This window comes from Microbacterium sp. P5_E9, from assembly GCF_054049175.1.
Genome location: NZ_JBFUMV010000001.1, coordinates 281459 through 391823 on the forward strand (window position 1 = coordinate 281459; position 110365 = coordinate 391823).

At 68.9% G+C, this 110365-nt stretch carries 114 protein-coding genes, 4 tRNA genes and 1 pseudogene (2 of these 119 cut by a window edge); 79 read left to right on the forward strand and 40 right to left on the reverse strand.

All coding sequences use genetic code 11. The features are described 5' to 3' along the window. The 3 genes from ACXJ3V_RS01385 to ACXJ3V_RS01395 form a co-directional block, all read left to right on the forward strand. Nucleotides 1-739, forward strand: the 3' portion of a protein-coding gene (locus ACXJ3V_RS01385; RefSeq protein WP_457098466.1) for an Fpg/Nei family DNA glycosylase. It extends 263 nt beyond the left edge of the window; 739 of the gene's 1002 nt are visible here — the last part of the coding sequence; the start codon falls outside the window, past its left edge; it ends in the stop codon at nt 737-739. Between the two features lie 20 nt (nt 740-759). Beyond that, nucleotides 760-1398 carry an FMN-binding negative transcriptional regulator gene (locus tag ACXJ3V_RS01390; RefSeq protein WP_457098467.1) on the forward strand — a complete coding sequence of 213 codons (639 nt, stop codon included), beginning with the start codon at nt 760-762 and terminating at the stop codon, nt 1396-1398. A gap of 62 nt (nt 1399-1460) precedes the next feature. Then, nucleotides 1461-2894 carry an amidohydrolase gene (locus ACXJ3V_RS01395; RefSeq protein WP_457098847.1) on the forward strand — a complete coding sequence of 478 codons (1434 nt, stop codon included), beginning with the start codon at nt 1461-1463 and terminating at the stop codon, nt 2892-2894. Between the two features lie 66 nt (nt 2895-2960). Here the strand turns inward: ACXJ3V_RS01395 and ACXJ3V_RS01400 are convergent, their stop codons facing one another. Continuing rightward, complete coding sequence (locus tag ACXJ3V_RS01400) at nt 2961-3446, reverse strand: Dps family protein (RefSeq protein WP_457098468.1); 486 nt, start codon at nt 3444-3446, stop codon at nt 2961-2963. A gap of 116 nt (nt 3447-3562) precedes the next feature. On the opposite strand from ACXJ3V_RS01400, the gene ACXJ3V_RS01405 reads away from it, so the two are divergent. Beyond that, nucleotides 3563-4114: a gamma carbonic anhydrase family protein gene (locus ACXJ3V_RS01405; RefSeq protein WP_457098469.1), complete on the forward strand. Its 552-nt coding sequence runs from the start codon at nt 3563-3565 to the stop codon at nt 4112-4114. Between the two features lies 1 nt (nt 4115). After that, nucleotides 4116-4475, forward strand: a complete 360-nt coding sequence (locus ACXJ3V_RS01410) for an A1S_2505 family phage non-structural protein (RefSeq protein WP_457098470.1) — start codon at nt 4116-4118, stop codon at nt 4473-4475. A 10-nt stretch (nt 4476-4485) separates the two neighbouring features. Here the strand turns inward: ACXJ3V_RS01410 and ACXJ3V_RS01415 are convergent, their stop codons facing one another. The 3 genes from ACXJ3V_RS01415 to ACXJ3V_RS01425 all read right to left on the reverse strand — a co-directional run bounded on the left by ACXJ3V_RS01415 (nt 4486) and on the right by ACXJ3V_RS01425 (nt 7151). Continuing rightward, nucleotides 4486-5850 (reverse strand): carboxylesterase family protein, encoded by a 1365-nt coding sequence (locus tag ACXJ3V_RS01415; RefSeq protein WP_457098471.1) that lies wholly within the window; start codon nt 5848-5850, stop codon nt 4486-4488. 183 nt (nt 5851-6033) lie between these two features. Beyond that, nucleotides 6034-7008, reverse strand: a complete 975-nt coding sequence (locus ACXJ3V_RS01420) for a zinc-binding dehydrogenase (RefSeq protein WP_457098472.1) — start codon at nt 7006-7008, stop codon at nt 6034-6036. Between the two features lie 72 nt (nt 7009-7080). Next, nucleotides 7081-7151 (reverse strand) — tRNA-Gly (locus ACXJ3V_RS01425). 192 nt (nt 7152-7343) lie between these two features. On the opposite strand from ACXJ3V_RS01425, the gene ACXJ3V_RS01430 reads away from it, so the two are divergent. From ACXJ3V_RS01430 to ACXJ3V_RS01460, 7 genes are all read left to right on the forward strand, one after another. Next, a tRNA-Pro gene (locus ACXJ3V_RS01430) sits at nt 7344-7417 on the forward strand. Between the two features lie 74 nt (nt 7418-7491). Further along, entirely contained in the window at nt 7492-8943 is a 1452-nt protein-coding gene (gene tig, locus ACXJ3V_RS01435) for a trigger factor (protein ID WP_457098473.1), read from the forward strand. Nucleotides 8944-9012: 69 nt separating this feature from the next. Further along, nucleotides 9013-9504 (forward strand): tetratricopeptide repeat protein, encoded by a 492-nt coding sequence (locus tag ACXJ3V_RS01440; protein ID WP_457098474.1) that lies wholly within the window; start codon nt 9013-9015, stop codon nt 9502-9504. Between the two features lie 90 nt (nt 9505-9594). Then, the gene (locus tag ACXJ3V_RS01445; RefSeq protein WP_457098475.1) at nt 9595-10179 is read left to right on the forward strand and encodes an ATP-dependent Clp protease proteolytic subunit; all 585 of its coding nucleotides are present in this window, start codon (nt 9595-9597) and stop codon (nt 10177-10179) included. A 32-nt stretch (nt 10180-10211) separates the two neighbouring features. Then, nucleotides 10212-10883, forward strand: coding sequence for an ATP-dependent Clp protease proteolytic subunit (locus tag ACXJ3V_RS01450; protein WP_457098476.1), 672 nt, complete (start codon nt 10212-10214; stop codon nt 10881-10883). A gap of 189 nt (nt 10884-11072) precedes the next feature. Beyond that, nucleotides 11073-12341 (forward strand): ATP-dependent Clp protease ATP-binding subunit ClpX, encoded by a 1269-nt coding sequence (gene clpX / locus ACXJ3V_RS01455; protein ID WP_457098477.1) that lies wholly within the window; start codon nt 11073-11075, stop codon nt 12339-12341. A gap of 47 nt (nt 12342-12388) precedes the next feature. Beyond that, complete coding sequence (locus ACXJ3V_RS01460; protein ID WP_457098478.1) at nt 12389-13498, forward strand: epoxide hydrolase family protein; 1110 nt, start codon at nt 12389-12391, stop codon at nt 13496-13498. A gap of 12 nt (nt 13499-13510) precedes the next feature. Here the strand turns inward: ACXJ3V_RS01460 and ACXJ3V_RS01465 are convergent, their stop codons facing one another. Next, nucleotides 13511-15562 carry a M3 family metallopeptidase gene (locus tag ACXJ3V_RS01465; protein ID WP_457098479.1) on the reverse strand — a complete coding sequence of 684 codons (2052 nt, stop codon included), beginning with the start codon at nt 15560-15562 and terminating at the stop codon, nt 13511-13513. 108 nt (nt 15563-15670) lie between these two features. Here ACXJ3V_RS01465 and ACXJ3V_RS01470 point away from each other — a divergent pair, with 108 nt between their 5' ends. The 3 genes from ACXJ3V_RS01470 to ACXJ3V_RS01480 are packed head-to-tail and all read left to right on the forward strand — an operon-like array spanning nt 15671 to nt 17852. Beyond that, the gene (locus tag ACXJ3V_RS01470) at nt 15671-16306 is read left to right on the forward strand and encodes a winged helix-turn-helix domain-containing protein (protein WP_457098480.1); all 636 of its coding nucleotides are present in this window, start codon (nt 15671-15673) and stop codon (nt 16304-16306) included. Continuing rightward, a complete protein-coding gene (locus tag ACXJ3V_RS01475; protein WP_457098481.1) occupies nt 16303-16512 on the forward strand; it encodes a hypothetical protein in 210 nt (69 codons plus the stop codon). The genes ACXJ3V_RS01470 and ACXJ3V_RS01475 overlap by 4 nt, the downstream gene beginning before the upstream one ends. Further along, nucleotides 16509-17852 carry an MFS transporter gene (locus ACXJ3V_RS01480; RefSeq protein ID WP_457098482.1) on the forward strand — a complete coding sequence of 448 codons (1344 nt, stop codon included), beginning with the start codon at nt 16509-16511 and terminating at the stop codon, nt 17850-17852. The genes ACXJ3V_RS01475 and ACXJ3V_RS01480 overlap by 4 nt, the downstream gene beginning before the upstream one ends. On the opposite strand, the gene ACXJ3V_RS01485 is transcribed toward ACXJ3V_RS01480, so the two are convergent. From ACXJ3V_RS01485 to ACXJ3V_RS01500, 4 genes are all read right to left on the reverse strand, one after another. Further along, nucleotides 17849-18097: a hypothetical protein gene (locus ACXJ3V_RS01485; protein WP_457098483.1), complete on the reverse strand. Its 249-nt coding sequence runs from the start codon at nt 18095-18097 to the stop codon at nt 17849-17851. The two genes, ACXJ3V_RS01480 and ACXJ3V_RS01485, sit on opposite strands and share 4 nt — an antisense overlap. A gap of 1 nt (nt 18098) precedes the next feature. Then, nucleotides 18099-20678 (reverse strand): valine--tRNA ligase, encoded by a 2580-nt coding sequence (valS, locus tag ACXJ3V_RS01490; RefSeq protein ID WP_457098484.1) that lies wholly within the window; start codon nt 20676-20678, stop codon nt 18099-18101. 114 nt (nt 20679-20792) lie between these two features. Further along, nucleotides 20793-21446 (reverse strand): pentapeptide repeat-containing protein, encoded by a 654-nt coding sequence (locus ACXJ3V_RS01495; RefSeq protein WP_457098485.1) that lies wholly within the window; start codon nt 21444-21446, stop codon nt 20793-20795. After that, nucleotides 21447-22787, reverse strand: coding sequence for an MFS transporter (locus ACXJ3V_RS01500; protein ID WP_457098486.1), 1341 nt, complete (start codon nt 22785-22787; stop codon nt 21447-21449). A 327-nt stretch (nt 22788-23114) separates the two neighbouring features. Here ACXJ3V_RS01500 and ileS point away from each other — a divergent pair, with 327 nt between their 5' ends. Genes ileS through ndk form a run of 4 tightly spaced genes read left to right on the forward strand, consistent with a single transcriptional unit; the run spans nt 23115 to nt 28756 of the window. Beyond that, nucleotides 23115-26567: an isoleucine--tRNA ligase gene (ileS, locus tag ACXJ3V_RS01505; RefSeq protein WP_457098487.1), complete on the forward strand. Its 3453-nt coding sequence runs from the start codon at nt 23115-23117 to the stop codon at nt 26565-26567. Continuing rightward, a complete protein-coding gene (locus ACXJ3V_RS01510) occupies nt 26564-27922 on the forward strand; it encodes a bifunctional folylpolyglutamate synthase/dihydrofolate synthase (protein ID WP_457098488.1) in 1359 nt (452 codons plus the stop codon). Before ileS ends, ACXJ3V_RS01510 begins: the two co-directional genes overlap by 4 nt. Further along, nucleotides 27919-28341 carry a DUF4233 domain-containing protein gene (locus ACXJ3V_RS01515; protein WP_457098489.1) on the forward strand — a complete coding sequence of 141 codons (423 nt, stop codon included), beginning with the start codon at nt 27919-27921 and terminating at the stop codon, nt 28339-28341. Before ACXJ3V_RS01510 ends, ACXJ3V_RS01515 begins: the two co-directional genes overlap by 4 nt. 1 nt (nt 28342) lies before the next feature. Then, nucleotides 28343-28756, forward strand: coding sequence for a nucleoside-diphosphate kinase (ndk, locus tag ACXJ3V_RS01520; protein ID WP_457098490.1), 414 nt, complete (start codon nt 28343-28345; stop codon nt 28754-28756). Here the strand turns inward: ndk and ACXJ3V_RS01525 are convergent. After that, nucleotides 28753-29355: a vitamin K epoxide reductase family protein gene (locus ACXJ3V_RS01525; RefSeq protein ID WP_457098491.1), complete on the reverse strand. Its 603-nt coding sequence runs from the start codon at nt 29353-29355 to the stop codon at nt 28753-28755. The genes ndk and ACXJ3V_RS01525 overlap by 4 nt on opposite strands. Before the next feature lie 302 nt (nt 29356-29657). On the opposite strand from ACXJ3V_RS01525, the gene ACXJ3V_RS01530 reads away from it, so the two are divergent. After that, complete coding sequence (locus ACXJ3V_RS01530; RefSeq protein ID WP_457098492.1) at nt 29658-32087, forward strand: Rne/Rng family ribonuclease; 2430 nt, start codon at nt 29658-29660, stop codon at nt 32085-32087. 3 nt (nt 32088-32090) lie between these two features. Here the strand turns inward: ACXJ3V_RS01530 and ACXJ3V_RS01535 are convergent, their stop codons facing one another. After that, nucleotides 32091-32363 carry a DUF4031 domain-containing protein gene (locus ACXJ3V_RS01535; protein ID WP_457098493.1) on the reverse strand — a complete coding sequence of 91 codons (273 nt, stop codon included), beginning with the start codon at nt 32361-32363 and terminating at the stop codon, nt 32091-32093. A gap of 216 nt (nt 32364-32579) precedes the next feature. Here ACXJ3V_RS01535 and rplU point away from each other — a divergent pair, with 216 nt between their 5' ends. The 11 genes from rplU to ACXJ3V_RS01590 all read left to right on the forward strand — a co-directional run bounded on the left by rplU (nt 32580) and on the right by ACXJ3V_RS01590 (nt 40704). Beyond that, the gene (gene rplU, locus ACXJ3V_RS01540) at nt 32580-32888 is read left to right on the forward strand and encodes a 50S ribosomal protein L21 (protein WP_457098494.1); all 309 of its coding nucleotides are present in this window, start codon (nt 32580-32582) and stop codon (nt 32886-32888) included. A 19-nt stretch (nt 32889-32907) separates the two neighbouring features. Continuing rightward, the gene (gene rpmA, locus ACXJ3V_RS01545; RefSeq protein ID WP_137843458.1) at nt 32908-33165 is read left to right on the forward strand and encodes a 50S ribosomal protein L27; all 258 of its coding nucleotides are present in this window, start codon (nt 32908-32910) and stop codon (nt 33163-33165) included. A gap of 90 nt (nt 33166-33255) precedes the next feature. Next, nucleotides 33256-34767, forward strand: a complete 1512-nt coding sequence (gene obgE / locus ACXJ3V_RS01550; RefSeq protein ID WP_457098495.1) for a GTPase ObgE — start codon at nt 33256-33258, stop codon at nt 34765-34767. Continuing rightward, nucleotides 34764-35618: a glutamate 5-kinase gene (proB, locus tag ACXJ3V_RS01555; protein WP_457098496.1), complete on the forward strand. Its 855-nt coding sequence runs from the start codon at nt 34764-34766 to the stop codon at nt 35616-35618. The genes obgE and proB overlap by 4 nt, the downstream gene beginning before the upstream one ends. Continuing rightward, nucleotides 35618-36877 (forward strand): glutamate-5-semialdehyde dehydrogenase, encoded by a 1260-nt coding sequence (locus tag ACXJ3V_RS01560; protein ID WP_457098497.1) that lies wholly within the window; start codon nt 35618-35620, stop codon nt 36875-36877. The genes proB and ACXJ3V_RS01560 overlap by 1 nt, the downstream gene beginning before the upstream one ends. 56 nt (nt 36878-36933) lie before the next feature. Beyond that, nucleotides 36934-37155, forward strand: a complete 222-nt coding sequence (locus ACXJ3V_RS01565) for a hypothetical protein (protein WP_457098498.1) — start codon at nt 36934-36936, stop codon at nt 37153-37155. Nucleotides 37156-37164: 9 nt separating this feature from the next. Next, nucleotides 37165-37761, forward strand: a complete 597-nt coding sequence (nadD, locus tag ACXJ3V_RS01570) for a nicotinate-nucleotide adenylyltransferase (protein WP_457098499.1) — start codon at nt 37165-37167, stop codon at nt 37759-37761. Then, a complete protein-coding gene (locus ACXJ3V_RS01575; protein WP_457098500.1) occupies nt 37758-38861 on the forward strand; it encodes a hypothetical protein in 1104 nt (367 codons plus the stop codon). Before nadD ends, ACXJ3V_RS01575 begins: the two co-directional genes overlap by 4 nt. Next, on the forward strand, nt 38861-39238 hold the full coding sequence (gene rsfS / locus ACXJ3V_RS01580) for a ribosome silencing factor (RefSeq protein ID WP_457098501.1): 378 nt from the start codon (nt 38861-38863) through the stop codon (nt 39236-39238). The genes ACXJ3V_RS01575 and rsfS overlap by 1 nt, the downstream gene beginning before the upstream one ends. Before the next feature lie 74 nt (nt 39239-39312). Continuing rightward, a tRNA-Ala gene (locus tag ACXJ3V_RS01585) sits at nt 39313-39385 on the forward strand. A gap of 116 nt (nt 39386-39501) precedes the next feature. Continuing rightward, nucleotides 39502-40704, forward strand: coding sequence for an MFS transporter (locus ACXJ3V_RS01590; protein ID WP_457098502.1), 1203 nt, complete (start codon nt 39502-39504; stop codon nt 40702-40704). A gap of 30 nt (nt 40705-40734) precedes the next feature. Here the strand turns inward: ACXJ3V_RS01590 and ACXJ3V_RS01595 are convergent, their stop codons facing one another. Further along, complete coding sequence (locus tag ACXJ3V_RS01595; RefSeq protein ID WP_457098503.1) at nt 40735-41778, reverse strand: hypothetical protein; 1044 nt, start codon at nt 41776-41778, stop codon at nt 40735-40737. 94 nt (nt 41779-41872) lie between these two features. Here ACXJ3V_RS01595 and ACXJ3V_RS01600 point away from each other — a divergent pair, with 94 nt between their 5' ends. Both ACXJ3V_RS01600 and ACXJ3V_RS01605 read left to right on the forward strand, forming a co-directional pair. Continuing rightward, complete coding sequence (locus ACXJ3V_RS01600) at nt 41873-42100, forward strand: RNA-binding S4 domain-containing protein (RefSeq protein ID WP_457098504.1); 228 nt, start codon at nt 41873-41875, stop codon at nt 42098-42100. A gap of 109 nt (nt 42101-42209) precedes the next feature. Next, on the forward strand, nt 42210-42755 hold the full coding sequence (locus ACXJ3V_RS01605) for an LURP-one-related/scramblase family protein (protein ID WP_457098505.1): 546 nt from the start codon (nt 42210-42212) through the stop codon (nt 42753-42755). Nucleotides 42756-42805: 50 nt separating this feature from the next. Here the strand turns inward: ACXJ3V_RS01605 and ACXJ3V_RS01610 are convergent, their stop codons facing one another. After that, nucleotides 42806-44290 carry a SulP family inorganic anion transporter gene (locus ACXJ3V_RS01610; protein ID WP_457098506.1) on the reverse strand — a complete coding sequence of 495 codons (1485 nt, stop codon included), beginning with the start codon at nt 44288-44290 and terminating at the stop codon, nt 42806-42808. A 71-nt stretch (nt 44291-44361) separates the two neighbouring features. Between ACXJ3V_RS01610 and ACXJ3V_RS01615 the strand changes: the two genes are divergently transcribed. The 4 genes and pseudogenes from ACXJ3V_RS01615 (at nt 44362) to ACXJ3V_RS01630 (ending at nt 47327) form a co-directional block, all read left to right on the forward strand. Beyond that, nucleotides 44362-45039: a TetR family transcriptional regulator gene (locus tag ACXJ3V_RS01615; protein WP_457098507.1), complete on the forward strand. Its 678-nt coding sequence runs from the start codon at nt 44362-44364 to the stop codon at nt 45037-45039. After that, nucleotides 45039-46019: pseudogene (locus ACXJ3V_RS01620) on the forward strand (epimerase); the annotation flags it as partial. The gene ACXJ3V_RS01615 and the pseudogene ACXJ3V_RS01620, both read left to right, overlap by 1 nt. 259 nt (nt 46020-46278) lie before the next feature. After that, nucleotides 46279-46740, forward strand: coding sequence for a hypothetical protein (locus ACXJ3V_RS01625; RefSeq protein ID WP_457098508.1), 462 nt, complete (start codon nt 46279-46281; stop codon nt 46738-46740). Between the two features lie 35 nt (nt 46741-46775). Then, nucleotides 46776-47327: a DUF6578 domain-containing protein gene (locus ACXJ3V_RS01630; protein WP_457098509.1), complete on the forward strand. Its 552-nt coding sequence runs from the start codon at nt 46776-46778 to the stop codon at nt 47325-47327. 24 nt (nt 47328-47351) lie between these two features. Here ACXJ3V_RS01630 and ACXJ3V_RS01635 read toward each other — a convergent pair whose 3' ends face one another. Then, a complete protein-coding gene (locus ACXJ3V_RS01635; protein ID WP_457098510.1) occupies nt 47352-47660 on the reverse strand; it encodes a hypothetical protein in 309 nt (102 codons plus the stop codon). Between the two features lie 110 nt (nt 47661-47770). Here ACXJ3V_RS01635 and ACXJ3V_RS01640 point away from each other — a divergent pair, with 110 nt between their 5' ends. Further along, on the forward strand, nt 47771-47992 hold the full coding sequence (locus ACXJ3V_RS01640) for a hypothetical protein (RefSeq protein ID WP_457098511.1): 222 nt from the start codon (nt 47771-47773) through the stop codon (nt 47990-47992). 37 nt (nt 47993-48029) lie between these two features. Here ACXJ3V_RS01640 and ACXJ3V_RS01645 read toward each other — a convergent pair whose 3' ends face one another. Together ACXJ3V_RS01645 and ACXJ3V_RS01650 are read right to left on the reverse strand one after the other, a co-directional pair. After that, nucleotides 48030-48623, reverse strand: coding sequence for a hypothetical protein (locus ACXJ3V_RS01645; RefSeq protein ID WP_457098512.1), 594 nt, complete (start codon nt 48621-48623; stop codon nt 48030-48032). 143 nt (nt 48624-48766) lie between these two features. Further along, entirely contained in the window at nt 48767-49222 is a 456-nt protein-coding gene (locus ACXJ3V_RS01650) for a hypothetical protein (protein ID WP_457098513.1), read from the reverse strand. Nucleotides 49223-49374: 152 nt separating this feature from the next. On the opposite strand from ACXJ3V_RS01650, the gene ACXJ3V_RS01655 reads away from it, so the two are divergent. The 5 genes from ACXJ3V_RS01655 (at nt 49375) to ACXJ3V_RS01675 (ending at nt 52489) form a co-directional block, all read left to right on the forward strand. Beyond that, complete coding sequence (locus ACXJ3V_RS01655; protein ID WP_457098514.1) at nt 49375-49767, forward strand: PPOX class F420-dependent oxidoreductase; 393 nt, start codon at nt 49375-49377, stop codon at nt 49765-49767. A 90-nt stretch (nt 49768-49857) separates the two neighbouring features. After that, nucleotides 49858-50265, forward strand: a complete 408-nt coding sequence (locus ACXJ3V_RS01660; protein WP_457098515.1) for a YciI family protein — start codon at nt 49858-49860, stop codon at nt 50263-50265. A gap of 5 nt (nt 50266-50270) precedes the next feature. After that, the gene (locus ACXJ3V_RS01665; RefSeq protein WP_457098848.1) at nt 50271-51407 is read left to right on the forward strand and encodes an RNA polymerase sigma factor; all 1137 of its coding nucleotides are present in this window, start codon (nt 50271-50273) and stop codon (nt 51405-51407) included. A gap of 32 nt (nt 51408-51439) precedes the next feature. Continuing rightward, complete coding sequence (locus ACXJ3V_RS01670) at nt 51440-52012, forward strand: YdeI/OmpD-associated family protein (RefSeq protein ID WP_457098516.1); 573 nt, start codon at nt 51440-51442, stop codon at nt 52010-52012. 72 nt (nt 52013-52084) lie between these two features. Then, entirely contained in the window at nt 52085-52489 is a 405-nt protein-coding gene (locus ACXJ3V_RS01675) for a DoxX family protein (protein WP_457098517.1), read from the forward strand. Here the strand turns inward: ACXJ3V_RS01675 and ACXJ3V_RS01680 are convergent. After that, a complete protein-coding gene (locus ACXJ3V_RS01680; protein WP_457098518.1) occupies nt 52486-53724 on the reverse strand; it encodes an MFS transporter in 1239 nt (412 codons plus the stop codon). The genes ACXJ3V_RS01675 and ACXJ3V_RS01680 overlap by 4 nt on opposite strands. 275 nt (nt 53725-53999) lie before the next feature. Continuing rightward, complete coding sequence (locus tag ACXJ3V_RS01685) at nt 54000-54887, reverse strand: phosphotransferase (protein WP_457098849.1); 888 nt, start codon at nt 54885-54887, stop codon at nt 54000-54002. Between the two features lie 25 nt (nt 54888-54912). Between ACXJ3V_RS01685 and ACXJ3V_RS01690 the strand changes: the two genes are divergently transcribed. From ACXJ3V_RS01690 to ACXJ3V_RS01700, 3 genes are all read left to right on the forward strand, one after another. Then, a complete protein-coding gene (locus tag ACXJ3V_RS01690) occupies nt 54913-55053 on the forward strand; it encodes a hypothetical protein (protein WP_457098519.1) in 141 nt (46 codons plus the stop codon). A gap of 46 nt (nt 55054-55099) precedes the next feature. Further along, on the forward strand, nt 55100-55465 hold the full coding sequence (locus tag ACXJ3V_RS01695) for a TraR/DksA family transcriptional regulator (RefSeq protein ID WP_457098520.1): 366 nt from the start codon (nt 55100-55102) through the stop codon (nt 55463-55465). A gap of 93 nt (nt 55466-55558) precedes the next feature. Continuing rightward, nucleotides 55559-56335 (forward strand): class I SAM-dependent methyltransferase, encoded by a 777-nt coding sequence (locus ACXJ3V_RS01700; RefSeq protein ID WP_457098521.1) that lies wholly within the window; start codon nt 55559-55561, stop codon nt 56333-56335. 65 nt (nt 56336-56400) lie between these two features. Here the strand turns inward: ACXJ3V_RS01700 and ACXJ3V_RS01705 are convergent, their stop codons facing one another. The 6 genes from ACXJ3V_RS01705 to ACXJ3V_RS01730 all read right to left on the reverse strand — a co-directional run bounded on the left by ACXJ3V_RS01705 (nt 56401) and on the right by ACXJ3V_RS01730 (nt 60156). Then, nucleotides 56401-57645: an RNA polymerase sigma factor gene (locus ACXJ3V_RS01705; protein WP_457098522.1), complete on the reverse strand. Its 1245-nt coding sequence runs from the start codon at nt 57643-57645 to the stop codon at nt 56401-56403. Continuing rightward, nucleotides 57642-58025: a YciI family protein gene (locus ACXJ3V_RS01710; protein WP_457098523.1), complete on the reverse strand. Its 384-nt coding sequence runs from the start codon at nt 58023-58025 to the stop codon at nt 57642-57644. Before ACXJ3V_RS01710 ends, ACXJ3V_RS01705 begins: the two co-directional genes overlap by 4 nt. A 270-nt stretch (nt 58026-58295) precedes the next feature. Then, the gene (locus tag ACXJ3V_RS01715; RefSeq protein ID WP_457098524.1) at nt 58296-58562 is read right to left on the reverse strand and encodes a DUF1232 domain-containing protein; all 267 of its coding nucleotides are present in this window, start codon (nt 58560-58562) and stop codon (nt 58296-58298) included. Nucleotides 58563-58670: 108 nt separating this feature from the next. Continuing rightward, on the reverse strand, nt 58671-58940 hold the full coding sequence (locus ACXJ3V_RS01720; protein WP_457098525.1) for a hypothetical protein: 270 nt from the start codon (nt 58938-58940) through the stop codon (nt 58671-58673). 155 nt (nt 58941-59095) lie between these two features. Continuing rightward, nucleotides 59096-59611 (reverse strand): hypothetical protein, encoded by a 516-nt coding sequence (locus ACXJ3V_RS01725; protein WP_457098526.1) that lies wholly within the window; start codon nt 59609-59611, stop codon nt 59096-59098. 362 nt (nt 59612-59973) lie between these two features. Next, nucleotides 59974-60156: a hypothetical protein gene (locus tag ACXJ3V_RS01730; protein WP_457098527.1), complete on the reverse strand. Its 183-nt coding sequence runs from the start codon at nt 60154-60156 to the stop codon at nt 59974-59976. Between the two features lie 208 nt (nt 60157-60364). Between ACXJ3V_RS01730 and ACXJ3V_RS01735 the strand changes: the two genes are divergently transcribed. Then, nucleotides 60365-60637, forward strand: a complete 273-nt coding sequence (locus tag ACXJ3V_RS01735) for a hypothetical protein (protein ID WP_457098528.1) — start codon at nt 60365-60367, stop codon at nt 60635-60637. A gap of 142 nt (nt 60638-60779) precedes the next feature. Then, nucleotides 60780-61532, forward strand: a complete 753-nt coding sequence (locus ACXJ3V_RS01740; RefSeq protein WP_457098529.1) for a GNAT family N-acetyltransferase — start codon at nt 60780-60782, stop codon at nt 61530-61532. 55 nt (nt 61533-61587) lie between these two features. Here ACXJ3V_RS01740 and ACXJ3V_RS01745 read toward each other — a convergent pair whose 3' ends face one another. Beyond that, a complete protein-coding gene (locus ACXJ3V_RS01745) occupies nt 61588-62463 on the reverse strand; it encodes a sulfurtransferase (protein ID WP_457098530.1) in 876 nt (291 codons plus the stop codon). A gap of 240 nt (nt 62464-62703) precedes the next feature. Between ACXJ3V_RS01745 and ACXJ3V_RS01750 the strand changes: the two genes are divergently transcribed. Then, nucleotides 62704-63120, forward strand: coding sequence for a TIGR03668 family PPOX class F420-dependent oxidoreductase (locus tag ACXJ3V_RS01750; RefSeq protein ID WP_457098531.1), 417 nt, complete (start codon nt 62704-62706; stop codon nt 63118-63120). A 38-nt stretch (nt 63121-63158) separates the two neighbouring features. On the opposite strand, the gene ACXJ3V_RS01755 is transcribed toward ACXJ3V_RS01750, so the two are convergent. The 4 genes from ACXJ3V_RS01755 to ACXJ3V_RS01770 all read right to left on the reverse strand — a co-directional run bounded on the left by ACXJ3V_RS01755 (nt 63159) and on the right by ACXJ3V_RS01770 (nt 65387). Next, nucleotides 63159-63410: a hypothetical protein gene (locus ACXJ3V_RS01755; protein ID WP_457098532.1), complete on the reverse strand. Its 252-nt coding sequence runs from the start codon at nt 63408-63410 to the stop codon at nt 63159-63161. A gap of 133 nt (nt 63411-63543) precedes the next feature. Then, the gene (locus ACXJ3V_RS01760) at nt 63544-64002 is read right to left on the reverse strand and encodes a hypothetical protein (protein WP_457098533.1); all 459 of its coding nucleotides are present in this window, start codon (nt 64000-64002) and stop codon (nt 63544-63546) included. 137 nt (nt 64003-64139) lie between these two features. Next, on the reverse strand, nt 64140-64634 hold the full coding sequence (locus ACXJ3V_RS01765) for a hypothetical protein (protein WP_457098534.1): 495 nt from the start codon (nt 64632-64634) through the stop codon (nt 64140-64142). A gap of 162 nt (nt 64635-64796) precedes the next feature. Continuing rightward, on the reverse strand, nt 64797-65387 hold the full coding sequence (locus ACXJ3V_RS01770; RefSeq protein WP_457098535.1) for a GNAT family N-acetyltransferase: 591 nt from the start codon (nt 65385-65387) through the stop codon (nt 64797-64799). A 107-nt stretch (nt 65388-65494) separates the two neighbouring features. Here ACXJ3V_RS01770 and ACXJ3V_RS01775 point away from each other — a divergent pair, with 107 nt between their 5' ends. The 6 genes from ACXJ3V_RS01775 to ACXJ3V_RS01800 all read left to right on the forward strand — a co-directional run bounded on the left by ACXJ3V_RS01775 (nt 65495) and on the right by ACXJ3V_RS01800 (nt 71184). After that, nucleotides 65495-66055 (forward strand): GNAT family N-acetyltransferase, encoded by a 561-nt coding sequence (locus ACXJ3V_RS01775; protein WP_457098536.1) that lies wholly within the window; start codon nt 65495-65497, stop codon nt 66053-66055. Between the two features lie 73 nt (nt 66056-66128). Beyond that, nucleotides 66129-66872, forward strand: coding sequence for a phosphatase PAP2 family protein (locus ACXJ3V_RS01780; RefSeq protein WP_457098537.1), 744 nt, complete (start codon nt 66129-66131; stop codon nt 66870-66872). A gap of 90 nt (nt 66873-66962) precedes the next feature. Beyond that, nucleotides 66963-67035: transfer RNA gene (locus tag ACXJ3V_RS01785), tRNA-Ala, on the forward strand. Between the two features lie 94 nt (nt 67036-67129). Beyond that, complete coding sequence (locus ACXJ3V_RS01790; protein WP_457098538.1) at nt 67130-68215, forward strand: zinc-binding metallopeptidase family protein; 1086 nt, start codon at nt 67130-67132, stop codon at nt 68213-68215. Then, the gene (locus ACXJ3V_RS01795; protein WP_457098539.1) at nt 68212-69888 is read left to right on the forward strand and encodes an acyl-CoA dehydrogenase family protein; all 1677 of its coding nucleotides are present in this window, start codon (nt 68212-68214) and stop codon (nt 69886-69888) included. Before ACXJ3V_RS01790 ends, ACXJ3V_RS01795 begins: the two co-directional genes overlap by 4 nt. A gap of 84 nt (nt 69889-69972) precedes the next feature. Further along, nucleotides 69973-71184: a glycoside hydrolase family 3 N-terminal domain-containing protein gene (locus ACXJ3V_RS01800; protein WP_457098540.1), complete on the forward strand. Its 1212-nt coding sequence runs from the start codon at nt 69973-69975 to the stop codon at nt 71182-71184. A gap of 18 nt (nt 71185-71202) precedes the next feature. Here ACXJ3V_RS01800 and ACXJ3V_RS01805 read toward each other — a convergent pair whose 3' ends face one another. From ACXJ3V_RS01805 to ACXJ3V_RS01820, 4 genes are read right to left on the reverse strand one after another with little or no spacing between them, the layout of a single operon-like run. Next, the gene (locus ACXJ3V_RS01805; RefSeq protein WP_457098541.1) at nt 71203-72084 is read right to left on the reverse strand and encodes a 3-methyladenine DNA glycosylase; all 882 of its coding nucleotides are present in this window, start codon (nt 72082-72084) and stop codon (nt 71203-71205) included. Next, nucleotides 72081-72815 (reverse strand): SOS response-associated peptidase, encoded by a 735-nt coding sequence (locus tag ACXJ3V_RS01810; RefSeq protein WP_457098542.1) that lies wholly within the window; start codon nt 72813-72815, stop codon nt 72081-72083. The genes ACXJ3V_RS01805 and ACXJ3V_RS01810 overlap by 4 nt, the downstream gene beginning before the upstream one ends. A gap of 30 nt (nt 72816-72845) precedes the next feature. Next, nucleotides 72846-73877 (reverse strand): App1 family protein, encoded by a 1032-nt coding sequence (locus tag ACXJ3V_RS01815; RefSeq protein WP_457098543.1) that lies wholly within the window; start codon nt 73875-73877, stop codon nt 72846-72848. Nucleotides 73878-73881: 4 nt separating this feature from the next. Next, nucleotides 73882-74565 (reverse strand): DedA family protein, encoded by a 684-nt coding sequence (locus ACXJ3V_RS01820; RefSeq protein ID WP_457098544.1) that lies wholly within the window; start codon nt 74563-74565, stop codon nt 73882-73884. 42 nt (nt 74566-74607) lie between these two features. Here ACXJ3V_RS01820 and pabB point away from each other — a divergent pair, with 42 nt between their 5' ends. The 5 genes from pabB (at nt 74608) to holA (ending at nt 82680) form a co-directional block, all read left to right on the forward strand. Continuing rightward, a complete protein-coding gene (pabB, locus tag ACXJ3V_RS01825) occupies nt 74608-75921 on the forward strand; it encodes an aminodeoxychorismate synthase component I (RefSeq protein ID WP_457098545.1) in 1314 nt (437 codons plus the stop codon). Between the two features lie 100 nt (nt 75922-76021). Further along, on the forward strand, nt 76022-78598 hold the full coding sequence (leuS, locus tag ACXJ3V_RS01830) for a leucine--tRNA ligase (protein ID WP_457098546.1): 2577 nt from the start codon (nt 76022-76024) through the stop codon (nt 78596-78598). Between the two features lie 93 nt (nt 78599-78691). Continuing rightward, nucleotides 78692-79294: a helix-hairpin-helix domain-containing protein gene (locus ACXJ3V_RS01835; protein WP_457098547.1), complete on the forward strand. Its 603-nt coding sequence runs from the start codon at nt 78692-78694 to the stop codon at nt 79292-79294. Further along, on the forward strand, nt 79291-81633 hold the full coding sequence (locus ACXJ3V_RS01840; protein ID WP_457098548.1) for a ComEC/Rec2 family competence protein: 2343 nt from the start codon (nt 79291-79293) through the stop codon (nt 81631-81633). The genes ACXJ3V_RS01835 and ACXJ3V_RS01840 overlap by 4 nt, the downstream gene beginning before the upstream one ends. A gap of 9 nt (nt 81634-81642) precedes the next feature. Further along, nucleotides 81643-82680, forward strand: coding sequence for a DNA polymerase III subunit delta (holA, locus tag ACXJ3V_RS01845; RefSeq protein ID WP_457098549.1), 1038 nt, complete (start codon nt 81643-81645; stop codon nt 82678-82680). Nucleotides 82681-82822: 142 nt separating this feature from the next. Here holA and rpsT read toward each other — a convergent pair whose 3' ends face one another. Further along, nucleotides 82823-83083: a 30S ribosomal protein S20 gene (gene rpsT / locus ACXJ3V_RS01850; protein ID WP_457098550.1), complete on the reverse strand. Its 261-nt coding sequence runs from the start codon at nt 83081-83083 to the stop codon at nt 82823-82825. Nucleotides 83084-83309: 226 nt separating this feature from the next. Between rpsT and ACXJ3V_RS01855 the strand changes: the two genes are divergently transcribed. Together ACXJ3V_RS01855 and ACXJ3V_RS01860 are read left to right on the forward strand one after the other, a co-directional pair. Next, the gene (locus ACXJ3V_RS01855) at nt 83310-84662 is read left to right on the forward strand and encodes a GH1 family beta-glucosidase (RefSeq protein WP_457098551.1); all 1353 of its coding nucleotides are present in this window, start codon (nt 83310-83312) and stop codon (nt 84660-84662) included. Next, on the forward strand, nt 84659-85906 hold the full coding sequence (locus ACXJ3V_RS01860) for an MFS transporter (RefSeq protein WP_457098552.1): 1248 nt from the start codon (nt 84659-84661) through the stop codon (nt 85904-85906). The genes ACXJ3V_RS01855 and ACXJ3V_RS01860 overlap by 4 nt, the downstream gene beginning before the upstream one ends. Here ACXJ3V_RS01860 and ACXJ3V_RS01865 read toward each other — a convergent pair. Beyond that, complete coding sequence (locus ACXJ3V_RS01865) at nt 85895-86620, reverse strand: alpha/beta fold hydrolase (protein ID WP_457098553.1); 726 nt, start codon at nt 86618-86620, stop codon at nt 85895-85897. The two genes, ACXJ3V_RS01860 and ACXJ3V_RS01865, sit on opposite strands and share 12 nt — an antisense overlap. A 43-nt stretch (nt 86621-86663) precedes the next feature. On the opposite strand from ACXJ3V_RS01865, the gene ACXJ3V_RS01870 reads away from it, so the two are divergent. The 16 genes from ACXJ3V_RS01870 to era all read left to right on the forward strand — a co-directional run bounded on the left by ACXJ3V_RS01870 (nt 86664) and on the right by era (nt 101984). Beyond that, nucleotides 86664-87809 carry a pyridoxal phosphate-dependent aminotransferase gene (locus ACXJ3V_RS01870; protein WP_457098554.1) on the forward strand — a complete coding sequence of 382 codons (1146 nt, stop codon included), beginning with the start codon at nt 86664-86666 and terminating at the stop codon, nt 87807-87809. A gap of 107 nt (nt 87810-87916) precedes the next feature. Further along, the gene (locus ACXJ3V_RS01875) at nt 87917-88570 is read left to right on the forward strand and encodes a hypothetical protein (protein ID WP_457098555.1); all 654 of its coding nucleotides are present in this window, start codon (nt 87917-87919) and stop codon (nt 88568-88570) included. After that, entirely contained in the window at nt 88567-88959 is a 393-nt protein-coding gene (locus tag ACXJ3V_RS01880; RefSeq protein WP_457098556.1) for a sugar 3,4-ketoisomerase, read from the forward strand. The genes ACXJ3V_RS01875 and ACXJ3V_RS01880 overlap by 4 nt, the downstream gene beginning before the upstream one ends. Continuing rightward, complete coding sequence (locus ACXJ3V_RS01885; protein ID WP_457098557.1) at nt 88956-90044, forward strand: DegT/DnrJ/EryC1/StrS family aminotransferase; 1089 nt, start codon at nt 88956-88958, stop codon at nt 90042-90044. Before ACXJ3V_RS01880 ends, ACXJ3V_RS01885 begins: the two co-directional genes overlap by 4 nt. Beyond that, the gene (locus ACXJ3V_RS01890; protein ID WP_457098558.1) at nt 90031-90906 is read left to right on the forward strand and encodes a glycosyltransferase family 2 protein; all 876 of its coding nucleotides are present in this window, start codon (nt 90031-90033) and stop codon (nt 90904-90906) included. The genes ACXJ3V_RS01885 and ACXJ3V_RS01890 overlap by 14 nt, the downstream gene beginning before the upstream one ends. A gap of 82 nt (nt 90907-90988) precedes the next feature. Then, nucleotides 90989-92842: a translation elongation factor 4 gene (gene lepA, locus ACXJ3V_RS01895; RefSeq protein WP_457098559.1), complete on the forward strand. Its 1854-nt coding sequence runs from the start codon at nt 90989-90991 to the stop codon at nt 92840-92842. Nucleotides 92843-92852: 10 nt separating this feature from the next. Beyond that, complete coding sequence (locus tag ACXJ3V_RS01900; RefSeq protein ID WP_457098560.1) at nt 92853-93503, forward strand: DUF1990 family protein; 651 nt, start codon at nt 92853-92855, stop codon at nt 93501-93503. Next, entirely contained in the window at nt 93503-94720 is a 1218-nt protein-coding gene (gene hemW / locus ACXJ3V_RS01905) for a radical SAM family heme chaperone HemW (protein WP_457098561.1), read from the forward strand. The genes ACXJ3V_RS01900 and hemW overlap by 1 nt, the downstream gene beginning before the upstream one ends. A gap of 90 nt (nt 94721-94810) precedes the next feature. Continuing rightward, nucleotides 94811-95845 (forward strand): heat-inducible transcriptional repressor HrcA, encoded by a 1035-nt coding sequence (gene hrcA, locus ACXJ3V_RS01910; RefSeq protein WP_457098562.1) that lies wholly within the window; start codon nt 94811-94813, stop codon nt 95843-95845. 47 nt (nt 95846-95892) lie between these two features. After that, complete coding sequence (dnaJ, locus tag ACXJ3V_RS01915; protein ID WP_457098563.1) at nt 95893-97011, forward strand: molecular chaperone DnaJ; 1119 nt, start codon at nt 95893-95895, stop codon at nt 97009-97011. Nucleotides 97012-97014: 3 nt separating this feature from the next. Continuing rightward, nucleotides 97015-97752, forward strand: a complete 738-nt coding sequence (locus tag ACXJ3V_RS01920; RefSeq protein ID WP_457098564.1) for a 16S rRNA (uracil(1498)-N(3))-methyltransferase — start codon at nt 97015-97017, stop codon at nt 97750-97752. A gap of 23 nt (nt 97753-97775) precedes the next feature. After that, nucleotides 97776-98123, forward strand: coding sequence for an HIT domain-containing protein (locus ACXJ3V_RS01925; protein ID WP_457098565.1), 348 nt, complete (start codon nt 97776-97778; stop codon nt 98121-98123). A gap of 43 nt (nt 98124-98166) precedes the next feature. Continuing rightward, nucleotides 98167-99195: a PhoH family protein gene (locus ACXJ3V_RS01930; protein ID WP_457098850.1), complete on the forward strand. Its 1029-nt coding sequence runs from the start codon at nt 98167-98169 to the stop codon at nt 99193-99195. After that, complete coding sequence (ybeY, locus tag ACXJ3V_RS01935) at nt 99192-99662, forward strand: rRNA maturation RNase YbeY (protein WP_457098566.1); 471 nt, start codon at nt 99192-99194, stop codon at nt 99660-99662. The genes ACXJ3V_RS01930 and ybeY overlap by 4 nt, the downstream gene beginning before the upstream one ends. Further along, a complete protein-coding gene (locus tag ACXJ3V_RS01940; RefSeq protein WP_457098567.1) occupies nt 99659-101056 on the forward strand; it encodes a hemolysin family protein in 1398 nt (465 codons plus the stop codon). The genes ybeY and ACXJ3V_RS01940 overlap by 4 nt, the downstream gene beginning before the upstream one ends. Further along, a complete protein-coding gene (gene era, locus ACXJ3V_RS01945; protein ID WP_457098568.1) occupies nt 101049-101984 on the forward strand; it encodes a GTPase Era in 936 nt (311 codons plus the stop codon). Before ACXJ3V_RS01940 ends, era begins: the two co-directional genes overlap by 8 nt. Nucleotides 101985-102134: 150 nt before the next feature. On the opposite strand, the gene ACXJ3V_RS01950 is transcribed toward era, so the two are convergent. From ACXJ3V_RS01950 to ACXJ3V_RS01965, 4 genes are all read right to left on the reverse strand, one after another. After that, nucleotides 102135-103553, reverse strand: coding sequence for a DUF222 domain-containing protein (locus ACXJ3V_RS01950; protein ID WP_457098569.1), 1419 nt, complete (start codon nt 103551-103553; stop codon nt 102135-102137). Nucleotides 103554-103720: 167 nt separating this feature from the next. Beyond that, nucleotides 103721-105079, reverse strand: coding sequence for a hypothetical protein (locus ACXJ3V_RS01955; RefSeq protein ID WP_457098570.1), 1359 nt, complete (start codon nt 105077-105079; stop codon nt 103721-103723). 41 nt (nt 105080-105120) lie between these two features. Further along, nucleotides 105121-107094: a CHAT domain-containing protein gene (locus tag ACXJ3V_RS01960; RefSeq protein WP_457098571.1), complete on the reverse strand. Its 1974-nt coding sequence runs from the start codon at nt 107092-107094 to the stop codon at nt 105121-105123. 93 nt (nt 107095-107187) lie between these two features. Further along, nucleotides 107188-107814, reverse strand: coding sequence for a hypothetical protein (locus ACXJ3V_RS01965; protein WP_457098572.1), 627 nt, complete (start codon nt 107812-107814; stop codon nt 107188-107190). Between the two features lie 207 nt (nt 107815-108021). On the opposite strand from ACXJ3V_RS01965, the gene leuA reads away from it, so the two are divergent. After that, a complete protein-coding gene (gene leuA / locus ACXJ3V_RS01970) occupies nt 108022-109782 on the forward strand; it encodes a 2-isopropylmalate synthase (RefSeq protein ID WP_457098573.1) in 1761 nt (586 codons plus the stop codon). Nucleotides 109783-109809: 27 nt separating this feature from the next. Here leuA and ACXJ3V_RS01975 read toward each other — a convergent pair whose 3' ends face one another. Continuing rightward, a protein-coding gene (locus tag ACXJ3V_RS01975) for a trimeric intracellular cation channel family protein (RefSeq protein ID WP_457098574.1) crosses the window boundary here: on the reverse strand, nt 109810-110365 show its 3' portion. The gene runs 143 nt beyond the window's last position; only the last 556 of its 699 coding nucleotides appear in the window; its start codon lies off the right edge, out of view — the gene reads right to left on this strand; its stop codon occupies nt 109810-109812.

Sequence of the window (110365 nt, forward strand, 5' to 3'; positions counted from 1 at the left end):
GGCCAACGGACGGATGGGGCAGACCAACCAGCGCGGGACGATCCTCATCGACGACGCGGTGCTGGATTCCGCGGGCGAGAACTCGCTGACCTCGATCGGCGCACCGCGCCGGGCACGCGTGCACGTGCGGATGTCGGAGCAGACCACCGGGCTGCCGGAGGCGGACGAGGAGTGGCCGCCGCCGATCGTCGGGCAGGTGCGCCTGCGGCTGCTCACCGACATCACCTGCGCGGACCTGCGTGGACCCACGGCCTGCCAGCTGCAGAGCCCCGATGAAGTCGCCGCGACGATCGCGAAGCTCGGCCCCGACCCGCTCGTCGACGACCCGGACGAGGGCGAAGCGCGGTTCGTCGCCGTCGTCGGACGCAAGCCCACGCCGATCGCGCTGCTGCTCATGGACCAGGCGGTCGTGAGCGGGATCGGCAACGTCTACCGCGCCGAACTGCTGTTCCGGGCGCGCCTGAACCCGCACACTCCTGGTCGGGAGGTGCCGACCGAGCTCGTGCGCGCGCTCTGGCGCGATTGGGTGCAGCTGCTGGCGATCGGCGTCGAGACCGGCCAGATGATGACGATGGCCGATCTGTCCGCCGACCAGTGGCGCGCCGCGATGGCCAGTCGCGACGACCGCCACTGGGTGTACCGCCGCGCTGGGCTTCCGTGCCGCGTGTGCGGCACCGCGATCGTGCTCGAGGAGCTCGGCGCCCGCAAGCTCTACTGGTGCCCGAGCTGCCAGGCGTAGCCGACTCGTAGGCTGGACGCATGCGCCAGAATCCGAGCTTCGCGATGACGGATGTCGCGGAGCTTCGCCGCCTCATCGACCTCAACCCGTGGATGACCCTGGTCAGCCACACCGACGACGGGCTCGTCGCCTCGCACTATGCGGTGCTGCTCGACGAGGAGCGCGACGACCTCACCGTCGTCGGCCACGTCGGCAAGCCCGACGACATGATCCACGGACTGGGGGAGCGCGAGCTGCTCGTCGTCGTGCAGGGCCCGCACGGGTACATCTCGCCCGGCTGGTACGGCGGGGGATCGAACGTCCCGACCTGGAACTTCGTCTCGGCGCACCTCTCCGGCATCCCGGAGGTGCTCGCGCCCGACGAGAACCTGCGCGTGCTGGAGCGCCTCGTGGCCCGGTTCGAATCGCGCCGCGCTGACCCCCGCCTGATGTGGGAGCCGCCCAACGACCCCGCCTACATCGAGCGGCTCGAGCGGGGGACGGTCGGATTCCGGCTCACTCCGACCAAGGTGGTCGCCAAGCGCAAGCTGAGCCAGAATCGCCCGGTCGAGGTCGTCGACACGATCATCACCGAGCTGAGCGGCGACGGCCCCTTCGCGAACCCCGCGCTCGCCGCCGAGATGCGCCGCGCCCACACGGCGATGGGCCGCGCGCTGTGACCGCCGTGGGTGACTCCGTCGGCACGATCACGTCGGCCCGGCTGGTCGGACCAGGCGACGAGATGCTGCCCGACGATGGACCCTTCGATGTGTTCCTCGACAATGGCCGGATCGCCGACATCGCTCCCGCCGGCGCGCTGGCACCGCGGGGCGTCGTACTCGACGCCGACGGGGCCTGGCTGATCCCCGGCCTCTGGGATCACCACGTGCACGTCATGCAGTGGGCGCTCGTCGCCCAGCGCGCCCCGCTCGGGCACGCCACCTCCGCCGCGCACGCGGCATCCCTCATGGGTGCGGCGCCGATCCTCGACGACCGTCGAGTCGGCACCGGGTTCCGCGACGCCTTCTGGGGAGACGAGCCGACGCTCGCGTTGCTCGACGCCGCCACTGGCGACACCCCGACCTACCTCATCAACGCCGATGTGCACAGCGTCTGGCTGAACAGCGCGGCGCTGCGGCGCGAGGGGTTCGAGCCGGATGAGTCCGGCATCCTCCGCGAAGCACCCGCCTTCGAGATCTCGCGCCGGCTCAACCAGGTCGACCCGCACACCGGTGACCGACTCGTCGCAGCGATGGCGACGGATGCCGCAGCGCGCGGCGTCGTGGGGCTCGTTGACTTCGACATGGCGTGGAACCACGGCGCCTGGGCCCGGCGGACGGACGAGGGCTTCGACACGCTCCGCGTCGAGTTCGGGATCTACCCCGAGCATCTCGACCGTGCGATCGCCGAGGGGCTGCGCACTGGCGACGGAGTTGCAGGCGCGGCATCCGATCTCGCCCGTGTCGGTTCGCTCAAGGTCATCACCGACGGATCCCTCGGCACCCGCACGGCCGCCTGCTCGCACGCGTACCCCGGCGACCCCCTCAACCACGGTCTGCTCACCGTCGACCCGGCGACGCTCGTCGAGCTGATGACGGCCGCCACCGGTGCGGGCCTGTCGTGCGCGATCCATGCGATCGGGGATGTGGCGAACTCGTACGCGCTGGATGCCTTCACGGTGACCGGCGCGACGGGCACGATCGAGCACGCGCAGCTCGTCGCGCACGCCGATATCCCGCGCTTCGGCCGGCTCGGTGTCGCGGCGAGCGTGCAGCCCGAGCACGCGCTCGATGACCGAGACCTGACCGACACGATCTGGGCCGAGCAGACCGCGCTCGCCTACCCCCTGGGTGCGCTGGCCCGCAGCGGAGCGAACCTGCTGCTGGGGTCGGACGCCCCGGTCTCGCCCCTGGACCCGTGGGCGGCCCTCGCGGGGGCGGTGTTCCGCACGCGGGACGGGCGCGAGCCGTGGCACGCGGACGAGGCGCTGGACTTCCGCGCCGCCCTCGGCGCATCGACCCGCGGCGGTTCAGCGGCGCCCAGCCGGCTCGAGCCCGGGGCACGTGCCGACCTGGCGCTCTGCGACCGCGACCCGGCTGCCGCGACCGAGCCCGAACTTCGTTCGATGCCGGTGCGGGCGACGCTGCTCGAAGGCCGCCTCACCCACCTCGGCTGACCCCGATACGGAAGAGCCCCCGACGCTACGCGCCGGGGGCTCTGTCGGTCCGAGATCCGATCGGGCCTAGGCCGCGACGTGCGCGAAGAGGAACCAGCGGTCCTTCTCGAGCACCTCTTTGATGCCGATCGCGACGTCCTGGCTCGACAGGTCCACCTCGTCGAGGCCGTCGATGGCCGCCTGCACGTCGGCGATCACGACGTCCATGTCGGCGATGACGGCGCGCACGACGTCTTCCCACTGGGCGAAGCCGGCGGGCACCTGCGTGTTGGTCGTCTTGTCGGCGACCGTGTTCAGCCGCGCGTCGACGGGGAGCCCGAGCGCGACGATCCGCTCGGCAGCTTCGTCTGCGCCGGCCTGCGCGTGCGCGACGATCGAGTCGAGCAGCTCGTGGATCGCGATGAAGTTCGCGCCGCGCACGTTCCAGTGCGCCTGCTTGCCGTTCACGGCGAGGGCCTGCAGCCCGAGCGTGACGGGGGTGAGGAACTGTGCAGTGCCTGCCGCCGCTTCGGGGTCGGTTGAGGTCGCGGGGGTGGTCTGGGTCTTGGTCATGTCATTGCCTCCGTGTCGACGGATTCCGTCCGATGGATGCAACGCTACTCAGCGCGCTCCATTCCGCAAGCAAGCGAAGGCTGGGCTCACTTCGTGCGTCATCGTAGGGTCGGAGCATGACCGTCGCCCACGATGCCTCCGTTCTGTCCCTGCCGGGGCGCACCCCCGAACTCGACGCGACCGCGTTCGTGGCGAGCGGGGCTCGCCTGGTCGGTTCGGTGCGCCTGGCCGCCGGTGCGAGCGTCTGGTACAACGCGGTGCTGCGCGCCGACAGCGATGCGATCACCGTGGGTGAACGCAGCAACCTCCAGGACAACGTGTCGGTGCACGTGGATACCGGCCATCCGGTCGTCATCGGCGCCGATGTCTCGGTCGGCCACAACGCCGTCGTCCACGGCTGCACGATCGGCGACGGATCGCTGATCGGCATGGGCAGCGTCATCCTCTCCGGAGCGGTGATCGGGGACGGATGCCTCGTCGCCGGCGGCGCCGTCGTGCTCGAGGGGACCGTCATCCCGTCCGGCTCGCTCGTCGCGGGCGTGCCGGCCAAGGTCCGGCGCGAGCTGACTGCCGACGAGCAGGCCGGTCTGATCCGCAACGCCGAGATCTACCTCGGCCACTCGCGTACGCACGCGGCGGCGACTCCACTCGCCGCGGAGGTCGACTGACATGCGGATCGACGCGCTCGCTCCGGGCGAGATCTTCGTGTTCGGCTCGAACGGGTCCGGTGCGCATGGCGGGGGAGCGGCGCGCTTCGCATACGACCGCTTCGGGGCGGTGTGGGGGCAGTCCGAAGGTCTGCAGGGACAGTCGTACGGGATCGACACGATGTCGGGGCTTGCCGTGTTCGAAGAGCAGGCGGCCCGGTTCCTCGAGTTCTCCCGGCAGCATCCCGAACTCCGGTTCCTCGTCACCGAGGTCGGCTGCGGCATCGCGGGGTACACCCCCGATCAGGTGGCGGGCTTCTTCCACGGCGCGCCGGACAACGTGGTGCTTCCGGAATCCTTCGCGGAGATTCTCGGCGGGTGACGCGCTCGTCTCAGTTCGAGAAGCTCAGCATCCAGGAGTAGATGTCGTCGCCGAAGGCCCCGCTATAGGCCTCATCCCACCCTTCGTGGTAGAGACCCTCATAGATCGTGAGCTTCGCTCGGTCGGTGGTCACCCCGGGACAGGCGCTCAGCGCGTTGATCGGCTCGATGCTCCCGAGGGGGTTCACGACGTCATCGAGTTCACCGGCAAGGGCCCACACCGGCACTGCGTCGAGCGCGCAGCCACTCGTCGCCCACGCGGGGCGTCCCTCTCCGGCGTACGGGACCGCAGCTGCCACCTGCTCGTCGCCGTACTTCGCCAGGTACTCCCATACCCCGAACGCGCCGCACGACAGCCCGGTGACATAGACGCGGGTCGGATCGACGTTGTAGTGCGCGACGGCGTAGCCGATGAAGTCGTGGAGCTCGTCAGGCGTCGTGCATCCCGATCCCGCCGGGTGCCCGAGCGTGTGCTGGAGGATCAGATTGCACGAGCCCGGCCACTGCTCCGCGTCACACGCGGTGCCGTCGATGAAGGGCTCCTGCTGAACGTGCTGGGTCGAGAGCACGACGAACGGGCGATCGAGCGGCCAGCCGCCGACGTCGATGAATCGGGGGATGCCGGTGAACAGCAGGTTGCTGAGAGCCTCGGCCGAACCATCGCCGTTCTCGCCGTACCCATTCGCCACCACGAGGAGCGGGCTCCCGCCTGCGTCGTACGACGGCGGGAGGTACTCGTAGTAGCCCATCCCCGCGCCGGTGCTGCCGAGCGGACGGGCGATCTGGTGCTCGGCCGAGGTGTTCCCGACGTAGGGCGCCACGATCTTGCACAGGTCGGTGTCGAATCCGGGGTGGGGACCGTTCACCTTCGCCCCCAGGAATTCCTCGGCACCGGTCGCGGCGTCGTGCGTGAAGCTGAAACTGACCAGACCGCTGTCGCGGGCGATCACGGCGCCGTTTGCGGTGACGATCTGCGGTTGCCCCGACCTCTGCGCGGTGACCTCGTAGAGGGTTCCGCCGAGCGACTTGACTTTCCACTCCTTCGAGACGCCATTGCCGGACAGGCCGAAGGAAGCCTCGGCGGAGTTCGTCCAGGTCTCACTGAACGCGAAGGTCTCGATGCGCAGCGGATCCCCGTCATATGGACGCTGCCGCTCCCGCACCTTGCTCGTGAAGTGGCCCACCACCTGCATCGGATAACCGCAGTACCACGATTCGAACGAGTAATCACCGCTGTTCGTCGTGATCGTGGGTCCGTGTCCTGCTGCGGCGGCCGGCGAGACCGACAGGCCCACCAGTGCGAGCGCCGCGACAATCGTCGTTCCTGCGCTGAGCAGTCGCGTGCGCTGACTGGATGGCCGAATCGAATTGCGCATGAGGAGTGCCGCCTTTGCGTCGACTGATACCGAGGCATCGGCCTGGCGCGCAACGCACTGGCGCCATCGCCTGAGCGGCTTCCCCCGAAGTCGCATGCTCCCACCGGAGCACCCCTCGCTGCGCAGTTTCCTCTCAGGGTCCGCGCGCGTCAAGACCCCGCGGAACGTCAGGACCCCGCGACCTCAGAAGCGCAGCAGGATCTTCCCCGCGCGACCGGGCACGGCGCTCGCCGCCGCGGCAGCCTGAGCCTCCTCGAAGGGGTACACCGCCTCAACGGGCAGCCGGACCTCGCCCGAACCGATGCGCTGGAACAGCTCGCCGATCAGGGCGGCTCGTTTCGCGGCATCCATCGTCCTCGACACCGTGCTGCCCCAGAAGCCCTTCACCGTCGCCTGCTTGAAGATGAGGTCGCCGGACGAGATCTGAAGCAGGCCGGATCCCATCGCGCCGAACGACACGAGCGTGCCGCCTTCGCCGAGCAGCGACAGCAGTTCGCCGGCAGCCTTCCCGCCTACCGAGTCGACGGCCGCGCGAGGCTCGGCGCCGTCGAGGATCTCGGCGGCGCGTTCGCGCCAGTCGGCGCTCTCGGTGGAGACGATGTTGTGGATGCCGAGGGCGGCGAGTTCGTCGACGCCGGCATCGCGGCGCACGAGGCCGAGCACATGGATGCCGCGGGCCGGGGCGAACTGCGCGACCAGCTTGCCGACGGCGCCGTTGGCGGTGTTCTGCACGATCCAGTCACCGGACTGCACGTCGAGCGAGTCGAGCAGGGCGAGCGCGCTGAACGGCATGGAGATCAGCTGCGCGGCGGTCTCGTCGGTGATCGCGTCGGGAACCGGCAGGAGACCGGCCGCCTTGGCGACGAAATACTCGGCCCAGACTCCGAAGGAGCCGCCGGTGACGCGCTGCCCGACCTGCAATCCCTCGACACCCTCGCCGAGTGCGTCGACCACGCCGACCGCTTCGGTGCCCGACGCGGCGGGCAGCTCGGGCTTGAATCCGTACGTGCCCCGGATCGTCCAGAGGTCGTGGTTGTGGATGGGGGAGAGAAGAGTGCGGACACGAACCTGTCCGGGGCCGGGCTCGGGGAGCGGGCGCTCGGCGACCTCCAGGACCTCGGTCGGGTCTCCGAAGGTGGTGTGGATGAGTGCGCGCATGGTGCTGCTCCTTCTGTTGACCGCGGAAACACGAAAACCCCTGGGTGGCCAGGGGTTTCATGGGTACATGCGAGGGGCTGACGGGAATCGAACCCGCATCATTAGTTTGGAAGACTAAGGCTTTACCACTAAGCTACAGCCCCGAATCCGACGGCGTTCCGTCGGGATCGGGTTATTGAGTTGTCCGCAGCAGGCCGCGACATCCGACAGTCTACCGGACCGGCCCCCGCACTCCTGCCCGCCGGCGCCAATCCGTGCCACACACAGTTGGGTCACACCCGAGTCGGCTAGACTTCTCAGGGCCGTTCGGCATGCGCGCGCGTATGCAGCCCGCCCGGGGCGTAGCTCAGCTTGGTAGAGCGCCCGCTTTGGGAGCGGGAGGTCGCAGGTTCAAATCCTGTCGCCCCGACATCACGGCCCCACAGACCCAGACCTTCAGCTGCACCGTTTCGCGTGCGGCCGAGACGAGGAGAACGAACAGTCATGGTCAACAGCACCGTCGAGACGCTCAGCCCGACCCGGGTGAAGCTCCACATCACGGTCACCCCCGACGAGCTCAAGCCGAGCATCGCGCACGCGTATGAGCACATCGCTCAGGACGTGCAGATCCCCGGCTTCCGCAAGGGCAAGGTGCCGGCGCCGATCATCGACCAGCGCGTCGGTCGCCTCGCAGTTCTCGAGCACGCCGTCAGCGAGGGTCTCGACACCTTCTACCGCGACGCCGTCGCATCGAACGAGGTGCGGGTGCTCGGACGCCCGAAGGCCGAGGTCACCGTCTGGCCCAGCGACAAGGACTTCAGCGGAGACCTCGAGGTCGAGGTCGAGGTCGACGTGCGGCCCGAGTTCGCGCTTCCCGAGCTCGAGGGTCAGACCGTGACCGTCGACGCCGTCGAGGCCGACGACGCCGCGATCGACGCTGAGCTCGACCGCCTGCGCAGCCGCTTCGGCACGCTCGTAACGGTCGACCGTCCGGCCGCGACCGGCGACTTCGTCGAGCTCGACCTCGTCGCCACCATCGGCGACGAAGAGATCGACCGCGCCGAGGGCGTCTCGTACGAGGTCGGCTCGGGCGAGCTGCTCGAAGGCATCGACGAGGCCATCGACTCGCTCACCGCCGGTGAGGACACCACCTTCCGCTCGAAGCTCGTCGGCGGCGACCACGCCGGTGAGGACGCCGAGGTCTCGGTCACCGTCACGGCCGTCAAGGAGCGCGAGCTTCCCGACGCCGACGACGACTTCGCGCAGATCGCCAGCGAGTTCGACACCATCGCCGAGCTGCGCGAGAGCCTCGCCGAGCGCGTCGGACAGCAGTCCGTCTTCGCGCAGAGCGCGGCAGCCCGCGACAAGCTCATCGAGCAGCTGCTCGAGCAGGTCGAGATCCCCGTGCCGGCCGGACTCGTCGAGGACGAGGTGCACAACCACCTCGAGGGCGAAGGCCGTCTCGAAGACGACGTGCACCGTGCCGAAGTGACCGAGGCCAGCGAGAAGCAGTTCCGCACGCAGATGCTGCTGGACGCGATCGCCGAGAAGCTCGACGTCTCGGTCTCGCAGGACGAGCTCACCCAGTACCTCGTGCAGTCGGCCGCCCAGTACGGCATGCCCCCGCAGGACTTCGTGACGGCGCTGCAGGAGAACAACCAGCTGCCCGCCATGGTGGGCGAGGTCGCTCGCAACAAGGCGCTCGCCGTCGCCCTCGGCAAGGTGTCGGTCGTCGACACGAACGGCAAGACGGTCGACCTGAGCGACTTCATCGCCGTGGATGACGAAGACGACGCTGAAGAGGTCGTCGAAGAGGCCGAGGAGATCGCGGATGCCGCGGCCGAGGCCGATGAGATCATCGAAGCCGAAGAGGCCGCTGTGGTCGAGGAGAAGCCGGCCAAGAAGGCTCCGGCCCGCAAGCCGGCCGCCAAGAAGGCCGCTGCCGACAAGAAGTAGTCGCCCGCTGGGTCGACGAGGGGACGGATGCCGCGCGCATCCGTCCCCTTTCTTCATCGAGGAGGAACCATGGCCGATGAGTGGGACGCCCAGGTGGCGGCTGTCTGGGCAGATCACGAGCTGAGTGACGCCGATCGGATCGCGCGGATCGACGCGCTCGCCGCCACGCTCGACGAAGGCGATGCGCGGGGTCTCTTCGAGCGTGCCGGCGCCCGCGACTCGGCGGGCATCGAAACCGAAGCGGAACCGCTCTACCGCCAGGCGCTCGCTGCCGGCCTGGACGAGTACAGTCGCGCTCGTGCAGTGATCCAGCTCGCCAGCACGCTGCGCAACCTCGGCCGGACCGACGAGGCGCTCGGGATGCTGCGCGAAGAGTTCGATCGCGGACCCGAAGCACCCCTGCACGACGCCGCCGCGGCCTTCTACGCGTTGGCGCTGGTGTCGTCGGGGGAGGCCGTGGCCGCGGCATCCGTCGCGCTGAAGGCGCTCGCGCCGCATCTGCCTCGCTACACCCGCTCCGTAGCCGCGTATGCCGATGACCTCGTGAGCGAGCGGGACTGACCGTCCGCTCTCTGCCCAGGGCGAACACGGCCGGGTCGTCGAACGCGCCCCGGTAGATTCGAGGAGACGTCCAAGGAATCAGGAGTACTAATGGCCGAACCACTTGTCGCGACGAGCGTCTTCGACAGGCTGCTGCGGGACCGCATCATCTGGCTGGGCTCAGAGGTGCGCGACGACAATGCCAATGAGATCTGCGCGAAGATCCTGCTGCTCGCAGCGGAAGACCAGCAGAAGGACATCTACCTCTACATCAACTCGCCTGGCGGCTCGATCACAGCCGGCATGGCGATCTACGACACGATGCAGTTCGTCCCGAACGACATCGTGACCGTCGGCATCGGCATGGCCGCGTCGATGGGCCAGCTGCTGCTCACGAGCGGCACGAAGGGCAAGCGCTACATCACTCCGAACGCGCGAGTGCTGCTGCACCAGCCGCACGGCGGGTTCGGCGGCACGGCGAGCGACATTCAGACGCAGGCTCAGCTGATCCTCGACATGAAGAAGCGCCTCGCCGAGATCACCGCAGAGCAGACCGGCAAGTCCGTCGAGCAGATCAACGCCGACGGCGACCGCGACCGCTGGTTCGGTGCCAAGGAAGCGCTCGAATACGGCTTCGTCGACCACATCCGCGCCCACCTGACGGATGTCGTCGGCGGCGGCGGCACGGCCAACTGACGAGACCTGCGGCGAAAGAGAGAGAAACCCGAATGCACACCCCGACCTTCGGCATTCCGCAGGGCCTGAACGTTCCGAACAGCCGGTACATCCTGCCGCAGTTCGAAGAGCGCACGGCCTACGGCTACAAGCGCCAGGACCCGTACAACAAGCTCTTCGAGGATCGCGTCATCTTCCTCGGCGTGCAGGTGGACGACGCCTCGGCTGACGACGTCATGGCGCAGCTGCTGGTCCTGGAGAGCCAGGACCCCGACCGCGACATCATCATGTACATCAACTCGCCCGGTGGCTCGTTCACCGCGATGACGGCGATCTACGACACCATGCAGTACGTGTCGCCGCAGATCCAGACCGTCGTGCTCGGTCAGGCTGCGTCGGCTGCGGCCGTGCTGCTGGCAGCCGGCGCACCTGGCAAGCGTCTCGCCCTGCCTAACGCGCGCATCCTCATCCACCAGCCCGCAATGGGCGAGGCGGGCCACGGGCAGGCGTCGGACATCGAGATCCAGGCCGCAGAGATCCTGCGGATGCGCACCTGGCTCGAAGAGACCCTGGCGAAGCACTCGAACAAGACGCAGGCAGAGGTCAACAGGGACATCGATCGCGACAAGATCATCTCCTCGGAAGAGGCTGTCGTGTACGGCCTCGTCGACCAGGTCCTCACGACCCGCAAGCGCCTTCACGGTCAGGCCGCCCTGACGAAGTAGCTTCATCCTTCAGCGCCCCGCTCCCGAATCATCGGGGGCGGGGCGCCGGTGCGTCCGGGGGGCGTTTGCGCCCAGAGCGTACGGCGCCCTTCCACACTTCGCGTCGCAATCCCGCCCGACGTCCGCGTCAGCGGTTAGGCTCTGAGGACGGTGGGAAGCGGCAGCCCCGCGGCAACGAGGAGGAGCCCGATGGCACGTATCGGTGAGAGCGCCGACCTGTTCAAGTGCTCATTCTGCGGAAAGAGCCAGAAGCAGGTGCAGCAGCTGATCGCCGGTCCCGGCGTGTACATCTGCGACGAGTGCGTCGAGCTCTGCAACGAGATCATCGAAGAGCGTGCCGCTGAGCAGGGCGCGGGCGTCGTCTCCGACTTCGACCTCCCCAAGCCCCGCGAGATCTTCGCGTTCCTCGAGGAGTACGTCGTCGGCCAGGTGCCGGCCAAGCGCGCGCTCTCGGTCGCGGTGTACAACCACTACAAGCGCATCCGCGCCCACGGCACCCTGCAGACCGCCGAGCAGCGCGCCGACGACATCGAGATCGCCAAGAGCAACATCCTGCTCATCGGCCCCACCGGCTGCGGCAAGACGTATCTCGCCCAGACGCTCGCCAAGCGACTGAACGTCCCCTTCGCGGTGGCGGACGCGACGGCCCTCACCGAGGCCGGGTATGTCGGCGAGGACGTCGAGAACATCCTCCTCAAGCTCATCCAGGCGGCCGACTTCGACACGAAGCGCGCCGAGACCGGCATCATCTACATCGATGAGGTCGACAAGATCGCCCGCAAGGCCGAGAACCCGTCGATCACCCGCGATGTATCGGGGGAGGGCGTCCAGCAGGCGCTCCTGAAGATCCTCGAGGGCACCGTCGCATCGGTGCCCCCGCAGGGCGGACGCAAGCACCCGCACCAGGAGTTCATCCAGATCGACACGACGAACGTCCTGTTCATCGTCGCCGGAGCGTTCGCCGGGCTCGAAGACATCGTCTCGAGCCGGGTCGGCAAGCACGGCATCGGCTTCGGCGCCCAGCTGCACGACAAGGAGCGCGACCTCGACCTCTTCAGCGAGGTGCTCCCGGAAGACCTGCACAAGTTCGGCCTCATCCCCGAGTTCATCGGTCGGCTCCCGGTCGTGGCATCCGTCTCGCCCCTCGATCAGGTCGCGCTGATGGAGATCCTCACTGAGCCGAAGAACGCGCTCGTCAAGCAGTACCAGCGCATGTTCGAGCTCGACGGGGTCGAACTCGAGTTCGAGCACGACGCCCTCGAGGCCGTGGCCGACCTCGCCGTGGGCCGCAAGACCGGCGCCCGCGGGCTGCGCGCGATCCTCGAAGACGTGCTCGGGCCGATCATGTTCGAGATCCCGTCCGCCGAAGACGTCGACAAGGTCATCGTCACCAAGGCCGCCGTCCAGGAGGGCGCGGCCCCGACTCTCGTGCTGCGGCAGAAGCGCAAGAGCGCCTAGCTCGCGACAGCGAGCGGATGTCGGCGGCCACGCCTAGCGTGGCCCTTATGCGCCAGTTCCAGATCGACGTGCCCGACCCGATCTTGCGAGATCTCCGCGCTCGACTCGAGACGGCGCGGCTGCTTCCCGATTCGCCTCGGCGACCGGCATCCGGGATGTCCGCTGCCTATCTGCGCGCGCTCGTGACGACGTGGCGGGAGTTCGACTGGCCGGCTCGCCAGGCGTGGCTCAACGAGCATCCGCAATTCGTGGCGGACATCGGCGACACGGCCCTCCACTTCGTGCACCGTCGTGCTGCGCGCGTGGACGCCCCGGCCTTGCTGATCATGCACGGCTGGCCGCATCTGTTCAGCCTCCAGTTGGAGTTCGCCGACCTGCTGCCGGACTTCCACATCGTCGTGCCGAGCCTGCCAGGGTTCGGCTTCTCGACGCCGTACGCCGAGGGCGCGATCACCGAGGTGCGCCTGGCCGCCACGATGCACACGCTGATGACCGATGTGCTCGGCTACGACCGCTACCTCACCTACGGCGAGGACGTGTCCGCGAACGTCAACGACCTGATCGCCGCCACCTACCCCGACCAGGTCGCGGGCATCCTGGTGACGCACTCCCACTTCCCCTCACGTGCGGAGCGCAGCCGGCTCACCGACCCCGCCGAGCGCGCGTTCTTCGACGACCTCGATGCGGCGCACGGCCCGAACGGCGCCTACGGCCACATCCAGGGCACCCGACCCGACACGCTCGCCGTGGCGCTCAACGACTCGCCGGCCGGACTGATCGGCTGGCTGACCGAGAAGCTCGTCGAATGGAGCGACACTCCTCCTGGTGACCCTGCGGCCGTCGAGCGCCGGATCTCGAGGGACCGCATCCTCACCGAGGCGATGATCTATTGGGTCACCGAATCCATCGGCACATCGTTCCGGCCCTACTACGAAGGTGCCGACCAGCCCGCTCCGATGCCGGCCGTCGAGGTGCCGGCGGCGGTGTTCATCCAGCGTCACGAAGGCTCGTACCCCGAGTCCATCGCCCGCGGCTACTACCGCGACCTCCGGGTGTTCGAGCGACTGGCCGAAGGCGGGCACTTCACAGCGGCCGAGGTCCCCGCGGGGCTCGCGGAGCGAACCCGCGCGTTCGCGCGTGACCTCGGCCTGCTGTGACGGCCTGCGGCCTCAGTCGGCGAGACCGCGACGTTTGAGCAGGGGCTCGATCTCGGCATCCCGCCCTCGGAAGTCGCGGAAGGCCTCGAGGGGGTCCTTCGACCCGCCGACGCCGAGCAGTCGCTGCCGGAAGCGCTCACCGTTCTCGCGGGTGAGTCCGCCGTTGTCGCCGAACCAGTCGACGGTGTCGGCGTCGAGCACCTCGCTCCAGATGTACGAGTAGTAGCCGGCGCTGTAGCCGCCCGCGAACACGTGGGCGAAGTAGGTCGAGGAGTACCGGGTCGGCACGACCGGGTTGTCCAGACCGATGTCGGCGAGGGCGGATGCCTCGAACCCCGCGACGTCGATGTCCTCGGCGGCCTGAGCCTCGGTCAGGGAGTGCCACGCCTGGTCGAGCCACGATGCCGCGAGGTACTCGCTCGTCGCGAACCCCTGGTTGAAGGTCTCGGAGGCGGCGAGCTTCGCCACGACGGCTTCCGACAGCGGCTCGTCGGTGTCGATGTGGCGCGCGTACTTCGAGAGCACCTCGGGCCAGTAGATCCACATCTCGTTGACCTGGCTGGGGAACTCCACGAAGTCACGGAAGACATTCGTGCCGGCGAAATGCGGGTAGGTGACGGTCGCGAACAGCCCGTGCAGCGCATGCCCGAATTCGTGGAACAGGGTGGTGACCTCGTCGAGCGTCAGCAGGGTCGGCTTGCCCGGCGCCGGCTTCGGGACGTTGAGGTTGTTCACGACGACGGGCTTCGTGCCGCGAAGACGGGACTGCGAGACGATCGAGTTCATCCACGCCCCGCCGCGCTTCGTGTCCCGGGTGTACAGGTCGAGGATGAATAGGCCGAGCGGCGAGCCGTCCTCGTTGTGCACCTCGAACACGCGTGCGTCCGGGTGGTACGCGTGCAGGTCGCCGCGCTCGGTGAAGGTGATGCCATAGAGCGCCGTGGCGGCGTAGAAGACGCCGTCCTGCAGCACCCGCTCGGCGTCGAACCACGGGCGCAGTGCGGCGCGATCGAGGTCGTACTCGGCCTGGCGCACCTTTTCGGTGTAGAACGCCCAGTCGTGCGCTTCGAGTGGGAACGGCTCCGGCTCCGCATCGATGATCGCCTGCAGGGCCTCCTGCTCGCGTCGCGCGTTGCGGGCCGCGGGCGTGGCCAGTTTGCGGAGCAGCTCGTGGACGGCTTCGGGGGAGCCGGCGGTCTCGTCGGCCGTGACGAACGCCGCGTGCGACGGGTAGCCGAGGAGCGCCGCGCGCTCGGCGCGCAGCCGGACGATCTCGAGGAGCACCGCGCGGTTGTCATCGTCGGTGCCCCGCGATCCGCGGGCTCTCGAGGCATCCAGGATCCGCCGGCGGCTCTCGCGGTTCGTGAGGCTGGAGAGATACGGATGCCCCGTGAACAGCGTGAGGGTGACGAGGTGCTTGCCTTCCAGGCCGCGATCTGTCGCGGCCTGTGCTGCCGCCGACAGCTCGCCTTCGGTGAGGCCGTCGAGTTCGGCGGCGTCGTCGAAGACGACGGCGAGGGCGTTGGTGTCGTTCAGGAGATTCTTCTCGAAGGTCGTCGTCAGCGACGACAGGCGCTGATTGATGGCGGTGAGCCGCTCCTTCGCCGTCTCATCGAGCCCCGCGCCCGCCTGCGTCATCTCCCGGAAGTGGCGCTCGACGAGGTAGCGCTGCTCGGGATCGAGCTCGAGCTCGTCGAGCTGCTCGTGCAGGGTCTTCACGCGCCAGTAGAGCTGCGCATCCAGCTGGATCGAGTCCTGGTGGGCCGACATGAGCGGGGCGAGAGTCTCCTCGATCTGCTGGATCTCCTCGGTCGCGTCGGCGGACGACACCGTGTAGAACGTGCGCGAGATGTCACTGAGCAGGCGTCCCGCCGTCTCGAGCGCCGCCATCGTGTTCTCGAACGTCGGCATCGAGCGGACGCGGGTGATCGCGTCGACCTCCTGCCGGTGCTCGGCGAACGCCTGCTCGAACGCGGGCAGATAGTGCTCGGGCAGGATCGCGGAGTAGTCCGGAAGCCGGTAGGGGAGCGTGCTGGGGGTCAGAAGAGGATTGTCGGTCGCCATGGTCGACAGCCTATCGAGCGGTGGACTCAGGGTGCCGAAGAATATTTGCAAATAATCCATTGCAAAACAATGCTTGCAAAGACTCCTTTGCATCGCTACTCTCAGGATATGGACGAAGACGAGGAACACGGCGATGACCCGGCTGCGCGGGTCGAGGTGCCGCGGCAACCCGAGCGCGTCCTGGACACCGGAGCCCTGCGCGCTCTCGCCCACCCGCTCCGGGTTCGGATCTACGACATCCTCAGTCAGTACGGACCCCAGACCGCGAGCTCACTTGCCGAGCGGCTGGGGGAGTCGAGCGGCTCGACGAGCTATCACCTCCGGGCGCTGGCTAAGCACGACCTCATCCACGAGGTCGAGGGCCGGGGGACGACCCGCGAGCGCTGGTGGGAGCGTCAGCCCGGTGGCGTGACGTTCGCCAGCCCGCAGGCGATGAAGACCCCGGCAGGCCGCTCGGCCACGCAGATCGTCATGAACGAGTTCCTGCGCAACCGCCACCAGCAGCTCATGGACTTCGTCGAGCAGGGCGCTGCGCTCGACGACGAGACCTGGGCCGACGGCACCCTGATCTCCACCGCCACCGCGCGGCTCACTCCCGCGCAGAGCAGCGAGCTCACCAATCGCATCATGGCGGTGATCGACGAGACCGTCGCCCAGTACCGCAATCAGACCGGAGAGGACGTGCGGCCGGTGACCATCCGCGCCGACGTCTTCCCCCTTCCCGACCTGGAGGGCAAGTCATGACCGCTATCAGTGCACACCGTGTCGACACGACGCCGCTCGAGCGCACACTTCTGCACACGGCATCCGCGCTCGATCACTTCGTCACCACGCGACTCGAGCGCCGTGCGGGCCGGTCTTCGCGCGCGCGAGCGGTCGCCGCGGCGAAGCACGAGCAGTCCCGCGCCGTCGCCCAGGCGTTCGGTGCGATGGGGCTGCTGCCCCGATGAGCGCGTCGCCCTCCATGGTCACCGATCAGTCAGGCGGCGCGCGCGGGGGCGATCGGCTGGGCCGCGACTTCGGCAAGCTGTGGACCGCAGCCGCATTCAGCAACCTCGCCGACGGTCTCGGACGCACGGCTGTGCCGCTCATCGCGACGACGCTCACGCAGGATCCCCTCGCGATCTCGGTCATCGGCGCCCTCGCCTTCGTGCCGTGGCTGGTGTTCGGGCTCCCCGCTGGGATGCTCGTCGACCGGTTCGACCGGCGCGTCATTATGGCGATCGCGAACACCATCCGCGGTGCGGTCGCGCTGTGGCTCGCGGTGCTCACGATGTCGGGACACATCGACATCTGGGCGCTGTTCGCCGGCACCTTGATCTTCGGGCTCGGTGAGACGCTCTTCGACAACGCCACCAACGCCGTGCTGCCCGGAGTGGTCGGCCGTCCGCAGCTCGACCGCGCCAACGGCTGGATCCAAGCCGCGCAGGTCACCATCGACAACTTCATCGCCACCCCGATCGCGGGCATCCTCTTCGCCGTCTCGCTGGCGCTTCCGCTGTGGCTCGGCGGGCTCGGCTACATCGTGCCGATCGTCCTGGCCATCCTGCTCCCGCTGTCGGCTGCGCGGCCGCTTCGTGAAGGCGCGCCGGTTCCGGATGCCTCGGCCCCCGACATCGACGCCGGCTCTCCCCTTCCTGAGCCGGTGGCCGCCACCCTCGCACCCTCGAAGGTCACCGCCCGCGAGGCCATCTCCTACTTGCGACACGCTCGCTACCTGCGCTCGATGGTCGTCTTCACGTGCGTGATCGGCTCCGCCTTCTCGTTCGCACAGGCGCCGCTCATCCTCTTCTTCCTCAACGAGATGCACGTGGCGCCGGCGGCGATCGGCTTCGTCACGGCCGGAATCGGCGTCGGCGCACTGATCGGCTCGATCGTCGCATCGACGCTGGTGCGCCGATTCGGGCGAGGCGTCGTCATGCTCGCCGCGAACTTCGTGGCCGCCCTGGGGATGCTCCTGACCGGACTGGCGCCGGAGGTCTTCACCGCCGTCGCCGCCTTCGGGTTGAGCGCGTTCGCGGTGTCGGTGTGGAACGTGCCGTGGGGGGCGCTGCGTCAACAGATCGTGCCGCCGCACCTGTTCGGGCGCGTGCTCGGGATCATCCGCACCTTCACGTGGGGACTGTTCCCGATCGCCACCGTGCTCGGGGGCTGGGTGGCGCGGTACGACCTGCGACTGCCGATGCTGATCGGAGCCGGTGTCGTGTTCGTCGCGGCACTGTGCGGCGCACGCCTGCTGCTGGTCGGCACGAAGGCGGCCGGCGCCGAGTCGGAAGCTCGGGTCGGTTAGGCGAATCCGTCTTCGTCGTCGTGAGTGACGACGGCCTGGCCGTCGGCATCGAGGCTGACGATCACGCCGGTGTCGAGCTCCGCGATCGGACGGCCTTCGAGCCAGGTGAGCGTCCACCGGGGGCGCGGCTGACCGAGCCCGTCGTCCGGGAGGGCGCGGTCGACGCCCTCGACCGCCGCACGCACCGAAGGCGGGACTGCCGCGGGAGGGGTGTCACCAGAGGTCCAGCGGGTGCCGAGCTGCACGTCACACCTCCACGGGGGCGAGTTCGATCGCGGTGATCGCGATGGCCGCGGCATCCGCGTACTCCACCTCGGCGATGCGGCCGACGGCCTTGAGGTCGCCTTCCGCGAGGCGCAGGAGAGCCACGGACGCCTCGGGCGCCGAGATCGTGACGCGGGCGACGGGTGTCTTCTGCGAGGCCTTGGCCTCGGTCTTGGCCCGGCGGATGCCGACGAGCGCGTCGCCGACGGCCGAGAGGACCGCGGGGTCGCCGGCGGTGCCGAGCGGCTCCGGCCATGGCGCGGTGTGCACGGAGCCCTCGTGGAACCATGACCACGACTCCTCCGCGGCGAAGGCGAGCACCGGGGCGAACAGGCGCAGGAGCGCCTCGAGGGCGATGCGCAGCGCCAGAGCGGCGGAGGCCTGGCCGACGTCGGTGCGGTCGTAGGCGCGCTCCTTGACGAGCTCGAGGTAGTCGTCGCAGAACGTCCAGAAGAACGACTCGGCGATCTCGAGCGCGCGGGCGTGATCGTACGAATCGAGCGCCTTGGTGGCGTCGCGGATCACGCCGTCGAGCGTGGCGAGCATCGACGCGTCGAGCGCGTGCGTGACTTCGGCGCCCTCGGGCACAGGGAAGGACAGCACGAACTTCGCGGCGTTGAGCACCTTGATCGCCAGGCGCCGACCGATCTTGATCTGGGTTGGGTTCTGCGGGTCGAAGGCGGCGTCGGTGCCGAGACGGCTCGAGGCCGCCCAGTAGCGGACCGCGTCGGACCCGTGCTGCTCGAGGATGTCGGCCGGGGTGACGACGTTGCCCTTCGACTTCGACATCTTCTTGCGGTCGGGGTCGACGATGAAGCCGGAGATCGCGGCATCCGTCCACGGCGCGCGGTCGTCTTCCATCGCGCTGCGCAGCAGGGTGGAGAACAGCCAGGTGCGGATGATGTCCTGGCCCTGGGGGCGGAGATCGAACGGCGCGACGAGGTTCCACAGCTCCGGGTCGCGCTCCCAGCCGGCCGCGAGCTGCGGGGTGAGGGAGGAGGTCGCCCAGGTGTCGAAGATGTCGTTCTCGCCGGCGAAGCCACCGGGGACGCCGCGCTGCTCGGCCGTGAAGCCGTCCGGCACGTCGGTGGACGGGTCGACCGGCAGCCGGTCGGCGGCGGGGAACAGGACGCGGTCGTAGTCGCGGTCGCCGTTCTCGTCGAGCGCGTACCAGACCGGGATCGGCACGCCGAAGAAGCGCTGGCGCGACACGAGCCAGTCGCCGGTGAGGCCGTTCGTCCAGTTCTCGAAGCGCACGCGCATGAAGTCGGGGTGCCACGACATCTCGCGGCCGAAGCCGATGAGCCGCTCGCGCAGCTGCTCGTCGCGGGCGCCGTTGCGCAGATACCACTGCCGGGTCGAGACGATCTCGAGCGGGCGGTCGCCCTTCTCGTAGAACTTCACGGCGTGCGTGAACGGCTTGGGCTCGCCGATGAGCTCGCCCGACTCCTGGAGCAGCTCGACGACGCGCTTCTTCGCGCTGAACACCGTCTTGCCCGCCAGCTCGGCGTAGGCGGCCTGCGCGGCATCCGTGGTGAGGACGTCGGGAGCCTCGGCGATGATGCGGCCGTCCTGGCCGAGGATCGTGCGGTTGGGCAGATGGAGCTCACGCCACCAGATGATGTCGGTCACATCGCCGAAGGTGCAGATCATCGCGATGCCGGAGCCCTTGTCGGGCTGGGCCAGCGGGTGGGCCAGCACGGGCACCTCGACGTCGAACAGCGGGGTGCGCACGGTCGTGCCGAACATCGGCTGGTAGCGGGCGTCATCGGGGTGCGCGACGAGGGCCACGCAGGCGGCGAGCAGCTCGGGGCGGGTCGTCTCGATGTGCACATCGCCAGAGCCGTCGGTCTTGTGGAAGGCGACGCGGTGATAGGCGGCCTGCTGGTCGCGGTCCTCGAGCTCGGCCTGCGCGATCGCCGAGCGGAAGTCGATGTCCCACAGCGTGGGCGCGAGCGCCTGGTAGGCCTCGCCGCGCTCCAGGTTGCGCAGGAACGCGAGCTGGCTGGTGCGGATCGTGTCGTCCGAGATCGTCCGGTAGGTCTGGGTCCAGTCGACGCTCAGGCCGAGCTTGCGCCACAGCGCCTCGAAGTGCTTCTCATCCTCGACCGTGAGCTTCTCGCACAGTTCGATGAAGTTGCGGCGGCTGATCGGCACCTGGTCGGCGGCGCGGCCGCTCTTGTTGTCGCCGCCCTCGTAGGGGGGCGTGAACTCGGCGTCGTACGGCAGCGAAGGATCGCAGCGCACGCCGTAGTAGTTCTGCACGCGCCGCTCGGTGGGGAGGCCATTGTCATCCCAGCCCATCGGGTAGAACACCGTCTTGCCGCGCATCCGCTCGTAGCGCACCTTGACGTCGGTGTGCGTGTAGCTGAACACGTGGCCGATGTGCAGGCTCCCCGAGGCCGTCGGCGGGGGAGTGTCCACGCTGTAGATCCCGGCGCGGCCGACCTCAGCGGCGACGGCACGATCGAACAGGTAGGTGCCATCCGCGGTCCACGCGGCATCCCACTTCTCTTCGAGACCCTCGAGGGCGGGCTTGTCGGGAATGTGCGCGTCGGCCATGGGCGTCTCCTGCGATATGTGCGGCACCGGGTGTACGTGCCTGAGTGTGGGATGTCCGTCGATTCTACCGGCGTCGACTGCGACGCGCCTGCGAAGGAATTCGGAGCCAGGGCCTCAGTCGTCGACGCGGATGCCGAGAGCTGTGGCGAGGGCGGGTGCGAGGTGCTCGACCTGGCGGAAGGAGAGCGTCGCCCTTCGCAGGCCGGCAGGGTCCGTGTACGAGACGGCCTCGAGCCCGCGCAGGTCGAGGTGCTCGCTCCGCAGCCCGCGGGTGTCCACCTCGTCGGCTCGCGAGTCCTCGAAGCGCACCCGGGTCAGGGTGGCCTGCGGCAGATCAAGGGCACCGATCACGCAGTCCACGACGACCAGGTCATTCACGCGCGCCGCGGGAAGGGCGAGGTAGTCGATGCGGATGCCGCGCAGCTCCACCCCGTCGAGCTCGGCGCTGCGCAGGTCGAGGGTGCCGATGCGCCCGCCCGTGACGCGGACGTTCCGCCACCGGCCCTCTACACCGCGCAGTTCGGTGGCCCGGAGGTCCGTGATCTCGACGTCGCTGAGCGAGGCGCCGGTCAGGTCGAGGCGGTCGACGGATGCCGCGGCCACGACGCACTCCGCAACGTGCGCGTGCGCGGCATCCACCGTTCCCGAGAGACCCTCGATCCGTGCCTGGACCAGGTCATCGCCGCGCTCGATCCCGGCGACGGGGTCGAGCGAGTCGGGGATGTCCGGGGTCGCGGCGCGCGGCGCGCGCAGAATGTCGCGCGCCATTCAGGCTGCCTGGGGGGCCAGCGCGGGGGTGAACTCCGGCTCGGGCTGCCGGCGGGCGGCGAGCCACGCCGAGCCGAGCGTGACGGCGGAGAGCACGGCGAGCACGATTCCCGGATGCCACCAGGCGAAGTCCGTCGCGCCGCCGATCGCGATGGTCACGAGCGGGACGAACCCGCTCACCGTGGCGGCGATCGCGTACGCGATCGACAGCGCCGAGTAGCGGAAGTGGTCGGGGAAGAGGTCGTTCATGAGGCCCCCGAGCGCCGCCCACGACATGGTCGGCAGGATCCCGCCGATGATCATGGTCGCGACCAGGATCGGGAACGTGGCGAACTGCAGCAGGTAGTACATCGGGAACGCGATCAGCAGGGTTCCCGCGGCGCCCCATGCGACGACCTGGGCGGAGCCGATCCGCGCCGCGAGCCGGCCGAACAGCGGGATCGTGATCAGCTGCAGCAGGGCGCCGATCGTCGTGGCGATGAGCAGGTCCTGGAAGCTGAAGCCGAGCTGGTCGACGCCGTAGTTGATGGTGTACGTGTTCATCAGCGAGTACGACCCGATGCCGAGCAGCGCGGCGCCGATCGCGAGGAGCAGTGCCCGGGGACGCTCACGGAACAGGGTGGCGAACGGAAGCCGATCGCGACGGCCCTCCGCCACGACGTTCTCGAAGACGGGCGTCTCGTCGATCGACCAGCGCAGGTAGAGCGACACCGCGAGCAGCGGCAGCGCGAGCAGGAACGGGATGCGCCAGCCCCATGCCATGAGGTCCTCGATCGGCATCGCGATCGTCAGGACGATGAACACCGCGGCGGACAGGATCGAACCGACTGGCGAGCCGAGCTGCGGGATCGCGGCGTAGAAGGCGCGCTTGACTGGCCCGGAGTGCTCGGTCGCGAGCAGGATCGACCCGCCCCACTCGCCGCCCAGGGACAGGCCCTGTGCGATGCGCAGCAGGATGAGCAGGATGGCGCCGACCCAGCCGGCCTGCGCGTAGGTCGGCAGCAGTCCGATGGCCCCCGTCGCGATGCCCATGATCGCCACGGTCCACAGCAGCGTGGTGCGTCGGCCGAGTCGGTCGCCCATGTGCCCGAAGATCGCGGCGCCGATCGGTCGCACGACGAACGCCAGCGCGATCGTCGAGAAGGACGCGAGAGTCTCGCCGAAGTCGCCGAGCGGCTCGAAGAACAGCGGGCCCAGGAAGAACGCGGAGAAGTAGGCGAAGAGGTAGAAGTCGAACGACTCCAGCGAGGTGCCGACCATCGACGCCCAGGCGACGCGGGCGGTGGGATCGGCAGAGGGGGCGGTGCGGGGGGAAGCGGATGCTGCGGAGGTCACAGGCATCCATCCTGCCACCGCTGGGCGTTGGTGGATCCCGTCCAGGAACGCCGCCCGACTTCCCCGCTCACCCTCAGGACCCATGCCGGTAGAATCGGAGCACAGACATCGATCCGGCCATCACCGGGGAGTCTTCGGAAGAACGCGAGACGGCCGCTCCGGCATCCGTCTCGTCACTAGAACCGAACGGGGCAGGCCCGTCACAGCCGCAGTGAGAGTGGCCCGCGGTCCCTGAGCTCGTCGAAGGGTCCGCGAGGCAACGCGGGGTGGTACCGCGGTTCCCTTGTCCGGGGAGTCGTCCTCGCAGGAAGCATCGCAACCTGCTGGAGTGAAATGACCTACCCCAAGTCCTCGTTCGGTCCTGCCGCCGACCCTTCGACAGGCTCAGGGCAAGCGCTGACATCGGCCGTCGTGCCGAGTCCGCGGTTCCCCGAGATCGAGCAGGAAGTGCTCGCCTTCTGGGAGCGGGATGACACGTTCCGCGCGTCGATCCAGCAGCGCGAGGGCGCCGAGGAGTGGGTGTTCTACGACGGGCCGCCGTTCGCCAACGGACTCCCCCACTACGGCCACCTGCTGACCGGCTATGCGAAGGACCTCTTCCCGCGATTCCAGACGATGCGCGGCAAGAAGGTCGATCGAGTCTTCGGCTGGGACACGCACGGCCTGCCGGCGGAGCTCGAGGCGATGAAGCAGCTCGGCATCACGGAGAAGGCCGAGATCGAGTCGATGGGAATCGACGCGTTCAACGCGAAGGCCCGCGAATCGGTGCTCGCGTACACGCACGAGTGGGAGGACTACGTCACCCGCCAGGCGCGCTGGGTCGACTTCGAGCGCGGCTACAAGACGCTCGACACGAACTACATGGAGTCGGTTCTCTGGGCGTTCAAGACGCTGCACGACAAGGGGCTCGCGTACGAGGGATACCGCGTGCTGCCCTACTGCTGGCGTGACGAGACGCCGCTGTCCAGCCACGAGCTGCGCATGGATGACGACGTCTACAAGATGCGTCAGGACCCCTCGGTGACGGTCACCTTCCCTCTCACTGGCGTGAAGGCCGAAGCGCTCGGGCTCACCGGCGTGCGCGCCCTGGCCTGGACGACCACGCCGTGGACGCTCCCGACGAACCTCGCGCTCGCCGTGGGTCCCGACATCCGCTACGTCGTCGTCCCCGGGGGACCAGCGGGCTCGGCGGACGTGCACCACGCGGCCCCGTCGACAGGCTCAGGGACCGTTGGTGAGTCGGACGACACCCTCGAGGGCACCGCGCACCGCTACCTGCTCGCCGAGGAGCTCCTCGCGGGCTACGCGAAGGACCTCGGCTACGAGAACGCCGCCGCCGCCCGCGAGGCCATCGTGCAGACCGTGCTGGGCTCGGAGCTCGAGGACGTCACCTACGACCGCCTCTTCGATTACTACGCGGATGCCGCGACCTGGGGCACCGCGAACGCGTGGCGCATCCTCGTCGACGACTACGTGACGACCGCGGACGGCACCGGCATCGTCCACCAGGCCCCGGCCTATGGTGAGGATGACCAGCGGGTCACCGAGGCCGCCGGCATCCCGCTCATCATGAGCCTCGACGACGGCGGACGCTTCCTGCCGCAGGTGACGGACGTCGCCGGCGAGCTGTGGATGGACGCGAACACGCCGCTCGTGCGGGTCCTCCGCCAGGACGGGCGCCTGCTGCGACTCGCCAGCTACGAGCACTCCTACCCGCACTGCTGGCGCTGCCGGAACCCCCTCATCTACAAGGCGGTCTCGAGCTGGTTCGTGCGCGTCACCGACTTCAAGGACGGTCTGCTCGAGAACAACGAGAAGATCACCTGGGTTCCCGACAACGTCAAGCACGGCCAGTTCGGCAAGTGGCTCGAAGGCGCACGCGACTGGTCGATCAGCCGCAACCGCTACTGGGGATCGCCGATCCCGGTGTGGAAGAGCGACGACCCCGAGTACCCGCGGGTCGACGTCTACGGCAGCCTCGCCGACCTCGAGCGCGACTTCGGGCGCCTGCCCGTCAACACCGCGGGCGAGGTGGATCTGCACCGTCCGTTCATCGACGACCTGACGCGTCCGAACCCCGACGACCCGACCGGCCGCAGCACGATGCGCCGCATCGAGGACGTGCTCGACGTGTGGTTCGACTCCGCGTCGATGCCCTATGCCCAGGTGCACTACCCGTTCGAGAACCACGACTGGTTCGACGCGCACTCACCCGCGGACTTCATCGTCGAGTACATCGGCCAGACGCGCGGCTGGTTCTACGTCATGCACGTGCTGTCCACGGCGCTGTTCGATCGCCCCGCCTTCACCGGTGTGTCGTGTCACGGCATCGTGCTCGGCAGCGACGGTCTCAAGATGTCGAAGTCGCTGCGGAACTATCCGGACGTGTCCGAGGTCTTCGATCGTGACGGCTCCGACGCGATGCGCTGGTTCCTCATGTCGAGCTCCGTCCTGCGCGGCGGCAACCTCGTCGTGACGGAGGAGGGGATCCGCGCCGGCGTGCGCGAATTCATGCTCCCGCTCTGGAACGCGTGGTACTTCTTCTCGACGTATGCGAACGCTGCCGGTGGCCCTTCGACAGGCGCAGGGACCGGGGACTCCGGGTACGAGGCCCAGTGGCGCACCGACTCCACCGACGTCCTCGACCGCTACATCCTCGCGCTCACCGGTGACCTCGTGCGCGGCGTCGCCGCCGACCTCGAGGTGCTCGACTCGACACTCGCGGCGGCCAAGCTCCGCGAGTTCACCGAGGCGCTCACCAACTGGTACATCCGCCGCTCCCGCGACCGGTTCTGGGTGGGAGTCGACCCGTCCGACCCGAAGACCACCGAGGCGTTCGACACGCTGTACACCGTGCTCGAGACCCTCACCCGCGTCGCGGCGCCGCTGATCCCGCTCGTGTCGGACCGCGTCTGGCAGGGGCTCACCGGGGGACGCAGCGTGCACCTGCAGGACTGGCCGGACGCCGACGCCTTCCCCGCCGCGGATGACATCCGCTCCGCGATGGACGCCGTCCGCGAGGTCTCGAGCACCGCGAACGCGCTGCGCAAGAAGGAGGGGCGTCGCGTGCGCCTCCCGCTTTCGCGCTTGACCGTGGTGGTGTCGGATGCCGGGGCCCTCGCCCAGTTCGACGACATTCTGCGCGAAGAGCTCAACGTCAAGAGCATCGACCTCGTCGAACTCGAGGCGGAGACCGCCTCCGGCTACGGGATCACCCATCGACTGTCGGTCAACGCGCGGGCAGCCGGACCTCGGCTCGGGAAGCGCGTGCAGCAGGCGATCCAGGCGGCCAAGGCAGGGGAGTGGAGCGAGCACGACGGCATCGTCGCCGTGCGCACGCTCGAGGGCGAACTCGCGCTCGAGCCCGGCGAGTACGACCTCGTCCTGGAGACCACCGGCCGGCCCGAGGGTGAGGCGCTCGCGCTGCTGCCTCGGGGCGGATTCGTCCTGCTCGACACGACGACCACGCCCGAACTGGAAGCCGAGGGGCTCGCGCGGGATCTCATCCGGGCCATCCAGGACACGCGCAAGGCCGCCGGTTTCGAAGTCAGCGACCGCATCCGCCTGGGGCTGTTCTTCACGGATGCCGCGGACGCCGCAGCCGTCAGCTCGGCGTTCGACATCGCAGACATCGCGGGCGAGACCCTCGCGACCGAGCATGCGATCTCCGTGGATGGCCAGGCCAACATCGGTGAGGCCGGCCATCGGGCGACGTTCGCTGCCGGCGCGTACGCGAATGCGGGCGAGTTCTCGGTCTCCGTGACGAAGGTGAAGGCATCCGCATGAGTGAACGTGATCGCAGTCGGGCCGACGCCGTGTACGCGGCGCTCCTGCAGCGGCAGGGTGAGCGCTGGGTGCAGCCGCGCGTCGAACGCACCCGGCGGGTGCTCGAGCTGCTCGATGACCCGCAGCGCACCTACCGGGTCGTGCATGTCACCGGCACGAACGGCAAGACCTCCACGAGCCGGATGATCGAGAGCCTCGTGCGCGCTCACGGACTGCGCACCGGGCTGTTCACGAGCCCACACCTGGAGCGGTTCACCGAGCGGATCATGATCGACGGCGAGCCGATCGCCGACGGCGCGATCGCCGACGCCTGGGACGAGATCGAGCCGTTCGTCGACCTGGTCGACGCCGAGCTCGCGGCTGTCGACGACGCGCCGCTCACCTTCTTCGAGCTGCTCACCGTGCTCGCCTTCGTCGCCTTCGCCGATGCACCGGTCGATGTCGCGGTCGTCGAGGTCGGCATGGGCGGCTCATGGGATTCGACGAACACCGCGGACGGCGACGTCGCGGTGATCGCGCCGATCGACCTCGATCACGCCGACCGGCTCGGCGAGACGATCGCCGACATCGCGGCAGTCAAGGCCGGGATCATCAAGGACGGCGCGGCCGTCGTCTCGGCCCGTCAGGATCCGACGGCCGATACCGTGCTGCGCGCCGCCGCCGCCGCGCGGGGCGCCACGATCGCGTTCGAAGGCGCCGACTTCGGCCTCACATCGGGCCGGCTCGCCGTCGGCGGGCAGCTCATCTCGGTGCGCGGCCTCGCCGGCACCTACGACGATGAATACCTCCCGCTCTACGGTGCACACCAGGGCTTCAACGCCGCGCTGGCCATCGCCGCCGTCGAGTCGCTCATCGGCGGCGCCAGCCAGGCGATCGCCGGCGACATCCTCACAGAGGGGCTCAGCAACACGACATCGCCGGGCCGACTGCAGCTGGTCGGCATCAGCCCCACCGTGCTCGTCGACGCCGCGCACAATCCGCACGGCGCACGGGCGCTCGCCACCGCCCTCCAGGAGTCGTTCTCCTTCGACGAGTGGGGCGTCGTGCTCGGCATCCTCGCCGAAAAGGATGCCGCAGGCATCGTCGCGGCGCTCGCCCCGGTCGCGACGCATGTCTTCGCCACGGCGCCGGAGTCCGATCGAGCCAACGACGCCGACCGCATCGCCGACCTCGCCGAGCTCGCGGGCCTGCCCGTCACCGTCCACGAGGGGGTCTCGGACGCCGCTGAAGCCGCACGAGCCTGGGCCGCGGCATCCGATCGTCGCGCCGTCGTGATCGCCGGCTCGGTCGTCCTCGCGGGGGAGGCGCTTGCGCTCGCCGCTGCGGAGGACTGGAAGGCGGGGTGGGAGGAGTGAGCGCGCCCACCGCGCCGGTGGCTCGCGAGCCCCGGCGACCTCGTCGCCGGGGCGCAGCGGAGTCGCTCGGCTCGATCGTGCTGGCCTTCGAGTCGATCGTCGTCTTCCTGGGCGGCCTGGTCGCCTACGGTCTCAAAACCCTTCCGCCGGGGGTGGAGCAGTGGTGGGGCATCGTCGCCGGCGCAGTCGTGGGACTCGCGATGCTGCTGACCTCAGGACTCATGCGCTATCGCTGGGCGATCGCGCTGGGCTGGGCGCTGCAGGGAGTTGTGATCCTGGGCGGATTCCTCGTCCCGGCGCTCGTGCTGGTCGGCCTCGTCTTCGCGGCCCTCTACGGGTATGCCACGATCAAAGGAGCGTCCCTGGACAAGCGCAACGCGCAGCTGATCGCCGAAGCCGAGAACGAAGATGGAGACTGACATGGCCACTGAAGAGACCCTCGTCCTGGTGAAGCCCGACGGCGTCGCCCGGGGCCTCACCGGCGCGATCCTCGCGCGCATCGAAGCCAAGGGCTACGCGCTGGTCGACATCCGTCTCGTCGAGCCGGATCGTGAGACGCTCGAGCAGCACTACGCCGAGCACGAGGGCAAGCCGTTCTACGAGCCCCTCCTGGACTTCATGATGTCCGGGCCGTCCGTGGCCATCCGACTCGCCGGCAACCGCGTGATCGAGGGCTTCCGCTCGCTCGCCGGAACCACCGACCCGACGACGGCCGCGCCGGGCACCATCCGCGGCGACTTCGGTCGCGACTGGGGCCTGAAGGTGCAGCAGAACCTCGTGCACGGCTCGGACAGCCCCGAGTCGGCCGCCCGCGAACTCGCGATCTGGTTTTAGAAGAGCGCGTTGAGCACGTCCAGGCGCATCTGGGCGAGGATCGCGATCACGGCGTAGCTGACGACGGCGAGGAGCGGCACCCAGCTCATCAGGCGGTCCGCTCCTCGGCGCAGACCGGCGGGGGCGGGCACAAGGCCCGCGCGCAGGATGTGCAGCGTCACCGCGTAGAACGTCGGGATGGTGACGATCCACGTCACCATGCACCACGGGCAGAGCGTGCCCAGGATGAAGATGCTCTGGCCGATGAGCCAGATCACGAAGCCGAACGCGAACAGCACGCCACCCTCGAAGAGCCACCAGAACCAGCGGGCGAAGCGGGCGTGGGCGAGGATCGCCGCACCGACCACGATGGGCGCCACCCAGCCGGCGAGGCCCAGGATGGGGTTGGGGAATCCGAACACTGCACCTTGCCAGGATTCGAGATTCCGCGTGCACTGCACGAGGGGCGAGAAGTCGCAGGACGCCACTGAGCCCGGGTTCTCCAGCAGGTTCAGCCGCTCCATCGTGAGGGCGAACGCCGCCCACCAGCCGATCGCTCCGGCGATGACGAGCCACACGGCCAGACCGGTGGGACGGGAGTGGGATTGCGCCGTGGACATGCTCGGATTATGACATCGCAAACCTCGCGGATGCCGCGTCCCGCACCGGCCGAAGACGCGCGGATCTGCGTGCTTCGCGCAATCGATCCGTGAAAGTGCGATAATGGTCGTTGATCGGTCGCGGCCGCGCCGCCACCGCATCACAGAAGACTTCAGGGCAAGAGTGCCCTTGGCAGCGCGAGCCCCCGCCGACGAGCCGGATCCCGCTGCAGACCGAGTGAGTTCGCGGCACCGCAGGTGCGGCGCCGCACGAGATTTCGCCGGGCGACGCGCGGTGTCGCCCCGCAGGGAGTACGCCGGTGATGGCAGATGAGACCCTTGACCACGAAGACATCGATCAGGAAGCACGGAGCGACAGCCGAGAGCTGACCGTGGAGGACGTCCTCACGCAGGACCCCGCCCCGGTCGCAGACGCCGAGCCGGCTGGGCTTTCGGACGATTCTTCCCACGACGAGGCTTCGGTAGACGAGGTTCCGCAGGATGACGCATCGGTAGACGATGCTTCGGATGCCGAGCCCTCGGTTGACGAGGCCACGTCGGTCGCAGAGACCGAGGTGGCGCCTGAGCCCGCTCCCGAGGCGGTCGTCTCGGACGAGGCCCTGGTCGAACCGGCGGAGCCCGAGCCGGAGCCGGAGCCGGAGCCGGAGCCCGGTCCGGTCACCGCTGTCTCGCTGGGACTGATCCCCGCGGACTTCGTCTCCGCGGTCTCGACGCAGCTGACGTTCTATGCGCCGCCCATCGCCGTGCTGCCGCCCCTGCCGCTCCTGCCAGGGCGCTCCCAGCCTGTCGAGGAGGCGCCGACCTCCAACGCGCGCCGCCGCACCCGCGGACGCAGGCCGGCAGACGGCCAGGACGAGGCATCCGCTCCGGTCGAACCGCAGCAGCCGCGTCAGCGGCCGGCGGTCGAGCAGCACCCGCGTCAGCGGGCGGTCGAGCTGATCACCGAGCCCCAGCGCATCAAGGGCTCCACGCGCCTCGAGGCCAAGAAGCAGCGCCGCCGCGATGGCCGCGAAGCCGGTCGGCGCCGCGCTGTCGTCACCGAGGCGGAGTTCCTCGCCCGCCGCGAGGCCGTCGACCGCGTGATGGTCGTGCGCTCCAAGAACGGCCGTGTCCAGATCGCCGTGCTCGAAGACAACGTGCTCGTCGAGCACTACGTCGCGCGCAACCAGGACGCCTCGCTCATCGGCAACGTGTACGTGGGCCGGGTGCAGAACGTGCTCCCGAGCATGGAGGCAGCGTTCGTCGACATCGGCCGCGGCCGCAACGCCGTGCTCTACTCGGGCGAAGTGGACTGGGATGCGGTCGAGACCGGCAACCAGCCCCGCCGCATCGAGCTCGCGCTGAAGACCGGCGATCGGGTGCTCGTGCAGGTCACGAAGGATCCCGTCGGGCACAAGGGCGCTCGCCTGACGAGCCAGATCTCGCTGCCTGGTCGCTACCTCGTGTACGTGCCGGGCGGTGCGATGAACGGGATCTCCCGCAAGCTGCCCGACACCGAGCGTGCGCGCCTCAAGCGCATCCTGAAGGAGGTGCTGCCGGAATCGTCGGGCGTCATCGTCCGTACGGCCGCCGAGGGCGCCACCGAGGACCAGCTCACCCGCGATGTGCAGCGCCTCACAAACCAGTGGGAGCACATCAGCACGCAGGTGGACAGTATCCAGGCTCCCGCGCTCCTGCACTCCGAGCCGGACCTGCTCGTGAAGATCGTCCGCGACGTCTTCAACGAGGACTTCACGAAGATGCTCATCCAGGGTGAAGACGCGCACAACACGATCTCCAGCTACCTCGCGAGCGTCGCTCCCGACCTGCTGGACCGCATCGCGACGTTCGAAGGCGAGGCCGACCCGTTCGACGAGTTCCGCGTCTCGGAGCAGATCGAGAAGGCGCTGGACCGCAAGGTGTGGCTCCCGTCGGGTGGATCGCTCGTCATCGACCGCACCGAGGCGATGACCGTGATCGACGTGAACACCGGCAAGTTCGTCGGCTCCGGGGGAAACCTCGAGGAGACCGTCACGAAGAACAACCTGGAAGCCGCCGAGGAGATCGTGCGCCAGCTCCGGCTGCGCGACATCGGCGGGATCATCGTCGTCGACTTCATCGACATGGTGCTGGAATCCAACCGCGACCTCGTGCTGCGTCGCGTCGTCGAGTGCCTCAGCCGCGACCGCACCAAGCACCAGGTGGCCGAGGTCACCTCGCTCGGTCTCGTGCAGATGACCCGCAAGAAGCTCGGGCTCGGACTGCTCGAGACCTTCAGCGAGCAGTGCGAGGTCTGCGCCGGCCGCGGTGTCATCGTGCACCACGACCCGGTTGTCAGGCATCGCCCGCCGAACGGCGCGCCTCCGACGACCAATCGCCGGCCTGCCCGCACGAACTCGCAGACCCCTCCGTCGGGTGGAACCCACGTCATCACCGAGGGTGTGAAGTCTGCGCTCGCGCAGATCGCGGCTTCGACGATCCACCACCACGACGAGCCGATCGCCGAGGCGCTGCCCGTGCAGGAGGTGCGTCCCGTCGAGGCCGCCCCGCCCGCCGCGGAGCGGGCGAAGAAGCCGCGGAAGAAGCGGCCGGAGCAGACCAGGGCCCCCCGGACCGAGACCGACCTGCTCCTGGACTCCGTGCTGAGCGCCCTGCCCGAGCCCAAGGCTCCGGGTCAGGGTCGTGCGCGCCGCCGGGTCACGACGGCTGCGCTAACCGGTACGCCGGTGCAGCACGCCCCGACCGAAGACTGATGCTCAGAGCCCCCGGCGCTGCCGTGCCGTCACGCGCAGCCCGGAGGCGATGAGCGCTCGCACGAGCGTGTGCCCGTCGACATGGCGGGCACCCGCGGCGACGAGCCGTTCGTGCGCCTCGTCGGGCACGTCGTAGTGGTCCAGATCGAACCCGCGCCGCGGAATCCCCTGCGCCGCGGCGAAGGCGTGCAGCTCGTCCAGGTCATGGTCGGACACCAGATGAGCCCAGAGTCGCCCATGCGCCGGCCAGCGCGGATCGTCGATCAGGATCGCCACGAACCTGATCATATGCACCGGATGTCGCGCCACGGCGCGCCGCGCTTTTGCTTGCGGTCGCGGCATCCGGTAAAGTAGTCCTTTGGTGCGTCCCGTTACGCGGGCGGTAGGGCTTTACCTCGAGAGCTTCGCCGGAAACGGCAGAGACCACCAGGACTTTCCAGTCTCACAAAGACAATCGGAGCCGTGCGCTCCCAAGACGAAAACAGGTGTGAAGTGGTTTACGCAGTTGTGCGCGCCGGTGGCCGGCAGGAGAAGGTCGAGGTCGGCACTATCGTCGTCCTCGATCGTCAGTCCGCGAAGGTCGGCGACAAGATCGAGCTCCCCGCGGTGCTGTTCGTGGACGGCGACGCCGTCACGACCGACGCCGACAAGCTCGCGAAGGTCACCGTCACCGCCGAGGTTCTCGGCGAGGAGCGCGGTCCCAAGATCGTGATCCAGAAGTTCAAGAACAAGACCGGCTACAAGAAGCGCCAGGGCCACCGTCAGGACCTCACGCGCGTCAAGGTCACCGGAATCAAGTAGTCCAGGAAGAGACGCAGAGATGGCACACAAAAAGGGCGCAAGCTCCACCCGCAACGGTCGTGATTCCAACGCTCAGCGACTGGGCGTGAAGCGCTTCGGCGGCCAGAAGGTCCTCGCCGGCGAGATCATCGTCCGTCAGCGCGGCACCCACTTCCACCCCGGCGCCAACGTCGGCCGTGGTGGCGACGACACGCTGTTCGCCCTCGAGGCAGGCGCGGTCGAGTTCGGCCAGAAGGGCGGCCGCAAGGTCGTCAACATCGTCGCGGTCGCGGAGTAGTCCGAGGCTCGCACACACATTTCGCGAGGGGCGGGCTTCGGCTCGCCCCTCGTCTTGTTTTCGCCGCACGAACCACAGGAAAGAGACCCCATGGTCACCTTCGTCGACCAAGTCACTCTTCACCTGCGCGCCGGAAAGGGCGGGGACGGATGCGTCTCCGTGCGGCGCGAGAAGTTCAAGCCGCTCGCCGGGCCCGATGGCGGCAACGGCGGCCACGGCGGCGAGATCGTCCTGGTGTCCGATCCCCAGGTGACGACGCTGCTGTCGTACCACCACTCGCCGCACCGCAAGGCCGGCAACGGTGGATTCGGAATGGGCGACCACCGCTCCGGTGCGGCCGGAGAGTCTCTCGAACTCGCCGTGCCGGTGGGCACCGTCGTCAAGGACACCGACGGCGAGACGCTGATCGACCTCGTCGAGCCCGGCATCCGCTTCGTCGTCGCACCCGGCGGCATCGGCGGCCTCGGCAACGCCGTGCTGGCCTCGCAGAAGCGCAAGGCGCCCGGCTTCGCACTGCTCGGCACCCCCGGTTGGGAAGGCGACGTCCTCCTCGAGCTGAAGACCGTCGCCGACGTGGCCCTGGTCGGCTACCCGTCGGCCGGCAAGTCCAGCCTCGTCGCCGCGGTCTCGGCCGCTCGGCCGAAGATCGCCGACTACCCGTTCACGACGCTGCACCCGAACCTCGGGGTGGTCCAGGCCGGCGACATCCGCTACACGATCGCCGACGTCCCAGGACTCATCGAGGGCGCGAGCGAGGGCAAGGGGCTCGGCCTCGAGTTCCTCCGGCATGTCGAACGCTGCACGGCGCTCGTCCACGTGCTCGACTGCGCGACCCTCGAGCCGGGGCGCGACCCGCTGAGCGATCTCGATGTGATCCTGGCCGAACTCGCCGCCTACCCGGTGCCCGAGGGTCAGACCCCACTGCTCGAGCGCCCCCAGATCATCGCGCTCAACAAGATCGATGTGCCGGAGGCCGCCGAACTCGCCGAGCTGGTGCGTCCCGACCTCGAGGCGCGCGGCTACCGCGTGTTCGAGATCTCCACGGTCAGCCACCAGGGCCTGCGGCAGCTCAACTTCGCGCTGGCCGAGGTCGTGTCCCAGGAGCGCATCGCCGCGGCCGCCAAGCCGGCGCCGGAGCGCATCGTCATCCGCCCGAAGGGCGCGGAGAAGGACTTCCACATCCGGGTCGAGGGCGGCACGTACGGCGACATCTACCGCATCGTCGGCGAGAAGCCGGTGCGCTGGGTGCAGCAGACCGACTTCAAGAACGACGAGGCGGTCGGCTACCTTGCCGATCGACTCGCCAAGCTGGGCATCGAGGACGGCCTGTTCCGCGCCGGCGCGACCCCTGGGGCGACCGTCGTCATCGGCGAGGGCGACGGCGTCGTCTTCGACTGGGATCCGTCGCTCTCCTCCACGGCCGAGCTCATGACCGCGCCGCGTGGCACCGACCCGCGCATCGACCCCAATGGGCGTCGTACGACCGCGGAGCGCCGCGACCACTATCACGACCTCATGGACGCCAAGGCTCTGGCACGCGCCGAGCTCGAAGCCGAGCGGCGCGCCGCGGGAACGTGGATCGACGAGGAGCCATCGGAGTGAGCGTCTTCGACCGCACCGAGCTCGCCGGTGCTCGTCGCATCGTCGTGAAGGTCGGCTCGTCCTCGATCAGCGGTGAGAACGCCCACAAGATCCCGCCGATCGTCGAGGCGCTCGCGGCCGCGCACGCGCGCGGCACCGAGGTCGTGCTGGTGTCGTCCGGCGCCATCGCGACCGGGATGCCGTATCTCCTGCTCGCCGAGCGGCCGAGCGATCTGGCGACCCAGCAGGCGGCGGCGGCGGTGGGCCAGAACGTGCTCATCTACCGCTATCAGGAGGCCCTGCGCCCCTTCCGGATCGTCGCCGGACAGGTGCTGCTGACGGCCGGCGACCTCGAGAACCCGATGCACCGCTCCAATGCGGCACGCGCGATGGAGCGGCTGCTGGGCCTGCGGATCCTCCCGATCGTCAACGAGAACGACACCGTCGCCACCCACGAGATCCGCTTCGGCGACAACGACCGGCTGGCCGCGCTCGTGGCGCAGCTCATCGGCGCTGACGCGCTCGTGCTGCTGAGCGACATCGAATGCCTCTACACCCGGCCGCCGGACGAGCCCGGCGCACTCCCGATCACCCGCGTTGAGTTCGGCGACGACCTCGCCGGATTCGAGTTCGGCTCAGTGGTCGTCAACAGCGTCGGCACCGGGGGAGCGGCGACCAAGGTCTCCGCTGCGCGGCTGGCCGCGGCATCCGGAGTCGCCGTACTCGTCACGAGTGCGGATCTCGTCGGACCCGCCCTGAATGGCGCGGAGATCGGCACGTGGTTCGACCCGAATCCTGCCCCGGTCACGCATGCGCACACGGGCCCGATTCGGTCCGCGACCGGCCTCGTGGACGCCGATAAGCTGGGCTGATGACCTCGATCGCGACCACGGCTGCGGAACGTCTGCTTCTCGCGAAGGATGCCTCCCGTGAGGTCGCGCTGCTCGGCGACGTGGACAAGCGCGATGCGCTGCTGGCCATCGCCGCCGCCATCGAGGAGGCCGCACCCGAGATCGTCGCGGCGAACGCCGAAGACCTCGAACGTGGCCGCGCGACGGGACTCTCCGAGGCGCTGCAGGATCGGCTGCGCCTCGACAAGCCCCGGGTCGGCGCCCTGGCCGAGGCCGTTCGGGCCATCGCGACGCTGCCCGACCCGGTCGGGCGCGTCCTCGACGAGCGGACCCTCCCGAACGGCGTGGAGCTGACCAAGGTCTCGGTGCCGTTCGGCGTGGTCGGGTCGATCTACGAGGCCAGACCCAACGTGACGGTCGACATCGCCGCGCTCGCCCTGCGCTCCGGCAACGCCGTCGTGCTGCGGGGCGGCTCGGCTGCCGAGCTCACCAATGCCGCGCTGGTACGCACCATGCGCGGAGCGCTGGCGAGCCGGGGGCTCAACCCGGAAGCCATCCAGACGGTCGACGACTTCGGGCGGGATGGCGCCAAAGCGCTCATGCAGGCGCGGGGTCTCGTGGACGTCCTCGTGCCGCGGGGCAGCGCCCAGCTGATCGAGACGGTCGTGACCGAGTCATCCGTCCCCGTGATCGAGACGGGCGCCGGTGTCGTGCACATCGTCCTCGACGCGACCGCACCGCTCGACTGGGCGCGCGACATTGTCGTGAACGCGAAAGTCCAGCGTCCGAGTGTGTGCAACGCGGTGGAGACGGTGCTGGTGCATCGGGATGCGGCGACCCGGCTCATTCCGCCGGTCGCTGCGGCGCTGCGCGAGCAGGGCGTGACGCTGCACGGCGACGCCGCGGTCGCGGCGCTCGTCCCGGACGTCGTGCCCGCCACCGCGGACGACTGGGAGACCGAGTACCTCAGCCTCGACATCGCGATCCGCGTGGTCGACGACCTCGATGAGGCCCTGGCCCACATCCGCCGGTATTCCACCCACCACACCGAATCGATCATCACCGAGGACGCCGGCAACGCCGAGCGCTTCCTCGCCGAAGTCGACTCGGCTGTCGTCATGGTCAACGCCTCGACGCGGTTCACCGATGGCTCCGAATTCGGCTTCGGCGCCGAGGTGGGCATCTCGACGCAGAAGCTGCACGCGCGCGGGCCGATGGGGCTGACCGAACTCACCAGCACCAAGTGGCTGGCGCGGGGATCAGGGCAGGTCCGTCGCTGACGGCATAGACTGGGGTTCGCGTCCGAACCCGGCCGCACACCCGAAACGGAGTCCGCATGACCTTCACCACGCTCATCGCCTTCGCCGCCGAGGAGTCCGAGCACGGCAATATCGCTCTCGAGACCATCGGATACGGGCTCTTTGCGCTGGTGGCGTTCATCGCCCTCTCGCTCGTCACCCTCTCGTACCGCAACGTGGCGAACCGCCACAGCCACAAGGCCGAGGCATACGCCCGTGCCCACGCGAACGACGTGCAGCAGGCGGGGCACGGCCACTAGGCCCACCGCATGTCGGTGACGCGAACTCCGAGAATCGGGGTCATGGGTGGGACGTTCGATCCCATTCATCATGGTCACCTGGTGGCAGCCAGCGAAGTGGCTCAGTCGTTCGACCTCGACGAGGTGATCTTCGTCCCCACCGGGCAGCCGTGGCAGAAGAACAAGGTCACGCTGGGCGAGCACCGGTACCTCATGACCGTGATCGCGACAGCGTCGAATCCCCGCTTCACGGTCAGTCGAGTCGACATCGACCGCGCCGGCGCCACCTACACGATCGACACGCTGCGCGAGCTGAAGACCGAGCGTCCCGATGCGGATCTGTTCTTCATCACCGGAGCCGACGCCCTTGCGCAGATCCTCAGCTGGCGCGATCACGACGAACTCTGGAGCCTCGCGCACTTCGTCGCCGTATCCCGCCCGGGGCACGTGCTGAGCACCGACGGGCTGCCCAGCGAAGACGTCAGCCAACTCGAAGTCCCCGCACTCGCCATCTCATCGACCGACTGCCGCGACCGAGTCCGGCGTGGACACCCCGTGTGGTACCTCGTACCCGACGGCGTGGTCCAATACATTGCGAAGCACCACCTCTATCGGAGCGAGGAATGAGCACAACCGAGCAACCCGAAACTCCGCCGCTGACCCGAAAGCAGATGCGGGAGATCCGCAACACCGGTGCGACCCCGGTGATTCTCCCTGCCGAGGCCGCGGCGGCCGCCGCCCAGCACGCACAGCCCGAGTCCGACGCCCCTGCGGTGACACCGCCGGCCCAGCTGGCGCGGGCGGCCGAGCCGATCGTCCTGCCCGAGCCCCCCGGCCCCGACTTCGAGGTCGACCTCGGCGTCTCACCGCTGACCCGCAGGCAGGCACGCCAGCAGGAGCGCATCCGCACGGCATCCGTCCCCGTCATCACCCCCGAAGTCGCCGCCGCGTACACCGCCGCGCATCAGGAGTCCGAGACGACGGATGCCGAGTCCCCGGCCGATGCGGAAGAGCCGGCCACGCCGTCGCCCCTCGAGGAGCTCGGCGTCCTCGCCGTGGTCGAGGAGCCTGAGGCGCCGGAGGATTCCGAACCCGCAGCCGAAGAGCATGCCGACCCAGTCGACGAGCCCGATGTCGTCGCCGAGCTCGATGAGCCCGCTCCGACGATCGACGTGGTCGAGGAGAGCGAGCCGCAGGCCGAGCACGAGCCCGAGCCTGAGCCCGAGCGGGCCACGGTCAACCCGGGGTTCGGCGCCGCGCTGCTCGCGGGCGACGCCGCGCACTCCGACCTGGCGTCCTCCTCGTTTGACGACCTCATCACGCGGTCCGCGAACGGCTCGGGCTCGGCCCCCAGCGCGCTGATCCTCTCCCAGTCGCCGGATGTGTCGCCCATGATGGCGCCGCTCACCGCGACAGGCGAAGTGATGATCACCGGCACGCTGAATCTGCCTGAGGGGCTTGGTTCGCTCGGGCATGCCCCCGGCGTCGCCGATGGCAAGGAAGCGGATGCGGTGCTCGTGGACAAGGAGCTGCCCGCGCACTCCTCCCCGACGCCGATCGCGGCGAGCGCCGCCATCAGCACGGTCAAGCAGCCTGGTGAGATCATCAAGCCCCCGACGCCGGAGAAGGGCGGGAAGCTCATGATGACTCTCGCGATCACCGCCGGCGTCCTCGCCCTCGCCCTTGTCGGCGTCCTGATCCTCGCGTTCGCGACTGGAGTGTTCTGATGACTGCCACCGATTCCGGCATCCGTATGATGCAGATCGCGGCCGCCGCCGCCGATTCCAAGGGCGGCGAGGACCTCGTCGGGCTGGACGTCTCGCTTCCGCTTCCGCTCGTGGACATCTTCCTGCTCGTCACCGGGCGCAGCGAGCGCAATGTCGCGGCGATCGCCGACGAGATCGAGGACAGGCTGCTCGAGGCCGGGTTCAAGCGTCTGCGGCGCGAAGGGCGCAATGAGGCCCGCTGGATCCTCCTCGACTTCGGTGATCTCGTCGTGCACGTCTTCCACGAGCAGGAGCGGGTCTTCTACGGGCTCGAGCGCCTCTGGAAGGACTGCCCGGTCGTTCCGATCGAACTGCCCGCCAGGGCACAGGCGGAATAGTCCCTCGGTTCGGCGGAACGCCTGAGATGTAGTAATCTAGTGGGGTTGCCTCGGCTTGTCGGGGTCGGCGAATTGGGCCTGTGGCGCAGCTGGTAGCGCACCTGCATGGCATGCAGGGGGTCAGGGGTTCGAATCCCCTCAGGTCCACTCAAATCGCTGGTCAGAAGGACATTCCTACCGCCCCGATCGGGGAGCTGGAATGTCCTTCTTCCGTTATGGGCCACAACAGGTGGTGGCATGCCGTGGTCAGTTGGAGGCCCATGATGAACTCGCCGGCGGTTCTCGGGCGAGTGTCCGCCGCGCGTCTCGGGGTGGCGATGCTCTTCATCGCGAACGCGTTGGTGTTCGCGTCGATCGTGACCCGGTACCCGGAGTTGAACGACCGGTTCGACCTCAGCGAGTTGACGTTCGGTCTGATGGTGGCGTGCGGCCCCGTGGGCTCGGTGGTGGGAAGTATCGTCGCGGGTCGGCTGGTCGCACGCCTGGGGGCTGTGCCGGTGGCTGTGACGTCGTCCGCGCTTCTCGGCGTCTTGCTGGTGGTGGCCGGCTTTGTGGGCGGGCCGGTCATTCTCGGGGTGGTGCTGTTCGCCATCGGGTTCGGGGATGCGACAGGGGACGTCGGCAATAACGCCCACGGGCTTGCGATCCAGCGACTGATGGGCCGATCGATCATCAACGGACTCCATGGTGCATGGAGTGCAGGGGCGATCGCCGGGGCTCTGCTCGGCGCCGTTGCGCTGCTGTTCGCGGTGCCCATCGAGATCCATCTGTCGGTCATGGGAGTCATCATCATCGTCGGCAGTCTGTGCGCGCTCTCGCTCGTGCGGCTGCCAACGGCGCCGCCGTCGCAGGTGCGGTCGGAATCTCATCGGAGTGGTGGGTTCAGCAGGATCCTCATTGCGGCGTGCGCCATCGCCGCCATCGGCGGCTTCCTCGAGGACGTCGGATCCACCTGGGGTGGGGTGTACGTGGTCGCCGAAACCGGTGCCACCGTGGCCCAAGCGGCGATCCCCTTCGTCGCATTGATGGGTGCTCTCACCCTGGGCAGATTCACCTCTGACGCCCTCGTCGACCGGATCGGGTCGGTGGGCACTCTTCGGGTCGGCTCGGTCGCGGCCTTCGTCGGATTGCTCACAGCCGTCTTCGCGCCGGAGACGTGGGTTGTCGCAGTCGGACTCGGCATCCTTGGCCTCGGGATCGCGCCGATGATCCCGCTCGCCATGGATGCCGCCGAGCGCGCCCCTGGCCTCGACGTCGGCGCTGGCCTCGCCGCCGCATCGACCGTGATGCGACTGGGCGTTCTCGCCTCGCCGCTGCTGGTGGGAGCCATGGCCGAATGGGCCGGGCTGCGGGTTGCGATCGCCGTCTGCCTGCTCGTGCCTGCGGTGGCTCTCGCACTCGCGGGATTGGTGCGCACCCCCGAACCGCTCGCCGCGGCCCAAGGCTCGGCCGACCTCAGTCGCTGAGCCAAGCATCGCGACGTCGAGACGGACCGGCTAGAAGGTGCCCGAGAGCCAGGACTCGCCGACCGTTTCGCGCAGTTCGGCCTCGGTCAGCCAACGGCGTGCGGCCACGGCGGCGGCCACCTCTTTCGCGTCGGCGGGTCGCAGCGCTCCGGGCAGCTGCATGTTCTCGTCGTAGGCACCGACGACGGCGATCATCCGGTCGCCCTCGATCCTGACGAAGCCGGTGCCGTCGGGGCGCGCCCAGCCGTCGGCATCCCGAACGCAGAAGTGGACGTAGTCCTCGAGCGTGTCGGTTGTCTCAAGCGGCGAGTTCGGCTCCGCGAGCCACCAGCACGGGTACGCATCCGTCATGTCCGGCGGAAGTGCGTTCACGTCGATCTGGACCACGCCGCCGTCGGCGGTCACAGTCCACGACTGGGCCGGGCCACCGTCGGCCACGATGCGAGCAACATCAGCCCCTGGCAGTTCGGCGACCATCGGGTGCACCCCAGAGTCGAGGAAGACCTCGAAATTCGCATCGCGCTGGGCCTGGGCGACGCTGTCGACCTGAGCCTGCTCGGCTGCGTCTGTCGCGATGCCGTGCCAGACGATCACGATCACGACGGCGATAAGCACGGCGCCTCCCACGATGCGCAGCCAGAGCGGACCGAGAAACAGACCGAGCATGAGTGACGCGATGCCGGCGACCAGCAGATAGCCACCACCGAACCCCGGCGGGATCCAGGGCAGGGGCGTCGAGCCGGCCCACCCGATGGCAACGGCCAGCATGACGACGGTCGCCAGGGTCACGAACCCGGCTGCGATCGGGTGCGCGCGCCCCGTGGTCACCTTCATCAGTGCGGCTGCCCCCACTCCGGTGAGGACGAACAGGAGCCCGAGGGCTGCGAGGCCGATCATGTTGCCGAAAGCGAGGACGACGAATGCCCCGAATCCGACGACCTGCGCCACCGAAAGGAGAAGCGTGATCGACCCCATGGCAGCGAGCGACCGTGCACTGCCCGACCACCGGGGCCGGCGCTCATCGGCCGAGGCGCGCGCGGGCACCTCGTCGCGAACGTGGGTGTCGGGAGTCATCACACCAGAAAACCAGCCAGCCCGCGCCGTCGGTATCCCCTTTTCGACGGACACCGGAGCATCGCTCGCAAGCCTTCTCGGCTAACATTCGGGGATGATGAATCCGGCCCCGATCGACGATGTCCCGATCGGTGGTGACGGTATCCGCCTCGGGCAGTTCCTGAAGTTCGCTGGGCTCCTCGACTCCGGCGGAAACGCGAAAGAGGCCATCATCGACGGCTACGTGACAGTGAACGGCGAGGTCGATCGCCGCCGCGGACGGCAACTGCACGTGGGCGACATCGTCAGCTTCGAGGGACGCAGCGCCCGCGTCCTTCCGTAAAAGTGCCGAGGCGGACGGACTGGCACTGTCAAGAGAGCCATCGCCTCGACGGCCTGACTCCTGCGATGCCATGATGGCCGTGCGAGGCATCCTGAGCGAAAGGTGAACCATGGCACTTCTGGGTCGTCGAGGAGAGGGCCGTCAAGAGCGGCGCGAGGAGCGGCGCGGCGGCGGAGACGTCGAGGTCTACCAGATGCGGGAGAAGCTCGTGTCGTTCGGGGATGACTTCTGGATCGAGACCAACGGCGGACGACGCGCGTTCAAAGTGGACGGAAAAGTCGCTCGCATTCGCGACACGCTCGTGATCCGCGACGTTGCGGGCAATGAAGTCGCCAAAGTCCAGGAACGCAAGGTCGCGATCAGGGACACCATGTCCATCGAGCGTCCAGGCAAGCCCGACGCCACGATCAAGAAGGCCCTCATCAACCCGCTGCGCGAGCGCTTCACGCTCCAGGCTGATGACATCGGCGAGATCGGCATCCAGGGCAACATCGTCGATCACGAGTACAAATTCGAGCGCGGCGACGCGAAGATCGCGGAGGTGTCCAAGCGATGGCTGCGCCTTCGCGACACCTATGGTGTCGAGATCTCTTCTGGTGAAGACATCGCGCTGATCCTCGCCGCCACCGTGGCTCTCGACCAGATGTCCCACTGACTCCGGTCGTCCCGTGGTCGCTGTGCGACTACGGAATCACGACCCATGCGTCACCCTGGCGCGCCGCCGAGGTGGCCCGATAGGCGGCCGTGGAAGCGGGCGCTGCGCTGATCGAGGCCTTCGACGACGGCGTCGATGTCGTGGCGCTGATACTTGGTCACGACCGCGTCGAGAGCGGCGACGCTCGACGCGTCCCAGATCTGCGAGTCGCTGAAGTCGATCACCACCTGGGGTGGGTCGATCCCGTACGAGAACCTCTCGACGAGGTCGTTGCTGCTGCCGAAGAACAGGGGGCCGTGCACCGCGTATCGGGCGACGGGCCCGTCGAGGATGCGGTCCACCGTGATGACGTGCGCGACGCGACGGGCGAACAGCACCATGGCCAGCACGACCCCGACGAACACGCCGATCGCGAGGTTGCCGGTCGCGACGACCACGACGATCGTCACGACCATCACGAGAGTCTCAGGCAGGGGCATCCGTCGCAATGTGGACGGGCGCACGCTGTGCCAGTCGATGGTCGTGAGGGCGACGATCATCATCACCGCCGCGAGCGCCGCCATCGGGATCTGCGCCATGAGATCGCTCAGCAGCGTGACGAGCGCGAGTAGCGCGAGCCCCGCCACGAACGTCGAGATACGCGTGCGCGCGCGGGCCATCTTCACGTTGACGATCGTCTGGCCGATCATGGCGCAGCCGGCGATGCCGCCGTAGAGCCCGGCGAGGATGTTCGCGACGCCGAGCGCCCACGACTCACGGTTCTTGTGCGACCTGGTGTCGGTGATGTCGTCGACGAGCTTGGCGGTGAGGAGCGTCTCCATGAGCCCGACGAACGCGACGCTGAGCGCCGTGGGCCAGATGAGCTGCAGGGTGTCGAGGTTCAGCGGCACGAGCAGGGGAGTGATGCCCGGCAGCGCGCCGCCGATCTCGCCCTCGTCGCCGACATTCGGCACGCTGAGCCCGGCGATCATCACGACCGCGGTGGCCACGACGATCGCCACGAGCGGTGAGGGCACAGCTTTCGTGAAGCGCGGAAGCACCAGCACGATCGCAACCGCGAGCGCGAAGAGCGGGTAGACGACCCAAGGCACGTCGATGAGGTGCGGCACCTGTGCGATGAAGATCAGGATGCCGAGGGCATTGACGAACCCGAGCATGACGCTCCGCGGGATGAACCGTGCAAGTCGGGCGAGCCCGAGCGCTCCGAAGACGATCTGCACGATGCCCGCGAGGATGACCGCAGGCAGAAGGTATTCGACCCCGTGTTCCTTCACGAGGGGCGCGACGACGAGCGCGACCGAGCCCGCGGCCGCCGTGACCATGGCGGTTCGTCCGCCCAGGACCGACATGCTGAGGGCCAGCACGACCGACGCGATGAGGCTCACTTTCGGGTCGACGCCCGCGATGACCGAGAACGAGATCACCTCGGGGATCAGCGCGAGGGTGGTGACGATCCCGGCGAGCACCTCGCGGCTGAGCAGAGCGGGGCTGCGGAGAGCGGTCAGAGTGTCGATGAAACCAGGGTAATCGAGCACGTCGGCGTCTCACGGACACGGTCGTGGTGCTCTGCACTGCTGAAGGTGCTTGATCCTGCTAGTTTCTGAACATGTCCAGTTTTGAAGTTCTCCCGCCGACGAAGAGCGAACGCACGAGGGCGCTGATCCGGAGCGTCGCGCTCAGGTCGTTCAGGGAGCGCGGGTATGACGCGACCACCATCCGGCTGATCGCGCAGGAGGCCGGTGTCTCGGTCGGCACCACGAACTATCACTTCGCATCGAAGAACGACCTGGTGCAGGAGCTCTACCTCGACGTGCAGGTCGCGCATCGGGATGCGGCCGCTCCGCTGCTTGCCGAAACGACCGACTTCGTGGAGCGTCTCGGGGTGGTGTTCCGCACCGGTCTGGCGCAGCTCGAGCCGTACCACCGGTTCGCGCCGGAGTTCCTGTCCGCCTCGATGTCGCCGCGGTCCTCGATGAACCCGCTGTCGGATGAGTCCAGCCCTGCCCGCGACATCGTCCTCGGGGTGTTCCGCGATGCGGTCGCGGGCGCGAAGAACTCGGTGCCGAAGGAATTCCGGGAGGGGCTCCCATCCGCGCTGCTCCTCGCTCACCTGCTGCTCGCCCTGTTCTGGGTGTACGACAAGTCGCCGGGTCAGCAGCGCACCAGCCGGCTCCTGGACGGTGCCCTGAAGCTTGTGAAACTCTCGCTGCCGCTCACCCGAGTGCCGGTGCTGCGCGGGCCGCTCCGCGAACTCCTCGACATCGTCGCCGAGGTGACGGTGTGATGTCGAGTCGGCCGATCGCGGTGGTGGCCGGTGCGAGCGGATTCGTCGGTGCGGCGGTGGTTCGGGCGTTCAGCGCGGACGGATACGAGGTGAGAACGGTTGGACGCACCGGTGATGTCACGTGGGCTGAGCCCGCACGGATCGCCCAGACGATTGACGGGTCCGACGTGCTGGTGAACCTCGCTGGCAAGTCGGTGAACTGCCGCTACACCGACCGCAACCGCGACGAGATCCTGCGCTCGCGCGTCGATACGACGCGAGCGCTGCGCGAAGCGGTGACGGATGCCGCGGCTCCGCCTGCGGTGTGGTTCAACGCCTCGACCGCGACCATCTATCGGCATGCGATCGATCGCCCGAACACCGAAACCACCGGCGAACTCGGTGAAGGCTTCTCCGTCGATGTCGCCACGAACTGGGAACGCGAGTTCTTTCAGGGCGACCTGCCGCACACCCGCCGAGTCGCACTGCGGATGGCGATCGTCCTCGGCGACGGCCCCGCCGCGAACACGCTGCTCACCCTCGCGCGCATCGGGTTGGGGGGATCTCAGATAGACGGCTGGTGGTTCCCGCACCGCCGCTACCGCGGCATCGGACCGACTCCGACGGGCGGTGGTCGCTCGTCGTGGCACGACACCCGGGGCCGTCAGATGTTCAGCTGGGTGCACATCGACGACGTCGTGGGGGCCATCCGGTTCCTCCGCGATCGGGACGACATCGCCGGACCGGTGAACATCGCCAGCCCGCACCCCGTCGACAACCGGACAATGATGCGCACGCTGCGTGCCACGGTCGGCATGCGGATCGGGCTCCCTGCCGGGAGATGGATGCTCGAGCCGGCGATGTGGCTGCTGCGAACCGAGCCCGAACTCGTCTTGAAGAGCCGATGGGTGGTGCCGGCGACGCTCGCCGCGGCCGGGTACAGGTTCGAACACCCTGACCTGAAAGAAGCGGCGACGACCATCGTCGGGTCAAGGCGCCTCAGCACAGGACGCGGCGGTTATGCAGTTGCGCGGCGGCGCGAGGCGGGCATCATGAAGTGGACCCCGAAGAGGAGCATCGATGCGATCTGTCAATCCGATTCCCGGCAACCCTTGGCCACACGAGATGACGATCACCGTCGAGGACCGACCAAGCTCCCTCCTGGAGCTGCTGTGGATCAGAGAGGCCCATGACCTTCACCTCGACGATGACGACCTCCCACCACTGCTAGCCGATCCGCCGGCAGCGCACGGACCGGCCTTGAGCGAGTCGACACGCGCCGCATGGGAGCGGGCCTGGCCGCGGCTGTGGCATGCCATCGCGCAGCATGCCGGGCGGGACCAGGACCCGGCTCAATTCGAACGGCTTCACCGGACCGCGAACGGGTCACCGGAGCGTCTTCAGATCCTCAGCGAGCTGTTCGGGCCGTCGTGGCGTGATGAGTTCGGTGACGTTGCGTTCGACGATCCGTCCTATCTCGAGTGGTCTGAGCGAGGATCCGACAAGCACGTGTCGTCGATGGGCCGACGGCTGGCGGAGTCACCCGAGCACCGGGATCTCGACGCGCTCATCCGTGCCTGGCGCGCCGGACTGACGAGGGTCGTGACTATCCCGTGCCATGGCGAGTTCTTTCGCAAGGTCACGGACAACGCGCTGCTGATGACCGATGCCACGCGCGCCGACAGCGCCGCGTACCAGCGGGCTCTGAACTCGTTCGGCTGACGCATCGAGCTGCGCGTCGCACTAGCGTGGCCACTATGACACGCGTCTGGCTTTCGGGTTGGGAGTGGCAATGCTGCGGTGACGCTTTCGCCGTCGGGGATGAGATCGACTTCGGTATTGAAGCGCGTGACCCGCGCCGGGCCCTGGCTGACATGTTCGGACCGGCGCTGGTCGCCACGGTCGACGCGATCGAGTCGCACCATGAGGAGGAGCGTGCCGATCGGGTGCGCGGTCGCGTTGTTGCGGTGCACGCGGTCACGTCTGAGGTGATCGAGCGCAGGTCGCTGCGCCGACCCGGTTACGGCGCCCGGCCTGATTCGGTGATGCCATCGGATGGTGAAGAGTGGCCGTTGGTCGGGCGTGAACTCGGGAGTGGCGTGTTCGTGGGCTCGCGACCGTCGCGCTACATGATCGAAGTCGTGCCCGTTCCGGATACGGCGCTCCTCATGCCGGCCAATGGCGTGCGGCTGCCGGCATCCGAGGTCACCACACCGCACCCGTCTGCGGCGGAGCTCCCGGGCGATCCACCACCCGAGCGGCGTGCCCGCTCGCACGCGGGCTGGCTCGTCGACGTCGACGAGCACTAGTGCGGTATCTCTTGCGCTCCGGGGTCATTCCAGCGGGGTGACGGCGTTCGACCACACCCAGCAGCGCAGCTCGTTCTCGCCGACCTGGAATTGGATCCCGCAGGCAAGGTCGTTCCAGACGACGACCATCGCTTCGACCTGCACGGCGCGGGGTCCGAATCGCACCCATGCCTTGCACGCCTTGGGCAGAGGATCGCGGGTCACGGGCAGGGAATCCGCGCGCAGCTCCTTGGGTGTCAGCGTCTGCAGGGGGCCCTCGGCCGCGATCCGCTCCAGCGTCCGGTTATCCATCAGCCGGTCGTAATGGTGCGCATAGCGTTTGCTGCTGCCCACGACCGGACTCCTCTCCCCGGCCGCCTGAACACACTGGTGATCATAGAAGATTTGTTCTAAACTGTCGACTCATGAGCGACGTCGCAGTAGAACATGAACAGACGCTATGGATGGCCGACGACATACCCGCGCGGATGGTCTACGGCGGGCGGAGGTGGCGGGTGACCGACACCCCGACGCGGCTGCGGGACTCGATCTGGTCCGCGTCGCTGTCCGAGCGTCGTGGGCTCTACGGGTGGAGATTCCAGGCCACCGATGAGGCAGGGGAGTCATTCGTCTTCGATGTCTACAAGGGAGAGGACGACTGGCACGTGCATCGCGCCTACCCCTGAGCTCAATGACCGTGCGCAGTGGGTCGAGCGGTGCCTGTCATGCCGGATCGATCCGAAGGACCCCGGGCGTTTCGCCGATGGCGAGGTCCTCGACGAGGCGCATCGTCCGCGCCAGATCATCGACGGCGTTGATCACGATGCCGAAGCGCTCCCGGTCGGCGCACACCGCGGTGACGACGACGAAGTGCGTGCCGGTGTCCCACGTGTAGGTCGCGAACGGCGGGGTGCGGGAGTCGGATGGCAGCGGCATCGCGAGCTTCTCGCCGAGCCCCAGATGCGTGCTGCGGAAGTCCTCGGTGTCGTCGTACTCGATCGGCATCATGGCCCGCGCAGTCCGCACCTGCGGTGTCGCTTCCTGCACTTGCGCCATCACGACGAGCAGGTCGGGATCGGACTTCCAGACCCAGGCCAGCACGCGCCCGGCCGCCTTCTTCATCACGAAGGGCGCGGCCTGGCTCATGCTCCAGGCGAGGAATCCGTTCCCTGGGCGGTCCGTGCGACCCATCGCGAGGTTCGCCTGGGTGAGCAGCATTCGGATCGCCACCTTGCGGTGGCGGCGGCCCGCGAATCCGAGGGAGTCGGTCACCGGAACCCAGAGCATCGGATCGGCGTCGGCCTGCAGTCGGGGCATGCCTCCAGCCTAAGCGGGTGTGGTCGGCGCTCGCCGGGCCTGTGCTCGTGAGGCCGGTGACACGACCGAGTGAGGCCGTGGTGCAGAGGGCGCACGGATGCCCCGGCCCGGCGGCCGGGTCGAGGCATCCGTGCGCCTGCTGATCAGCCGCGCTCCGACCCAGCCGCGGTCTTCAGAGCGATGTCGTGCAGCCGCTCGAGCGCTTCTGCGCCGTCCAGTCGGCCCCACGCGTGCGCCGACGCCTCCAGGGTGACGGCAAGCCCGAGCGCGTAGTCGACGTCGAAGTCATCGTCGGCGGTGCGCCACGGGTAGGGCTCCGGCGGCCACGGGAACGGGATCGGCGGCAGGTGGCGCGGCGGCGGGCAGATGTCGTCACCGGGCTCGAACGCGATCTTCAGCAGGTGGGCCGTTAAGGCGGTCTGCACGACCTGGTGGCCTACGGCAGCACCGTACCGGAAGGCCGGCGGGAGCGGCTGGGGGTTGAGGGCGACCGCCTCGGCGCGGCTGCGGATGCCGCCGCCTGGCCCGCCACCGACGATCTCCCAGATCTGCGGGTGCCTCCGCGCGATGATCGCGATGAGACTGGTATTCAGCGCCATGATGTTTCCCTTCTCGCCGCTGGAGGAGCGGCCCCTGGCCCGCGAGTGACGGACCAGTTGAGAAGAGGGGCGAGTACGCGGCCTGATACGCGGAGTCCGTTCGACGTCGTCGACGGTCGGGAGTTCGTATGCCTGGAGGGCAGGATGGAACCATGGCATCGATCGACTCGCTCACCGACGATGGGCACCGGTTCGTCTCGGATTACCACCTCGCGACTCTCTCCACGATCGGGCGCAACGGCGGCATTCATGTCGTCGCGGTCGGCTACACGATCGATCAGGGGATCGTGCGCATCATCACGAGCGACGGCAGTCAGAAGGTGCGCAACATCGAGCGCGACGCGCGGGCGACGGTGGCGCAGGTATCCGGCCCGCAGTGGCTCAGCATCGCGGGCGAGGCGATCATCGAACGCGACCCAGCCGCGGTGGACCACGCCGTCGCGCTCTACGCGCAGCGTTACCGGCAGCCTCGCGTGAACCCGCGGCGCGTCGTGATTCGACTGGAACCTGATCATGTGATGGGTTCGGCGGGACTGTTTGCCTGAGAACTTTCCGGCGGGATGTCGAGATCGCCCTTCCGGTTCCGTCCTCCTTATGAAGCGGTCAGAATGGGCCGCACGGGACTGGAGGCTGACATGGCCAAGTATCTGATGCTCAAGCACTACCGCGGCGGACGTCCCGCGGTGAATTCTGTCGCGATGGATCAGCTCGCGCCCGATGAGTGGACGGCGCACGTGCAGTACATGCTGGACATGGAGAAGCGGCTCATCACGTCGGGGGAGCTGGTCTCCTCGGAGGGGCTCTCGATGGACGGCGCATGGGTCCGCTTCGACGGCGAGGGGCGCCCGCCCGTCGTCGACGGTCCCTTCGCCGAGACGAAGGACCTCATTGCCGGCTGGATGCTCGTCGAGGTCGACTCGTACGGACGCGCTCTGGAGATCGCCTCGGAGTTGTCGGCTGCGCCGTGGGCAGGCGGCACGCCCCTCGGTGAATGGCTGGAACTGCGTGAGGTGATGGGCGCGCCGCCGGCAGACCTGGGGTGACACAGGTGGACGCGGCGGACCTGCGCCGTACGATCCCGGAGGTGGTCGGCATCCTCGTCCGGCGCGGCGCGGACTTCGCGTCGGCCGAGGATGCCGTTCAGGCCGCCCTCGTGCGCGCACTCGAGCGATCGGATCTCGAGGGGGTTCGTGACATTCGTGCGTGGCTCGTCACCGTCGCGTGGCGCGCGTTCCTCGACCAGGTGCGCAGCGACGTGGCGCGTACTGCCCGGGAGGAGCGGCTTGCGACAGAACTCGTGTCCGGTCCCGTGCCGCAGCGCGACGACACGCTCGCGCTCTACTTCCTGTGCACGCATCCCGTCCTCACCTCGGCGTCGGCCGTCGCACTCACGCTGCGCGCGGTGGCTGGTCTGACGACGCGGCAGATCGCGGATGCCTTCCTCGTGCCCGAGGCGACGATGGCGCAGCGCATCAGTCGTGCGAAGCAGCGGCTTGTCGGCATTCCGTTGGATCAGCCGGGTGACTTGTCGCGGGTGCTGCGCGTGCTCTACGTGGTGTTCAACGAGGGCTACTCCGGTGAGCTCGACCTCGCCGCCGAAGCGATCCGCGTGATGCGGCAGCTCGCAGCACTCGCCGACGAGCCGGAGGTTCGCGGGCTGCTCGCCCTCATGCTGCTGACCCACGCTCGGAGGCCCGCCCGCGTGATCGACGGACGACTCGTGCCGCTCGCCGAGCAGGACCGCACTCGGTGGGACGTGGGCTCGATCGCTGAAGGAGTCGACATCCTGCAGGCGGCGCTCGCCCGCGACCGGCTGGGGCAGTACCAGGCGCAGGCCGCCATTGCGGCGCTGCACGCGGATGCGCCGACTGCCGCTGAGACCGACTGGGTGCAGATCGTGGAATGGTACGACGAGCTTCTCGTCCTCGGGGACTCACCGATCATCCGCCTCAGTCGTGCGGTCGCGAGCGGCGAGGCAGACGGGCCGCAAGCCGGACTCGCCGCCCTCCACGCCGTGAACGATGACGTGCCCCGCTACTACGCCGCACTCGCCTACCTGCAGGAGAGGGTGGGGGAGACGGATGCCGCGGCATCCGCGTATGCGGAGGCCGCCCGCCGCGCGACCAGCACTCTCGAACAGCAGTACCTGCTGCGCCAGGCCGAGCGCCTCCGGCGTCGGCTCTGACCCGGGTCGGTGGCACGGGCTATCCTCCCGTCATGGTCAACCACGCGGACAAGCCCGAGCTGCACGTGGACACGGTTGCGGACTGGGAAGCCTGGCTGGCCGCGGACCCAGACCCGGGCGGGGTTCGACTGCGGCTGCGGAAGAAGGCGACGACCCGGCCAGGGATCACCTACGCAGAGGCTCTCGATGTCGCGCTGTGCTTCGGGTGGATCGATGGGCAGTCGCAATCCGTTGATGCCGATTACTTCCTGCAATCCTTCACCCCACGACGACCGCGAAGCATCTGGTCGAAGGTCAACATCGGTCACGTCAGTCGGCTCATCGAGGAGGGTCGCATGCGGCCCCAAGGTCAGAGTGAGATCGACCGGGCGAAAGCGGACGGACGCGGGGACAGCGCGTATCGGCAAAGCGATGGCGAGCTCCCCGTGGAGCTGCAGGAAGCCCTGGACGCAGACCCGGCGATCGCCGAAGCCTTCGCGAGACAGTCGGCGCAGAACCGATTCGCGATGGCCTTCCGCGTGGCCAATCTCAAACGGCCGACCTCGCGAGCCGCACGCGTTGCGCAGTACGTCGAGATGCTCAAACGAGGCGAAACCATCTACTGACGAGCGCTTGCCCCACCCCGCGCGCGACGCTGGGTGGATGGATCTTCGCCGACCCTCAGGTAGCGTCGAGCAATGAGCTCAGTGGCTGATCCGATGGCCGGTTGGCGTACGGCGGCGCGGTGGTCGCTCGTCGCGCTGCTCGCTGCCGCTGGCGTGTCGCATCTGACCTGGGGAAGGCGCGGCTACCGCATCGTCGTGCCGGATTGGTCGACTCGCCTCACGGGTCTCGACAAAGACGCGATCGTCGTGGGTTCGGGTGTGGCCGAGCTGATGCTCGCCGGCGCGGTCGCGGCGATTCCCCGGGAGCGCAGCGTCGGCTGGCTCGTCGCGGCGTTCTTCGTCGCGGTCTTCCCGGGAAATGTCCACCAGTGGCGGACCGGCCGGTCGGCGCCGATGCTCCGCACCGACCGCGCCCGCTTCGTGCGGCTGCTGCTGCAGCCGGTTCTTGTTGTCTGGGCCCTGTGGGGGACGCGCTAGCTGCTGACCTCGACCGTGCCCGCTCGTCCTCGGCGTCGGACGAGCTGGTTGAGGCGCTCGGACATGAGCAGACCCAGTGCCACGAGTACGGCGAGGAAGAGCGGGAAGATCCACATTCCCGTCCAGGCAGAGATCGCCCCGAACAGCAGTGGTGCGAAGGTCGAGCCGGTGTAGGCGGCGGCCATCTGGATGCCGATGATGGCCTGTGAGTTGCGGCGGCCGAAATTGACCGGTGTGGAGTGGATGATCGCGGGGTAGATCGGCGCGCATCCGAGTCCCAGAGTCACGAGTCCGACGAGCGCAAGCACGGTGGTCTCTGCCGGCAGTGCGAGCAGCACGACACCTAGGCCGACCGTCGCGAAGCCACCACGGATCATCAGCCGGTCGCCCACGCGGTCAGCGAAGAAGCCGGCCAGGAAGCGCCCTGCAGTGATACCCAGCAGGAACAGCGAGGCGAACGCGGCCGCGGTCGCGGGGGCGACTCCCCGGTCGGTGACCAGATACGTCGATGCCCACAGGATCGCTGTGCTCTCGAGCGCGCAGTAGGCGAAGAAGGCGGTCAGGATCAGCAGGACGCCGGGAATCCGGATTGCGCGGGCGAGGGGGACGTGGCTGCGCCCCCGCCCCGAAGGCTCGTCACCGGTCGCTTCCGCTTCGTCAACATCGTGCCCGCTCGGGACGATGGGGTTGACCTTGCCCCATAGCGGGATGCTGATCAGCAGCGCGAAGGTGAGAACCGCTTGGATGATGCCGACGATGAGGTAAGCACTGGACCAGCCCAAACCGGAGCCGAGGGCATAGCTCATGATGAAAGGGCTGATCGACGCACCTAGGCCCCAACAGGCGTGCAGCCAGTTCATGTGCCGCGCGGCGTAGTGCACGGCCACGTAATTGTTGAGTGCGGCGTCCACGGCGCCCGCGCCCAGTCCGTACGGGATGGCCCACAGGCACAGCATCCAGAACGAACCCGAGACGGAGAAGCCCACAAGGGCGGCCGCGGTCATTCCGACGCTGACGGCCGTCACAAGGCCGACGCCGAACCGACGGGTGATCCGCTCGGATGCCAGGCTGGACAGGATGGTGCCGCCGGCGATGATCATGGTGAGGATGCCGGCGAAGGCGATGGGGACGTCGAGGTCCTGATGCATGACCGGCCAGCCCGCGCCAAAGAGCGAGTCTGGGAGCCCGAGACTGATGAAGGCGATGTAGATGATCGCCAGGAGGAGCGAGTACACGGCTTGGTGATCTGCCTTTCTGAGGCATCGGGCGTCGCGATCGCGGCCGACTATCGCGCTTGTACGAGCGTAGGGGTGATGAGTCTCCCTGCTGATTGTCAAAGCTTGACTCGCTGGCTAGATTCGGAGTGTTCCCTAGGGAAGGACAGACTATGAGCACCCACGATCGTTGAAATACCAAAGCGAGCCCCCGCCGACCCAGTCGCGCGGGGGCTTCGTCTTCCCCTCGATCGGAACGTCGTCGGGCTGACGCTCTTGGCGTTCAGCGCGCGGGTTCACTCCGCAAGGAGCCGATGCAGCGTGCGCATCGCCTGCTCGAAGAACACGGCGTTCGTGTGTTCGTAGTAGTGCGCGCCACCGATCGCCATCTCGAACGCCCAGCCGCGTCCACGCTCGCTTGCGGACTCATCGAGTCCCATCGAAGTAAGGAACACACTGCGCGCTGGTTCGTCGAACAGAACCCAGGCCGGTTGCAGGTCCGCGGCCGGATCGCCGAATGTCGGCTGCGCGACATCCACCATCCCGGTCAGTCGACCATCGTTCGCGAGGAAATTGCCGGGCATGGGATCGCCATGGATGCGCACGGCGGGACCTTGGTGTGAATCGGCCGCGAGCGCCCTCTCCCAGCAGACAGTCGCCTCGCGTGGGTCGATGAGATGGGCGGATGCGTCGATGGATTCGCGCACCCACGAGGTGTCGGCCAGCGGCCTGCCCCCACGACCCTCCCCATTCCACATTCGACCCGCTGCCGGGAGCGCCTGAATCGAAGTGATGACCTCGGCGAGGTCGCCTGCGAGACGCGCATCACGAGCCAAGGGAAGCTGGTCGAGCGACTGGCCGGGTAACCAGGTCCAGACCGACCAGATGCCCGAATACCCGCGGAAGGGCTCGCCGATCCCGAGGGGCCGGGGCACTGCGACTCGCAGATGGTCGGCGAGCACGAGCGCGTACCGCTGTTCTCGGTGAATGCTGTCGCGTGCCGCATCCGCGTCGGTCGGCACGAGCGGCAATCGGGCGACGACGTTCTCGCCCACGCGAAACGGTGCGATCACGGTGCCCGCCGACTCCACACGCCTTACCGGCAACCCGGCAAACTCGGGGAACTGCGCCGCGAGTGCGGCAGAGAGATCGCCGACTTCGACCTCGACCTCACCTTCATGCATCACGCAGCAACCCTAGGCTGACGGCATGAAGGTCGATGCTCCGGATCCCCGAGCGTGCCCGACATGCGGCGATGCGCTGAAGTTCGAGATCCTCGACGATGAGCGATTCCTGGTTGCCTGGTCGTGCCTGAACTGCGGCCTGATCCGCACCACCGAGCCGGTGTAGGACCGCGAGGGCCGCAGTCCTGCGGGGGACTCTTAGGCTCGAACCGATGAGCACCGATTCTTCTCGCGCATCCCATGAGACGCTCCTCGTCGGCCTTCAAGCTGCTGCAGTTGCGCGGCGGGATGCGCTGTCGGCGGCGGCTGCTGAACTGCGGCGCGATCGCGGCGCCGACACTGCGGACGATGAGCACGATCCCGAGGGTGTCACGCTGTCGATGGAGTGGCAGCGCATCGAGGGCCTCCGCCTGGCCGCTGAGCGTGAGCTCGCCGAGATCGACGAGGCACTCACCCGGTGGAGTTCCGGCGACTACGGCCGGTGCGAGGGATGCGGTCGAAGCATCCCGATCGAAAGACTGCGGGTGCGACCAGCCGCGCGGCGCTGCGTGCCCTGCGCGGAGCGGGTCGGCGGCTGACCGATCGCCCTGGCCGCGCCGCTGACCTCTCGCCCCATGCCGCGATACGTCCCCCCTCTTGCCCGGCTCCGGCAGGGGGCCGATACTCATCGCATGGCGGCGGAGATCGAGGACTGGGCGGGGAGATTCGACGATGTGTTCTCGACACCCGCGTCGACTGTCCAGGACGAGGTGTGGGCGGATGTGTACGGCGACGAGTACCCCGCCGGCCTCGAGATCTACTCGTTCACCACACGGTCCGAGCTGCGTCGGATCGCCGAGTCGCTCGCGCTCCCACGGGAGGGCACGCTGGTCGACATCGGATGCGGCCGCGGCGGTCCCGGACTTTGGGTAGCCGGCGCCACCGGTGCCGCCCTCCTGGGGATCGACATCGCGGCTTCGGCGCTGGTGGCCGCGCGCGCCCAGGCGGTCCGGCTTCGGCTCGCCGATCGCGCGGAGTTCCGACTCGGATCATTCGAGGCCACCGCCCTCCCCGACGACTTCGCGGACGCGATCATGAGCGTGGACGCCCTACTCTTCACCCCGCACAAGGGCGCCGCCCTCCGCGAACTCGCCCGCATCGCACGCCCGGGCGCACGGCTCGTCCTCACGACCTGGGATTTCGATGGTCAGCCGCCGAATCGCCCGCCGCAGGTGTCGGACCACCGCGACATCGCCCGAGACGCGGGCTTCGACGTGATCGCCTACGACGACACGCCTCATTGGCTCGAGTACCAGCGCGCGCTTGCCGCGCGACTGCTGGAGCGGACCTCGGACCTCGCCGCCGAGTCCGGTCAGTCACCCCAGCAGGTGCGCGAGGAAAACCTCGAGATGGAGGCCATCTTCGCGTTCCAACGGCGGCGAGTGCTCATGGTGGCGCAGCGGCGCTGAGCCTCAGGAACGGACTCAACGGCGCAAGCGGGATAGACGGATCTGCGCAAAGACGGAGCCTCGGGTCACCACACGAGTTGGTCGCGGCGGCGGGCGAGGTAGGCCCGCTCGGCCGGGTTGCCGGCGAGTTGGATGGCGCGGTCGTACGCCGTCCGCGATTCGTCGCTCCGTCCGACCCGCCGCAGGATGTCGGCGCGCGCGGCGTGATAGGCGTGGTACCCATCGAGGTCCCCGTCGAGTCGGTCGATCTCGGCGAGCGCCACGTCGGGCCCATCCAGCTCGGCGACTGCGATCGCGCGGTTGAGGCGCACGATCGGGGACGGGTCGAGCCCGATCAGGCGTTCGTAGAGCGCGACGATCTGCGACCAGTCGGTGTCGCGTGCGGACGGGGCATCCGTGTGCACCGCGTTGATCGCGGCCAGGAGCTGATACCGCCCAGGTGGCTCGGCGCCGGCGGCGACCGCGGCGATCCGCTCGCGTACGAGGGCGTGCCCCTCGACGATGAGGCTCCGGTCCCACGCGCCGCGGTCCTGCTCGTCGAGGGTCACCAGCTCACCGGCGCCGGACACGCGCGCGGTCCGCCGTGCGTCGGCGAGGATCATGAGAGCCAGCAAGCCGGCAACCTCGCCCTCGTCGGGAAGCAGCGTGCGCAGAAGGCGACCGAGGCGAATAGCATCGTCGCTGAGGTCCACGCGAAGAGGATCGTCCCCCGCAGTGGCCAGATATCCCTCGTTGAAGATGAGATAGATCACCGCGAGGACCCCGGCGAGCCGTTCGCGGAGATCCGCCGCCGACGGCATCCGGTAGGGAAGCTGGGCAGCCTTGATCTTCGCCTTGGCACGGGTGATGCGCTGCGCCATCGTGGTCTCGGGCACGAGGAAGGCGTGGGCGATCTCTGCGACGGTCAGACCGCCGAGCAGGCGCAAGGTCAGCGCCACACGGGCCTCCATCGGGAGAGCGGGATGGCAGCAGATGAAGACGAGCCGAAGTCGGTCGTCGTCGACCGGTCCGGTCGGCTTCGGGGGAGTGTCGTCCGACAGCATGTGGGCCGCCTGGTACTTGTCGTCGCGGTGGGACTCACGCCGCAGCCGGTCGATCGCCTTGCGCGTCGCGGTCGTGGTGAGCCAGGCGCCAGGGTTGGGTGGCACGCCGTCGCGCGGCCACCGCTCCACTGCGGCGACGTATGCCTCGGCCGCCGCGTCCTCGGCGAGGTCGAGATCGCCGAAACGGCGAGCGAGACCGGCCACCACCCGCGCCCACTCCTCGCGGTGGGCGCGGGCGATCGCCTGCTCTGCGGGGGGTTCCGTCACGACCCCGTTGCGTGCCGTTCGACGATCTCGGCGAGGTCGGAGGGGAACCGGTGCACCTCTTGCGGCCAGTCCAGCGAGACGGCCAGTCGTCCGGCCCAGTAGCGCGCCGCCTCATCGTCGGCGACGTCCACGACGGTGAATCCGCCGAGGTGCTCCTTGGACTCGACGAACGGCCCATCGGTGAAGACCGCCTTCCCGTCCTTGCTCACGACGCTGAAGACCGCGGTCGAGGCATCGATCCCTCCATCTGCGTAGAGGAAGACACCGGCCTCCTTCATCTCCTCGAGCAGGGCTGACGAAGCCTGGCTCTTGCTCTGCAGCTGCTCAGCGGTGTGCGCGGGCACCCACTCATCGTTGAATGCGATCAGATACTTCGGCACTGTTCTCTCCTCATCGGGACGAGAGCCATGTCGCGGCTCTTCGGTCATCGCGACCCGGACGGGTCACCTGCCTATTCCACGAACGGCGACGCTCGGATACGACAATATCGGCGAGACATTCACAGCGTCGGTCTTAGTTCGCTGCGGGTCCCGTGCGGCGAAACCAACCCCGCGTCACGAGTCAGTGTGGTGTTCGCGGCGGATGAAACGGGAATGCGAACGCGTTTCGTGCACTCTGAACTGCGCGGCGGGTCGGACCACGATCAGAGATCAGCCGAGGGGCTGGGCTGCGATCCCGGGGTCAACTCGGCTGGGCGCCAGGCTTGCCAACCACCGGCGCTGCTCGCGTGCGAAAAGGATGGCGAGGATCCCCCAAAGACCGAGGTCGTCCACGAAACCTAGGGGGCCGAGTACGACTTCGGGGATCACATCGATCGGCGCGATCGTGTAGACAACGGCAGCGATGCCGGCGACCCACGTCGTCGGAGCGACGCGGTGCTGTCGCGTCTTGACCGCCTTGAGAAATCTCCACCACATGGGTTCATAGTGCGCCACGACTGGAGCAATGCCGCGGGACTGCAGGATCTTGGCTGGAAGTTCCCAGCGATCACCAAGGCTGTTACGGGTCCTCTCTTGGCGACCCACCTACCAGACGGTGCCGCCGCCAACCGAGATGCCGCCCCACGTGAGCGCGATGAAGATCCCTGCGAACACGACGGGGGCGATCCCCTTGCCGTTGCGCGCGAGTCCCTTGAAGAGCCCGATCACGGCGAGGATGGCGGCGACGATGGAGAGAGCGCCACCGAGGATCAGCCCGATGAACAGCGGGATGGGCATGAGGAGGAGGCCGGCCAGTGCGAACCAGAACGCGGCCCAGGCAGTCGGATTGGAGCGGCGTTCGACGGAGGAAGACATGCGTCGATTATCGCGTGTCCGGTGCCCGCAGCGCGTGAGACGCGGGCTGGCCGCCGATTATCGGGGGTTGACCGGGAACCACGGTCAGCGCTCGTAGTCGATCTCACGAAGCGTCAGGAGAGACCAGCACCAGACCGAGCCGACCGAAGGCCGGACTAGACGGTGACGGGGATATCCGCCTCGGCGCGGACATCCGCCGCCTCCCGCGCCGCGCCGACAAAGCGCGCCGTGTCCGACACAGCGGCAGTGAGCAGGGCGACGAGTCGTTCGTCGGGATCTCCGCCGCACGCCCGCGCGATCCCATCGACGGCGCCTGTCACGATATCCCGGCACTGCCGTACGGTCATGCCAGGGCCGCTCGGACCGACCTTCTCGATGAACCGGATGGCCCAAGCATCCGCGGCGGGGGCGGCGCGGAGGGCAGCCTGAGCCAGTTCACGCGACTCCGCGACGAGCTCGCCGTCCCGTTCCGCGAGGACCCTGAGGGCAACGCGCATGCCCACCGCCTGTGCACGCTGGCGCTCCTCAGCGGCGATCGGCAGGGCGGCGCTGGCAGCTCGCAGGGCGAGCAGGACGTCGAGCAGCGGGTCGTCGCTCGTCAGACCGACCACTGACGGAATGAGCGCCGTGAGCCGGGCGCGTCCGGCTTCGCTCGTCAGGTCGTTCACCATCCGTGCGAGATGCGCGAGAGTGCCGTGCGTACAGGCGGGATGGTCACTCCAACGCTCTCCCGCGAGGTATGACGCGAATTCCATGAAGCAGGCCCCGCGCCGTGGCGAGCGGTGGCGGCCCGGGGAGAGGATCGGCATGACATCCGGGTGAGCCATCCAGTCGCGCATGTGTGACCTCCCTCTCTCCTTCCACTGTGCGCCCGCCGCATCCGTGATTCAAGTACCTCCGGTGATTGGACGCACGTCCAGTACATGAAGAGCGAGATTGAGCGGCTTCAAGTTCCGCACCTCCGAATCGACGCCATCGAGCGCGCCGATATCAACGTGAGCACCGTCCTCCACCGCCTAGCTCACTGAACCCGTTAGTCGCCGTCCGCGGCACCGGCATCGCCATCGACCTCGACGGAGAAAAGCTCCGGCTGTCCGACGAAGGCGGTAAACGTCGTGGAGGCGTCCCCGGCCTGGAGTTTGGCTGCCTCGAGTGCCCGGTTGATGGCGAGGTCCATCTCCGATCCAGGGTGAACGTGTCGGTCGTCGCTTGACATGGTGCCTCCTGCGGCGAGCATATCCGGAGAGCTGACAGCAATGCGGGGTGCCCCGACGCGTGCGGGGCGCGGAAGAGGCGGTCGATGGCGCCAACGTTCCGTGTGTGCGCCGGGCGAAGACATGATGTTTGAAGTCGATGGTAAGAAGAAGTCATCGCCATCGTCTCGATGATGATCGGTGGCGCTGTTGGCAATGGTGGGAGTGGACATGAGCGGTGAGTGGCATCGTAAGCACCTCGGAGACGACGTACCGGAGCAGCCTCCGGGCGAGGAGACGCTGTTGGGTGCCGCAGGCGACGAGGTTCCCCCTGGGGGAGTCGTCGCGGGCTCGTTCAGTCAGGAGTTCCCCGGCGCCGACCCGTACGAGGGCATTCCGGCCGACGAAGTGGGCCTCCCGCCGCTGAGCGAGGCCGAGCAGGAGGCCGTTGCACGTGAGGCGGACCGGCTCGCAGACGACCTGGACGCACGCCGCAACCTCTGACATACCGTCCACGACGGTGGCGATCCCGGCGGAGTGGCTTCCGCCGTCACTCACGCGTACCCAGCCGGTCTCTAGGCGGGCGGCGCCCGGCGCTTCTAGGCTGGAGAAGTGCTGAAGCCCGGTGTCTCCGCGGAGAACTGACATGTGGATCGAATGCTTCGAGAACGACACGCGATTCGATGGCGCCGAGATCGAGTCGCTCGTCGAGCAGTTCGTCGCACATGTGCGTGCGGTGCACGACGTGCCGTATCCCGATGAAGAGTTGCGGCGGTGGGCGCGCAACTTCGCGGAGGCGTCCGTGCGCGAGGACGGCCCCGTCGAGCGGCGTGCGTCGATCGGCTCGGTGGAGGTGCACCCGGTCACCGAGGAACGCATCGACGACTGGCTGCAGTTCTTCGACCGCGACGCGTTCCCCGACAACCCCGACTGGGGATCGTGCTACTGCCTGCATCCGCATACCGGTGAGGTCCCTGAGCGACCCTGGCGGGATGTGCGCGCCGAGATGATCGGGCGGCTGCGTTCAGGTGCGACGCTCGGCTACCTCGCTTACGTCGACGGCCGACCAGTGGGCTGGGTCAACGCGTCGCGCCGATCGGCCTACGCGAAATACGCGGACGTCGATCGCGGAGGCCCTGCGTCTGACACGGTCGTGGGGGTCTCCTGCTTCATCATCGCTCCGCCGTACCGGCGCCATGGCGTGTCTTCGGCGCTCCTCGATCGCGTCGTCGCCGACGGCAATGGCCGGGGCGCACGTTTCGTCGAGGGATACCCGCGCCGAACGGATACCGGCGAGGATTCAGCGTCGTTCTGTGGACTGCGGTCGATGTTCGATGCGCGCGGCTTCACGCCGGCCGAGGAGCACGACAGCTACACCGTCGTCCGCCGACCCGTCTGACCCATCAGCCGTGGTCGGTGGGCTCGAAGCCAGGGACGACGCCGCAAGCAGCGGTCTAGGTTTGCGACCGGGCGAGGTCGCCGCCCGGCGTTGGTCCCGTCGCGACGGTACGGCCGGGTGTGTTCGACCACTGGCTCCACGAGCCGGGGAACACGGTCACGTCGACGCCCACGACCGCGCCGGCGAGCGCGAGGTGCGCAGCCGTCAGCCCCGAGCCGCAATAGGCGGCGACGGGTGAATCATCTGTCACTCCCGCACTGGCGAAGGCGTCGCGGATCGCCTCGGGCTCTGCGAAGCCCGCGCCGTGGAGGTAGGCGCCTGCGGGCAGGTTGACGGCTCCGGGGATGTGTCCCGCGATCGGGTCGTACGGCTCGGTCTCGCCTCGGTAGCGCTCGGGCGCGCGCACGTCGAGCAGCACGCCCCGTGCCGGCCAGGATTCGGCATCGTCGATCGTCGCGATTCCTCCGCTCAGCTCTTCGAGTTCGATGTACCCGCGGGCGGGCACGACATCGCCCGACTCCAGCGGAAGTCCCGCCGCCACCCATGCCGACAAGCCGCCGTCCAGCACCCGCACATCGTCGACCCCTGAATGGGTGAGCAGCCACCATGCACGCGCGGCCGACACCGAACGATAGTCGTCGTAGACGACGACGGCGTCGCCGACGCGGAGGCCCCAGCGGCGCGCGGCACTTTGGAGCGCCTCTCGGGAGGGAACCGGATGCCGCCCCTGCGACGGATCGCCGTGCGTGGCGAGTTCCGTGTCCATGTCGACGTACACCGCGCCGGGAAGATGGCCGGCGCGATGGTCGGGTCGGCCATCGGGCTGCTCGAGCCGATACCGCACATCGAGCAGACGTATGCCGTCCCCGGCCTCGAGACGCCCGCGGAGCTCGTCCACGGAGATCAGAGGGAAGGCCCAGGAGGTCGCCATACCGACATCCTCACACGCCGCAACCGGCACGCCTCCGGCCGGGCGCCCCGCGATTCCGGCCTCCCCTCGAGGACCGGGCGTGCTGCCGAGCATTCGGCGGGTGAGTCGCTGACGCCCGCCATATCGAGGCGGACTCACGAGGCGATCGCGATGATGCCGCCGATCACCTGGAACGTGAATCGTGCCGGCGCCGTTGTGGATCGAGGAACTGCTGATGCCACCGAGGGGCAGGATGGCTGGATGAGGTATTCCGCTGAGGAGTCTCGAAGTCTGGCGCTCGCGGAGCGGGTCGGCCGCCTGGCGACTGTGTCGGAGGGTGGCGATCCACACCTGGTGCCCGTCACGTTCGCGGTCTTAGGGGGACTCGTCGTTATCGGCATCGACGAGAAGCCGAAGTCCACCCTCGATCTGAAGCGTCTGAGGAACATCCGAAGTGATCCGCGCGTCGCTCCCTGCTGGGACGGTTACGACGAGGACTGGAGCCGCCTGTGGTGGGTCCGGGCTGATGGGGTAGCTGCCGTCGCGGAGGACGGTTGGGCTTGGGAACGAGCATGGGAGGCGCTCAACAACAAGTACGAGCAGTACCGCAACGCCGCCCATCCTGGGCCGATCATCGTGGTCGAGGTGAAGAAGTGGAGCGGATGGGCGCACGGTTGATCGCACCCAACACGCGGGACGAACTGCGCGAGCGGTGATCAGCCCGACGTGTCTTCTGTTTCCTCCGCGATGGTTGTCAGCTCGAGGATCCGGGCTTCGAGGGCACGCAGGAGCGGTTCGCGTCTGGCCGTCTTCAGCAGTTCGTTGATGTAGGACTGCGCGAGTCCTGTGGCGACGAGGCCGGCGTAGCCGTTGTCTTCGATTTCGACGACGAGGTGACTGACGGCGTCGACGTCGTCGGCGACCGTGGCGCGGAGAAGTCGTGCCGCGAGAAGATCTGGTCCATCCATGTCGGATCGCTCCCTTCGCAGCGGGATTCTAGGAATCGATCTGGCATTGGTCAAGGGCTGCGAGATCGCAGAGGCGGCTCACCCTGCCCTCAAGACCTGGCGTCCGTCAGTGATGGCGGGCCGCAGGCTTCGCTCAGCGCTTGCGGGGCTTCGGCTCGGGCCGCACGAGGGCGCGGACGATCAGCACGTACGCCACCAGCGACAGGACGTACCCGAACAGGTACACCACCATTTCCTGCACCAGGAAGCGGCCGTAGTTCAGCGCACCGTCGACGATGGCGGGGGAGACCCGACCGATGAAGTAAGCGGCCGTCTGCCCTGCGGCGAAGATGGTGAGCAGTGCGAGGGCCGCCAGGATTGCGAACCACACGCGCGTGCGCCACACGCGCCCTGTCGCGGCCATGGCGGTGGACGAGGTCCAGTCCGGCACCTCAGGGTCGAGTGCGCCATTGAGCTTCGGGATCAGGATGATCGCCGCCAGGAACAGTCCGTTGAGCCACGGCCCGCCGAGAGCCCCGAGCCCCGACTCGCCCGCGCTGCCGAGCACGAACGCGGGGATCAGCAGCAGGACCAGCACCGGCAGGGTCGCCACGATTGCCGATTGCGCGGCCCGGAGAAAGCGCATGGAGCCCGCGCCAGCGGCAGTTGACGAAGGGTGGGGCACAGGTAGAGCGTAGTGGGCGGCGGGCGAGATCCGCGGAATTCCGCGGGTCTCGGCAACCGTCAGTGTCAGCGACGAGCGATCGAGCGCACGATCGCGCCCAGCACCACCACGGCGCCCGCGGCTGCGGCGATCACGATGCCTGGCCGCTCCCGATACGTCTGCTTCAGCTTGTCAGTCCAGTCGCCCGCGACTGTCTTGGTATGGGCGACAAGGCTGTCCAAGTCGATGTCGTCGGCCACGTCCTTGAAACTCGCGGTTGCGGCCTTCGCAGCATCAATGGCGGCATCCGCGGCTTTTCCGGCCGCGGCCCTCGCGTCGGACGCAGCGCTTTTGGCGCCATCGACGACGTCGCCGACCTTCTCGCTCACCTTGTCTGCGATGTCGCTCACGGTTCCTGCGACATCGCTCTTCGCGGCTTGCGCGCCGGCCGAGGCCTCGTCCGCGATCTGCTCCGCCGTGGCGCCGAACGATTCTGCGCCGTCGACGGCCGACGTGCGCACTCGCTCGGCGGCGTCTCGGGCCGCCTGGGTGGTTTCGGAGTCTCCCTGGATGTCGGTCATTGGCGTCTCCCTTCATCGTGCTGTCGCGCAATCGTATGCGCGCCGGCCGTGAGTGCGCATGAAATCGGGGTGGGGTTGCCAGCGTCGCGGACGAGTGCTAGCTCCCTGGGTCCGACACGGCCCCTGCCGATCGATCGACGCGAGTGACGATTGGTGAGGAGGTCACGCTGAGGGTTTCGCGACATCGGGGTTGGCCTGTACAGCGTCCCATTCGTCTCTGGTGACCGCGTATTCGACGGCGCCGAATTCGCTGCCATCGCGGTCGTCATCGTCTTCGTAGAAGGTTCGGACGTACCGAAGGCCCGCGGAGGACATGGTTGCCCTGGATCGCTCGTTCACCGTCATGGTGAGGGCGAAAACGCGATTCATGTTGAGGTCTTGGAAAGAGTGGCGCACCATCTCGCGTGCGCCCTCGGTGGCAAGCCCCTTCCCCCAGTGCTTCCGAAGCAGCCGGTAACCCAGTTCAGCCTCGCCCGGGAGGAGAGTTTCCTCTCCCCACCCGGCGGGCTGCAACAGCCACCAGCCGATGAACTCGTCATCGACGAAGCCGACCCAGAAGCCGAGCCCGGCAACGGGCTGTGCGGTCGCAAGCCTGAGCCCGTGCGCCTTTTCGACCTGGGCTCGGGTGCGACCGTCGCCGGTCAGGTAGCGCATCACCTCCGGGTCGGAGTCCAACTCCACCTCGAGTTCCAGATGCTCATCACCCAAGGGGATCAGCCGCATGCGGTCGGTCTGCAACGTTGCCTGAGACACAGAGCAATACTGCACCCACGGAGGGACGGCGCCCCGGAAGGACAGCGACGTGGTCGCGTCGCGCGCCGCCCGTTGAGGGTCGGGCCGCTTTGGGTGACAATTGCGCCATGGCGCTGACCACCCGGATGCTGACACCGGACTCGTGGGAAGATTTTGCCGCACTCGTCGAGTCGAACAACGGCGTGTGGGGTGGCTGCTGGTGCATGGGATTCCATCCGGGCGGCTCCACCGGAACACGCCAAGGGAACCGCGACGCCAAGCAGCAGCTGGTGCAGCAGGGTGCGGTGCGACAGGTGCTGGTCTACGACGATGACAGGTGTGTCGGCTGGTGTCAGTTCGGCACCCCGCCGGAGCTGCCCAACATCAAGAGCCGCCGCGCCTACGACGCCGAGGCGAAGGAACCGCCGGACTGGCGGATCGGCTGCATCTTCACGAATTCGAAGGATCGCGGCAAGAGCATCGCCTCTGCCGCCGTTCGCGGGGCGCTTGACGAGATCAAACGCGCCGGCGGGGGCATCGTCGAGGCGTACCCGGAGCAGACGGAGGACCGACCGCCGCAACGCGGAGCATATCTCCATACCGGCCCCGAAGAGCTGTTCCTACGACACGGATTCGTGCGGGACCGGCGTATCGCCAAGTGGCGGTGGGTCATGCGCGCCACCCTCTGACCGCTGACTCGTGCGCTGGACCGTCGGCGGAGTTGGCGGCCGTCGTCGCGACCGTTGAACGTACTATCAACGGATGGATGACGAAGACGTCTCGGAGCTGATCGAAGGCCCAGCGCCCGCACCGGTGAAGATCGCGCGCCTGTGGTGGGTGGTCTCCGCGGCCGCGGCGCTGCTGCTTGTCATCCTGCTCGGCGCGGTGATCTTCTATCGCCAGGCGGACAAGCCGTTCGGTTTCGAGGTGGAGTGGATGGGAGAACTGGTCGAGGCTCGCGCGCCGGTGTTCACGGTCCTCGCGCTCGCCTTGAACTGGATCGGCGGGGGCATCAGCGGGATCGTCATTGTTCCGCTCGCCATCATCGCCGGCCTGCTCCTCTGGCGAAGGCCGTGGGCAGCGCTCTATTTCGTCTGTGCCACGATCGCGAGCGCGCTGGTCGTCCTCGTCATGAAGAACGTCATCGGTCGTCCTCGTCCGACCGACATCCTGGTCACGGCGGACGTCGGCTCGTTCCCGTCCGGCCACAGCGCGAATGCAGCGCTCATCGCCACGACGCTGGGGATCATCTTCTGGCGCACCTGGGTATGGATCGTCGGAGCCGCGTACACACTGCTGATGATGCTGAGCCGCACCTACCTCGGGGCGCATTGGATATCCGACACCATCGGTGGGATGCTCGTCGGCGTCGGTCTTGCGGTGATCATCTGGGCTCCGTTTGCGTTTGTGCTCTATCGCGAGCGCCGCAAACCACATCCGCCGATCTGGGTGAAGGTGGCCACCCCCGCAGCGGCGACCGATCAGTCCGGAGAAGCCTCACACTGACCTGCTGTGGACGCCCGGGTATATTCGTAGGGTCGGCGGCTCCGGTTGCCGGATATTCCGCGAAGCCCAGTGGTGTCGACAAGGTGCTTCGGGCCTGTGGCGCAGCTGGTAGCGCACCTGCATGGCATGCAGGGGGTCAGGGGTTCGAATCCCCTCAGGTCCACCGAAAACGACAAGAGCGTCCCCGCGAGGGGGCGCTCTTCTCATTTCGCGCGCGAAGCGACTCGAACGCGCTCTGGCGGGGATACGGTGAACGAGTGATCGCACAGCCGCGCTGCCCGTCCTGCCGCCACTTCGTCTACCTGGACGCCCTTCAATGTCACAACTGCGACGCGGAGCTGGGCTTCCACCTGGTGACGCGCCAGTTCTACAGCCTCCGCCGCGGACAGACCGTGATCGACGATCAGATCTGGTACACCTGCTCGAACCGCGGATGGGAGTGCAACTGGCTGGTCTGGGAGGGCGCTCCGGCAGGCCGGTGCTTCTCGTGTCGGCTCACCCGCACTCGACCGGATGGGAGCGATACCGTCGCGCTCCAAAAGCTCGCGAAGACGGAAGAGTCCAAGCGGCGCCTCATCCTCCAGCTCGGTGACCTCGGGCTGCCGATCGTGCCCTGGGATGTGGAGCCTGGCGGACTCGGCTTCGATCTGCTCTCCAGCATCTCGCTCGGACGCAGAGTCTCGATCGGCCACGCCAATGGCATCATCAGCCTCGACCTTGCAGAGAGCCTCGATGACCGTCGCGAGGCACTCCGGGTGCGACTCGGCGAGCCGTACCGCACGATGCTCGGCCATCTGCGCCACGAGGTCGGCCACTACTACCAGAACGTCCTGCTCACCGACGACCAGATGTGGGCGGAGTGCCGACACCTCTTCGGCGACGAGCGCGCCAGTTACCAGGACTCCATCCAGCGGCACTACAAGTTCGGCGCGCCCGAGGGCTGGCAGGACTCCTTCATCTCCGAGTACGCCACGATGCACCCGTGGGAGGACTTCGCCGAGACCTTCGCGCACTATCTGCACATCACCGGCACCCTGCAGACGGCCGCGACCATCGGCATCCATCTCGATTCGGTCGTGACGAATCTGCGGGACACGGATGTCGTCCCGCTCGACTCCTACCGCGACCAGCCTGTCGCGCAGCTGCTGAACGACTGGGAGTGGATGTCGCAGGCCTTCAATCGCATCAACCGGGCCATGGGATTCGGCGACTTGTACCCCTTCGTGATCGCGCCGCCGGTGCGGCGGAAGCTGGCCTTCATGCACGACATCGTGACTCACGCCCCGCTGACCAGCGTCGAGCAGATGGTCCTCGCGCTGCCCCGCGAGACGGAGACTTCGTGACCACATTCGCGCGCGGGCAGCGCGTGATCGGGCAGTTCACGCACTACGTGGAGAATCAGCCCGAGTGGCGCGTCGACCTCGACGAGTTCGCGGCCAACGCGCCGCTGGTCGCGGCGGTGGATGCGTTCGGTGCGGGGTGGGCGAGCGACGGGCTGCGCGAGGCAGGGACCCTCGTCGGCTCGCTGGACTTCCAGCGCGACGCCGAACGCGCCAACACCCACACTCCGGTGCTTTCCGCGCACGATCGGTGGGGGTTCCGGCTCGACGAGGTCGAATACGACCCTTCGTACCACCGGATTCTCGGGGCGGCGCTCGCGCGCGGGGCGCACACCTCGGCGTGGGCCGACCCTCGGCCGGGCGCCCACACCGCCCGCGCCGCGATGTTCATGCTCTTCGCCCAGGTCGAGCCGGGTCATGCGTGCCCCGTGTCGATGACCCACGCCGCCGTGGCGACGCTCAAGGACTCGCCGTGGGTGGCGGAGGACTGGCTGCCGCGCGCCTACTCGCGCGGCTACGATCCCCGGCTGCTGCCTGATCAGGAGAAGGGCAGCGCGCTGATAGGGATGGCGATGACCGAAAAACAGGGTGGGTCCGATGTGCGGGCCGGCACCACCCTCGGCACCTACATGGGCGGGCACGCCTATCAGCTCACCGGTCACAAATGGTTCTGCTCGGCACCGATGTCGGACGGATTCCTCGTCCTGGCCCAGACGCGGCGGGGCAACGAGGACGAGGGCCTCAGCTGTCTGTTCGTTCCGCGGATCCTCCCGCGCGGCACGCGCAACGTCTTCCGCATCCAGCGGCTCAAAGACAAGCTGGGTAATCGTTCCAACGCGTCGGCGGAGGTGGAGTTCGACGGCACCATCGGCACGATCGTGGGTGAGCCCGGCCGAGGCGTGCGCACGATCATCGAGATGGTCCAGCGCACCCGGCTGGACTGCGTGCTCGGCACGGCTGCGGGCATGCGCCAGTCCGTCGCCGAGGCGATCTGGCACGCACGCGGTCGTGCTGCCTTCGGCGCGAAGCTCGTCGACCAGCCGGCGATGACCGCCGTGCTCGCCGACCTGGCGATGGAGTCCGAGGCGGCGATGCTGACGGGGCTGCGGCTCGCGCAGCTCTTCGAAGACGATGCCTCCGACCGCGATGTCGCCCTCCGGCGGCTGGCGACGCCCGTCTCGAAGTACTGGGTGTGCAAAAGGGGACCGCAGCACGCGTATGAGGCGCTCGAGTGCCTCGGCGGCAACGGCTACACCGAGTCGTTCCCACTGGCCCGGCGCTATCGCGAGCAGCCCGTGATGGCGATCTGGGAGGGCTCGGGCAACGTGATCGCCCTCGACGTGCTGCGGGCGCTCCACCACGACCCCGCGAGCGCCGACGCGTTCGCCGACGAACTGGCGATCACCGAGGGCGCGTCCGGCCTTCTCGACGGACATGTCGCCCGCACGCTCGAGCTGCTCGTCGAGGTGGCGGCGGATCCCGTGTCCGCGCAGACGCAGGCGCGGCGGCTGAGCGAAGGCCTTGCGCTCGCACTGCAGGCATCGCTCATGCTGCGGCACGCGCCCTCCCTCGACGCGGAGGCGTTCATCGCGAGCCGTCTGGGCGCGGACCGCGCCGCGCAGTATGGCGTGCTCCCACGCGGAACGGATGCCGCGACCATCGTGGCCCGCCACTGACAAGGGTCTTCGCCCGGCGCCGGTCACTGCCGTCGCCCGCCACCGACAGCCGCGGGGGCACCGCATGGCGCCTACGCTGGATCGGTGAGCCCCCGTCTGCGTCTCCTCGCCCTCGGGGCGGCGGTGACGCTGCTGTTCGCGCCGCCGGCCTCCCGGGCGACTGCCGCGAGCCCCGACCCGTCCGAGGGTGCGTCAACGGAAACAGGCTCGGTGCGCGTGGTCGCGGCATCCGAAGACTCGCTCGCGAAGCAGGCCGAGCGGCTGGTGGCATCCATGTCGACCGCCCAGAAGGCCGCGACGGTCGTCATGGGTCACATCCCGACCACCGACGTCGCCGCACTGGGCGACTACATGCGCACCACAGGGATCGGCGGCTTCCTCCTGATGGGCGCGAACATCCCGAGCGACGAAACGCAGCTGCGTGCCGTCACGACGGCGCTGACGGGGGATCCGGCGCTGCCGCCGCTCATCGCCATCGACCAGGAGGGCGGCGATGTGTCGCGGCTCCCGTGGGACGGCTTCCCGTCGTCGCTCACGCTCAAATACGACCCGCCGGCGGCCACGGCCGATGCCTTCGCCGCGCGGGCAGCCCTCGTGCAGCGGGCCGGTGTCGCGGTGAACTTCGGGATCGTCGCGGACGAGACCGCCGATCCGTCCATGTTCATCTACCGCCGGGCGCTCGGAACCACGCCCGACGACTCCTCCGCGCGGGTGACCGCGGCCGTGGGCGCGGAGGCGGGGGAGGATCTCTCGACCCTCAAGCACTTCCCCGGGCACGGCGCGGCGGCCGGTGACTCGCACGCGCTCATTCCCTCCACCGGGATGTCCAAGGCGGAGTGGGCAGCGACCGGTGCGTTGTCGTTCCAAGCCGGAATCCGCGCCGGAGCGCCGCTGTTGATGTTCGGGCATCTCTCGTTCACCGCCGTCGACACGGCCCCGGCGACGCTTTCGGCCGAGTGGCATCGGATCGCCCGGGAGGAACTCGGTTTCACCGGTGTCTCCGTCACGGACGACCTCGGCATGCTTCAGGCGTCTGGAATCCCGGCGTACAGCGATCCGGTCGCGAATGCCGTCGCGGCGCTTGCGGCGGGCAACGATCTGCTGCTCACGGTCCTGTACTCGGACTCGGGGACCGCGTCGCGAATCGCCGCAGGCATCGTCGCGGCTGTCGACGCCGGCGCCGTGCCGGCCGCGCGGCTGGATGAAGCCGCCACCAGGGTGCTGACCCTGCGACTTCGCATCGCCGCCGACGGTCGCGGTCTGATGCCGTGCGCCGACTGCGCTCCGGTGGACTGACCCAGCTGCCGGCAGGCGTCAGGCCCGCTCCAGCACCTCGAGCAGACGCGCGCGGATCGACTGCGCGCGCACGGTGAACCCCCGCTGCCCGCTCGCGTACTCGGCCTTGCCCTCTTTCGTCTCGATCCGCACGGGCGCGTAGCCCCGGTCGGCGAGGTCGTAGGGCGACGCGCGCATGTCGAGGATCCGGATGTCGCGTGCCAGTTCGAATGCGTCGAGCAGCAGTTCGCCCGGCACGAGCGGTCCGAGTTTGACCGACCACTTGTACAGATCCATGCCGGCGTGCAGGCAGCCGGGCTGCTCGGAGCCGGCCTGGCTGTCACGCGAGAGCGGGGTCAGATTGCGGGGGACCGCCTCCGGCGTGAAGAACCGATAGGCGTCGAAGTGCGTGCAGCGCAGCTCGTGCGCGTCGACCACCGCATCGGTGCCGGTCTGGCCGAGCCGCAGCGGCGTGGAGTGCCGATGCTCGGACTGGCGGTAGACCATCGCCCACTCGTGGAGTCCGAAGCAGCCGAAGCTCGCGGACCGTTCGGCAGTGGCCAGGAGGATCCGCTCCACGCCGGTCATGAGCAGGCCGCGGTCGGCGCGGAAGGCGGCGGCATCCACCTCGATCGACCCGGCGGCACGGCCCGGACGGTACCAGCGCCACTGGGCGCGCGGCTCGGTCGCGGCATCCGCGAGTTCGACGCCGGAGCCAGGGTGCCAGCGGCGCAGCACGGAGGGCTTGTACGAGTAGTAGGTGAAGAGGAAATCCTCGACGGGATGCTTCTCGCCGCGCGACGCCCGTTCGCGGTGCGCCGCGGTGAGCGCATCGGCCCTGGCATGATGCGCGTCTTCGCGGGCGCGCCAGACATCCGTCGCGATGACGACGGCGCCGGGCACGGCAGTGCGGCTGGTCACACGTCGAGAGCAGGCATCGCGGGACCCGCGGGCTCGATGAGCTCGGGGGAGTTGTTGCGCACATTCCCCACCGCCTTCGACACGACGTGATCGTCGAGGGTCTCGGCGACGTCGGGGGCGGCGTCGATCGCGGCATCGAGGATGTCGCGCACATTGTCGGTCGTCGGGTCGAGCCAGGCGTCGGCGAAGTCGCCGTCGAGGAACAGCGGCATGCGGTCGTGGATCGAGCCGAGCCGCCCGATCGAGTCGCGGGTGAGGATCGTGAAGCTCAGCAGCCACTTGGCGGGATCGTCGTCGGTCTTCGCCGGATCCTTCCACCACTCGTAAAGGCCCGCGAAGAACAGCGGCCCGTCATCGGCGGGGTGGATGTAGTGCGGGATCTTCTGCCCGTCGACGGTCTTCCACTCGTAATACCCGGATGCCGGCACCACCGCGCGGCGCTTCTCGAGCGCCTTGCGGAACATGGGCTTGTCTTCCAGCTCTTCGGAGCGGGCGTTGAACGCCTTGGCGCCGATCGAGACGTCTTTCGCCCAGGACGGGACCAGACCCCAGCGCGCCGATTCGAGCCGGCGCGTCGGCGGTTCGGTCTTGGCCGAGTCGAGCACGATCGCGACCTGGCTGGTGGGGGCGACGTTGTATGACGGCGCGGGCAGGTCATCGCCCGCGAGGTCGACGCGCAGCACGCCCACGAGCTCTTCGCCCACATTGGCCACGACGAATCTTCCGCACATGCGAACCAGCCTACGCGCGGGGTCGGACGCTCAGTCGCCCAGGACGTGGACCTCTTCGAGCCGCTCGAGGAGACCAGCGCCATCCGATTCGGTCACCCAGGGCACCGTGGCCGCGGAGTGGTCATCGACCGCGGTGCGACCGCCGGCGAGGACCGCCTCTGCGGGCGAGAGTCGCCGGATGGCGACGCCGACCACGTTGGCGGGATGCTCGCGCGTGAAGGTCGTGTAGATCTCGTCGTCGTGCTGCCCGTCGTCGCCGACGAGGAGCCACTTGACCTGGGGGAACTCCTGGGCGAGCCGGCGGAGGTTGGTCAGCTTGTGCACCATGCCGCTGCGGAACCAGCGGTCGTGCGTCGGGCCCCAGTCCGTGAGCAGCACCGCGCCCGGCGGGAAGAGATGCCGGCGCAGGAACCGGATGAGGGTCGGAGCGACATTCCAAGCTCCGGTGGAGAGGTAGATGACCGGGGATCCTGGATTCTCGCGGGTCAGCCGCTCCATCAGCACCGCCATGCCGGCCACCGGCTGGCGCGCGTGCTCGTCGATGACGAAGGAGTTCCAGGCGGCCAGGAGGGGGCGGGGGAGCGCAGTCACCATGACGGTGTCATCGACGTCGGACACGACCCCGAACCGGATGTCGGGTCCGACGATGAAGACCTGGCTCTCGATGGGCTCGGCGCCCTCCACGGACATCGTCAGGGTCTGCCAGCCAGGCTCGAGCCGCGTCGGAATCACTGTGTCGATCACGCCGCCCCGATCGGCGACGACCTCGTGGGTGACGCCGGCGACCGTGATCGACACCTGGGCGAACCCGATCGGCACCGAGACGAAGCTGCGCCAGCCGCGCACGCTCGCGTACACGCCGGTGCCGGTGGGCTTGACCGGCGGCACGATCATCACCCGCCCGAGCACCCGCACCCAGTCGACGCCCCCATAGCCCGGGAGGGGCATGACCGTCGGCAGCTGCCCGCGCGCGCGACCACGGCGTTCCCGCCACGAGTGAAAGCGGTACTCCAGACGGGCAAGCCAGTGCACCTTGGCGCGGGCCGGAGCGGAGGAGGGCATCCCCTCAGTCTTCCATGTCCCCCTTGACGGGGCGTGTGAGTGTGTCGTCATCCGAGACGAGATGCCGGTGTTCGAGGCGTTCGATGAGCTTCTTGCCGGCGTAGATGAGCACCAGGAAGAGCACGATGACGCCGACGAAGATGTAGCCGGCGTAGTGCAGGCGATCCGCCAGATCGCGGTAGGTGCCCGCGGCGAGGGCGGAGACCGTGATGTAGAGGGTCGCCCACAGCACGCAGGCGGGCGCCGTCCAGGCCAGGAACCGGCGATACCGGAACCCGCTCATCCCGACGGTCAGCGGCACGAGTGAGTGCAGCACCGGCAGGAAGCGGGACAGGAAGATCGCCGGGCCGCCGCGGCGCTGCAGATATCGCTCCGAGCGCTCCCACTTGTCGGTGCCGATCCGCCGGCCGAGGCGCGAGTCCCGGATCCGGGGTCCGAGGACCCGCCCCAGCCAGAAGCCGATGCTCTCGCCGATCAGAGCGCCGATGACCACGGCGACCCCGAGGAGGATGGCCTCCTGCGGGGAGGCGACCGCGGTGGCCGCAACGATGACGATCGTGTCGCCGGGAACCACCAGGCCCACGAGGATGCTGGTCTCGAGCATCATCGCGAACCCCGCCACGAGCGTTCGCACGAGCGGATCGACGCTCTGCACGGCGTCGAGCAGCCACGTGAGGAACTCGTTCACGCCCCGAGCCTAAGCCGCTCGGCCCGCCCCTACTCTGGATTCGTGCCTCAGCCGCTCGTCGCCGTCCCGCTGCCGGGCTGGATCGACCCGGCACGGGCGTTCGTCGGCGGTCCCGGAACGGCTGAGAACGCCTTCTGGCTCGACGCCGGGCCGGGCGCGATCTCCGGCTGGAGCTGGATCGGCAGCGGCGTCCGTGCCACCGACACCGACGTCATCCGCGCGCTCTCCTGCGCGCCGGCGCAGTCCGCCGCCGACGAGTGGACGGCAGGTCCCTTTCGGGGCGGGTGGATCGGCTGGCTGGGATACGAGGATGCCGCGGCCCGCGCGGGCGCCCCGGTCGCTGCGTCCGCGGACCCGGTGCCGCAGGAGCTCTGGCTCCGCGTCGACCGCTTCGTGGCCTTCGACCATGCGGCCGGGCGGGTGTGGGCGGTCGCCCCGGCGTCAGACGCCGGCCGTTTCGCCGCCGAGGTCGGCACGTGGGCGGCGGAGAGCGACCCGGAGCCGCGGCATCCGAATCCGTCCGCTGTCGCGTCGCGCCACTCGCCCGGCGAGTACGCGCGGCTTATCGAGCGCTGCCGGGATGCGATCCGCGAGGGTGATGCGTACCAGCTGTGCCTGACGACGCGGTTCGAGGTCACGGCATCCGTCGATCCCGACGAGGCGTATCTGCGTCTGCGCGCGGCCACGCCCGCTCATCATGGCGGGCTCATCCGCGCCGGCGCGGTCGCGCTCGCCAGCGCGAGTCCGGAGCGGTTCCTCGAGGTGGCCGACGGCACGGTGCGCACCAACCCGATCAAGGGCACTCGGCCCCGCGGTGCGGACGCGGCCGAAGATGACGCCCTGGTGCAGGAGCTCATCGGCAGTGAGAAGGAGCGCGCCGAGAACGTCATGATCGTCGATCTCATGCGCAACGACCTCTCACGGGTGTCCGAGCCCGGCACGATCGTCGTCGAGCGGCTCTTCGCGGTGGAGAGCTACCCGGCGGTGCACCAGCTCGTGAGCACCGTCTCCGGCAGCATCCGCGCCGGGCAGACCATCGGCGATCTGCTCGACGCCGCGTTCCCCGCGGGGAGCATGACCGGGGCGCCCAAGCTCTCGGCGATGACGATCCTCCACGACCTCGAGGGCGGCCCGCGGGGCGTCTTCGCCGGGTGCTTCGGCTGGGTCGGCGACGACGGCGCGCTCGACCTCGCGATGGTGATCCGCTCGATCGTGACCCACCCCGGCGGCGCGTACGTCGGTGCCGGCGGAGGGATCACGTGGAGATCGGATGCCGCGGCCGAAGTCGCTGAAGTGGGCATCAAGGCGCGAGGACCGCTGGCCGCGATCGGCGGCATCCTTCCTCCCGGCTGGTGAGGATCAGCAACCGGAACCGATTCGACGGGTCCGGTAACCTGGAAGAACGTGTTCGCACGTCTCGACCTTCTTCGATTGGTACCCCTCCGTGAGTCAGAACATGCCCGCAGACGTTGCCGTGCCCGCGGAAGGCGCATTCGACGCCTACGCCATCCAGCAGAAGTGGCAGGAGCGCTGGGCCGAGGCCGACCCGTTCCGTGCCGGCGGCAGCGAAGACACCCGCCCGCGCAAGTTCGTGCTCGGCATGTTCCCGTACCCGTCCGGCGACCTGCACATGGGCCACGCCGAGAGCTACGCGTACGTCGACGTCGTGGCCCGCTTCTGGCGGCACCGCGGCTACAACGTCCTCAACCCGATCGGGTGGGACTCGTTCGGCCTGCCGGCCGAGAACGCGGCGATCCAGCGCGGCGCCGATCCGCGCGAGTGGACCTACGCGAACATCGAGCAGCACAAGAAGAGCTTCCGCGAGTACGGCTCCTCGTACGACTGGTCGCGGATCCTGCACACGAGCGACCCGGAGTACTACCGCTGGAACCAGTGGCTGTTCCAGCGCCTGTACGAGCGGGGCCTGGCATACCGCAAGGACAGCCCGGTCAACTGGTGCCCCAACGACCAGACCGTGCTCGCGAACGAGCAGGTCGTCGACGGGCACTGCGAGCGCTGCGGCGCCGAGGTCGTCAAGAAGAAGCTCACGCAGTGGTACTTCAAGATCACCGAGTACGCCGACCGGCTGCTCGATGACCTGAACCAGCTCGAGGGCTTCTGGCCGTCGAAGGTCATCCGGATGCAGCGCAACTGGATCGGCCGCTCGGTCGGCGCGGACATCGAGTTCGAGATCGAGGGGCGTGCCGACCGGGTCACCGTCTTCTCGACCCGTCCCGACACGCTGCACGGCGCGACGTTCTTCGTGGTCGCCCCCGACAGCGACCTGGCGACCGAGCTGGTCGCGGGCGCGGACGCCGACGTGCGGACGCGCTTCCAGACCTACCTCGAGCAGGTCGGGAAGCAGACCGAGATCGAGCGGCAGAGCACCGACCGCCCCAAGACCGGGGTGTTCCTCGGCCGCTACGCGATCAACCCGATCAACGGCGAGCGGCTGCCGGTGTGGGCGGCGGATTACGTCCTCGCCGACTACGGCCACGGCGCCGTCATGGCCGTGCCCGCGCACGACCAGCGCGACCTCGACTTCGCCCGTGCGTTCGATCTGCCGGTGCGCGTCGTCGTCGACACGACCGCACCGGTGACCGGTGCGATCCCGGTCATCGAGCTGGACGAGCACGGTGCGCCGATCGATCCGGGCACGGACGAGGCATCCGTCTCCGATCTCGACCCGGCGCGGACGGGTGTCGCGCTCTCCGGCGATGGCCGGATGATCAACTCCGGGTCGCTGAACGGGCTGTCCAAGCGCAACGCGATCGCCCGGATCACGGAGGAGCTGGCTGCGGCCGGCGCCGGTCGCGCGGCGAAGTCGTATCGCCTGCGCGACTGGCTCATCTCGCGTCAGCGCTTCTGGGGCACGCCGATTCCGATGATCCACACCGCGGACGGGCGGATCGTCCCGGTTCCGGAGGACCAGCTTCCGCTGACGCTGCCGGACGTCGAGGGACTCGACCTCACGCCCAAGGGCACGTCGCCGCTGGGCGCGGCGACCGAGTGGATGAGCACCGTCGATCCCGAGACGGGGGAGCCCGCCCTCCGTGACCCCGACACGATGGACACGTTCGTCGACAGCTCCTGGTATTTCCTCCGGTTCCTCGCCCCGAACGACCCGACGCAGGCGTTCCCGCGGCGCGAAGCCGACCGCTGGGCCCCCGTCGACTCCTACATCGGCGGTGTCGAGCACGCGATCCTGCACCTGCTGTACGCGCGGTTCATCACCAAGGTGCTCTTCGACATGGGCTACGTGGACTTCACCGAGCCGTTCTCGAGCCTCATCAACCAGGGCATGGTGCTGCTCGACGGCTCGAAGATGTCCAAGAGCAAGGGCAACCTCGTCGAGTTCGCCTCGAGCATGATCGACCCGGGCGCCGATGCCGTGCGCGTCGCGATCGCCTTCGCCGGTCCGGTCGAAGACGACATCAACTGGGAGGACGTCTCGACCACCGGTGCGCAGAAGTTCCTCGCGCGCGCCTGGCGCGTCGCGAGCGATGTCTCGAGCCACCCGGACGTCAAGTGGGCGGACGGCGATCCGGCGCTGCGCCGCGTCACGCACCGCCTGCTGGCGGATGCCCCAGGGCTCGTCGAGCAGACGAAGTTCAACGTCGTCGTGGCGCGCCTGATGGAGCTCGTGAACGCGACTCGGAAGGCGATCGACACCGGCGCCGGCCCCGCGGACCCCGCGGTGCGCGAGGCCGCCGAGGCCACCGCGATGGTGCTCGACCTGTTCGCCCCGCACACCGCGGAGGAGATGTGGGAGATCCTCGGCTACGACGGATTCGTCGGGCTGGTGCCGTGGCGCCAGCCGGATCCGATGCTGCTGGTCGAAGACACCGTGACCGCGGTCGTGCAGATCGACGGCAAGGTGCGCGCGACCCTCGAGGTGCCCGCTCGCATCGACGCCGCCGCGCTGGAGCTGCTCGCTCGCAACGACGCGCATGTCGTGCGTTCACTGTCAGGTCGCGAGATCACTCGCGCGGTCGTGCGGCCGCCGAAGGTCGTGAGCTTCAGCACGCGCTGAGCGCTCCTCCCCAAGCGGCCGGGCGCCGCGCCCGGTCCACGAGTGACGTGACGTGACCGCAGTCCGCGCCGCCCACGCTCCTAGCGTGGGCGGGTGGCCCCGGTCGACGACTCTCCCAGCGACCGCAGGCGGTTCGGCGTCGGCGCCGCGATCGTGGTCGTCCTGGCTGCGCTCGCGATCACCGTCGGCATCGGGATCCTGCGCGGTGCCGCCGCGCCGGTGGATGTCGTCGCCATCGATCCCGCGGCCTCGGATGCCGGGTCCGGCGACGCCGTGGCCGCGGCGGTCCTGTACGTGCACGTCTCCGGGGCGGTCAACGCACCAGGGCTCTACATCCTGGACGCGGGGGCCCGTGTCCTCGATGCGATCGCCGCGGCCGAGGGCTTCCGGGACGATGCCGACGACGAGGCGGTGAATCTCGCGCGACCGCTGAGCGATGGCGAGCAGCTGGTCGTGCCGGTGATCGGCGCCGCACCCGCGGAACAGCAGGCGGCGGCAGGGGACGGCCGGGTCAACCTCAACACCGCCGATGAAGCGGCGCTCGACACCCTGCCCCGGATCGGCCCGGCGCTCGCCGCCCGGATCATCGAATGGCGCGAGGCGAACGGTCGGTTCACGACGGTGGAGGACCTCCTGGCCGTGCCGGGGTTCGGCGACAAGATGCTCGAGTCGCTGCGAGCGCTGGTCACGGTGTGATCCGCCGCGCCGCTCGATTCCGGCTGGTTCCGGTCGCGGCCGCCGCGTGGGCGGTGGCCGCGGCGACCACGCTGACACCCGGAATCGCCCCTGCCGTGGCCTGGAGCTGCTGGGCGATCGCCCTCGCGGGTGTCGGCGTGCTCGCCCTGCGCCGTCCGCGCACTCGCATCGGGATCATCGCGGTGCTGACCCTCGCCGCCGCCGCGGCCGCGGCATCCCACGTCGCCCTTGCCCAGCCCTCCCGGTCGGCTCTCGACGCGATGGCCCTCGACGGCGGCCGTGCCGTCGCCATCACCGCGGACGTCGTCGGAAAGGTCGAGCGCCGCGCCACCGGTGAACTCGCCTTCGACGCGCTCGCGACGCGGATCGCCGCGGGCCCGGTGGCCACCGACGTGCACGTCGAAGTGGTCGTGCGCATCCGCCCCGGCGACGTCGACCGGCTCGCCGCGCTGGAGGTCGGCTCCACGGTGCTCGTGAACGGCACAACCTACCCGGCCCAGCCGGGCGATCGGGCCGTGCTGGTCGTCGCGGCGCGCAGCCTGGAGGTCGTCGCGCCCGCATCGGGGGCCGCCGCCGTCGCCTCGGGCCTGCGGCGCGGACTGCTCGGCGCCACCGTCGGTCTTCCCCAACCGGGCGCCGGCCTCGTGCCGGGTCTCGCCGTCGGCGACACCTCCCGGGTCGGCCCCGAGCTCGACACCGCGATGAAGCGGTCGTCGCTGTCGCATCTGACCGCCGTGTCCGGCGCGAACTGCGCACTCGTGGTGGGCATCGCCTTCGGTGCGGCCGCGCTCGCCGGTCTCGGTCGCCGCGTGCGCGTCGGGTGCGGCGTTGCCGCGCTGGCCGGTTTCGTCGTGCTCGTCACCCCCGAGCCGAGCGTCGTCCGCGCCGCCGCGATGGCGGGTGCGGCGATGCTCGCGGTGCTCCTGGGCCGCCCCGCCGTGGGCATGTCCGTGCTCTCGCTCGCCGTCGCGCTCCTGATGATCGCCGACCCCTGGCTGTCGACGTCCCTCGGCTTCGCGCTCTCCGCGGCTGCGACGGCCGCGCTGCTCGTCGCGGCGAGGCCGCTCGCGGTGGGGCTCGCGCGCTGGATGCCCCGCGCCCTGGCGCTGGCGCTGGCGGTGCCGCTGGCCGCGCAGCTGGCCTGCGGCCCGCTCCTGGTGCTCATCGCACCCTCGGTGCCCGTCTACGGGGTCATTGCGAACCTCCTGGCCGCGCCGGCAGCGCCTGCGGCGACCCTCGTCGGCCTCGCGGCGTGCCTCGCCCAGCCCCTGCCGTGGCTGCAGTCGGGACTGGCCGCGATCGCCTGGGTGCCGGCATCCTGGATCGCCGCCACGGCACGCCTGTTCAGCGGCCTCCCCGGCGGACAGCTGCCTTGGCTGGAGGGATGGTGGGGTGCCGCGGTCCTCGCCGCCTGCGGCTTCGCGGTCGGGATCGTGGTCCTCGTCCGGGCGCGCGCTCGTGGGTGGCCGCGCGCGCTCCGATTCGCCTCGGTGCTCCTGGTCGCAGCCACCGCGGGCGTCTCGGTCGGCACCACCGTTCTCACGACCGCGTCAGCGGTGCTCACCGTGCCAGGCCAGTGGGCGATCCTCGCATGCGACATCGGCCAGGGCGACGCCGTGCTGGTGCGCTCGGCCGGTCACGTCGCGCTCATCGACACGGGTCCCGAGCCGGCGCGGCTCGCGGCCTGCCTCGACAAGACGGCCATCGCCCGCATCGACCTGCTCGTGCTCACGCACTACGACGCGGACCACCGCGGCGGCCTCGACGCCGTCATCGGTCACGTCGACACCGTCGTGCACGGTCCGCCGGTCACCGACGCCGACCGCGCCGTGCTGGCGGCGCTGGAGCGCGGTGGCGCGACGCTGACGGACGGTCGCTCCGGATTGCACGGCCGACTCGGCGGCGCAGCGTGGCGGGTGATCTGGCCGGTGGGGGAGAGCAGGGGATTCCCCGGCGGCAACGATGCGGGCGTCGTCGTGGAGTTCACCGGGGGAGGGGTGCCGGCATCCGTCTTCCTCGCGGACCTCTCCGCCGCACCGCAGCGCGCGATCGTCGCGGGCGCACTCGCACGCCAGGTCGACGTCGTGAAGGTGGCACACCACGGCAGTGCCGATCAGGACCCCGAACTGTATCGGCTCCTGTCGCCGACCGTCGCGCTGATCAGCGTCGGCGCGGACAACGACTACGGCCATCCCCGCCCCGAGACCATTGCGTTCCTCGAGGCCGCCGGCGTCGCGATCGCCCGCACCGACCAGTTCGGCATCGTCGCGCTCTGGTCCACCCCGGACGGCGTCGCGGTCTGGCGAGAACGGGCCGGCGATGTCAGGGGCGCTGGGTAGGCTGGGCACATGGCTGCCCCCGCACGACGACCCGCCGCGTCGCGCGCGAAGAGCGCCATCCCGCAGCTCTCCTGGCGTGATCCGCAGCCGGCCCCGATCGTCCTCATCTCCGGCCCAGAAGAGGTGTGCGCCGAGCGTGCGACGAGCGTCCTGCGCGACTACCTTCGCGCCGAAGACCCGAGCCTCGAGGTCTCCGACATCCGTGCCGATGACTACGTCGGCGGCACGCTGCTCGGGCTGACGTCGCCTTCGCTGTTCGGCGAGCCGCGCCTGGTGCGGATCTCCGGCGTCGAGAAGTGCTCCGACGCCTTCCTGTCTGAGGCGATCAGCTACCTCGCCATGCCGCAGGAAGGCGCGACGGTCCTGCTGCGGCACACCGGCGCGACCGTGCGGGGCAAGAAGCTCCTCGATGCGATCCGGTCGGGTGAGGGCGGAGGCGTCGAGATCGCGTGTCCCGCGATCAAGCGCGACGGCGACCGCTTCGACTTCGCGGCCGGTGAGTTCCGCACCGCTAAGAAGCGGATCGCGCCGGCGGCGCTGCGCTCGCTGGTCTCGGCGTTCAGCGACGACCTCACCGAACTGGCCGGCGCCTGCCAGCAGCTCATCGCAGACGTGCCAGGCGACATCACCGAGCAGATCGTCGAGCGCTACTACGGCGGCCGGGTCGAGACATCTGCGTTCGCCGTCGCCGACACGGCGATCGCCGGCCGCTACGGCGAGGCGCTGCTGTCGCTCCGGCACGCCCTCGCCTCGGGCGCCGACCCCGTTCCGATGGTCGCGGCGATCGCGTCGAAGCTGCGCACGATGGCGCGCGTCGCGGGCAGTCGCGAATCGTCGGGGGCGCTGGCCGCCCGGCTGGGGCTGAAGGACTGGCAGGTCGACCGGGCGCGCCGCGATCTCGCGGGCTGGACCGAATCGACGCTCGGCATGTCGATCCAGGCTGCGGCGAGAGCGGATGCCGAGGTCAAGGGCGCCTCGCGCGATTCCGTGTTCGCGCTCGAGCGGCTGGTCACCGTCATCGCCACCCGCGCGCCGTACGGTTCCTGAGTAGGCGCGCAGCGCCGTATCGAAGGGCGGTTCCTGAGTAGGCGCGCAGCGCCGTATCGAGGGCGGCGCGCGGCACCCTGCGAATGCCAGAAGGCCCGCACCCCTGACGGGGACGGGCCTTCTGTGCTTCGACCGGTGCGGCTCAGAGAGCAGCGACCTGCTTGGCGATCGACGACTTCTTGTTGGCGGCCTGGTTCTGGTGGATGACACCCTTGCTCGCGGCCTTGTCGAGCTTCTTGGTCGCGGTGACCAGAGCCTTCTCGGCAGCGGCCTTGTCGCCGGCGGTGATGGCATCGCGGGTGCGACGCACCGCGGTCTTCAGCTCGCTCTTGACTGCCTTGTTGCGCTCGTGCGCCTTGTCGTTGGTCTTGTTGCGCTTGATCTGCGACTTGATGTTCGCCACGTGTCGACGTTCTTTCGTTCGGGGTTTTCGATGGAAGTGCCGGACGCCATGAGAGGGATGTCGTGCGGCGGTCGTGCGGGAAGAACCCACACGCAAGTCAAACACCGAGTCTATCAGGTTCAGCCGGGACTCCCCGCCTGTGCGCAGTGGTACGGACCGGGCTGCCGGATGAGGGAAGATCGGATGCGTCAACCCGAGGCGTCTCCAAGAGCGAAGGAGCTCTGCCGTGTCCGATCACGTTCCCCACGAAGCCCTGCGCGGCCTGCGCTGGTCGGCAGCGACCGCCGCCTTCCAGATCGAAGGCGCGCGCGGCGAAGGCGGCCGCGGCCGCTCGATCTGGGACGACTTCGTCGAGACCCCGGGTGCCGTGCGCGACGCTGCCACGGCCGAGCCGGGCCCGGACAGCTTCCACCGCTACAAGGAAGACGTCGATCTGCTCGCGCGCCTCGGCGTCGATCGGTACCGGTTCTCGATCTCGTGGGTGCGCGTGCAGCCGACCGGCACGGGACCCGCGAATGCGGCGGGCATCGACTACTACGACCGGGTCGTGGATGCGCTGCTCGACGCCGGCGTGACCCCGTTCCCCACGCTCTATCACTGGGACCTTCCCACGCCGCTCGAGCAGAACGGGGGATGGCTCAATCGCGAGACCGCCTACTGGTTCGCCGACTACACCGCGCTGGTCGCCGACGCTCTCGGCGATCGCGTGAAGCACTGGTACACCATCAACGAGCCCGTCTCCACATCGCTGCAGGGGTACGCGATCGGCGAGCTGGCCCCGCGTCGGCAGCTCCTGTTCGACTCCCTGCCCACCGCCCACCACCAGCTGCTCGCCCATGGCCTGGCCACCAGGGCCCTGCGCGAACGCGGCGCGGAGACGATCGGGATCGTCAACAACCACACCGACGTGCATCCCGCGTCCGCGTCCGAGGCGGACCAGGCCGCGGCATCCGTCTATGACATCCTGCACAACCGGATCTTCGCCGAACCGGTGCTGCTCGGCGCCTATCCCGACCTCGAGTCGTTCGGACTGCCGCCGATGCCGGTCGAGCCGGGGGATCTCGAGATCATCTCCTCGCCGACGGATGTCTACGGCCTCAACTTCTACAACCCGACCACGGTCGCCGCCGCCGCCGCACCGGAGAGCCCGATCCCGTTCGAGATCGTGCCGACCCCCGGCGCGGCCACCACCGGCTTCGGGCCCGACTGGCCGATCGTCCCCGAGTCGCTCACGAACGTGCTGGTGGACTTCCACGAGCGCTACGGCGAGCAGCTGCCGCCGATCATCGTCGCGGAGAACGGCGCGTCCTTCCCTGAACCTGACGCCGTCACGGAACGGCTCGTGGATGCCGAGCGCATCGCCTACCTCGCCGGTCACATCGCGGCCGTCGGACGGGCGCGCGAGCGCGGCGTGCCGGTCGAGGAGTACACCGTGTGGTCGCTGCTGGACAACTTCGAGTGGGCCGAGGGATTCACCCAGCGATTCGGACTCGTCCACGTCGACCACACCACCGGAGAACGCACGCCCAAGGCGTCGTTCGACTGGTACCGCACTCTCATCGAGGAGGCACGAGCGTGACCACCACCACAGGACGCGTCGGGGCGAAATGGTTCGTGCTGTTCACCCTCGCCTGGCTGGCGCTGTGGACAGTGCAGCTCACGCCGCTGCAGCTGCTCATTCCGCTGCAGCTGAACACCCCGGATGACGCTGACGGATGGATCTCCGGCGTCGTCTCATCGGGGCTCGTCCTCGCCCTGGGCGGCGTGGCCGGCGTCATCGCCGGCCCCCTGGCCGGCGGGCTCTCCGACCGCACCCGCGGCGCGTTCGGCAGGCGTCGCCCCTGGGCGATCGTCGGCGTGGCTCTCGGCACCGTCTCCCTCGTGGCCATCTCGTTCGCCGAGGGGCCGTGGGGCGTCGGTCTCGCGTGGATCGGCGTGTCGGTGGGCACCGCGGTCGCCTCCGCTGCCTTCACCGCGCTCATCGCGGACCAGCTCACGACGCAGCGCGGCACGGCGTCGGCCGCCGTCTCCTCCTCGCAGGCGCTCGGCATCATCGTCGGCGTCGGCGTCATCGTGCTGCTCGAGCTCGGCACCCTCACCGGCTACCTCGTGCTCGCCGGGTTCCTCGCCGTGGTCGGAGTCGGTGCGGCGCTGCTCCTTCCGGATCCCCCCGTACCGGCCCAGTCCGCGGTCGCCCGCGAACAGCGCGCCCTCTCGGCCCGGCTCGCCGCCCTGCGCGACCGCGACTTCGCGTGGATGCTCGGCGGCCGGCTGATCGTCAACATCGGCAACGCCCTGGGCACCGGGCTCCTGCTGTTCTTCCTGCTCTACGGCCTGCACCGCGATCCGGCGGCGGCCGAGGACGACCTCCTGCTCCTGATCGTCATCTACACCGTGTTCGTCGTCGCGTCCTCGATCGTGTCCGGCGCGGTCTCCGACCGCACCGGCAAGCGGATCGGAATCGTCGTGTGGTCGGCGATCGTGCAGGGGCTCGCCGCGGTGTTCATCGCGCTCTTCCCGACGTACGAGTCCACGATGATCGGGGCGGCGCTCCTCGGCATCGGCTATGGCGCGTACATGTCCGTCGGACTCGCGCTGGGCACCGATCTGCTGCCGTATCCCGAGGATCACGCACGCGACCTCGGCTTCGTCAACGTCTCCGCGAGCCTCGGGCAGCTGCTCGGACCGCTCATCGGGGCCGGGCTCGTCGCACTCGTGGGCGGCTTCCCGCTGATGTTCGCCGTCGGCGGGGTGCTCTCCATCGTGGGCGGGCTCATGACGCTCGCGATCCGCAAGCGGACGCCGGCGCCGTCAGTCGTCTGAGCGCTCGAGGGTCGTGATCGCGACATCGAGCATGGCGTTGAACACCCGTGGTCGCATGACAGTGACGTGGTGCGTCGTGCGCGGCACGACGATCAGCTCGGCGTGCGGCGCCACCCGCAGGAAGAGCCGCTCGTTGACCCGCAGCTGATCCCACTGGCCGTTGATGAACCACAGCGGCACCTGGATGCGACGCAGCGCCGCGAGCAGGTCGAGGACCGACAGGCTCCGCAGCGCGATGTCCTGGGCATCCAGGGCATACCCACCGGCGCCGAAGTCGCCGCGGGTCTCGTCCGGCAGGATGCGATCGAGCATGCGGTTCGTGAGCCACATGCCGCGGTCGGGCAGCGAGTCGAATCCGCGTGCCATCGCGCGGTACGCGCTGAGTGCCGGTCCGCGCGGAATGGCCGTGCAGGACGCGGCGATGAGCCCGGCGACGGGCGGCGAGTCCTCAAGCCCGGTGTACTCGACGCACAGCAGCCCACCCATGGAGTGACCGACGAGCAGAACGGGGCCGCGGGTCGCGGCATCCTGAGCCGCGTCGTCGATGGTCGCAAAGGCGCCCTCGAGGGTGAACTCCTCGTCCATGCGCGAACCGTGCCCAGGCAGGTCGACAGCGGTGACCGAGTCGCCCCGCTCCGTCAGGTGCGCGACCTGAGCCCGCCACATCGTCGCGGACGTCCGGATGCCGTGCACCAGAACGACCTGGACCCCCATCGCCCCAGGCTAACCGCTCGCACGCGCCCCTAACATGAGCCACATGCCACAGATCGCGGCCCACATCGCAGCCATGCCCGGCTCGGGCGTCCGACACATCCTCGAGCGGGCGCTGGCTCGTCCGGACACGATCATCCTGGCCGTGGGCGAGCCGGGCGAAGTGGTGTCGCGGGCGGTCCGCGACGAAGCCGCCGCCGCGTGGCGCGAGGGTGACACGCGATACACGCCGAACGGCGGCATCCGTCCGCTGCGCGAGGCGATCGTCGCCAAGCTCGCGCGCGAGAACGGCCTCGTGGTCGACCTCGAGCAGGTCTGGGTGACGGTGGGGGCGACACAGGCGCTGCACATGGCGATGGCGCTCGTGCTGTCGCACGGAGACGAGGTCCTGGTGCCCGATCCCGGGTACACCACGTTCACGATGAACGCCCATCTGCTGCAGGCGGTGCCGGTGCCTTACGCGCTGCACCCCGAGCGGGCCTTCCAGCCGGATCTCGCCGAGCTCGAGACCCTCATCACGGCGCGCACCCGCGCGATCATCGTCAACACCCCGTCGAACCCGCTCGGCTCGACGTTCGACCTGGTGACGCTCACGGCGCTGTTGGACCTCGCCCGCCGGCACGATCTGTGGGTGATCAGCGACGAGGTCTACGAGCGCTTCACCTGGGGCGCCCCGCACGTGAGTCCGGCGACGATCGACGGCGCGCGCGTGCTCTCGGTGTTCTCGACCTCGAAGACCTACGCGATGACCGGCGCGCGCGTCGGCTGGCTGGTCACCCCGCCGGGGTGGCGCCCCACGATGCTGCGCGTGCAGGAGGCGCTCGTCAGCTGCGTCGATGCGCCGGCCCAGCGCGCCGCGGTCACCGCGCTGACGGGGAGTCAGGATGCCGTCGCCCACGCCGCCCGGCACTACCGCGAGAACCTCGCCGCCGCGATGGCCGAACTCGACCGGCGCGGCATCCGGTATCTCACGCCGACGGGCGCGTTCTACCTGTGGATCGATGTGTCGCACGCGTCGGGAGGCGATGTCATGGCGTGGTGCGAGCGGTTCCTCGACGAGGCCGGCGTCGCGGTCGCTCCCGGCTCGGCGTTCGGCGCGTCGGGCGAGGGCTGGATCCGCGTGTGCGTGGCGAGCGACCTGGAGTCGCTCCTCGAGGGACTGCGTCGGCTGCCGGCTCCGAGCTGGGCCTGAACGGCGAACCCGGCATCACCGCGGCGGGGTTCCGCGCGTGCGAAATCTCGCCGTAACCGCGTGCTGGCATTCTGGGCGCAACAACGGCCCACCCGAGGATCGGACGCATGATCGACATCGTTGTGAACGGAACCGGCCCGCTCGGGCGGATGGTGTTTCACCTCCTCGACGCCGACGACCGGTACCGCGTGCGCGCCTTCACAGCGGATCCCCGTTACTGCACCGAGCCGGCGCTGCTCGGCGTGCCGCTGATTCCGCACGATCAGATCGTCGCGACCCTGTCGCCGGACGACGTCGAGTGCCTTTCGGTGCTCGGCGGACTCGGGGGATGGCAGCTCCGCCGCGACCACGTCGCGACGATGCGCGACCGCGGCTACCGGCACACCAACTACGTCCATCCGAGCGCCGTGGTCCAGGGCGTGCAGGCGTGGGGAGCGAACAACATCGTGTTCCCGTTCTCGACGATCGGCTTCGGGGGAGTCCTGGGCGACGACAACATCCTCAGGGAGAAGGTCTACCTCGGCCACGACCATCGACTGGGCGACCACACCTTCATCGGCGTCGGGGCGACGATCGGCGGCGGGTGCACGATCGGCGATGGCGCCTACATCGCCATGTCGTCCACGGTGACGAACGACCTCTCGATCGGCGAGGGTGCTTTCGTCGGGATCGGCAGCCTGCTCCTGAAGGATGCCGCACCGGACACCCGCTACTACGGGCATCCCGCCCGGCCGCGCACCGTCGACAGCGCACCGGCATGAGCCTGGTCGACCGGCTCGACCGCCACAGCGATGCCCGGGGACACCTGGTCGCCGTCACCGCCGGCGAGAACGTTCCGTTCGAGATCCGGCGCGTGTTCTGGATCTTCGGCAATACCGCGGGGCTGCCGCGCGCGGGCCACGCGAGTTCCCGCACGACCGAACTGCTCATCAGCGTCGCCGGGTCGTGCCGCGCGACCCTCGACGGGCCGACGGGTGTCCACGCGGTCACGCTGGACCGCCCGGATCACTCGCTGCTCGTTCCGCCGCTGACCTGGTTGGAGCTGTCTGAGTTCACGGTGGACTGCGTGCTCCTCGTCCTCGCCGACACCGAGTACGCCGCCGACCACACGATCACCTCGCTCGACAGCCTCCGCGCCGGTCGAGCATGACCATCCCGTTCTACGACCTGCGTGCGGTCAATGACCGGCATCGCCCGGCGATCGACGAGGCCATCACCGCTGTCCTGGACTCCGGACTCACCATCCTCGGCCCGCAGACCACCGCGTTCGAGACGGCGTTCGCGGGATTCTGCGGCACCCGCAACGCCGTCGGGGTCGGCAACGGCCTGGATGCCCTGTCGCTGATCCTCCGTGCCCTCGAGCTGGGTCCGGGTGATGAGGTGATCGTGCCCGCCAACACCTTCATCGCGACCGTGCTCGCCGTCACAGCCAACGGCTGCACTCCGGTGTTCGCCGATCCCGACCCGGGGACGATGCTGCTCGACCCCGCGACGATCGAAGCCCTCATCACCCCGCGGACCCGCGCCATCATCGCCGTCCACCTCTACGGCCGCCTGTGCGACATGGACGCCCTTTCGGCCATCGCGCGCCGGCACGGCCTTCGACTCATCGAGGACGCCGCGCAGGCGCACGGTGCAGAGCGCAGCGGTCGACGAGCGGGGGCGTGGGGCGACGCCGCCGGGTTCTCGTTCTACCCGACGAAGAATCTCGGATGCCTCGGCGACGGCGGCGCCGTGACCACCGACGACGACGCCTTGGCCGAGAAGATCCGGATGCTGCGCAACTACGGCTCGGCGCAGAAGAACGTCCACGCGCTCGCCGGGGTCAACTCGCGCCTCGACGAGCTCCAGGCCGCCGTGCTGAACGTCAAGCTGCCGCGCCTTGACGAGGAGAATCACCGCCGCCGCGCCATCGCCGCACGCTACGTCGAGCTCCTGGGGGAGACCGGGCTGGTCCTGCCTGACCCCGGAGCGGGCGACCACGTGTTCCACCTCTTCGTCGTCCGCACGCCCGAGCGGGACCGCGTGCAGGCTGCCCTCGAAGCCGCCGGGGTGGGGACGGCGATCCACTACCCGACGCCGCCGCACCGCCAGCCCGCGTACCGGGGTCTCGCGCATCGGCCCCTCCCGACCGCGGAGCGGCTCGCCGCCGAGGTGCTGAGCATCCCGCTGCAGCCGGCGCTGACGGACGGGCAGGTCGAGCGCGTCGCCGAGGTGCTCCGTGGCGTCGCCTGAGCTCGTCTCGGCGCTGGTGCCCGCCTACAACCACGCCGGGTACGTCCGCGAGTGTCTCGAGGCGTTGGCCGCCCAGACCCACCGTCCGCTCGAACTGATCATCGGCGACGACGCATCCTCCGACGGCACCGCCGACGAGATCCATTCGTTCCTCCGCGAACGGGGCGGAGCGTTCGATCGCATCGTGTTCCGCCCCAGTCCGGTCAACCGCGGCACCGCGGCGACACTGAACGATCTGCTTCAGCATGCGCGCGGTCGCTACCTGTTCCTCAACGCGTCGGACGACCGCGCCGAACCTCACGCGATCGCCACACTCGTCGCGGTGCTGAATTCCGATCGACGCGCTGCGCTTGCGGTCGGGGACAGCATCCTCATCGACGACTCCGGTCGACGGATATCCTGGCACCCGCACTTCGAGGTACGGACCGAAGAGTCCACGGCGAGTCACGGGACCTGGGTCGACCATTTCAAGACCCTGAATCGGGCGGGGGTGTTCGAAGCCGAACTGTTCGGGAAGGCGGGCACCCTCTACCGGGCGCACTACATCCCGAACGGCAAGCTCTTTCGGCGGGCCGCAGTCGAGAGAGTCGGCGGCTGGCGGTCGGGGATGCTCGAGGACTGGGATCTGAACTTCCGCCTCGCCTGCCGATACCGCCTCCGTTTCGTCGACGAGGTGCTGTTCGCCTATCGCTGGCACGCCTCGAACACGATGCGCGATCCGCAGCGCATGTCCGACCTGCATGCAGCGACCGAGGCGGCCAATGACCGCGAGCTTCGCAATCGCGTCGTTTATCGTCGTGTGAGTGCTCACCTCGAGGAGGGCACACAGCTGCCTTCGTGGTCGGTGCTGCGCAAGGGCTGAGACGGTGGAGCCGGCCCAGATGTGCAGGCTGAGCGCAGCCCGCACCGTCTGATCAGGCGTGCCACCGTAGAATCGATGGGACATGTCACCCCGCGCCCCGAAGCCCCTCCAGCCGTCCGCGACGCCGCCTGAGCTGATCCGCAACTTCTGCATCATCGCTCACATCGATCACGGCAAGTCGACGCTCGCCGACCGCATGCTGCAGATCACCGGCGTGGTCTCCGACCGCGACATGCGTGCGCAGTACCTCGATCGCATGGACATCGAGCGCGAGCGCGGCATCACGATCAAGAGCCAGGCCGTGCGCATGCCGTGGGAGGTCGACGGGCAGACCTACGCGCTGAACATGATCGACACCCCCGGACACGTCGACTTCACCTATGAGGTCAGCCGTTCCCTCGCCGCGTGCGAGGGCGCGATCCTGCTGGTTGATGCCGCGCAGGGGATCGAGGCGCAGACGCTCGCGAACCTCTACCTGGCGCTCGAGAACGACCTGCAGATCATTCCGGTTCTCAACAAGATCGATCTGCCGGCCGCCGACCCGGACAAATACGCGAAGGAGCTGGCCAGCCTCATCGGCGGCAAGCCGGAGGATGTGCTGCGGGTGAGCGGCAAGACCGGGATGGGCGTCGAGGAGCTGCTCGAGCACGTCGTGCAGCAGATTCCCGCGCCGAAGGGCGATCCGAACGCGCCGTCTCGCGCCATGATCTTCGACTCGGTCTACGACTCCTACCGCGGTGTCATCACCTACGTCCGCATGATCGACGGCACCCTGAACCCGCGCGAGCGCATCCAGATGATGTCGACCCGCGCGATCCACGAGCTTCTCGAGATCGGCGTATCGTCGCCGGAGCCGATCCCGAGCAAGGGTCTCGGCGTCGGCGAGGTGGGCTACCTGATCACCGGCGTGAAGGATGTGCGCCAGTCGAAGGTCGGCGACACCGTCACCAACGCCGCCAAGCCCTCGAAAGAGGCCCTGCCCGGGTACACCGACCCGAAGCCGATGGTCTTCTCCGGCCTGTACCCGATCGACGGCAGCGACTATCCGCTGCTGCGCGAAGCGCTCGACAAGCTGAAGCTGTCGGATGCCTCGCTCAACTACGAGCCGGAGACCTCGGTCGCGCTCGGCTTCGGCTTCCGCTGCGGCTTCCTCGGGCTGCTGCACCTCGAGATCGTCACCGAGCGCCTCGAGCGCGAGTTCGGCCTCGACCTCATCTCGACCGCGCCATCCGTGACCTACGAGGTCACGACCGACGACAAGAAGACCTTCGTCGTCACCAACCCGAGCGAGTTCCCCTCCGGCACCAAGATCGCGAGCGTCACCGAGCCGATGGTCAAGGCCGCGATCCTGGCGCCGAAAGACTATGTCGGCACGATCATGGAGCTCTGCCAGTCGCGCCGCGGAACGCTCCTCGGCATGGAGTACCTCGGCGAGGATCGCGTCGAGATCCGCTACACGATGCCGCTCGGCGAGATCGTGTTCGACTTCTTCGACCATCTCAAGTCCAAGACCGCCGGCTACGCCTCGCTCGACTACGAGCCGAGCGGACACCAGGAGGCCGACCTGGTGAAGGTCGACATCCTGCTGCAGGGCGAGGCGGTCGACGCGTTCAGCGCGATCGTGCACCGCGACAAGGCGTACGCCTATGGCGTGCTGATGACCGAGCGCCTGAAGAAGCTGATCCCGCGCCAGCAGTTCGAGGTGCCGATCCAGGCCGCCATCGGCGCGCGCATCATCGCCCGCGAGTCGATCCGCGCGATGCGCAAGGACGTGCTCGCGAAGTGCTACGGCGGCGACATCAGCCGGAAGCGCAAGCTGCTCGAGAAGCAGAAGGAGGGCAAGAAGCGCATGAAGATGGTCGGGCGCGTCGAGGTCCCCCAGGAGGCGTTCATCGCCGCGCTGTCCGGAGATGTCGAGACCAAGGCCGCGAAGTAGGCTGGTTCGCATGCGCCGCGGAACGTTCAATGACGAGACGGTCGACTACGCCGCCGTCGGGGCGACCCAGGCTCCGGATCTCATGGGGTACCCACCGGAGCGCAGCATCCCCGCCGAGGAGTCCTGGCGCATCGGCAGCGGCGATGTCCGGTTCCAGACCGCCAGCGACGCGCTGCTGTCGTGGACCGCGCAGCGGGGCGCCGGCCTGAACATCAAAGACGTGCGGCCCGCGTCCGGTCCGATGTACTCGGGCGTCAGCTTCGACGCCGAAGGCAACCCCATCGCGCCGAGCCGGGCCGAGGCCGATCAGCGCTTCGACGCCGACGGCACACCGTATGTCGCCGCGGGCACCACGATCACCGTCGAGGGACGCGTGCGCGGGATGGATGCCGATGGCGAGCTGCGCGTGATCTTCGCGATCGAGGAGCCGCGGCGGGTCGGCTTCGCGCTCGGCACCGTCGACGGTTCGGTCGTGAGCGGCGAGGAGTCGTTCATGCTCGAGTGGCACCAGAACGACGAGGTGTGGTTCACGGTCCGCGCGTTCGACGCTCCCGCCGCGTGGCTGTATCGCCTGCTGCCCGCACTCACCCGGCGTCGGCGCCGGGAGCTGTTCACGCGGTATCTGCGCGCCATCTCGCCGCTGTACACGACTCCGTCCTGATGGGCGCGGCGCTCCCGCTCGGCGAGCCCGTGCCGTCCAGCGGGGCGCTGCCGGACGGCGTGACGATCGACCCGGATCAGCAGTTCGGCGTGTATCTGCATGTCCCGTTCTGCCGCGTCCGCTGCGGGTATTGCGACTTCAACACGTACACGTCGGGCGAGCTCCAGGGCGCTCGGCAGGACCAGTACGCCGACACGCTGCTGCGGGAAGTCGCACTCGCACGCGACGTGCTCACCTCGGCCGGCGGCATCCGTCCCGCCTCGACGGTGTTCTTCGGCGGCGGCACCCCGACGCTTCTTCCCGCGGGGGATCTCGCGCGGATGCTCGACGGCATCCGGGAGACGTTCGGCCTGGTCGACGGCGCGGAGATCACGGTCGAGGCCAACCCCGACACCGTCACGCCTGCTGTGGTCGCCGAGCTCGCCGCGGCGGGGGTGACGCGCCTGTCGATCGGGATGCAGTCCGCGGTCCCGCATGTGCTGGCCGCACTCGACCGCACCCACAACCCGGCGAACGTCGCCACCGCCGTCGAGGCGGCGCGCGCTGCCGGTCTGGACGTGAGCCTCGACCTCATCTACGGGGCTCCGGGGGAGTCGCTCGACGACTGGCGGCGTTCGCTGGAGACCACGATCGCCCTGCGCCCCGACCACATCTCGGCCTACGCGCTCATCGTCGAAGAAGGGACCAAGCTGCACCGGCAGATCCGCCGCGGCGAGGTGCCCGCCCCGGATGACGATCTGCAGGCGGACATGTACGAGCTGGCGGATGAGCTGATGGCCGCCACCGGGTGGGAGTGGTACGAGATCTCGAACTGGGCACGCGATGCCTCGCAGCGCTCGCGGCACAACCTGGCGTACTGGCAGGGCTATGACTGGTGGGGGTTCGGACCCGGGGCGCACAGCCATGTCGCCGGCGTCCGATTCTGGAATGTCAAGCATCCGGCCGCCTACGCCCAGCGGCTCGCCGTCGGGGAATCGCCGGCCGCCGGCCGGGAGCAGCCCGACGGGGTAGCCCGCGAACTCGAATCCGTGCTGCTGCGCTCGCGGATCCGCGAGGGACTGCCGGTCTCGGAGGTTCTCGGCACCGGGCGCCACGCCGTGGCGGGCCTCATCGCAGACGGTCTGATCGACGGCACGGCCGCCGTGCACGGGCGAATCGTGCTCACGCTGCGCGGCCGGCTGCTCGCCGACGCGGTCGTCCGCGCGCTCACGCCCTGACGCGCCTCCGGCTCTCCGTCGCCGGATCCGGTAGAATTGGCACTCGCCAGAAGAGAGTGCCAGTCCAGCAGGTCAGCGTGAGGAGGCGGCATGGTCACCGATCGAGGTCTGCAGGTGCTGCGGGCGATCGTGCAGGACTACGTCGACACCCGTGAGCCCGTCGGCAGCAAGGCGATCGTCGATCGTCACGCCTTCGGCGTGTCCGCGGCGACGATCCGCAATGACATGGCCCTCCTCGAGGAGGAGGAGCTGATCGCGGCGCCGCATACGTCCTCCGGGCGCGTGCCGACCGACAAGGGCTACCGCGTCTTCGTGGACCACCTCGCCGCGCTTCGGCCGCTCACTTCAGCCCAGCGCCACGCGATCGGCTCGTTCCTCGATGCCCCCGGCGATCTCGACGACCTCCTCGTGCGCACCGTCCGCGCCCTCACCCGGCTGACCGGTCAGGTCGCCATCGTGCAGTACCCGTCGTTCGCGCGGGCCAGTGTCTCGCACCTCGAACTGGTGCAGATCGGCTCGGGGCGGATGATCGTGATCCTCGTGACCGACACCGGCCGGGTATCCCAGCGGGTCGCGCTCGTGCGGGTCGACCTCGACGACGACGCCATGGCCCGACTGCGCACCACGGTCTCGGATCTCATCGTCGGCCGTCCGGTGCGAGACGGCGTCCAGCGTGTCGCCGACTTCCTCGCCGCGGCGCAGACGCCTGGCAAGACGGATGCCGCGGCGAACGCGGTCGTGCACGTCGTCGCCGAAGAGCTCGACGAGTTCCGGCAGGACCGCCTGGTGATGGCGGGCTCAGCGAACCTGGCCCGCAGCGAAGCAGACTTCCGCGGGAGCATCTACCCCCTCCTCGAGGCGATCGAGGAGCAGGTCACGCTCCTGAAGCTCATGAGCGAGATGGTCGCGGACGAGCACGGTCTCGCCACGAGCATCGGACGCGAGAACGAGGCGTTCGGCCTGGGCGAGGCATCCGTCCTCGCCAGCGATTACGACGCGACGGGCGCGCGGGCACGAGTGGGCCTGCTCGGTCCGATGCGGATGGACTATCCGACGAATCTCGCGGCGGTGCGTGCCGTCGCGCGGTATCTGAGTCGGATCCTCGACGACGAGCACACGCGCTGACGGTATGACCATACGATCCCGCGCACAGCGCGGGCGGGAAGGCGATTGTGGCTGACCACTATGAGGTTCTCGGCGTCGCGCGCGACGCGACGCCGGACGAGATCAAGAAGGCGTACCGGCGCCTGGCGCGCGAGCTGCACCCGGACGTGAACCCGGGGGCCGACACTTCGGAGCGATTCAAGCTCGTGACGCACGCGTACGACGTGCTGAGCGACCCGGAGCAGCGGGCGCGCTACGACATGGGCGACTCGCCCTTCGGCGGGGCGGGCGGCGCCCAGGGCTTCGGCAGCTTCGGCGACATCTTCGAGACGTTCTTCGGCGCGGCATCGGGCGGCGGACGGCCGGGGCGCCCGCGTTCGCGGCGCGAGCGCGGCCAGGACGCGTTGGTGCGCGTCACGCTCGAGCTCAAGGACGTCGTGTTCGGCGCGCACCGCGAGCTGGAGGTCGACACGGCCGTCCTGTGCGAGACGTGCACGGGTTCGTGCTGCCAGCCCGGCACCTCGCCGGTGACCTGCGACATCTGCCACGGCGCGGGACATGTCCAGCGCCAGGTGCGCAGCCTGCTCGGCAACGTGGTGACCAGCCAGCCCTGCGGCTCCTGCCAGGGCTACGGCACGACCATCCCGTACCCCTGCGCGACCTGCCAGGGTCAGGGCCGCGTCCGCGCCCGCCGCACGGTGTCGATCGACATCCCGGCCGGCGTCGAGACCGGTCTGCGGCTGCAGCTCCCGGGCTCCGGCGAGGTCGGGCCCGCCGGTGGTCCCAACGGCGACCTGTACCTCGAGGTGACCGTCGCGGCCAACGAGATCTTCAGCCGGGAGGGCGACGACCTGCTCGCCACCCTGCAGGTCTCGATGCCGGATGCGATCCTCGGCACGACCACGACGATCGAGTCCCTCGACGGTCCGGTCGAGCTCGAAGTGCGCCCTGGCATTCAGGCCGGCGACGTGCTTACGATCAAGGGCCGCGGCATCACCCCGCTGCGTGGATCCCAGCGCGGCGACCTCCGCGTGGGCGTCCACGTCGTCACCCCGACGCGGCTCGACCACAAGGACCGCGTGCTGATCGAGGAGTTCGCCAAGCGGACGAAGCTCCCGGCACCGCACCTCGCGGAGTTCCACCAGGGCCTGTTCGCAAAGCTCCGCGACCGCTTCCGCCAGGGCTGACGGATGCCGCTGCACTTCCTCCTCGATGAGCCCACGCGGGCGCTGCCAGGCGACGCCGTCGCGCTGACCGGACCCGAGGCGCATCACGCCGCGGCGGTCCGGCGCCTGCGGACCGGGGAGGAAGTCAGCCTCGGCGACGGGCACGGCGCCTGGCTCGACGGGGTCTGCGAAGAGGTCTCACCGCGGCTGGTCAGCATCCGCATCACGGCACGCACGGACATTCCCGCGGCGGCGCCGCGACTCGTACTCGTTCAGGCGCTCGCGAAAGGCGACCGCGACGAGCTCGCCGTGCAGGCCGCGACCGAGCTCGGCATCGACGAGATCGTGCCTTGGCAGGCTGCGCGCAGCGTCTCCCGGTGGGACGCGGCGAAGGCGCAGAAGGGCCGCGCGCGGTGGGCGACGATCGCCCGAGAGGCCGCCAAACAGGCCCACCGCCCCTGGCTCCCGGAAGTCTCGGCGCTGGCCACCACGCGCGACCTCGTGGCGCGCGGCGCCTCCGCCCGCGTCCTCGTCCTCGAGCCGACCGGGTCGGCGGCGCTCACGACCACCGCCTTCGACTCCGCCGATCTCCGCGACATCCTCCTGGTCGTCGGCCCGGAAGGGGGCATCGCGACCGAGGAGCTCGATCTCCTCGCCGCTGTCGGTGCGGAGATCGTCCGTCTCGGCTCGACCGTGCTGCGCACCTCCACCGCGGGCCCCGCGGCGCTCGCGGTGGTCAGCGCGGCCATCGGCCGCTGGTGAAGACCCGCCGGTAGACTCGGAATATGAGCGAGCCGTCGATCTTCACCCGGATTCTGCAGGGTGAGATTCCCGCTGAGATCATCGCCGAGACCGAGAACGCCTTCGCCATCCGCGATGTCGCGCCGCAGGCACCAGTGCATCTGCTCGTGATCACGAAGTCGCAGGAGTACCGCAACGTCGTCGAGCTCGCCGCGGGCGATCCCGCGCTGCTCGCCGAGGTCGTAGGTCTCGCCAACAGCGTCGCCGCCGAGCATGCCGACGGCGACTTCCGGCTCGTGTTCAACACCGGCCCCGGCGCCGGTCAGACCGTCCCGCACGTGCATGCGCACGTGCTGGCGGGCGGCCTCGCGGAGAAGACCGTCGGTGCCTGACGAGAATCCCACCGTCGACCGCGTCTACGCGGACGGCGTCGCCATGGTCCAGCTCCTCGGTCCGCAGGATCGGCTGCTGCGCGTCGTCGAACGCGAGCACCCGCAGGTGGATGTCCACGTCCGCGGCAACGAGATCACCCTGACCGGCGAGGCGTCCGCGGTCGCCGCTGCCCGGTCGCTCGTGGACGAGCTGCTCGAGATGGCCCGTGCCGGGCATGAGCTCGCGCCATCCGACGTGTCGTCCTCTGCCCGGATCCTCGAGACCGAGGGCGGACCTCGTCCGTCCGAGGTGCTCGGCGAGGCGATCCTGACGTCGCGAGGTCGCATCATCCGTCCTAAGACCCTCGGTCAGAAGGCGTATGTCGACGCGATCGAAGAGAACACGATCGTGTTCGGCATCGGACCTGCGGGCACCGGCAAGACCTACCTCGCGATGGCCAAGGCCATCCAGGCGCTGCAGCGCAAGGAGGTCAGCCGCATCATCCTGACTCGGCCGGCCGTCGAGGCGGGGGAGCGGCTCGGCTTCCTCCCCGGCACGCTCAACGACAAGATCGACCCGTATCTGCGGCCGCTCTACGACGCGCTCAACGAGATGCTCGACCCGGACCTCGTCCCCAAGCTGATGGCGTCCGGCACCATCGAGGTCGCGCCCCTGGCGTACATGCGTGGCCGCACGTTGAATGACTCCTTCGTCGTGCTCGACGAGGCCCAGAACACCACGCCCGAGCAGATGAAGATGTTCCTCACCCGACTCGGATTCGGCACCCGGATGGTGGTCACCGGCGACATCACGCAGATCGACCTGCCTCAGGGCGCCTCGGGGCTGCGCCTCGTCACGCGCGTCCTCAACCAGATCGAGGACATCCACTTCTCGTATCTGACGAGCGACGACGTCGTCCGGCACTCGCTCGTCGGCCGCATCGTCGACGCGTACACCGAGTACGACGAGCGGCGCCTGGCGGCTCGTCGCGAGCGGGACGAGGCATCCGAATTCGCCAACCGGGCCGACCGGCGTGCATCGTCGCGCGCGCCCGGTCCGCACGACCATCTCCCGAAGCGAGGCCGCGCATGACCATCGAGATCAACAACGAGTCCGCGATCCCGATCGACGAGACTGTCCTGCTGCGGCTCATGGAGTACAACCTCGCGGAGCTGCACGTCAGCGCCGACGCCGATGTGGCGATCGTCCTCGTCGACGAAGGCGCGATGGAGGCGCTGCACGTCCAGTGGATGGACGAGCCCGGCCCCACCGACGTGCTGAGCTTCCCGATGGACGAGCTGCGCCCGGGCACCGAGGATGTGCCGACGCCGCCAGGGCTCCTCGGCGACATCGTGCTGTGCCCGCAGGTCGCCGAGACCCAGGCGGTCGCCGCCAAGCACTCGACGATGGACGAGCTCATCCTGCTGACCACGCACGGCCTCCTGCACCTGCTCGGGTTCGACCACGCCGAACCCGACGAGGAGAAGGAGATGTTCGCGCTCCAGAAGGACCTGATCGTGGGCTTCCAGCACACAGAACGACGACGAAGCCGCGCATGACGCCTCTCCTCCTGCTGCTCGCGGCGGTGCTGCTGATCGCGTTCGGCGGTCTCATGGCGGCGATCGACGCGGCGCTGGGGGTGACCTCCCGTCAGGGGATCGCGGAGCTCGGTCTGAGCGGTCGCAACGCGCAGGCGCTGCGCCGGATCGCCGACGACCCCGATGCCCATGCCAACGCTGTCGTCTTCATCAGGGTGCTCGCCGAGACCACCGCGGCGGTCCTCGTCACGGTGGCGCTGACGCTGCTGTTCGACAGCATCGGGTGGGCGATGCTGGCGGCCGCCGTGATCATGACAGGAACGTCGTTCGTGATCGTCGGCGCCAGTCCGCGCTCGTGGGGACGTCAGCACGCCAAGCAGCTGCTGCAGGGCGCGGCACCGATCATCCGCGGGGTACGGGTCATCCTCGGGCCGCTCGCGCACGCGCTGGTGGCCATCGGCAACCGGGTCACCCCGGGCGTCGCCCGGGGTGCGTCCTTCGCCTCCGAGGAGCAGCTCCTCGACATGGTCGACGAAGCGGCGTCGCAGGACCTCATCGAAGAGGATGACCGCGAGCTCATCCACTCCGTCTTCGACTTCACCGACACGTTCGTGCGCGCCGTCATGGTGCCGCGCACCGACATGGTGACGGTGGATGCCTCGGCCTCCACCCGCGACGCGATGAACACGTTCCTCCAGAAGGGCATCTCGCGCGTCCCGATCGTCGACGACGAGGCCGACGACGTCGTCGGCATGCTCTACCTCAAGGATCTTGTGCAGTTCGCGTACGGCCACGAGGGCGGATGGCGGGATGCCCCGATCAGCCGGATCGCGCGGCGCGCGGTGTTCGTCCCGGAGTCGATGAAGGCCGAGCGCCTCCTCCAGCAGATGAAGCGCGATGCCGTGCACGTGTGCCTCGTCGTGGACGAGTACGGCGGCGTGTCGGGCCTGGTCACTCTGGAGGACCTCATCGAGGAGCTCGTCGGCGAGATCGCCGACGAATACGATCCGCGCGCCGAGGAGGTCGTCGAGCTCGAGCCCGGCCGCTACCGCGTCAGCGCGCGACTCGGCCTCGACGAAGTCGGCGACCTGTTCGGCCTCGAACTCGAAGACGAGGACGTCGACTCGATCGGCGGTCTCCTCGGCAAGGCCCTCGGGCGGGTGCCGCTCCCGGGTGCTACCGCGCAGTACGACGGCCTCGTGCTGACCGGGGGAGCCTCACGCGGTCGCGGCCGGGGACTCGCCACGGTGTTCGTGGAGCGCGGCGAGGCACTCGAAGCAGCCGAAGATGCGCTCGGCTCGGCACCCCGTGCGACCGGCACCAAGAACGGCAAATCGAAGACCGGCGAGATTCGCAAGCCGAAGACCGGCGAGATCCGCGTTTCACGCGGGAAGAAGGGAGATCGGGATGGCTGATGCAGCATCCTCCGACCAGAGCGCGGAGTCCGGCTCTGGGGAGGGACGATCCGGCTTCGTGACGTTCGTCGGACGACCGAACGTGGGCAAGTCGACGCTCACGAACGCGCTGGTGGGCGAGAAGGTCGCCATCACGAGCGACAAGCCGCAGACGACGCGACGCGCCATCCGGGGCATCCTGAACCGCCCGGCCGGCCAGCTTGTGATCGTGGACACGCCGGGGCTGCACAAGCCCCGCACGCTGCTCGGCGAGCGGCTCAACTACCTCGTCGAGCAGGTGCTCGGCGACGTCGACGTGATCGGCTTCCTCGTGCCAGCGAACGAGAAGGTGGGTCCTGGCGACCGCCGCATCGCCGAGTCGCTCAGCGGCTACGGCCGCGCGAAGAAGGTGGCGATCGTGACGAAGACGGATGCCGCGACCCGCGAGCAGATCACCGAACGGCTCCTCGAGGTCGACGCCCTGCGCGAGGACTGGGACGCCGTCATCCCGCTCTCGGCGCTGGCTGACGACCAGCTCGATGTGCTGACCGACGAGCTGCTCGGGCTCATGCCGGTGGGTCCTCAGCTCTACCCGGATGGCGTGGTCACCGACGAGTCGAACGAGGACCGCATCGCCGAGATCATCCGCGAGGCGGCTCTCGAAGGGGTGCGCGACGAGCTGCCGCACTCGATCGCGGTGGTCGTGCAGGACATCGCGAAGCGCGAGAACTCGGATCTCACCGACATCTGGGCCGACCTCGTCGTCGAGCGCGACAGTCAGAAGGCGATCATCATCGGGCACAAGGGGTCGCGGCTGGCGTCGGTCGGCGCGCGGGCTCGGGCCGGCATCGAGCCGCTGATCGGCTCACGCGTCTACCTATCGCTGCACGTCCGAGTCGCCAAGGAGTGGCAGCGCGATCCGAAGCAGCTGGGGCGCCTGGGGTTCTGACCCGCGGTCCTTGGGCGCGTTGCCGCAGCTCGCCGGTCGTTGAGCGAGTCGCCGCAACTCCCTGGTCGTCGAACGAGTCGCAGCAGCTCCCCGGTCGTTGAGCGAGCGAAGCGAGACGAAACGCGCCAGCGAGACTCACCGGGCCTGGCATCAGTGCCGGAGGACGGCGTCCTGGAGTCGGGTCTTGGAGGTGGTGACGGGGCGCCATCGGAGGGTGGCGTCGCACCAGCTGGGGGCGCGTACTTCGGGGACGCCGTGGTTCATCCGGATCTTCCAGCCGTGCCAGTCGATGAAGCGGTGGTGGAACCAGCAGAGCAGGACGCCGTTGTCGGTGTGGGTGGGTCCGCCGTTGACGTGCTCGAGAACATGGTGGATTTCACACCAGCCGGCGGGGATGCCGCAGCCGGGGATGATGCACCCGCCGTCCCGCAACGCGATCGCCCGGCGCTGGTGCCGGTTGAAGACGCGCTCTTCGATGCCGATGCGGACGATGCGGCCGTCGTCGCGGGACGTGATTCGTTGGATGGTGCCGGCGCACCCGATGTGCAGCGCCGCCCTCATCCCGAGCGGCATATCGCAGCCCTGCGCGTGCGCGTACCCCGTGCCGCGTTGGGCGTCTTCTTCGCGGACGGACACGATCAGGGTGGGGGCGGCCCCGCCGATCGTGGGCAGCAGCCCACTGGACGCCGCGACCGACAGGGCGCTCGCGAGCGCGTCGTGCTGCTGCTGCGCCCGCGTCCGGAAGTCGCGCGGAACCACCGCGTCGTCGGGCTCCCCGTCGGTGGGGGACTCTTCGGTGAACTGGACGCCGTGGTAGGCCGGGTTGCTGTGCGCGTCGAAGATCATCTGCAGCTGCGCGGCCACCTCGGGCATGAGGTTCCCCCGGCAGGGGACGCCCCCGTCGGTGGGGGCGCCGAGCGTGAAGGAGCGTTTGTGTTCGGTCATCCGCTCCCGTGGTTCGGCACCGTCCTGATCGAGCGCGATCGACCATGCCTGCGCCTGCACCCGCAGCAGATCGGCACCCATCGGCGGCGCGCCGTCCGGACCGTCACCGCGCACTTCGGCGGCCAGTGCCGCGTCCGCCGCGAGCAGTGCCTCCCGGGAGATCCGCGACCCCGCGGACAGCAGCGGACCGGCCACCGCGACCAGCCCGTCGACTCCGACGAGCCCTTCGCACAGCGCCGCGCGCATGCCCGGGAGCGCCGGGTCGCGCAGCTCACCGGTGGTGATCGACACCTCACCGCGCACGGCCCCCGAAGCGCGACGCAACCGCGAGACCGTGGACCGGGAGCACAGCGTGGCACGCTCCACCAGCTCGCTCACATCGTGGCAGCCGAACCGCGTTGTCATCCGATCATCCCGATCACCCGAAGACGAACGCTTCTCGACCTCACCCACCGCGTCGATCAGCACCGCATCCAGCCGCCGGTCGACGCGGCTCGCGGCCGAGAGCAGAGACACCAGATCAGCCTCGTCGGCGATCCTCAAAGCGCCGCTCGTCACAGCCTCGGATACGACCTCAGCCATCATCGCGTCGAGTGCTTCGAGGCGATCGATGAGGTCTTTCATCCTTCAATTCTGCCGAAGGCCACCGACATTCCGAGCCGGATTTCCGCCTGATCAGCAGACATTTCTCGATGAATTTCGGACACTCGATCGCGAGCCCGGGTCGACCGGCTGGAACGCCTCGATCGTGCCGCGGATCCGGCATCCGCCATCGCTTGAGCCCTTGGCTTCTAGCGGTCCTCTCTCGCGTGCGACAGCGCAGCGTGCCAGCCCAGCCACACCAGCTCGCGATGGGCGAGGTCATTGTGCGCGCCCGCCGCTCCCTCCACCTTCGCGATGACGGCGCTGGCGTCGATGTTGTAGACGGTCGATGCGGCGAACTCGCCAGGCGGCCGGGCGCCCGGCTGCAGCGGAGGAAGCTCGACGGTGCCGCTCACGCCCTGGATCCCGAAGGTGCCGATCCCGCCGTACTTCGGCAGGTCGTCGCCGAGCAGGAACTGCCCGGCTACCCCCACGGCGAGCGGGTAGAACTTGCCGACCGCATAGTCCCATTTCGAACGGGTGGCGACGATCGGTCCGGACACGAACTCCGGTGTGGCGACGTCCGCGAGATAGCCGCGCCCACCGCCGATCGAATCGGGCACGTCCGCGTCGAACGCCCACAGTGACACCGCGCCCTGCACCAGGAAGAGCGAGCTCACCGGTCGCGGAGGCGGAACCGGGTTCCTGCCCGGCCCGCGCACGGCGCTGGACACGACGATGGTGCCGAAGCTGTGCCCCATGAGGTGAACGCGCGCGGGGCTTGCCGCCATGACTGCGCGCACGAGCTTCGCCCCACCCCGTTCGCCGAACTCGCGAGCCTGGTTCTTGCCGTGCCAGAACGTGAGCTGGCGCAGCGGGGTCAGCACCGCTTCGCGGAGCTTCTGGAAGAATCCCTCGCCGAGCAGCCCGTCGTCCTCCTGCTCCTTCGACGCCTGGACGAACACCTCGTCGGGATCCCACCCGCCGCCGAGCAGCGAGTCGTCGCCCTCGTTCGCTCCGGTCGCGGCGGCGATCACCCGGTAGGCGTCCGCGACATCCGTCGGTAGCTCGTCGTCGCCGGTCGCGTCTTGATCGGGGTCGAGCTCCGCGGCATAGTCCAGCACGGTCTTCAGCGCGGCGCGCATCTCGGGGGAGTCGCCGAGTGCGGCCGCGTACTCGTCGACAGCTGCATCCACGGTGACGGCATCGGGGTTGTCCGCGGGCTCGTCGCCCAGCAGTCCGGTCGGCGCGCTCTTGAGCTCACGATCGCTCCACGCCTTGCTCGGCCAGTGCACGCCGATGATGAAGGGACGGATGCTGTCACCCGCTGAGTCGGGATTCGCGGCGCCGATCCACCGGTCGTACTGGGCGATGGCGTCGTCGTAGTCGCCCTGCCAGCCGTGACTGAGGATGAAGACGTCGGTCACGTCCGCCGCCGGATCGCTGAGCGCGGCGATCGCCTGCCTGCTCGCGCTCGTCCCATCGGCATCGGGCACTTCCTCGCCGCGCTTGTCGTACGTGATGAGGAAATACTGCTGGGACGTGCCGGGGATGCGCCTCAGGGACATCGTGGACCTCTCTCTCGTGCGGCGGGACGGACGATCTGTGCTCAGCCCTGAGCGACGAGAGCCGGCGACACCACCGTGTCGGTGTCGCAGTGCACGCCGTAGAGCAGCCCGAGCGGGTTGTTGTGCTCTGCGAGGAACCGTCTGCGCAGATCGAGGACGACCTGGCCGACGGAGTTTCCGGCGAAGAGCTCATCGAAGAACGCCTTGGCCCACTCGCTCGCGAAGAGGCCCGGTGTCTTGCACTCGGTGCCGATCACACCGCGAGCGCCTTTGGCCAGGAAGTACGGGACGAAGCCGTCGTAGAACTTCGGCGTCAGCTCGCCGGACTCGCACGCATTGATGAAGACGAGGGGGTGGCTCTCGAGGATGTCCTCGATCGGCGCGAAGACCGACAGCTGACCGAGCGAGACGCTCTGCGAGCCGGTGAAGATGAGCTTCGAATCATCTGAATCCTTGGCGGATGCCTCGGCGTGGCAGTACAGGTAAATCACCTTGTCGGTCGCGCCCTTCGCGAGCGCGCTCTTGACGAGGTCATCGACCTTCGCGCCCTCGGTGAGTGTCACACCGCGGGCGCCCCAGTAGCGGCGCTGCTCCGCGACCGGCTTCGACGGCATCGACTCGTCGATGGTGTCGTTGAAGAGCGCCCGCACGCTCATCTCCGGCGCGGAGTCGATGGTCGTCGCGGGCGGCACCGCCGAGATCTCCGCCATCGGAATCTGCTCGACGACGTGTCGCATGCCGATGAAGTTCTCCCACGCCAGCGGCGTCGCGTCGAACCGCTCGGTGAGGTACATCAGCGCCCACGGCACCGGAAATCCGCTCGACACGACCTGCAGGGTGGCGGTCTCGCCGGAAAGACTCTCGCGCAGCCACTTTCCGACGCTCCTCAACTCCTGGGACGACTCAGGCCCGGCGAAGATGGACTGGAAGAGGCGGAATCCGGCGAACGCGAGCTCCTGCAGGAAGGTCGTGCCGTCCTCGGGTGTGATGTCGAGGTTCAATGCGACATCCCGCTTCTTGACGGTCTCGAGCATCACCTCGCGCACGCCCTCGATCCGGGCGGCGAGCTCGTCCGGCGTGATGCGGATGTCGATCGGGTCGGGCGAGATCGCGGTCGCGATGAGCTGGTAGCCGCCGATGGCGGGCATGAACTGCATGGTGGCCGTACGCGCTTCGAGCACCTCCGCGGCCCCGATGGGGCGACCGAAGTTCTTGATCGTCGGCTCCGCACCGGCGCCGACATCGAACGTGACTTCGAGTCGCTGCAGGAAGTTGCCCGCGACGTTGACGAGCACGCTGATCGTCGACGGCCCCTCGTGCCGCGCCGTGCACTCGAACAGCGCGCGGCCATCGGACTTGCCGTCGCGGCCCACGGTGAGGATCTGCGGGTGCGCCGGGGTGTCGAAGTCGCTGCTGACGAGGGTCACCGACAGGTCGAGGGTCTCGGCGGCGTCGGGGATTCGCAGGGTGGTGAGGGCTGCCGCCTGAGCCGCGGCGCTCTTGTCGCCGAAGAACACGGCCAGCGTGTAGGGCACGGCGACCGCAAGGGGACCTTCCCAGTCGTCCAGCTGCACGTTGAGCCACGTCTGGACGGTGTCAACCGGTACGGAGATGGTTCCGTCGTCGGCCGGTGGACCCTCGGCCGGTGCATCGGCGCCGAGGAGACTGTCGTCGGCCGGTGCCGCTCCCGGCTCCGGAGCCAGCACCCGTCCCACCTTGGCGAACGCGGCATCCATCTCCGGATCCTCGCCGGCGCCGAATCCCAGCACGCCCGCGTCGACATCTGCCTGATAGCGGGCGGCGACATCGGTCTCGGCGTCGAGAATGCGCGCGATGAGCAGCGCTTTGGCGGTGAGGTTGTCGGTCTCGTGCCAGTCGGGGTGGGCGACCGCGATGTCATACAGATCCACAACCGATTGGGGGAACAACTCGACGATGTAGGCCCGGCCGCGCGGGTTGCGGAATGCCGCTGCGAGCAGGACGACCTCGAATGCGCGAGCGTCTGTGGAACCCATGGTGCCCCTCACCAAGCTCCGCCGCATCCATCATCGGATGCTTCAGTGCTCACAGTAGTGAGGGCGCGACAGCCCTGCCAGATACGAGGTCAGCTAGCCTTCTACCTCCCGCAGCGCAGAGCGGACCACCACGGTGTCCGCGCCGAACTCGGCATCCGCGGCATCCTGCATCGTCCCGTCGTCCCAGACGACGTCGATCCACAGGTAGCCGTTCTCGACGGTGGAGGAGAGGTAGTCCGAGCCGAGCCGCTCGGGCAGCTCATCCTGAAGCTCGCGCATCGCCTCGTCGTTCGAAGCCACTCCGGGGCGACCCTCGGTGGGATCCGGCACCGGCATCGGGTCGTAGAGCGCGAGCATGATCGGCGGCTGGGTCACCGTCAGCGACTCCCCATCGTAGGTGCCCTGCACCACATATGAGCCCCACCGCGCATCCCCGGACTGCTCACTTCCGTCGACACCGTCCCACGTCCAGTCGACCAACTCGATGCCCGAGCACTGCGGCGGGTACGACTCCGCGACCGGCCCCAGGCAAAGCTCCACCGAACCGGCGATGTCCATCACCGTCCCCTGACCGACGACCTCACCCTCGGGTGGAGGAGCCGGGAGCGAGCCGAATGACGCCGGCGCAGCGGCGGGGTTCGAGGCGCATCCCGAGAGCGCGATGGCGGATGCCGCGAGCATGACTGCGGCGAAACGGCAGGGGAGCGGAGACAGGCGCATACCCACAAGTGTCGACCGGAGGTGGATCGTCTCACCCGGCTTTCGCAGGAAATGCCCGTTTCCACCCATCCCGGCCCGGGGTGTACCCTGAATCCATGCGTGCACGCTCGCTCCTCCTTAGCTGCCGCGACGAGGCCTCGATCTAGGGCCCCCCTCGTCGCGGAGCTTGTTGTCGGCCCGCTCATTTCGACGAGGAAGAAGCGACCCATGGATAACAATCAGAAGCCCTCAGGGATGCCGGTTCACAAATACCGCCCCTACCACGAGCAGTTCGCCGTAGATCTGCCCGACCGCACCTGGCCCAGCGCCCGAATCACCAAGGCGCCGCACTGGTGTGCGGTGGACCTGCGCGACGGCAACCAGGCCCTCATCGACCCGATGAGCCCCGAACGCAAGCGGGTCATGTTCGACCTGCTCGTGCGCATGGGCTACAAGGAGATCGAGGTCGGGTTCCCGAGCGCGAGCCAGACCGACTTCGACTTCGTTCGGCAGCTCATCGAAGAGGACCTCATCCCCGACGACGTCACGATCCAGGTCCTGACGCAGGCGCGCGAGCACCTGATCGAGCGCACCTACGAGTCGATCGCCGGCGCGAAGCAGGCGATCGTCCACCTGTACAACTCGACGAGCATCCTCCAGCGCGAGGTGGTGTTCCGCACCGATCGCCAGGGCATCATCGACATCGCCCTCGAGGGCGCCCGGCTGTGCCGCCAGTTCGAGAAGCGCATCCCCGAGACCAAGGTCTTCTACGAGTACTCGCCGGAGAGCTACACCGGCACCGAGCTCGAGTTCGCCCTCGATGTCTGCAACCAGGTCATCGAGATCTTCGAGCCGACCCCCGACCGCAAGGTCATCATCAACCTGCCGGCGACGGTGGAGATGGCGACCCCGAACGTCTACGCCGATTCCATCGAGTGGATGTCGCGTCGGCTGGCCCATCGCGAGAACATCCTGCTCTCCCTGCACCCGCACAACGATCGCGGCACCGCGATCGCCGCGGCGGAGCTGGGCTACATGGCCGGCGCCGATCGCATCGAGGGATGCCTGTTCGGCAACGGCGAGCGTACCGGCAATGTCGACCTGGTCGCGCTGGGCATCAACCTGCTGACCCAGGGCGTCGACCCGCAGATCGACTTCAGCGACGTCGACCAGGTCAAGCGCACCGTCGAGTACTGCAACCAGCTGCCCGTGCACGAGCGCAGCCCGTGGGCCGGCGACCTCGTGTTCACCGCCTTCAGCGGCTCGCACCAGGACGCCATCAAGAAGGGCTTCGAGGCGATGGACGCCCGCGCCGCGGCAGAGGGCGTCTCGGTCGACGAGCTCGAGTGGGCCGTGCCGTATCTGCCGATCGACCCGAAGGATCTCGGCCGTTCCTACGAAGCAGTGATCCGCGTGAACTCGCAGTCCGGCAAGGGCGGCGTCGCCTACCTGCTCAAGACCGACCACGCGATCGACCTGCCGCGGAAGCTGCAGATCGAGTTCTCCGGCGTCGTGCAGGCGAAGACGGATGCCGAGGGCGGCGAGGTCTCGAGCGACCAGATCTGGGCGATCTTCACGGACGAGTACCTGCCATCCGAGGTGCACGACGAGCGCTGGGGCCGCTTCGAGCTGCTCGCGACACGCACGCAGAGCGACATGTCCGGCGACGTCGCGCTGGAGGTCACGCTCCGCGACGGCGACGAGAGCGCGGAGGCGACGGGACACGGCAACGGACCGGTCGCCGCGTTCCTTGAGGTCGTGCGCTCGCACGGGTTCGAAGTGACCCTGTACGACTACGTCGAGCACGCGCTCAGCGCCGGTGGCGACGCGCAGGCCGCGGCCTACGTCGAACTGCAGGTCGACGGCGAGCGCCTGTGGGGCGTCGGGATCGACGGCGACATCTCCACGGCATCGCTCAAGGCGATCGTCTCCGGAGTCAACCGCGCGATCCGCACGCGCGAGCGCTCGGGAGCCCTCGCCTCCGTCTGATCCGCAGGCGCTGGGCCCGCCTCGGGCTCAGCGCCGGCGGCCGGGGCGGACGATCGGGATCGTCGAGGTCTCGACCGCGACCTTGCGACGGTAGAGCATGCGCTGCTCGGGCAGCGACAGGTCGAAGAGCACGGCCAGAAGCCGGATCACGGACGTCACGATCGCACCTACGGTTGCGGCGATGACTATCGGTGCCCCGAGCGCATGCACCACCGCGAGGACGAGGCATCCCGCCGCCGCCGCGACCGCGTACAGCGACCCGACGTGGAGGATCGCCACCGGCAGCCCCATGATGACATCGCGCAGAATGCCACCGCCCACCGCCGAGCAGACGCCCACGAACACCGCAGGCACGATCGGCATGCCGAGGGACAGCGCCTTGCTGGTGCCGAAGGCACCGAAGAGTCCGATCGCGACGGCATCCAGCGCCACGATGGCGCCGTTGAGACGCTGGAACAGGCCTGCCAGCAGCATGCCGAACAACGCGGCGGCGGTGGCGGTCACGAGATACCAGTCGCTCTGCAGCGTCGCGAGCTGTGCGTTCAGCAGCAGGTCGCGGATCAGGCCGCCGCCCATCCCCATG

Excerpts from the sequence above, each read along its gene's own strand:
- ACXJ3V_RS01465 (WP_457098479.1), bottom strand. The coding sequence starts at position 15,562 with ATGGCGACCGACAATCCTCTTCTGACCCCCAGCACGCTCCCCTACCGG.
- ACXJ3V_RS01460 (WP_457098478.1), top strand. The coding sequence starts at position 12,389 with ATGCGCCAGTTCCAGATCGACGTGCCCGACCCGATCTTGCGAGATCTC.
- ACXJ3V_RS01590 (WP_457098502.1), top strand. The coding sequence starts at position 39,502 with ATGAACTCGCCGGCGGTTCTCGGGCGAGTGTCCGCCGCGCGTCTCGGG.
- ACXJ3V_RS01530 (WP_457098492.1), top strand. The coding sequence starts at position 29,658 with ATGGCAGATGAGACCCTTGACCACGAAGACATCGATCAGGAAGCACGG.
- ACXJ3V_RS01865 (WP_457098553.1), bottom strand. The coding sequence starts at position 86,620 with ATGGGGGTCCAGGTCGTTCTGGTGCACGGCATCCGGACGTCCGCGACG.
- ACXJ3V_RS01660 (WP_457098515.1), top strand. The coding sequence starts at position 49,858 with ATGGCCAAGTATCTGATGCTCAAGCACTACCGCGGCGGACGTCCCGCG.
- era (WP_457098568.1), top strand. The coding sequence starts at position 101,049 with ATGGCTGATGCAGCATCCTCCGACCAGAGCGCGGAGTCCGGCTCTGGG.
- ACXJ3V_RS01525 (WP_457098491.1), bottom strand. The coding sequence starts at position 29,355 with ATGTCCACGGCGCAATCCCACTCCCGTCCCACCGGTCTGGCCGTGTGG.
- hemW (WP_457098561.1), top strand. The coding sequence starts at position 93,503 with ATGGGCGCGGCGCTCCCGCTCGGCGAGCCCGTGCCGTCCAGCGGGGCG.
- rsfS (WP_457098501.1), top strand. The coding sequence starts at position 38,861 with ATGACTGCCACCGATTCCGGCATCCGTATGATGCAGATCGCGGCCGCC.
- ACXJ3V_RS01510 (WP_457098488.1), top strand. The coding sequence starts at position 26,564 with ATGAGTGAACGTGATCGCAGTCGGGCCGACGCCGTGTACGCGGCGCTC.
- ACXJ3V_RS01560 (WP_457098497.1), top strand. The coding sequence starts at position 35,618 with ATGACCTCGATCGCGACCACGGCTGCGGAACGTCTGCTTCTCGCGAAG.
- ACXJ3V_RS01765 (WP_457098534.1), bottom strand. The coding sequence starts at position 64,634 with ATGACCGACATCCAGGGAGACTCCGAAACCACCCAGGCGGCCCGAGAC.
- ACXJ3V_RS01440 (WP_457098474.1), top strand. The coding sequence starts at position 9,013 with ATGGCCGATGAGTGGGACGCCCAGGTGGCGGCTGTCTGGGCAGATCAC.
- leuA (WP_457098573.1), top strand. The coding sequence starts at position 108,022 with ATGGATAACAATCAGAAGCCCTCAGGGATGCCGGTTCACAAATACCGC.
- ACXJ3V_RS01640 (WP_457098511.1), top strand. The coding sequence starts at position 47,771 with ATGGCCGACGACATACCCGCGCGGATGGTCTACGGCGGGCGGAGGTGG.
- obgE (WP_457098495.1), top strand. The coding sequence starts at position 33,256 with ATGGTCACCTTCGTCGACCAAGTCACTCTTCACCTGCGCGCCGGAAAG.
- ACXJ3V_RS01675 (WP_457098517.1), top strand. The coding sequence starts at position 52,085 with ATGAGCTCAGTGGCTGATCCGATGGCCGGTTGGCGTACGGCGGCGCGG.
- ACXJ3V_RS01650 (WP_457098513.1), bottom strand. The coding sequence starts at position 49,222 with ATGGCGCTGAATACCAGTCTCATCGCGATCATCGCGCGGAGGCACCCG.
- ACXJ3V_RS01630 (WP_457098509.1), top strand. The coding sequence starts at position 46,776 with ATGACACGCGTCTGGCTTTCGGGTTGGGAGTGGCAATGCTGCGGTGAC.
- ACXJ3V_RS01950 (WP_457098569.1), bottom strand. The coding sequence starts at position 103,553 with ATGAAAGACCTCATCGATCGCCTCGAAGCACTCGACGCGATGATGGCT.
- ACXJ3V_RS01750 (WP_457098531.1), top strand. The coding sequence starts at position 62,704 with ATGAGGTATTCCGCTGAGGAGTCTCGAAGTCTGGCGCTCGCGGAGCGG.
- ACXJ3V_RS01390 (WP_457098467.1), top strand. The coding sequence starts at position 760 with ATGCGCCAGAATCCGAGCTTCGCGATGACGGATGTCGCGGAGCTTCGC.
- ACXJ3V_RS01730 (WP_457098527.1), bottom strand. The coding sequence starts at position 60,156 with ATGTCAAGCGACGACCGACACGTTCACCCTGGATCGGAGATGGACCTC.
- ACXJ3V_RS01395 (WP_457098847.1), top strand. The coding sequence starts at position 1,461 with ATGCTGCCCGACGATGGACCCTTCGATGTGTTCCTCGACAATGGCCGG.
- ACXJ3V_RS01600 (WP_457098504.1), top strand. The coding sequence starts at position 41,873 with ATGATGAATCCGGCCCCGATCGACGATGTCCCGATCGGTGGTGACGGT.
- ileS (WP_457098487.1), top strand. The coding sequence starts at position 23,115 with ATGACCTACCCCAAGTCCTCGTTCGGTCCTGCCGCCGACCCTTCGACA.
- ndk (WP_457098490.1), top strand. The coding sequence starts at position 28,343 with ATGGCCACTGAAGAGACCCTCGTCCTGGTGAAGCCCGACGGCGTCGCC.
- ACXJ3V_RS01565 (WP_457098498.1), top strand. The coding sequence starts at position 36,934 with ATGACCTTCACCACGCTCATCGCCTTCGCCGCCGAGGAGTCCGAGCAC.
- ACXJ3V_RS01655 (WP_457098514.1), top strand. The coding sequence starts at position 49,375 with ATGGCATCGATCGACTCGCTCACCGACGATGGGCACCGGTTCGTCTCG.
- ACXJ3V_RS01400 (WP_457098468.1), bottom strand. The coding sequence starts at position 3,446 with ATGACCAAGACCCAGACCACCCCCGCGACCTCAACCGACCCCGAAGCG.
- tig (WP_457098473.1), top strand. The coding sequence starts at position 7,492 with ATGGTCAACAGCACCGTCGAGACGCTCAGCCCGACCCGGGTGAAGCTC.
- ACXJ3V_RS01690 (WP_457098519.1), top strand. The coding sequence starts at position 54,913 with ATGAAGGTCGATGCTCCGGATCCCCGAGCGTGCCCGACATGCGGCGAT.
- ACXJ3V_RS01685 (WP_457098849.1), bottom strand. The coding sequence starts at position 54,887 with ATGCATGAAGGTGAGGTCGAGGTCGAAGTCGGCGATCTCTCTGCCGCA.
- ACXJ3V_RS01700 (WP_457098521.1), top strand. The coding sequence starts at position 55,559 with ATGGCGGCGGAGATCGAGGACTGGGCGGGGAGATTCGACGATGTGTTC.
- ACXJ3V_RS01415 (WP_457098471.1), bottom strand. The coding sequence starts at position 5,850 with ATGCGCAATTCGATTCGGCCATCCAGTCAGCGCACGCGACTGCTCAGC.
- rpmA (WP_137843458.1), top strand. The coding sequence starts at position 32,908 with ATGGCACACAAAAAGGGCGCAAGCTCCACCCGCAACGGTCGTGATTCC.
- ACXJ3V_RS01780 (WP_457098537.1), top strand. The coding sequence starts at position 66,129 with ATGGATGACGAAGACGTCTCGGAGCTGATCGAAGGCCCAGCGCCCGCA.
- ACXJ3V_RS01450 (WP_457098476.1), top strand. The coding sequence starts at position 10,212 with ATGCACACCCCGACCTTCGGCATTCCGCAGGGCCTGAACGTTCCGAAC.
- ACXJ3V_RS01920 (WP_457098564.1), top strand. The coding sequence starts at position 97,015 with ATGCCGCTGCACTTCCTCCTCGATGAGCCCACGCGGGCGCTGCCAGGC.
- ACXJ3V_RS01930 (WP_457098850.1), top strand. The coding sequence starts at position 98,167 with ATGGTCCAGCTCCTCGGTCCGCAGGATCGGCTGCTGCGCGTCGTCGAA.
- hrcA (WP_457098562.1), top strand. The coding sequence starts at position 94,811 with ATGGTCACCGATCGAGGTCTGCAGGTGCTGCGGGCGATCGTGCAGGAC.
- holA (WP_457098549.1), top strand. The coding sequence starts at position 81,643 with ATGGCTGCCCCCGCACGACGACCCGCCGCGTCGCGCGCGAAGAGCGCC.
- ACXJ3V_RS01875 (WP_457098555.1), top strand. The coding sequence starts at position 87,917 with ATGATCGACATCGTTGTGAACGGAACCGGCCCGCTCGGGCGGATGGTG.
- ACXJ3V_RS01595 (WP_457098503.1), bottom strand. The coding sequence starts at position 41,778 with ATGACTCCCGACACCCACGTTCGCGACGAGGTGCCCGCGCGCGCCTCG.
- clpX (WP_457098477.1), top strand. The coding sequence starts at position 11,073 with ATGGCACGTATCGGTGAGAGCGCCGACCTGTTCAAGTGCTCATTCTGC.
- ACXJ3V_RS01445 (WP_457098475.1), top strand. The coding sequence starts at position 9,595 with ATGGCCGAACCACTTGTCGCGACGAGCGTCTTCGACAGGCTGCTGCGG.
- lepA (WP_457098559.1), top strand. The coding sequence starts at position 90,989 with ATGTCACCCCGCGCCCCGAAGCCCCTCCAGCCGTCCGCGACGCCGCCT.
- ACXJ3V_RS01815 (WP_457098543.1), bottom strand. The coding sequence starts at position 73,877 with ATGCCCTCCTCCGCTCCGGCCCGCGCCAAGGTGCACTGGCTTGCCCGT.
- ACXJ3V_RS01470 (WP_457098480.1), top strand. The coding sequence starts at position 15,671 with ATGGACGAAGACGAGGAACACGGCGATGACCCGGCTGCGCGGGTCGAG.
- ACXJ3V_RS01605 (WP_457098505.1), top strand. The coding sequence starts at position 42,210 with ATGGCACTTCTGGGTCGTCGAGGAGAGGGCCGTCAAGAGCGGCGCGAG.
- ACXJ3V_RS01670 (WP_457098516.1), top strand. The coding sequence starts at position 51,440 with ATGGTCAACCACGCGGACAAGCCCGAGCTGCACGTGGACACGGTTGCG.
- ACXJ3V_RS01960 (WP_457098571.1), bottom strand. The coding sequence starts at position 107,094 with ATGGGTTCCACAGACGCTCGCGCATTCGAGGTCGTCCTGCTCGCAGCG.
- ACXJ3V_RS01745 (WP_457098530.1), bottom strand. The coding sequence starts at position 62,463 with ATGGCGACCTCCTGGGCCTTCCCTCTGATCTCCGTGGACGAGCTCCGC.
- ACXJ3V_RS01695 (WP_457098520.1), top strand. The coding sequence starts at position 55,100 with ATGAGCACCGATTCTTCTCGCGCATCCCATGAGACGCTCCTCGTCGGC.
- ACXJ3V_RS01775 (WP_457098536.1), top strand. The coding sequence starts at position 65,495 with ATGGCGCTGACCACCCGGATGCTGACACCGGACTCGTGGGAAGATTTT.
- ACXJ3V_RS01810 (WP_457098542.1), bottom strand. The coding sequence starts at position 72,815 with ATGTGCGGAAGATTCGTCGTGGCCAATGTGGGCGAAGAGCTCGTGGGC.
- nadD (WP_457098499.1), top strand. The coding sequence starts at position 37,165 with ATGTCGGTGACGCGAACTCCGAGAATCGGGGTCATGGGTGGGACGTTC.
- ACXJ3V_RS01725 (WP_457098526.1), bottom strand. The coding sequence starts at position 59,611 with ATGGTGAACGACCTGACGAGCGAAGCCGGACGCGCCCGGCTCACGGCG.
- valS (WP_457098484.1), bottom strand. The coding sequence starts at position 20,678 with ATGGCCGACGCGCACATTCCCGACAAGCCCGCCCTCGAGGGTCTCGAA.
- ACXJ3V_RS01575 (WP_457098500.1), top strand. The coding sequence starts at position 37,758 with ATGAGCACAACCGAGCAACCCGAAACTCCGCCGCTGACCCGAAAGCAG.
- ACXJ3V_RS01405 (WP_457098469.1), top strand. The coding sequence starts at position 3,563 with ATGACCGTCGCCCACGATGCCTCCGTTCTGTCCCTGCCGGGGCGCACC.
- ACXJ3V_RS01410 (WP_457098470.1), top strand. The coding sequence starts at position 4,116 with ATGCGGATCGACGCGCTCGCTCCGGGCGAGATCTTCGTGTTCGGCTCG.
- ACXJ3V_RS01940 (WP_457098567.1), top strand. The coding sequence starts at position 99,659 with ATGACGCCTCTCCTCCTGCTGCTCGCGGCGGTGCTGCTGATCGCGTTC.
- ACXJ3V_RS01720 (WP_457098525.1), bottom strand. The coding sequence starts at position 58,940 with ATGTCTTCCTCCGTCGAACGCCGCTCCAATCCGACTGCCTGGGCCGCG.
- ACXJ3V_RS01925 (WP_457098565.1), top strand. The coding sequence starts at position 97,776 with ATGAGCGAGCCGTCGATCTTCACCCGGATTCTGCAGGGTGAGATTCCC.
- ACXJ3V_RS01870 (WP_457098554.1), top strand. The coding sequence starts at position 86,664 with ATGCCACAGATCGCGGCCCACATCGCAGCCATGCCCGGCTCGGGCGTC.
- ybeY (WP_457098566.1), top strand. The coding sequence starts at position 99,192 with ATGACCATCGAGATCAACAACGAGTCCGCGATCCCGATCGACGAGACT.
- ACXJ3V_RS01965 (WP_457098572.1), bottom strand. The coding sequence starts at position 107,814 with ATGCGCCTGTCTCCGCTCCCCTGCCGTTTCGCCGCAGTCATGCTCGCG.
- ACXJ3V_RS01955 (WP_457098570.1), bottom strand. The coding sequence starts at position 105,079 with ATGTCCCTGAGGCGCATCCCCGGCACGTCCCAGCAGTATTTCCTCATC.
- ACXJ3V_RS01615 (WP_457098507.1), top strand. The coding sequence starts at position 44,362 with ATGTCCAGTTTTGAAGTTCTCCCGCCGACGAAGAGCGAACGCACGAGG.
- leuS (WP_457098546.1), top strand. The coding sequence starts at position 76,022 with ATGCCCGCAGACGTTGCCGTGCCCGCGGAAGGCGCATTCGACGCCTAC.
- ACXJ3V_RS01715 (WP_457098524.1), bottom strand. The coding sequence starts at position 58,562 with ATGTGGTGGAGATTTCTCAAGGCGGTCAAGACGCGACAGCACCGCGTC.
- ACXJ3V_RS01880 (WP_457098556.1), top strand. The coding sequence starts at position 88,567 with ATGAGCCTGGTCGACCGGCTCGACCGCCACAGCGATGCCCGGGGACAC.
- ACXJ3V_RS01480 (WP_457098482.1), top strand. The coding sequence starts at position 16,509 with ATGAGCGCGTCGCCCTCCATGGTCACCGATCAGTCAGGCGGCGCGCGC.
- ACXJ3V_RS01735 (WP_457098528.1), top strand. The coding sequence starts at position 60,365 with ATGAGCGGTGAGTGGCATCGTAAGCACCTCGGAGACGACGTACCGGAG.
- ACXJ3V_RS01645 (WP_457098512.1), bottom strand. The coding sequence starts at position 48,623 with ATGCCCCGACTGCAGGCCGACGCCGATCCGATGCTCTGGGTTCCGGTG.
- ACXJ3V_RS01885 (WP_457098557.1), top strand. The coding sequence starts at position 88,956 with ATGACCATCCCGTTCTACGACCTGCGTGCGGTCAATGACCGGCATCGC.
- ACXJ3V_RS01755 (WP_457098532.1), bottom strand. The coding sequence starts at position 63,410 with ATGGATGGACCAGATCTTCTCGCGGCACGACTTCTCCGCGCCACGGTC.
- ACXJ3V_RS01475 (WP_457098481.1), top strand. The coding sequence starts at position 16,303 with ATGACCGCTATCAGTGCACACCGTGTCGACACGACGCCGCTCGAGCGC.
- ACXJ3V_RS01900 (WP_457098560.1), top strand. The coding sequence starts at position 92,853 with ATGCGCCGCGGAACGTTCAATGACGAGACGGTCGACTACGCCGCCGTC.
- ACXJ3V_RS01500 (WP_457098486.1), bottom strand. The coding sequence starts at position 22,787 with ATGCCTGTGACCTCCGCAGCATCCGCTTCCCCCCGCACCGCCCCCTCT.
- ACXJ3V_RS01420 (WP_457098472.1), bottom strand. The coding sequence starts at position 7,008 with ATGCGCGCACTCATCCACACCACCTTCGGAGACCCGACCGAGGTCCTG.
- ACXJ3V_RS01495 (WP_457098485.1), bottom strand. The coding sequence starts at position 21,446 with ATGGCGCGCGACATTCTGCGCGCGCCGCGCGCCGCGACCCCGGACATC.
- ACXJ3V_RS01740 (WP_457098529.1), top strand. The coding sequence starts at position 60,780 with ATGTGGATCGAATGCTTCGAGAACGACACGCGATTCGATGGCGCCGAG.